The sequence below is a fragment of the Chromobacterium alkanivorans genome (assembly GCF_016937655.1).
Taxonomy (GTDB): domain Bacteria; phylum Pseudomonadota; class Gammaproteobacteria; order Burkholderiales; family Chromobacteriaceae; genus Chromobacterium; species Chromobacterium alkanivorans.
The window spans coordinates 168043-280649 of the sequence record NZ_JAFHKL010000002.1 but is presented as its reverse complement, the minus strand read 5'-3'; the positions used below and the strand labels follow the sequence as shown (position 1 = coordinate 280649).

The window sequence follows — 112607 nt, the reverse complement described above, 5'->3', positions numbered from 1 at the left end:
CCGTGGGAAGAGTTCTGAGGAGCCCCGCGATGGCCACCCGTATCTACGACCCAGCGATCCTGAACGCGCAAGGCGCCCTGGTGGATTTCAGCCTGCTTCTGCGCCAGCGCGGCGGGGCCAACCCCAATATCGGCGCGGCGACCATGGTGCCGCCCAAACGGCGCGCCTTGCTGCTGCGCTGGCAGACCAGCCCCGCGGCCGGGCTGCCCAGCGAACCGTTCAAGGTTTGGCGGCGCCCGGCCACGCCGCTGGGCCAGCCGCATCCGGTGGGCTACGAAGAGTTGGCCTTGCCGCCGCTGTTCCGCATCATTCAGTTCGACGCGCCGCTGGCTTCGGCGCGGCTGACCGTGCATTCGAGCGCCGGCGGCATGGTCAGCGTGGCCGTGCTGGCCGGCCCGCCGGTGCTGGAGGCCATCGTGGCCGTGCAGTCCCGCACCCTGGCCGCGGGCGGCGGCGACACGCTGGAGTTTCAGGCGCCGCTGATCACCGGGCTGATGCTGGTCAACGTCTCCAGCTACGATCCGCCCACCGGGCTCAACGCCGACGAACTGGAGAAAGTGGAAGGCTGGCAGCTGGTGGAAACCGTGGGGCTGCCGGTGACGGAGGCGGACTGGGCGGGCCTGGGCCAGCGCCACGGCGTCAAACAGGGCAGGGTGGGGGCGGAAATGCCGGCGCAGGACGCCGCGGTGGACCGCTATCAGCGCGGCGTCAATCCGCTGGGCTGGTGGCCGGCGTTTCCGGACGCCGCGCCGGCGCCGATGTGGCAATTGCCGGACCCGGCCAAACTGGTGGACGAAAGCGCCACCGAACTGCTGCCCATGCTGCATGACGTGGCCTCGCTGCCGCCCAACCAGCAGGCGGCCAAGCGCTTCACCTTCACCATCGATCCGCCGCAGAACCCGGCCGGCGAAACCATGCCTGCCACCGACCCGGGCAAGGCCGATCTCTCGCCGGTGGGCTTGCTGGCGATGGCGGCGTCTACCGATCCGCTGCTGGCCGTGACGCTGGGTTACGGCACCGGCTACGCGGACGAGGACATTCCGCCCATCAATTTCGCCAGCAGCCAGCTGTTCGGCGACTCCAGCCGCAGCGACTGGGACTGGCTGATCACCGGCCTGTGGGACAAGGGGCTGGACGGGGCCTCGGCGCCGGTGGAGTTCGCCGCGCTGGTGCCGCGTCCGGGCATGGTTTTGCCCGCGCCCACGCCGGCGGATTTCGCGGTGGACTTCCAGGCCAATCTGCGGCCGTCGCTGGCGGACCGGGACTGGCTGGCGTCTATCCGGGCAAGCTGGGAGCGCTTCCCGCTGAACCAGCTGAGCGCGGTGGCCAGCTACGCCGCGGCGCGGCGGCGCAACGGCGCGCCCGGCGCGGCCGAAGCTTTGCTGCAGAAACACGCGCAGGCCGGCGGCCATCGCCCCATCGGCAGCGCGCGCAACGACCGCGACCCGGAGCCGACGCGGCAGAGCGCCACCGACGGCGCGCTCGCCGTTCCCAACGACCCGGGCAGCGTGGCCATGACGTATGCGGCGGCCACCCAGAACATCTTCGGCGTCTGGAGCCCGTGGGCGGCGGCGGCCATCACCGTGGGCCAGCCGGAGCTGTCGCCGGTGCAGTTCCTGTCCGCCGATCTGCGCGCGACGGATCCGGGCAGCGGCAGCGTCTGCGCGGCCACCCTGGTGTGCGACATCTCGGTGGACTGGCGCGTGCGCACCCCGTCGCGGATAGATTTGCGCGGCCGCCTGTTCGCGGCGGCCACGCGCAGCAGCGCTCCGCCGGCCGCGCCCGCGCCGGCGGGGCTGCAAAAATCGCTGGGCGGCGCGGCGGCGGCCATGCAGCTGACCTTCGCCGGCGACGCGCCCGCGCTGGCCGGCGGCACGGTGGCCGCGCTGGACGCGGAGGGCACGGCGGTGGTGACGCCCGGCCACGCCGCGCAGGGCAGCAGCCGGCGCTACCGGCTGACGATTCCGGGCTTTTCGCTGGACTTCGGCGCCACGCCGCATATCGGCCTGGTGCTGGAGGCGCGCGCGGTGGAGGCCATCGCGCCGCACCGCAGCGGTCCGTGGTCGCCAACGCCGCGCCTGGCCTACGCCTCGGACCCGCGCGCGCGGCCCACCGCCGTCGACATCGTCCAGCTCGCCAGCCTGCCGGACGCCGCCGGCGAATGCCACGCGCAGCTGAGCTGGGCGGCGGTGGCCGGCGCCGTGGGCTACGCGGTGTACGAAAGCACCGAGACCCGCATCCTGAGCAGCCATCCCGGGCAGCCGGAGCCAACGCCGGAGCGCACGCTCAGCCAGCGGCTGAGCACGATCAAGCAGGCGTTCAAGACCAATCCCATCCGCCGCGACTTCATCCGCCGCAACGCCGAACTGATCACCGTCACCGCCACCGACGTGACGATGCCGCGCGGCTCGCGCGACATCCACGTCTACGCCGTGCTGCCGATGATGGCGGGCGGCCACGAGGCGCCCTGGCCCAGCGGCCCCAACGCGGATCAGGCGCTCATCGCCTATGCCGCGCCGCGCGTGGCCGAGCCCGCGCCGCCGACGATAGAAGTGCAGATGGTGTTCGACAAGCCGCCCGCCGCGCCGGACTACCGGGCGCGCATCCGGGTGGGCACGCGCGGCGAGTCCGGCGCGCGGCCCAAGCGCATAGACCTGTACCGCGTGCGCGTGGACGACGCGGCGCGCGCGCTGGACAGCATGGGCCCGCCGATCGCCAGCGTCACGGCCAGCGGCGGCGGCTGGACGGTGAGCGCGCCGGACGGCGGCGGAGACTGGATCGCCCGCCTGGCCGGCGAGGACCGCCCAAGCGGCTCATGGCGCAATGTCTGGTATCGCGCCGTGGCCTGGAGCGACGACGACGCGCTGCGCGGCGTGCTCAAGGGCCGCTCGCGGCCGTCGCCCGCGGTGTCGGTGCTGATCCCGCCCGCCGGGCCGCCGGATCTGTCCCCGCTGACGATGAGCTGGCCAGGCGGCGACCCCGCCGTGGTGCTGCTGCAGTTCAGCTCCAGCGCGCCGGTGGCGGCCACGCCGGCCGGGCCGCACCTGCTGTCGGTGGAGGCCTCCTTGGCCGGCGGCGCGGCGCTGTTGCGGCGGCAATCCGCGCTGGACAAGCTGGGCCTGGCGCCGCCCGTCACCGGCACGGACGTCTGGCGCATAGACGGCGCTCCCACCCAATACCGGCTGCTGGTGCGCCGCGCCGCCATCGGCGACGCGGTGTCGGTGACGGTGCGGATGACGGATCCGCTGGGGCGCGCCAGCGAGCGCACGCTGGCCATTCCGTCCGGCTCCGTCGTCCCGCTGCCGCTGCTGTCGCCCATCGCCGGCGCGGCGCTGTCGCCGTCCGGCAAGGCCTACACCTTCACCAGCAACGCGCCGGACAGCGACGCGGGCGGGGTTTACCGCCTGCGCATCGAACTGACGCCCGAACCAGCGCTTCCTCCGATCACGCCGATACCGCCGATCCGGCCCTTGCCGCCCATTCCGCCTATCTCGCCGCGGCTGCCGCCCGGGCTTGGCGGCATAGGCGGCATAGGCGGCATAGGGATACCGCCCATCATCATCGGCCCGCGCCCGTTGCCGTCCCAGTTCAAGCTGATCAACGGGGTCTATGTGTTCGAGGCGGAGCTGGCCTCGGTGCCCACGGTGTCCGGCAGGCCCGCCCTAGGGGCGTCCGGGCCGGCGGTGGCGCGCCAGGCCGCGCCGGCGCGCGACCATTTCGCCATCGTCACGGCGCTGGCCTTGCGCGGCGTTCTGGTTCGCATCATCACGCCCGACGGCCGCACGGTCGAACAACGGGCTCACGGTTAAGGAGCGCGCCATGGCCACGGTTTTCACGCTGACTCCCACCAGCGCCGCGCAGGCGCTCAAGGACCACGGGCTCGACGCGCTGGGGCTGACCGCGCTGCGGCTGGGGCCCAGCTGGGGCGGGGCCAACCCCGCGTTTGACGGCGCGGCGCTCACGCTCACTTTTGCCGGCGCGCCCAAAGCGCCGTGGCGCGGCATTCTTGAATACCTGGACAGCCTGTCCGCGTTCCGCGCGGCGGACGGCGCGCCCTTGACCGGGGCCGGCGCGGCGCTGCGGCTGCATCCGCAGGCGGCGGCGCGGCTGGAGGGTCTGGCCGCCGGCCGCTACGCCGCGCCCGGACAGCCCCAGGTGCGCGCCGTGCCGCATGTGATGGTGATCCGCGGCCTGACGGGCAACGTCTCGCCGCACAGCTACGATCCGGGCGACGCGCTGCCGGCCGGCGCGGCGGGCGCGGCGCTGAGCTTTCACGATGCGCGCGGCCTCATCGTCGACCCGGTCGCGGTGGCCGCGATGCTGGACGATCTGCAAACGGCGTTTCCCGCGCTGGATATCAGCGCCGGCGGGGCATCGCCCGCGGCGGCGGGCGGCGTGCGCAGCATTGCCGGGCTGGCCGGCGGCGTGCTCGCCCAGGTGGTCACGCTGCACGGCCGCGCGTTTGCCGCGGCGGGCGGCGGCCCGGGGGTGGAAAGACAGGCGTCCGGCGGCGGCTCGTCCACGGCCTTGGGCGCCGGAGGGCTGGTGGCCATCAGCGCCGGCCAGCAACTGGCGGGAACCGGCGCCAGCGCGGCGGCCAGGCTGCGCCTGGGCTGGGCCGGCGGCGGCACGATGTCGGCCGGGCCGCTCACCGTGCCCAATCTGCCGGCGGGGGTGACGCTGGCGCGCCAGTTCGTCCGCGCCTTCGCGGTGGATCTGGATTGGCATTTGCGCGGCAACCGCGGTGTCGCCGAGATCAACGGCATCCCCGCGGACGACCAGCGGATACCGGCGGACCTGCAGCCTCAGGTGCGCGACGGCGTGCGCATCGATTACCTGACGGACGGCCCGGACATGCTGGCCGCGGCGTCGCAAGTGGCGGGGCGCATGATGGGGGCCGGCGCCGGCGCGCTGATGTTCGCGGTGTCGCCCACCTTTGAATCCGGCGTGGGCACCGCCGCCGCGCCGGGTGCGGGCGCGCACTGGCCGGCCTTTCCCGGCCCCAACACCAATGCCGGCTTTGGCGCGGGCATGGCCCCGCCGGCCGGCGTCACCGCCACCTGGTCCGGGAGCAACGACGTGGTGGTGGCGATCCCGGCCGATTTCGCGCCCAGCGGCGCCACCGTGCGCGTCTTCGCGCAGCGCTTCCAGCTGATCCAGGCCATAGGCGAGGAGCAATCCTTCCTGCGCGCCGACGGCGGCGCGGCGATCGCCGCGGCGGGCAGTCCGGTGTCGGTGCTGGTGCGCAACCCGTTTGGCCTGAAGCCCGGCGACCCGCTGCCCAGCCCCGGCACCCTGGTCTACGACCTGGTGATCGTGCCGCGCGCCGGGCGGCGGCGCATGTGGGCGGCGCTGCGCGCGGCGATCGCGGTCGGGCCGGCGGCCGCGCCGGCCGACCCGTTCGCCGCCGGCGACCCGCTGGCGGCCTGGCCGGACAACATCAAATCCATCTGCCAGGTGCCGCTCTTCGGCCTGCCGCGCACCGTCACCCCGCCGGGAGGCTCGCCGGCCACCGCGGCGGACCTGGCGCGTGCGCTGCTGTCCGAGACCCAGCCGCGCCAAGGGCCGCGCATGCCCACCATGGCCCGCTTCGATGCCATGGTGGTCACCGGCATCCCCAGCGCCAACGTCTCGGCCGGGCTGGACTGGGACGCGGTGCTCAGCGGCGGCCGCTGGGCGCGCGAAAGCCGGTCCGCGGACCACGCCAACGCCAATCCCGGCAACCCCGCCGGCCCGGACTCCCATGCGCCGGGCGTGCGCGTCACCGGCGCGCTGGCCTACGACCTGGCCCAGCACGCGCTGCGCCGCGCCCAGCCCATTTTCCCGCTGCCGGGGGGCACCACGCCGGGCTGGATCGCCATGTCCGGCGGCAACAACTTCAACCCGCCGACGGCGGCGCCGGCCGCCGTGCCCGGCACCTCTTCCGGCGTGGCGCTGGAAACGGTGTGCGCGGTATGCGAGACGCCGGAACTGTCCTTGCTGCCCGACGGCAATCCGCTGGGGTCTTCCTCGCCCATCACTTTCCAGAACCTGCTCAACCAACTGGCCACCGCCCTGGGGCTGGGCAGCGCGCCGTCCATCACCGTCTCCAACGAAGACCGGCTGATCAACGCGGTGCGGCGCGAGTTCTTCGTCTCCAAGCACGGCAACCGCGATTCGCTCTGGGCGCTGACCCGCGCCATCGGCGAGGCCGACGAGCTGATCTACATCGAAACCGCCGGCTTCGCCCGCACCGCGCGCCCCAGCGGCTCGCCCGCCGCCTACGAGATAGACCTTGCGCAGAAGATTGCGGACCGGATGGCGGCCAACCCCAATCTGAAAGTGATTGTCTGCCTGCCGCGCGAGACGGACTTCGCGCCCGCGTACGCGCCCTTTGTGCGCCGGGCGATCGCCCAGCGCAAGGACGCGGTGGACATCCTGCAAAGCGCCGGCGCGGCGCGCGTGGCGGTGTTCCACCCGCGCGGCTTCCCCGGCCGCTGGGCGCAACTGCGCACCACCACCGTCATCGTCGACGACGTCTGGTGCCTGAGCGGCGCCACCCATTTCCGGCGCCGCGGCATGACTTTTGACGGCAGCATGGCGGTGGCCTCGTTCGATCGCGACATCGCCGGCGGCTACAGCCGCAAGGTGAGCGCCTTTCGCCGGCAACTGATGGCGGCCAAGCTGCAGGTCAGCCCAACGGACGCGGCGGGGCTGCCGGCCTCGGAATGGCTGCGCCTGCAATCGCCGGCCGCGGCCTTTGACCTGATCTCGGATTTACTGATGCAAGGCGGCCTCAACCGGCTGGCCCCGCTGTGGCTGGGCCCGACGGACGCCTCGGTCATCCCGCAGAGCGACGATGTCGCCGACCCGGACGGCGCCGCGGGCGCGTCCGGGCTGCTGACCCTGGCGGGTTTGCTGAGCGAGAGCAGCACCTGAGGCCGGGCGGGGCAGAGCGGGGAGGCTCTGCGGGCTAGACTAGGCCGCGGCAATGCGGAGGGAGTCTGAGCGTTGCGCAGGTTCTGGTTCAAGCGCCTTGGCGCCGGGGCCGCCGGACTGACCCAGATAGAGGTCGGTTTGCTTGGCATTGGTGTACAGCAGACCCAGACTGTAAATGCCTGGCTGTCCGAAGCGCCGGGTGCGCCACTCGGCTTCCAGCGGCAGCAGAATGCCCAGGCTGCCGTCGGTGGACACGCTCCAGGCATGGCTGCGCGACGGCGCTTGCGGGTTTTGCTCCAGCAAGCCGGTCAAGAGGGTCAGTTCCGGGGTGAGCCGATACTGCAGGTTTATGAGTTGTTGGTTCGGGGGGGGGGGTGGCTGGATAAGCTATTCATTGAGTGGGCTAAAATATAGGTCGTGCTTTGATTTTATAAAGCCAAAAGTATCTTGAACTACGAGAGATAAATTAGAACGTCTTATACGGTTTTAAATGTGGGCTCATTCTCCATGGTTAATTTTTTGTATATGACTCACGGATTTAGCTGAGGACATTGTCCGAGGCGGGGCTGACGGTTTAGTGGAGGAGCTAGTAGCAAAACGCTAGGTTTGACTGTTGGCGAAAGCCGGGGCGGGCTCCTGTAGAAGAATAAAGTACTGAGGCCAACACAGGCCCGAGTGGGGATGAGATGACTTGTTTCGGCTGATCAAAGCCTTGTTCTACCGCGGCAGACTTTACTATCTATAGTGGATATCGATAGGTAAGAGCATGCCGGAGTGGCCATCTTGCAAGTCCGATTTGAATCCAAGCTACAAGCAGCCATTACCGTTGCCATGGTGTTCGTAGCGATCTTGTCGCTTTCCATCTGGAAGATTGTCGAAAGTGCCAGCCAAGCAGCAGACTGGCTGGCGAACAGCGTCATGGTGGCGGATCAGTTGGCGCACATCCGCGGCTATACCATGAATGTGGAAATGAGTACCCAGAACTATCGCCTGACAGGCGATGAAGCCAATCTGAAGGAACGCGACAGGGCAATTGAGGCGCGCGAACGATTGCTGGCGCAAGTGCGTACACGAATCGGCGACAACCCCGGTCAGCTTGACCGCTGGACGGCCCTGCGCGGGGTGGTCAATCAGCGTCTGGCGATCTCTCGTGAAGTGGAGCGCTTGTATCGTCAGTATGGCAGCGCGGCGGCCAGCGCTTACGCGGCGCAAGCGCCGCTACGCGCCTCCCGCGCGCAGGTTTATCGCTTACTGGACGAGATGGACCAGGAAGAGCACCACGTGCTGGAGCGGAGGCAGGTTGATTATGAGCGCTCGCAGCAGCGGCTGCTATGGTGGAACGGCCTGAGCGGCATCACGCTATATCTGTTGCTGGGCGGGACTTATTTCATGGTGCGGCGGCAATGGCGGGCGCTCAGCGCCAGCCGCGCGGCATTGGCGTCCAGCGAGGAAAACCTGGCCGCCACGCTGCACTCCATTGGGGACGCGGTAGTCTCCGTCAATGCCGCTGGGTTGGTTACCCGTTGCAACCGGATCGCAGAACTTCTCACAGGCTGGCCGGCTGCCGAGGCCGTCGGCTTGCCCCTGTCACAGATATTGACCGTGCGGCGGGATAAAGACGACCGGGCTATCGATTTATTGGCGTGCGGCACAAGAATGGTGACTCAGTCCCTGCGCATGCCGGAGTCCTGGCATGGGGAGCTGGTGGCGCGCGACGGCCGGCAGTGCCCGATCAGCTACACCGTGGCCCCGATTATCGCCAGCAGTGGCCTATTGAACGGCGTGGTGGTCGTATTCCGCGACAGCACGGCCGAGAGGGATGCCCGGCTGACCATTCTTGCGCAGAACACCCTGTTGACCGAGCGCGTGCAGGATCAGACATCACGCTGGCGGGAAAGCGAGGCGCATCTGCACGCCATTCTCAGCTCAGTGCCGGTGCTGATCGCCTATGTCAATGCAGACCGCCTCTATGTCTATGTCAACGAGCAGTATCGGCTACGTTTTGCGCCCGAGCGTGCAAGCATCACCGGCTGCGCCGTGAGCGAGATACTGGGGGCGGAGCGCTATGCCGTTGCCTGCCCGTACATTGACCAAGCGCTGTCCGGCGAGCCGCTGAGCTATGACTGGCAGCCTTTCCCGGGGATTTGGCAGAACATCCGCTATGTGCCCAAGCGCAATGAACAGGCGGAAGTCATCGGCTATTACGTGCTGGGCATCGACGTCACCGAGCGCAAGGCGGCGGAAGAGCATATCCAGTTGCTCAACAGCGAGCTGTTGCAGCAGGTGAGCGAGTTGGAACATGTTTCCCGTGCCCTACGTACTCTCAGCGCCGGAAATCGCGCCATGTTGCGCGCCAGGGACGAGCCGCAATTGCTGGACAGCAGCTGCCGTGCCATCGTCGAGGCCGGCGGCTATAGCATGGCTGTGATCTGGTATGGCGATGGGGATGCGCAAACGCTACGGCCGATGGCTCAATGCGGCTTTGCCGGCGGGCTGGACGAACTGAAAAGCATTGTTCTGGGCAGGGCCGACGCCGCTGGCGGCATCAGCATCACGCCAACCGCCGTGCGTACCGGCAAGGTGCAACTGGCGCGCGACATGCAGAACGACAGCCGGTACGAGGCCTTGCGGGCCTTGCTGCATGGCGCGGCATCCGGCCTGGCCTGCCCATTGCAGGTGGATGGCCGAGTCATCGGCGCGCTGACCATTTACGACAGGCAGGCGGATACCTTCGACGACGACGAGATCGACTTGCTGATCGAGGCCAGCGCCGATCTGGCATTCGGCATTGGCACCCTGCGGGCGCAGCGGGAACGGGAACAGGCCCGCGTCGCCATGCAACAAATGTTGCGTCACGATCAACTGACGGGTCTGCCCAATATGTTGCAGTTTGAAGAGGCGTTGACGTTGGCGATTGTGCACGCTAGCCAGGAGGGCCGCGTGCTGGCCGTGCTGCAGTTCAATATCGAACGGCTAGGGGAAATCAATGAGGTGCTCGGCTTTGCGCAGGGCGACCAAGTGTTGTGCGAGTTTGGCACTCGCCTGAAGGATTGCTTGCCGGCCGCCGCCCTGGCCGCACGGGTGCGCGGCGACGAATTTGCGGTGTTGCTGCCCGATGCCGATGCACAAGAGGCATTGGTGCTGGTCACGGCGGTCACCTGGACGATGGCCAGCGCTTTTGAAGTGGCGGGGCTGACCCTGGATGTTGCGGCAAGGGTGGGAATAGCGTTGTTCCCTCAACATGGGGGAAACGTGCACGACTTGTTGCGCCACATGGGCAAGGCGGCACAGCAGGCCAAGCAGCGAGGGGTGGCTTATTACGTGTACGAGCCAGGCAAGGGCGAAACGCAGGCCGAGCGGCTGATGCTGGCCAGAGAACTGCGCCGTGCCATAGGGCAGGGCGAACTGCGTTTGTATCTGCAGCCCAAGGTCCGCCTGGCGGATGCTCAGGTCTGCGGCGCCGAGGCCTTGGTGCGCTGGCAGCATCCACAGCATGGCTTGCTGGCTCCCGGCGCCTTCATCGACATCGCCGAACGGTCCGGGCTGATTCATCCGTTGACCGAGTGGGTCATTACCGCAACGCTGGAGCTGCTGCAAGCCTGGCAGCGGCAGCAACTGATGCTGCCCATCGCGGTCAACCTGTCCGCGCGCAATCTGCAGGATGACGCCTTGCCGGACAAGCTGAGGCTCTGGCAGGAGCAGCGTTCGATTCCCACCGGCTTGCTGGAGCTGGAAATCACGGAAAGCTCGGTGATGTTGGACCCGGAGTCGGCGCTGGCCTTGTTGCACGAACTGCGATGCGCCGGTGTCGCACTGTACGTGGATGATTTTGGCACCGGCTACTCGTCGCTGAGCTATCTGCAGAAACTGCCGGTGGATTACATAAAGATTGATCAGTCCTTTGTGATGAATATGTCGCAGGACAAAGACTCCGCCATGATCGTCAAGTCCACCATCGAACTGGTGCACCACCTGGGGCGGCAGGTGGTCGCGGAGGGAGTGGAATCCGCCGCGGATTGGCAGAGCCTGCGCGAGTTGGGATGCGACTACGCGCAGGGGTATTTCATTGCCGCGCCGATGCCGGCGGAGCAGTTCGCCGCCTGGACCGCCACTTTCCGGGCGCCATAGCGTTGAAAGGTTTCCTTTGCCGCAAGCCGCTTTGTTTGGGTGGCTGGCAGCGAATGTTAATCAGGCTCTGCACCAGACAAGCGTCCATCTCTTCGCATTGTAGCGTGGCGTAGGCTCCGTCCCAGCTGGCGATGATCAACTGCCGCGGCTCGAAGCGTCGCGGCCCCAGCCCTTCAATCTGAAAAGTCAGCGTGTTCATCTGGTTTACTCCTCCAGCGCTTGCTTCGCGGTTTCCCGCGCCAGCAGCAAGGCCAGCAGCGTCAGGCACAGAGCGGTCAGCACATAGGCGGAAATGGCCAGTGTGGAATCAAAGGCCCGGTACAGGCTGGTGATGATCAAGGGCGCGAAGCCGCCGCCTACGATGCCGGCCAGGGTGTAAGCCAAGGACGAGCCGGCGTAGCGGACGCGAGACGGGAACTGCTCGGTGACGAAAGCCGCTTGCGGGCCGAACATCATCGCGTGGACCAGCAGGCCGCCCACCACCGCGACGCCGATCTGCAGCGGCTGTTGGCTATCCATCAACTGGAAATACTGGAACGCCCACAGCGCGCCCAGCAATGCGCCCGTCGCGTACACCGGGCGGCGTCCCCAGCGGTCCGACAGTACGCCAAACAGCGGCACGGCCAGCGCATTCACCGCCGCGCCTATCATCGTCACCGTCAGGGCCAAGGAGCGCGGCAATTGCAGCACCGTGGTCACGTAAGTCAGCGTGAACACCACCACCAGCGCGTACAAGACATCGGAACCGATACGCACGCCGCCGGCCAGCAGCAAGCGCCGCCAATGACCGGTGAACACCTCCCGCACCGGCGTGGCGGCCTTGAGCTGGCGGATTTCCAAGGACTGAAACACCGGGGTCTCCTCCACGCCGCGCCGTAGCCACAGGCCAAAAACCACCAATAGGACGCTGGACAGGAAAGGCACGCGCCAGCCCCATTCCAGAAAAGCGTCCGGGCTTAGCCACCAGGACAGTGCGGCAATCGCCCCGGTGCCCAGCAAAGTGCCGCAGGACGGCCCCACCTGAGTAAACGACGCATTGCGGCCGCGCTGCGTCGGCGCGCCGTGCTCCATGGACAACAGCACTGCGCCGGCCCATTCCCCGCCAATCGCCGCGCCTTGCAAAAAGCGCAGGCTCACCAGCAGCAGCGGGCTCCAGATGCCCCAGTCCCGGTAAGTGGGCAGCAATCCCATCAGGGCCGTGACCACCCCCATCAGCAGCAGGGTGGCGATCAGCACGAAACGGCGGCCCAGCTTGTCGCCCAGGTGGCCGAATACTGCGCCGCCCAAAGGGCGCGACAGATAACCCACCGCGTAAGTGGAAAAGGCGAGGATGGTGCCGGTTAAGGGATCGAAGGAGGGAAAGAACAGCACGTTGAACACCAGGGCCGCCATCAGGTTGTACACCGTGAAGTCGTACCACTCCAGCGTGGTGCCCAACATGCTGGCCACGGCCAGGCGGCCCATTTTGGGGCGGACGGCGGTCTGGCGGTCCGGCGGCGTCACTGTGGCGTGGGTCTGCGTCATCGGCTCAACTCCTCGGCAAACAGTTTCCATTTGAGATCGTAGCGGGCGGCATCCTGAGCCTGGCCGTCCAGAAGCAAGCAGGCCAGCTCCAGCGCATGGCGGCGCGCAGCTTCATGGCTGCACTCCATCAGCAGCAAGGGCCGCAGCAGACGATTGCTCAGCGACTCGTTAGGCAGCGGTTGGCTGAGTTCCGCGTCCGGCCACAGCAAGCAAGAGCGGACAAAGCCGGAGGACTGGATATGGGCTTGGCCAAAGGCCCGCGCTTGGGTCGCCAGTTCGTCGGCCCGGGCCAAGGTGGACAGCGGCAGCATCAGCAGGCAACTGCCGCTGCCTTGCCCCACCTCCGCCAACACCCGACAAACCCGGCGCATGGGTTGGCGCATGCGCCGCAAATTGGTTTGCGACCACTCGGTCTGATGTCGGAACGCGGTCTGATAAGCGTCAGACGAGAAACAGTCCAGGGACTCCGCTAGATACAAGCCCAGATAACGGTGTTCCGCCTGTTCGGATTGATAGCGCGCGGCGGAGATGAAGCCGGGCAGGCGCACGCGCTCTTCGAGGTGTTCCCGGTCGTACCACTGGTTGAAATCGGCTTCGTCCACCGCGTCGACATTGGACGCGACCACGAGCATGGCGGGAGAAGGTGGGCGCATGGAAAGCCTCCAGAGGGCTGCTGACATGTCGCGATGATCGCCGCCGCGCCGAGGCAGGACAAACGAGTAATTATTGCGGCGCTTGATCAGCTTTTCTTATCGGCGCAGCTTGGCCCATCTATCAGGGCCAATTCCGCCGGCGGCGCATAAGGGGCGGGTAGGGCGCGGACAAAATCGTTCGACTCGCGGCAGGCCAGCTCCGCTACCAAGTTGATGGCTTCGGACGCGTCGCGCTCCAGATGACTCACCACCAATTGCTGGGCCGGCAGCGGCTGCGCGCAGGGAATCCAGCGCAAATCCCCGCGCTCTATCTTGTCCCGCACCGGAGCCAGCGGCAGCAAGGCATAGCCAAAGCCCGCTTGCACCAAGCGCGCAAGGGCAGCGATGGAACTGACGCAATGCAGCTTGCCCGGCGGCAGCCGCGCCTTGCGGTACAAGTCCTTTACCGCCAAGTAAGGCTGGGAGCCCCGGCTCATGGTGATGATGGGCGTGCGCAGCAACTGGTCCAGGCTGGCCTCCTCCGGCCGCGCCTTGCCCGGCGGCCCCACCCAGCCCATGGCCAGCGGCAGACAGGGCCGGCTGACAATGCCGTCCCCCAGCGCCGCATCGCTTTGCAGGGCGATGTCGATCTCCGCCGCGCGCAGGCTATGGCGCAGCTTCTCCGTGGTTTCGGAACTCAGTTGCACCTCTATGCCGGGGTACTTGCTTTGCAGGTGCTGGAGGAAACGCACCAGCCAGGTGTGCGCCACGCTTTCTATCACGCCAATGCGCACCAGCCCCAGCAAAGGCGCGCCAGGCCGGTCCAGTTGCATGATCTCCGTTTCCAGCTCCAGCAAGCGCGCGCCATAAGGCAAAAGCCGGCTGCCCAGGGGCGTTAGCCTCAGCCCGCGCGGCTTGCGCTCAAACACCCGGCCGCCCAACTCCTGCTCCAGCGCGGCGATGCGGTGGGAAATGGCGGCCTGGGTCAGAAACAACCGGTCAGCCGCCGCGCGAAAGCTGCCCAAACGCGCCACCCAGATAAAGGCTTCAACAAAGCGAGTGTTCATCCCTAGCTCCCATGAAGGGCCGCCGTGCCTCAGCGCAGCGCGGTGTCAGGGTTTGTCTGCTTCTCGCCCTGCGGGCAGGGAAGAGAGTCATAGGAAAGGCTCTGCAGCTGGTTGGCGCAATCGTCCAGCACCGCGGTGGCGGCGCAAGCCAGATGCTGCAAACGGGGCTGTTGTGTCTGTGTGGCGTGGGATTGGAAAGCGTCAAGAACGTGACGAAGGGTGACGAGGCAGTTCAAGGCCAGAGCGCAGGCGGCCAGGGTTTGGGTCTGTGGATCAGGCGGTGGTTTGGCGAAAGCGGAGTGCGGATGGGAAGGCGTCATTGCGGTCTCCTAGTCAGCTTTGGAGCCTGCCCGGAGAGGCTTGGACAGGCACGTGACAAGGTTGGAAGACCGCGATCTACTACGGCAGCCGTAAGGCTCAATGCCACGGCCTGCCCTCTTGCGGGTACTACGAGGGTACAGCTAGGCGAACCTATACAGCGGCGGTGCCGCTAGGTTCAGTAGATCACGGGCTTCCAAACCCGACGCGGCGTTATTGGGCGCAGCGCGAGGCACAGGTTACTGAGGCGGGGATGGGGCGTCAAGAAGGGGGCGGCTTTCTGGAGGAAGCGCTTGGGGAGATAGCAGTGGGTTTGATATTAGTCGTGTGACATTGTTAGTTGTATGGCATATGATTTTGGTTTGATGTGCTTTTGCAAAACCGTCGAGGACTCCATGCTCCAGGATTTCAGGTCTTACTTCCATTTCACAGGTCGTTCACAGCTAGACAAGTCGATCAACTCTCTTGTTGGCATTGTGGAGGGGATCGCTATTGATCAAGAAATCAATGCGCGAGAAGTCCAGTTTTTGAATGATTGGGTCAGTGAGCACCAAGAGCTACAGGACTGCCATCCGTATAACGAGCTGATGCCTGGCGTCCATGCTGCTTTAAAAGCGGCTAACAAAACTCAGTATTACGGCTGAGGCAGCTCGGCGCAACGCAGCATCAGGGGTTTTGTCAGCCGCTCTAACTGTCTATGCGCTCCGCCAATTGACAGGTGAGCTTGAGCTGGAAATCGTCGATACCTAGCAGGGAGACGTCACCCGAGATACCCGCACGTTGTCGGGAGGAGAAATTTTCTTAGTAAGTTTGGCGCTAGCTTTGGCGCTTTCAGACTTAGTAAGCCATAAAACTTCAATCGATTCATTGTTCTTGGATGAGGGATTTGGCACTCTGGATGAAGAAACATTAGAAATTGCCTTTGAAGCACTTGATAACCTCAACGCACCGGGAAAGATGGTTGGGGTTATTAGCCATGTTGAACTTTTAAAAGAAAGAGTCACGAACCCAGGTGAATATTAAAAAAATAATGGGATCGGATGTGGCATAATTTCTTACATTGGTTAGATTGAACAAGATATGTCAACAAAAAGTGAAGATGTTAAGCCGATGGTTCACGATGCCACACCATCGTGGAATGGTTTCAATTATCAAGGGAAGGTAGGATTGTATGTTTGCCTGTGCATAATAAAAGAAAATTGTGAAACGCACAATTTTAGCAGGGAAGATCTTTATAGTTTTTTGAATGATTATCAAATTGAATATGAATGGATTGAAGATTTCTCCATAAAATACAAGGAGAACTATGTTTCAATCCACCAGGTTAAACATTATAAAGGATCTGATTTTTCCAGCTATAAAGATGCTATCGAGACAATTATTTCAAGAAAAAGAGGAATAATTTCGACTGCTGATGTAAGGCCATACTTAAAAAGACTTCCTGAAGGGAAGTCGGAAGAAGTTATTGCTGGGTTTATGAAGGAGCTTTTTGATAAAGGACTTATAGATAAAAATCACATTATGCCCAATGACTGGCAGGGAAAAATCTCCTCGCTTGAATATAATTTGCAAGGAGTGGCCAAGGATTTTCTCCTAAAAATAAATAATCTGCACAAAAATGCTTATAGAGTTGACGTTCCTGTCTACCTACACAGCTGCTCTGCAATATCAAAGCCAAAGCTTGCTCTTGAAGAGTACAAATGGACACTGGAGTCAACTGGTGAATCCTTGAAGAAAAATAATCTTAATGATTTTGGAATCATTATTCATGACTTCGATGGAAATAAGTTCCCCCTTGCTCTCGATGACGAAGAACTCACTAAAGGGATAAAGGCGCTTATTGAAAATGTGCGATTGAAGATTTGTCCTTCTTCGCAGGGAATGCAAAGCTCAGAAAGCATGGATTGCTATATGTCTGCCATGCTTTTTGAAATAGATCAGCATATAGTTGACAGACATAAGATGTTTGGTGAAAACAAAAGCGGAGCTAACGTGTTGAATTCATCTTCATTGCTTCGATTATCTGTTTTCACAAAAATTTTGGAGACGGATTATCAGGTTCAGGATGAGGATTATTTCGCACTAAGGGCGAAGTTAATGTTGGAAAAAATAATAGATGATTACACTAAGAGGCTCGGCGCAATAATATTAAGAAAAAAAGAAAAGGGGGCTGATTTTAATATTGATCTTGCAAGAATGGAACGAATTGAAAATTTTAGGTTGAATGTTATTTCAAGCATGCCCCCCAGGGAGCTGCTAACAAACTTGGAACGATCGTCTCCCAACAAAAAGAAAATCAGCCCTTACGATCTTTATTTTCCCAGAATAATTCAGGAGCATGGGATAAATAATGTTCTTTTAAGATTTATAGAGCTTTTAGAAGAGTGGCCAAGTAATTTTTTTGCAACTTCGCAAGAGGGCGACAGATATGCACCTAGCTGCATCGATGCGTCCAGTGAAGATTTTGATGCTGAAGACGCACATTATATTATTGCTAAAGACATTGTTGATGCATGTGACAGTAATGCATATGTCGATGCTCTTCTATATGACTTCAACTATATCGCCATAAAAGCAAAAGATGACTGCGAGCTGCCTTGCGCCATCATCCCCCCAAAATTCGATGATTTGGAAAAGGACAAAAATGATGATGCTCCTGTCTTTCACGAGAAAAAGAAAACGCAACTTATAAGTTATAAATTTGCGGCCAAGAAAGTGAATGGTGAATCATGTTAAACATTATCAGTGGCTTGCTTAATAGTTTTGAGTATAGCCAAGTAGATCTAGAAACGAGCCAGGGCCTGATATTATTTTCAGGGAGTAGAGGCATAAATAATGTGGCTTCGAATTTTGTCATTCAGGAGATTAATGGGGTTTCTGCAAAAGAAGTGCTTGCAGAAACCCAGGGTAAGGTGTTTAAGTTGCTTGGGGAGTTTTTTTCCCAGAGCAAGGACGCCGAAAAAAACACTACGCTTATATTCCTAACTGAAAGTAATAGTTCGGAGTCTGCGGCAAATAAAGAGGTTTCCGATATAGAGGAAGATCCGTACTTCTTTAAAAAGCAGGTTATTCACTATAGTACTAATGAAAAAAAAGAGCTAAGTGAGTTACTTCAGGGGGATAATTCCATTGAGCTTCTTAATGGAGTTTTGTATGACAAAGCTAGATTTGTTGAATTTGGCAATGGGAAAAAAGATACGCTTTACTCTATCGTTGCAAAACTATATACAAAATTGCCATTTTTAACAATAAGCGAAATGAATCACAAAGCTCCAGATTTAACAAAAACCATATCAGAAAAATTGACTGAGAGTGAATTGCTTGATCTTAGTAGCTTTTTAATTGGAAATTTTGACGATGAATTGGCCATCGATTCATGGATTGAAGGAAGGCAGGTTATTTGAAATGTATAAACTTGGCAGGTTAAGTGTGCAAAATTTCAAATCGATTAAGGATCAGCTGGAAGTCAATCTAAAAAATGTGCGCGCAGCCATTTTTGATGGGCCAAATGGATTTGGTAAAACTACCATATTTGATTCAATTGAGATATGTTTTACGGGAAAAATAAGCCGGATAACCTCATCAAAAATTGCTCAAGATAACAAAGCTAGAGAGGGGCATTTACTTAAAAACATGCACGACAAACCAACTGTAATTAAGTTGGAGCTGCTTAGCGAGAATAGCGACGAAGACCTTGTTATTGTAGCTGAAATCAAGTCTAACATTAAAGGTTCTGCTGCCAGTGTTCGAAGGTATGAAGAGCACATTGTTAGATACTTTACTAACAATTGGGATTCTGATGAGCGGTCATCGCTAGATGAAGCTGTACTTGCATCTAAGCTTGATATGACAGATTTACCCTCCTTATTTCCAGTTCAACATTATATTTCACAGGAAGATACTGCTCATTTTCTAAAGGATCGAAGTGAGTCCGATAGACATGAGCAACTTAGCCACCTATTCGGCACGACAAATCAAAGCAATGAATTGGCGTCATTCGAGAAGATTAAATCCAAGCTAATCAGTAAACGTGACGCTTTAAAACTAAAAAATGACGAAAAGAATGCGTTACTTCAAAAAATGATGTCTTCGGAACGCTCAGAAGAAGCCTCGGCTTCAAATCCCTCTGGTGAAATTAAATTCATTTCAAATTTAACTGGAAAGGAAAACGATTTTGCCTCCTTAGATGCTTCACTTTCAGCTCTTCAAAATATTTTGCCGGCAATAGAGAGCCCTGTCATATACCAATCGATGCGATACAATGGCTTATTGGATGTTATTGAGACATCTCGAGAGCAAGAGTTGGATGATTTTATTAAATTTGGGGGCCTGTCCGACTTTAAAGAAATTGAGAGGCTATATCGTGCAAAGCGTCGGTGGGGTGTGCATAGTGAAAAATTAAAAACCTACAGAGAAGCCAGGAAAGAAATTGAAGATGATGCTCAGGAAATAAATGATAATTTATTGATTTATTTGCAGCGCTACTTTTCACTTACGGAGCGAGTTTTCTCTGAAATTAAAAACCTGGCATCACTTAGAAATAAAAGCTCTACGTTTTCTAGAATTCGATCGCAGCTATTAAATCATCGTGAGGCTTTAATTAAAGCCTATAAAAGCTATCATGCCGAAAATCACCTGGATAACACTGCGTGCCCACTGTGTGGTGACGAAAAGATTGACGGCATTGATCAATTAATAAATGAGTACGGTCGTCAACAGGAGTTTTATGAAAATCAATCATCTGCATCGGACAAGGAAGTTGCCATTTGTAGTGCCTATTTGAAAGAAAACTATGTTGAGAAAATTGTCGCACGAATCGATCGCTATATAGCTAAAGCTTCGTGGATAGAAGAGCAAGAGGTTTTGAGGTTTTTTAAAGAGAAATCTATTGACGAGAAACGCTTCAACAAAATGTGCAAGCTGAGAGATTGGCTCTCAGGGCAGGAGGTGATTTGGGACGATTTGATCGATGGGAGCCTATTTTCACTCTCTAATGAATATGCTGAGAAGAAGAGTAAACTTAAAGAGAGGGTAAGGCGTTTAAGAAAAACCATTCCCATATCTGATATTCATATCGATCTAGATAAAATAAAAGAGGGATGCACAGTTCTTGACATTAAAAATGATGATGCATTATTTTGCATTGCTCATGAATCTATCTTGACTGACATTTCCTACGTCAAATCGGAGCTCGTAAAGCTTCATGGCAATGAAGTGAAAATGCTAAATGACGAATTGGTTTTAATAGGTGAGCAATTAGAAAGTTGCTTGCAAAAAATTACATCCCTTGACTCCATCGTAAGGATTTATAGTGATTCCATAAAAAGATATGAAATTGATGTTGCATCGAGCATAGCTATACCTTTTTACGTGTATAGCAGCAAGGTCTTGCAGACTAGGCTGGATGGCACTGGTATTTTCTTAAAAACCCCGACTGAGGGTGGGCGTGAAAGGAATCCATATATACGCTTTTGCGCTAGAAAGAAAGATAGTCATGATGCATGGTGCACAATGAGCTCAGGCCAGCTTGCTGGTCTTGTCATTTCATTTGCGCTCGCCATGAATAAATTATACCCATCCAAGCTTGAAATGATGTTGATAGATGATCCGGTTCAGTCGATGGACGAGATTAATGCTGCCTCACTTATCCAGTTGTTCCTTTATGAGTTTCCAAGATATCAGTTTGTAGTTTCTACTCATGAGCAGAAGATTGCTAGCTATATGAGTTATAAGTTCCTACAGGGGGGCGGACGAGTCAATCGCTTTAACATGAAAAATATTACAAACAACTAATCTATACGGTTTGGTTGACGTATAAAAAAGCCCGCAAAAGCGGGCTTTTTTATACGGGTTTATGTGTCGTCGAATGCACGTTTATCTGTCGTTTTGACAAAGTTATATGTCGTTTGATGTATGTAATTATGGCAATGAGGTATATTAAATCAATCCCAGCTCAACGCCCCGCCAGTCTGATATTCCGTCACCCGCGTCTCAAAGAAGTTCTTCTCCTTCTTCAAGTCGATCATCTCGCTCATCCACGGGAAGGGGTTGTTCACGCCGGGGAAGAGCTGGTCCAGGCCAATCTGCTGCATGCGGCGGTTGGCGATGAAGCGCAGGTATTCCTTGAACATGCTGGCGTTCAGGCCCAGCACGCCGCGCGGCATGGTGTCTTCGGCGTAAGCGTATTCCAGTTCCACCGCGTGCTTGAACAGTTCGTTGATCTCGGCCTTGAAGCTTTCGGTCCAGATTTCCGGCTGTTCCAGTTTGATGGTGTTGATCAGGTCGATGCCGAAATTGCAGTGCATGGATTCGTCGCGCAGGATGTATTGGTACTGTTCCGCGGCGCCGGTCATCTTGTTCTGGCGGCCCAGCGCCAGGATTTGCACAAAGCCCACGTAGAAGAACAGGCCTTCCATGATGCAGGCAAACACGATCAGGGATTTGAGCAGCTTCTGGTCGTTTTCCAGCGTGCCGGTCTTGAAGGCCGGGTCGCACAGTACGTCGATGAAGGGGATCAGGAATTCATCTTTGTCGCGGATGGATTTGATTTCGTTGTAGGCGTTGAAGACTTCGCCTTCGTCCAGGCCCAGGCTTTCCACGATGTATTGGTAGGCGTGGGTGTGGATGGCTTCGTCAAAGGCCTGGCGCAGCAGGAACTGACGGCATTCCGGGCTGGTGATCTGGCGGTAGGTGCCCAGCACGATGTTGTTGGCGGCCAGGGAGTCTGCGGTCACGAAGAAGCCGAGGTTGCGCTTGACGATGCGCATTTCGTCTTCGGTCAGCTGGCCGGTTTTCCACTGTTCGATGTCGCGCTGCATGTTCACTTCTTGCGGCATCCAGTGGTTGGCGCATTGGGCCAGGTATTTTTCCCATGCCCATTTGTGTTTGAAGGGCACGAGCTGGTTGACGTCGGTGGTGCCGTTGATCACTTTTTTGTCCACCACGTTGACGCGGCCGGCGGCGCTGGCGCCCGCGGAGGGGGCGGCCGGTTTGGTTTCGATGGTGTCGTCAAAGTTCAGCATTAAGGGCTCCTGTCTGGATTTACTCCGCGTCCGGCGCGGTGATTTGGGGCGGCAGCGGCTGCTTGTCGCCAGCCAGGCTGGGGCTGAGCGGCAGGCTGCTTTTGCGCAGTATTTGTATCTGGCGCGGCGCGGCGGCAAGCGCCGGCACCGGGTCCAGGTCCACGTGCAGGCTGCCCAGTTTGCGGTAGCCTGCGTCTTTGCCATTTTCGCCATGGCGGGCGATACAGAATGCGGTGGCGCTCATGAGCGGCGTCCTTTCAGAAGCGCAGCTGTTGGCTGAGGCGGTGGATCAGCTGGCGTTCGCTGCTTTCCTCCTGCTCCACCTGGTTGCCGCGCGGCTGCCGCAGCTTCAGCAGCTGGCGGTATTGCCGGTTGGCTTGTTCTATGTCTTGCTTGAGCAGCTCTATTTGCTGCTGCAGTTCTTCCGGCTGGCAGTACACCACCAGCGCGTCCGCTTCCACCCAGGCTTTGCGCCATACTTTCTGGCGCGGCAGGCGGCGGGCTTCGTTGAACAGGTCCTTCCATTCGCAGGGCGGGGCCTGGTTCAGCGTCAGGTACATATTGAACAGCACAAACTGCTTGTCAGGGTTGTGGGTTCTTTGTTCGCAAAAACCGTTGATCCGGATGTTTTCAAACGCTTGCATCTGACCTCCTGCTGAAGCCTGGCTTGTGGCGGCGGGGCCGTGGGCCTCGTCTTCCTGGAACCCGCTCAACACCCGCCGCGCTTGCTTGCTTGGCCTTGAGCGGTTTCCGTCCGCCCGCGTGGCGGGCCGGCGGCGCTTCCATCCCGAAGCCGCCTGAGGGCAAGCGGCTTGAGGCTGGGGCTGCCTTACTGCTGCGGCGCGTCCTGGTATTGGACTAGGCCGTAAATCTTCCACTCGCCGTCCACCCGTTTCAGGTGGTAGCCGGTGCAGTATTCCCAGGCCGGCTGGCCCTGGCGCTGCACAATCCAGCGCACGCGGGCGCTGGCGGCGTCTTCGCCAAAATTCAGCACGCTGTCCAACTGGTGGCGGGCGCTGGCGAAACCCTGGCTGCGGTACCACTCCAGCAAGGCGGTGGTGGTGTCGCGCAGCGATGCCATGTCTTCCCAGCTGGTCAGGTCGCCCTGGTGTATGGCGGTGAAGGGCACGGTGAAGTGCGCGGTCACCTGGGGCACGTCCAACTGGCTGTAGCCAACGGCGTAGCTGTTAAAAAATTCCTCTATGTTCATCCGGTTTCCCCTGGTTCTGTGTGTTTGCGGCGCCCGCTGCCGTTGCGGTCTGGCGCGGGTTGTTGCTGCGTTCCCCATTGGCCAGCCGTCTGGACGGGCAGGCGGCTGGCCAATGGGAGGGGCGGCCGGATTGTGGGGCCATGTCACAGCCGGCTGCGGGCAGGGGGCTGTGAGATGGAGCCTGGCCGGGGCTAGGCTGGGGGCCTGTCCGCCAGCCCTAAGGGGCCGGCCGGTCAAGCCAGGATGGCTGCTTCCGCCTTACTGGCAGCTCTCGCAATCCGGGTTGTCGATGCTGCAGAACTTGGCGTCGGTGGCCGGGGTGTTGTCCACCATGGCTTCCGGAGCTGCCGCGGCCGGTTGGCTGTGGCTGCTGGATACCGCGTTCAGTTCGCCGCCGCGGCCGGTGGATTTCTCGGCGCTGGTGGCGGCCAGGGTGCGCAGGTAGTAGGTGGTTTTCAGGCCGCGCAACCAGGCGTGCTTGTACAGCTCGTCCAGTTTCTTGCCGGAAGCGCCCGCCATGTACAGGTTCAGGGACTGAGCCTGGTCGATCCACTTCTGGCGGCGGGAGGCCGCTTCCACCAGCCAGCGTGGGTCCAGTTCAAAGGCGGTGGCGTAGATGGCTTTCAGTTCGGCCGGCACGCGGTCGATCTGGCCCAGGCTGCCGTCAAAGTATTTGAGGTCGGCCACCATCACTTCGTCCCACAGGCCGGCGGCTTTCAGATCGCGCACCAGGTATTCGTTGGTGACGGTGAATTCGCCGGACAGGTTGGATTTGACGAACAGGTTCTGGTAGGTCGGTTCGATGCTTGCCGATACGCCGATGATGTTGGCGATGGTGGCGGTGGGCGCGATGGCCAGGCAGTTGCTGTTGCGCATGCCGTGGGTTTTCACGCGTTCACGCAGCGCGTTCCAGTCCATGCGTTCGCTGCGGTCCACTTCCAGGAAGCCGCCGCGCTCGGCCGCCAGCAGGTTGATGCTGTCGTGCGGCAGGATGCCGCGGTCCCACAGGCTGCCCTTGTAGGACGGGTAGCGGCCGCGTTCTTCCGCCAGTTCGGTGGACGCCCAGTAAGCGTAGTAGGCCACCATTTCCATGGATTCGTCGGCAAACTCCACCGCGGCGTCGGAGCCGTAGGCCACGCGCTTTTGGTGCAGGCAGTCCTGGAAGCCCATGATGCCCATGCCCACCGGACGGTGTTTCAGGTTGGAGTTGCGCGCCTTCTTCACCGGGTAGAAGTTGATGTCGATCACGTTGTCCAGCATGCGCAGGGCGATGCGGATGGTGCGCTGCAGTTTTTCCGAATCCAGGCTGCCGTCGGCCTTCAGGTGGGCGGACAGGTTGACGGAACCCAGGTTGCAGACCGCGATTTCGTCCTCATTGGTGTTGAGGGTGATCTCGGTGCAGAGGTTGGAGCTGTGCACCACGCCCATGTGTTGCTGCGGGCTGCGGATGTTGCACGGGTCCTTGAAGGTCATCCACGGGTGGCCGGTTTCAAACAGCATGGTTAGCATTTTGCGCCACAGGGACAGCGCCGGGATGCGCTTGTACACCTTGAGCTCGCCGCGCTCGCCCATGGCTTCGTATTCCTTGTAGCGCTTCTCGAAGGCCGTGCCGTACAGGTCGTGCAGGTCCGGGGCTTCGGACGGGGACAGCAGCGCCCAGTCCGCGCCTTCCATCACGCGCTTCATGAACAGGTCCGGAATCCAGTTGGCGGTGTTCATGTCGTGGGTGCGGCGGCGGTCGTCGCCGGTGTTCTTGCGCAGCTCCAAGAATTCTTCAATGTCCGCGTGCCAGGTTTCCAGGTAGGCGCAGACGGCGCCTTTGCGCTTGCCGCCCTGGTTCACCGCCACGGCGGTGTCGTTGACCACTTTCAGGAACGGCACCACGCCTTGGGATTTGCCGTTGGTGCCCTTGATGTGGGAGCCCATGGCGCGCACGGAGGTCCAGTCATTGCCCAGGCCGCCGGCAAACTTGGACAGCAGGGCGTTTTCCTTGATGCCTTCGTAGATGCCGTCCAGGTCGTCGGCAATGGTGGTCAGGTAGCAGCTGGACAGCTGGCTGCGACGGGTGCCGGAGTTGAACAGGGTGGGGGTGGACGACATGAAGTCGAAGCTGGACAGCACGTTGTAGAACTCGATGGCGCGCTCTTCGCGGTTCACTTCGTTCAGCGCCAGGCCCATGGCCACGCGCATGTAGAAGGCCTGCGGCATTTCGATGCGGGTGCCGTCCACGTGCAGGAAGTAGCGGTCAAACAGGGTTTGCAGGCCCAGGTAGCCAAACTTCAGGTCGCGGTTGGCGTCCAGCGCGGCGCCCAGTTTTTTCAGGTCGTATTCGCCCAGTTTTTCATCCAGCAGTTCGGCGTCGATGCCGTTCTTGATGAAGGTGGGGAAGTACAGCGCGTACTGCTTGGCCATTTCTTCCTGGCTGACGGCTTCGCCCAGGATTTCCAGGCGGATGTTGTTCAGCAGCAGGCGGGCGGTCACGTAATCGTAGGCCGGGTCCTGCTCAATCATGGAGCGGGCGGCCAGGATGGCGGATTTGTTGACTTCGTCTTCGCTGACGCCGTCGTAAATGTTCTTCAGGGTTTCGCTGAGGATGGCGTCGATATCGATGCCGGCCAGGTTTTGGCTGGCGGATTCGATGGTGGCGCGCAGGCGGGCTATGTCCAGCGGCAGCTTGCGGCCGTCCTTGCGCACCACGTTGATCTGCACCTGGGTCAGCGCTTCGCCGCGGGCGGCGCGCTCTTGGGAGCGCTGTTCGCGGTACAGCACGTAGGCGCGGGCTACATCATGCTCGCCAAAGCGCATCAGAGACAGTTCCACCTGGTCCTGGATGTCTTCGATGTGGATGGCTCCGCCTTCCGGCTTGCGGCGCATCAGGGCGCTGGCCACTTGCTCGCTCAGCTGGGCGACTTTTTCGCGCAGGCTGGCGGAGGTGGCGCCCTGGTGGCCCATGACGGCCAGGAAGGCTTTGGTCATGGCGATGGAGATCTTGACGGGTTCGAACGGCACCACCGCACCGTTGCGACGGATGGTTTTGTACTGGCTGAAATCGGCCTTGGGCGCGGCTGCGCGGCCGAGTTCTGCGGCGGTCTGCCCTTCAAAGGTGGTCAATTGCATGTAGCCCTCGATAAGGTGGGTGGTTGCGTCCTTCCGTTGCTGCGTTTCCCGAGGGGCAGGCCGGCTGTGGACAAATCTGTTGAAAAGCTGTGCGTGAGCTGTGGGTAAACACAATATGTATTGTTTGTAGCTCGCGGAACACCCAAATTCTAGTGTTGAGTATGGGGCAGTACAAGTCTTGACAGCGGAAGATTTAATGGCTGTTTGGAGGGGACGGGGGGCGAAAGCCCGTGGTTGCTGGCTTTGCGGGGCCTGAGATTTTTTTTGGCCGGCGGACACATTTCATTATGTAGGCAGGAAACCTTGCTGAAACAAGCCGCAGCGGGGAGGGCGGCGCGGGCCACTAGATGTTGTGGATTTGCATCAGGGCGCGGACGGCGTCGCGCGGGCGGAAATTGGTGCGTAATTGGTGTGTTGGGTTTTTGGCCTGTCCGACCGCGCGGTCAATAAAAAGCCCCGCGCGCGGCGGGGCTGTGGGGCGGGTGGCTTAGATCGTAAACAGGTTCTTACTCCAGCCAGATCAGGCTGGCCATGCGGCCGGTCTGGCCGTCGCGGCGGTAGGAGTAGAAGCGCGCGCGGTCTATCACTGTGCATTCGTCGCCGCCGTAGATCTGCTCCACGCCGGCGGCGTTCAGGCGCTGGCGCGCCAGCGCGTAGATGTCGGCCAGGTATTTGCCGTCGCCTATGTCGCTGAAGGCGGCCGCGGCGGCCGGATCTCGCTCCATGAAGGCGGCGCGCACTTCCGCGCCCACTTCAAAGGCGTCCGGGCCGATGGCCGGGCCCAGCCAGGCCATCAGCCGCGCCGGGGGCTCCTGGCAGGCGGCCACGGCGGCTTCTATCACGCCGTCGCACAGCCCGCGCCAGCCGGCGTGGGCGGCGGCCACCACGGTGCCTTCGCTATTGCTCAGCAGCAGCGGCAGGCAGTCCGCGGTCATCACCGCGCACACCACGCCGCGCTGGCGGCTGAAGCTGGCGTCGGCGTCCGGCGCCGCGCCGCCCACCTCGGCCGCGTTCAGCACCGTCACCCCGTGCACCTGGTTCAGCCAGGCCGGTTCCGCCGGCAATTGCCGGCGCAGCAGCGCGCGGTTGGCGGCCACGGCGGCCGGGTCGTCGCCCACGTGCTGGCCCAGGTTCAGGCTGTGGAAGGGCGCGGCGCTGACGCCGCCGTTGCGGGTAGTGATCAGCGTGCGCACATGGGGCGGCGCCGGCCAGTCGGCCTCCAGCCAGTCCGGCGCTTGCTCAGCGGACATAGATCACCTCCACGTCGCCGTCGTCCTCGTCGTCTTCTTCGTCCCAGTCCTCGTCTTCCGCCTCGTCCAGCAGCTGCGGCAGCGGCGCGTCGTCGGCGGCGTCGCCGTCTCCGCGCAGCACGTTCAGCAGGTGGCGCAGGTCGTCCGGCAGCGGGGCTTTCCAGTTGCGCTCCTCGCCGCTGGCCGGGTGCACCAGGGTCAGCGAGTAGGCGTGCAGCGCCTGGCGGCCCAGCGCCTTGACCACGGCGGCGATGTCCTCGTCCATCTTGTGGCGCAGGTTGCCGTAGATTGGGTCGCCGGCCAGCGGGTGGTTGGCTTCGCGCATGTGCACCCGGATCTGGTGGGTGCGGCCGGTTTCCAGCTTGCACTCGATGTAAGAGTGGCTGGCGAAGCGTTCCAGCACCCGAACATGGGTGATGGCCTGCTTGCCGCCGAATTTCAGCACCGCCATTTTCAGGCGGTTGTGCGGGTCGCGGCCCATCTGGGTTTCGATGGTGCCGTCAAACGGCACGTTGCCGTCCGCGATGGCGCGGTAGACGCGCTTGACGGTGCGCGCCTGCAACTGGCGCACCAGCTCGGTCTGGGCCGGCAGCGTCTTGGCCACCACCATCAGGCCGCTGGTGTCCTTGTCCAGCCGGTGCACGATGCCGGCGCGCGGCACCTGGGCCAGCGCCGGGCAATGATGCAGCAGGCCGTTGAGCAGGGTGCCGCTCCAGTTGCCGGACGCGGGGTGGACCACCAAACCGGCCGGTTTGTTGATCACCAGGATATGATCGTCTTCAAAGATGACGGGCAGGTCCATGGCTTCCGGCTGGAAGGCCATCTCCTCATTGCTGCGCATCAAAGTGACGTCCAGCTTCTCGCCGCCCAGCACCTTGGTCTTGGGCGCGGCGGTCTTGCCGTCCAGCAGCACGTGGCCGTCCTTGATCCATTGCGTCAGCCGGCTGCGCGAGTATTCCGGCATCAATTTCGCCAGCGCGGCGTCCAGTCGTTCGCCGCCCAGCGACAGCGGAACATCAAGTTGTTGTGTAGCGGATACCTCGTTTTCCGAGATGTCGCTATAATCGTCCGGGTCAAAGTAAGGATCAGTCATGAAAAGATACGTTGTCGCTGCAATGTTGGTGATGGGGCTTGCCGGTTGTGCAACCACGGAAACCTACGATGAGACTCGCGGCTGGACCGTGGAAAAGCTGTATTCGGAAGCGCATGATGAGTTGAACAGCGGCAATTATACCCGCGCTGTCAAGCTCTACGAAACGCTGGAAGCGCGTTTCCCTTACGGGCGCTACGCCCAGCAGGCGCAGATGGACCTGGCTTACACCCATTACAAGGATAACGAGCCGGAGCAGGCCATCGCCGCCGCGGACCGTTTCATCAAGCTTCATCCCACCCATCCAAACCTGGACTACCTCTATTATCTGAAAGGCTTGGTGTTTTACAACGATGATTCCGGGCTGCTGGCCAAATGGGCCGGCCAGGACATGAGCGAGCGCGATCCGCGCGCCGCGCGCGAGGCCTTCGCCGCCTTCCGCGAGCTGGTGACGCGCTTCCCCAACAGCATTTACAAGGAAGACGCCTCCAAGAAGATGGAGCGGCTGCTGGACGCGCTGGGCGGCAATGAAATGCACGTGGCCCGCTACTACATGAAGCGCGGCGCTTATCTGGCCGCGGCCAATCGGGCCCAGGGCGTGGTGAAGGGTTACGCCAACACCAAGTACCCGGAAGAGGCGCTGGGCATCATGGTGGCGGCTTACGACAAGCTGTCCATGCCGCAGCTGCGCGACGACGCCAAGCGCGTGCTGGCGCTGAACTACCCCAATAGCGAATACCTGAAAGAAGGCTGGTCCATCGAGGACATGCCGTGGTGGAAGCTGTGGAAGTAAGTCGGCCTTGAATGGTTTGAAAGCCCCCGGAATCCGGGGGCTTTTTGTTTGACGCAGGGCAGGCGGCGCGGGGTAATGGTTTGAAGGCAATGCCCTTGGAATGGTAAGGTTTCGCCCTTTAAAACGATAATCATAATTAGTTATGCCCAAAACCTTCGCCTCCCTGCTGCTGTTGGCCGCCTTGTGCGCGCCGGCTGCCGCCGCTGCAAAACCAGGCTTCACCCTATTGAACGCGCGTTACCCCGAAAAGCTGTCCTACGACGGCTCGGCGCAACTGCTGAGCGCTGGGGACGGCGAACTGAACGATTCCGTCATGGGCTTGATCGATGCGCTCAAGCTGCGTTTTCCTTGGCATGAGCTGTGGGCGCTGCGTTTGGCCAACGGTTTGACCTTGCGTCAGGGGCGAACAGAGGCGGCCTTGCCTTTGCCCAAGGGCAGTTATTTCACCACCAGCTATGTGGCGATGTCGCGAGACGGCCTGACCTTGGCTTTTGGAACCGGCCGGGACGGCAAGCTGGAGGCTGTGCGCTGGCGGCGCGGCGGCGTGCTGGAGACGCTGGTGCCTGCGGGCCAGGCCTGGCTGTCCGGTGTCACCGATATCAGCGCCGACGGCCGCACGGTGATTGGCTGGCTGCTGAGCGACGAAAAGGCGATGCTGCGTGGCTTCCAGTGGGTGGAGGGCAAGGGCTTCAGCTTGTTGCCGGAACCCATGAGCCTGCCGCTGGCGCTGAGCGCGGATGGGGCGGTAACGGCCGGTCTTGCCTTGCGCGGCAATCTGGACACGCTGCGGCGGATGCGGCGGATGCAAGATTTCATGAACGAAAGCCCGCTAATGAGCGAGGGCGAGGTGACCAAGCTGCGAGTTTCCGGCGTCCATCCGGGGCGCGGGGATGTGGCTGGCTCCTTCAAGCATGCCGACACCGGCGTTTGGCACGGCTTTGTCTGGAATCCGGACGAGGGCAAGCCAAGCCGGCGCGAGTCCTTGCCGTGGCCGACCGAGGCGGAAGGCAAGGTGACTGGCGCGAAACGCGACGCGCAAGTGCTGGCCTGGGCCGGAATGAGCGACGAGGATGGCAATATCTTCATGGAAAGCGACGCCGTGCGTTGGCGTGCGGGCGAGGGTGTCGGCGTGATCCGCGCCAAGTCTGTGCTGGAAGGCTTGTCCGCGGATGGACGCACGGTTTTTGTGTCCTTTAACCGGGAAAGCGATCATAGCCGCGCCTTCGTGCAAATCTCGCCGGAGGGCGAGGTGGATCTGGAGGCGGTGGTGCGCGCGGAAACCCGTAAGGAGAGCCTGGAGATGTCCTTGCGCTCGGTCTCCGAGGATGGCCGCTACTTATGGCTGAACTCGTTCACGGCAGACGGGACGTTCCCGCTGCGCTTGGAAAACGGCAAGCTGGCGCCGTTTTCGCCGGTGATGGGCGATCTGACGTTGACCGCTTTTAGTCAGGACGGCCGCGTGTTGGCGGGCACCTCCACCCAGCCGGAACAGGGCGGCTACGCCACTTTGCGCTGGCGTTTTGGCGCGCCGAAGACGCAGCGCCTGTTCTGCCCGGGCGAGGCGAGGAGCAGCAGCCATATCGTCATGTCCGGCGACGGCAAGGTGGTGGCAGCGGGCCAGGAGAAGCACGGCAAGGTGCATACTTGCTTGTTCGGGCCTTTGGATTAAGAGTCTGTTCAAGGGCTGCTACGCGTCGTCGATCCGTGCCGCCTTGACTCCCGAATATGTCATGCCACAATCGCCTCGCGCCGCAGCCATCGCGACACTCGGGATTGGCGTCTCGATAAGAAGAGTTAGGGACGTGCGTCGCCGCATGTCCGATTGCCTTTGTCGCGTCTGATCCGGGCGGGCGATGGCAAGGGCACCTTCACGGGTGCGCCGGTGTTTGGGCTTCTTCCCCGGTAGGCCAACCTTGTCATGTGCCCGCCTTGCCGTTTTTGCTGCTTGGCGGTACTGGCCAGGGCGTGTGCTGCCGGGTCCGCGCCGCCTTGACTCCCGGACACGTCATGTCACAATAGCCCCGCGCCGCAGCAATCGCGGCGCTCGGGTCTGGCCTCCTGAAATAGGGATTCAGTGGACATGCACCGTTGCATGTCCCCGCCTTGCCGCTTTCGCGGCTTGGCGCTACTTGCTCAGGAGGCTGCAATGACGAAGTCTGCTCGCAATAAAGCCAAACCCCTCGCACCCAAGGCATCCGGCGTGCGCCAGACCATCGATTCCCCGCAACAGCCGGCTTTGCCGCGCTCGCGTTATCGCTTCATCGCGCTGGTCACCAAGGAAATCCGCCTGCCCTTTGTCCGCTACATTCCGGGGCGCAATCATCCGCATTACTGGCAGCCGGAGGAGACCCAGGATTACGAGGAAGCCTGCTTCCTGGGCCGTCAGTACGCCGCGCATCTGGCTCAACTGCTGAAAAACAACCAGTTGCACATCGGGCGCGGCTTGCTGCACCGCATTGCGCGCGACATCGATTACAGCGACGGCAGCCACCGTCGCGGCCTGCGTCTGGGCTTTTTCAATTATCTGGAAGTGCTGCTGGGTCTGGCCGGACGGCGATTGAATCTGTACCGCCACGTGGAGGCGGTGCATCAGTTGCACCGCAGCCTGGGCGTGCTGGCCTGGCTGGAGCGCAAGCGTAAACGTTGATTCGGCTTGGGTGAATGACAAGGCCCCGCGGGAGCGGGGCCTTGAGGGGGCGGGCGGCGGCGGAGTTCAGATCGCCTGCTCGTTGGTCTCGCCGGTGCGGATGCGCACCACTTGCTCCACCGGGGTGACGAAGATCTTGCCGTCGCCGATCTTGCCGGTGCGGGCGGTGGCGACGATGGTTTCGATGGCGCGCTCCACCAGGTCGTCCGGCAGGATCACTTCCACTTTCACCTTGGGTAAAAAGTCCACCACGTATTCGGCGCCGCGGTAGAGCTCGGTATGGCCCTTCTGGCGGCCAAAGCCCTTGACCTCGGTGACGGTCAGGCCGTTGATGCCCAGCTCGGACAAGGCTTCGCGCACCTCGTCCAGTTTGAACGGCTTGATCACGGCTTCAACCTTTTTCATGCTGGAAGCTCCTTGTAGATGAGATGAAATGCTGTCTAAATGCGGATTATTTTATTAAGCGGCGGACATGGAGGCCATTAGCCGCTTAAAACAAACAGTGAATTGCTGTATTATGACGCGCTTTCCTGATACTTGTCGCGGGTGTCTAATGTCTTACCTTACCAAGCTCCGTGGCGGCGTTGCGCTGTCGCCGTTCCGTCTTGAAAAACTGCTTGCCGCAGCCGCCGAAGCCGGGCTGCCGGATCTCAGCATCAGTGCCGAATTCTGGCATTTCGCCGAAAGCGAAACCGAACTGACGCTGGAAGAGCAGGCCACCCTGGGCAAGCTGCTGAGCTACGGCGAAGCGCCGCTGGCCGGCCAGCCGGATGGCGAACTGTTTCTGGTGACGCCGCGATTGGGCACTTTGTCGCCCTGGGCCTCCAAGGCCACCGATATCGCCCAGCACTGCGGGCTGGGAGGGATTCACCGCATCGAACGCGGCACCGCCTTCTGGGTTAAGTCCGCGCAACAATCTTTAAATGAAGAGGCTCGTCATATTTTGACGGGCCTCTTGCACGATAGGATGACGGAAACGGTGCTGCCGTCGCTGGACGACGCCGCGCGTCTGTTTGTCCATCAAGATCCGCAGCCGATGACGTCGGTGGACATTCTCGCCGGCGGCCGCGCGGCGCTGGAGGCGGCCAACGCCGACCTGGGCCTGGCGCTGTCCGAGGACGAGGTGGATTATCTGGTGGAAAACTTCACCAAGATGCGCCGCAACCCCACCGACGTTGAGCTGATGATGTTCGCGCAGGCCAACTCCGAGCACTGCCGCCACAAGATTTTCAACGCCAAATTCATCATCGACGGCGAGCAGCAGGAAAAATCGCTGTTCCGCATGATCCGGGACACCCACGACGCCAATCCGCAAGGCACGCTGGTGGCGTACAAGGACAACGCTTCGGTGATCGAGGGCGCCTTCATCGAGCGCTTCTATCCGCAGCCGGAAGGCCATGGTTACGCTTACCACAGCGAGCCCACCGACATTCTGATGAAGGTGGAGACGCACAATCACCCGACGGCGATTTCGCCGTTCGCCGGCGCCTCCACCGGCAACGGCGGCGAGATCCGCGACGAGGGCGCCACCGGCCGCGGCTCGCGTCCCAAGGCCGGCATGACCGGTTTCACCGTATCCAATCTGAACATTCCGGGCTTTGTGCAGCCGTGGGAGCGTTACAGCGACGCTGCGGCGCAGTACGGCAAGCCGGAGCGCATCGCCTCCGCCTTGCAGATCATGCTGGAAGGTCCGATCGGCGGTGCGGCGTTCAACAATGAATTCGGCCGTCCCAACCTGACCGGCTATTTCCGCACCTTCGAAGAGGCGGTGGAGGGCGAGATGCGCGGCTATCACAAGCCGATCATGATCGCCGGCGGCCTGGGCAACATCCAGCAGCAGCAAATCCACAAGAACGAGATTCCGGAAGGCGCGCTGCTGATCCAGCTGGGCGGCCCCAGCCTGCTGATCGGCCTGGGCGGCGGCGCGGCTTCGTCGATGGACACCGGCGCCAATAGCGCGGACCTGGACTTCGACTCGGTGCAGCGCGGCAACCCGGAAATCGAACGCCGCTGCCAGGAAGTGATCGATCGCTGCTGGCAGATGGGCGACGCCAACCCCATCGTGTCCATTCACGACGTGGGCGCGGGCGGCCTGTCCAACGCCTTCCCGGAGCTGGTGAACGACGCCGGCCGCGGCGCCATCTTCCATCTGCGCAAGGTGCATCTGGAAGAAAAGGGCATGACCCCGATGCAGATCTGGTCCAACGAGTCGCAGGAGCGCTATGTGATGGCGGTGCTGCCGCAGGACCTGGAACGCTTCAGCGCGCTGTGCGAGCGCGAGCGCTGCCCGTTCGCGGTGCTGGGCGTGGCCACCGACGACGGCCATCTGCAAGTGCGCGACGACCACTTCGACAACAAGCCGGTGGACATGCCGCTGGAGGTGTTGCTGGGCAAGCCGCCGCGGATGACCCGCGACGTGGCCACCCGCGAACGCGATCTGGCCATTTTCGACGCCTCGCGCTTTGAACTGAAGGAAACCGCGCTGCGCGTGCTGCGCAACCCGACGGTGGCGGACAAGTCTTTCCTGATCACCATCGGCGACCGCACCGTGGGCGGCATGACCGCGCGCGATCAGATGGTGGGCCGCTGGCAGGTGCCGGTGGCGGACGTGGCCGTCACCACCATGGGCTTCAACACCTATCGCGGCGAGGCGATGGCGATGGGCGAACGCACGCCCACCGCGCTGTTCGACGCGCCGGCCTCCGGCCGCATGGCGATAGGCGAGGCGCTGACCAATATCGCCGCCTCCTTCGTGGGCCATCTGGGCAACGTCAAGCTGTCCGCCAACTGGATGGCCGCCGCCGGCCACCCGGGCGAGGAAGCGCGCCTGTACCGCACGGTGGACGCGGTGTCCAAGTTGAGCCAGGACCTGGGCATCAGCATCCCGGTGGGCAAGGATTCCCTGTCGATGAAGACGGTGTGGGAAGAGGCAGGCGAGAAGAAGGCGGTGACCGCGCCGCTGTCGCTGATCATTTCCGCCTTCTCCCCGGTGGAGGACGTGCGCAAGACGGCCACGCCGGAGCTGAAAGAGGACAAGGACACCGATCTGATCCTGATCGACCTCGGTTACGGCCGCTGCCGTCTGGGCGGTTCCATCTACGGCCAGGTGTGGAAGGCGATGGAAGGCAAGGCGCCGGACGTGGAGAGCCCGCATCAGCTGGCGGCCTTCTTCAACACCGTGCAGACGCTGTTGCGCGACGATATGTTGCTGGCCTATCACGACCGTTCCGACGGCGGCCTGTTCGTGACCTTGTCGGAAATGATGTTCGCCGGCCATATCGGCGTCACCATTGATCTGCAGGAATTGGTGATCGAGCGCAAGAACACCCAGCGCATCATCGACGACTTCGTGCAGCCCACCCAGGAAGCCGCCACCCATGGCCGTCTGATGCGAGTGCTGTTCAATGAAGAGCTGGGCGCGGTGTTGCAGGTGAAGAAATCCGACACGCCGGAAGTGATCTCGCGCTTCATGAAGGCCGGCATCGGCCGCGAGCTGTTCGTGATCGGCCGCGTCAACAACAAGGACCGCCTGGTGATCAAGCACCGCGGCGTGGAGTTGTTCAACGAGAGCCGTTCCGATCTGCACCGCGAGTGGTCCGAGACCAGCGCCCGCATGCAGCGCCTGCGCGACAACCCGGCCTGCGCCGACAGCGAGCACCTGCTGCGTTCCAGCCCGAAAGCGCCGGGCCTGAGCGCCAAGCTGAGCTTCGACGTGCACGCGGACCCGGCGGCGCCCTTCGTCGCCGGCGGCGCGCGTCCGCGCCTGGCGGTGCTGCGCGAGCAGGGCGTCAACGGCCAGCTGGAGATGGCGGCGGCGTTTGACCGCGCCGGCTTCGACACCGTGGACGTGCACATGAGCGACGTCATCAGCGGCCGGGTGTCGCTGGCGGACTTCAAGGGCCTGGCCGCCTGCGGCGGCTTCAGCTACGGTGACGTGCTGGGCGCCGGCGAGGGCTGGGCCAAGAGCATTCTGTTCAACCCGCGCGCCCGCGAACAGTTCGAGGCCTTCTTCGGCCGCGGCGACACCTTCGCGCTGGGCGTGTGCAACGGCTGCCAGATGATGTCCAATCTGTCGTCCATCATTCCGGGCGCCGAGCACTGGCCCAAGTTCCACCGCAACGCTTCCGAGCAGTTCGAGGCGCGCTTCGCCATGGTGGAAGTGACGGCTTCGCCGTCCATCTTCCTGTCCGACATGGTGGGCAGCCAGCTGCCGGTGGTGGTCAGCCACGGCGAGGGCCGCGCGGTGTTCGCGCCGGGCGCGCAGGAGCAGGCGCTGACGGCGCTGCGCTACGTCGATTTCGACGGCCGCGCCACCCAGACCTATCCGCTGAACCCCAACGGCTCGCCGGCCGGCATCACCGGGGTGACCACGGCCGACGGCCGCTTCACCATCATGATGCCGCACCCGGAGCGGGTGTTCCGCACCGTGCAGAACAGCTGGCATCCGGCGGACTGGGGCGAGAACGGCGCTTGGTACCGGATGTTCGCCTCCGCCCGCCGCTGGGTGGGCTGAGCGAAACCATGGCGGGCCGGCTGTCCGGTCCCGTCTGGAGCGGTATCGAAACGGAAGCCCAGGCTTCCGTTTTTTCATGGTCAGCGCGGGTTCAGGCCGTGGCCGGCGTCGCGAGCCGCCGCGCGCACCGCTTCCAGCAGCAGCCGCGCCTTGCGCGGGATGCGACGGTTGGCGAAGACGGCGTGCATCTGCGGATTGTCGCCGTGGCTGGAGACGATGCGGTAGTCCGGGCAGAGCCGCAGCAGCTGGCCGGAGCGCACCAGCGGTTCGGCCAGCCAATCGCCCAGCCGGGCGACGCCCAGGCCGGCCAGCACGGCGTGCAGCACCGCGCTGCCGGAGCTGACGCGGTGCCAGGGCGTCAGGTTGAGGCTGAGCTGATGATCGGCGGACACGAAATTCCAGGCTTTCAGCACGCGCGGCGCGGAGTGGATCAGCACCCGGTGTTCCGGCAATTGTTCCGGCGTTTGCGGCGCGCCGTGGCGCTCGACATAGCCTGGGCTGGCGTAGAGGTGGCGCTGGTAGTCCCACAGCGGATAGCCGATCAGCTCGCTGGAGGCGGGGAAGGCGCCGCGGATGCTGAAGTCCAGCTTTTCGCGGATCGGGTCCAGTATGGTGTCGCTGTAGAGCACGTCGAAGCGCAGCTCCGGGTTGGCGTCGGCCATGCGCGCCAGCACCGGCGGCAACAGCGCGTGGCTCATCGCCTCCGGCGCGGAGAAACGCAGCAGGCCGCGCGGCGCCTCGCTCAAGGCCGCCAGTTCGTCCTCGGCTTCTTCCTGCAGGTCCAGCATCTTGCGCGCGGAGACGTAATAGCTTTCGCCGGCCAGGGTCAGATTGACCTGTTTTTGCGAGCGCGCCAGCAGGCTGCCGCCCAGCGCTTCCTCCAGCGCCTGCACCGCGCGAGTGACGCTGCTGGGCGAGGTGCCCAGCTGGCGCGCGGCGGCGACAAAGCTTTTTCTTTCCACCACCGCGCAGAACACGCGCAATTCCCACAGCGATTTCATCTCGGCCTCGTGATTGCGATTTTTGCAATACGGTATTGCAAGCACGCGCCGCTGGCAAGGCATAGAATCTTGTCCTAACTGTAAGCGGCGCGGAGCCGGGAGACGTGGATGTTGTTGACCTTGAGTTTTCTATGCGTGATCGCCTTCGCCGCCGGCCTGGTGGACGCCGCGGTGGGCGGCGGCGGGCTGATCCAGATTCCGGCGATGTTCAGCGCCTTGCCCAATCTGGCGCCGGCCACGGTGTTCGGCACCAATAAGCTGGCGGCGGCGATGGGCACCTTGTCCGCCGCGCGCTCCTATCTGAAGCGGGTCCGGGTGCCGTGGCGGCTGGTGTTGCCGGCGGCGGCGGCGGCTTTCTTCATGTCCATCGCCGGCGCGGCCACGGTCAGCCTGATCGACAAGGCGGTGTTGCGGCCGCTGGTGCTGGCGCTCTTGGTGGTGATGGCGGTGTACACCTTGTGGAAGAAGGACTTCGGCTCTCTGCACAAGCCGGTGGCGATAGGCCGGCGCGAAATGGCGATAGGCATGGCCATAGGCGGCGCGATCGGCTTTTACGACGGTCTGTTCGGTCCCGGCACCGGCAGCTTCCTGATGTTTCTGTTCATCCGCTTCTTCGCCTTCGACTTTCTGCACGCCTCGGCCTCGGCCAAGGTGGTGAACCTGACCACCAACTGCGCGGCGCTGCTGTTCTTCATCCCCGCCGGCCACGTGCTGTTCCAGTACGCGCTGCCGATGGCGGTGTGCAATATGGCCGGCGCGATGGTGGGCACCTGGGTGGCGATGAAGAAGGGCACCGGCTTTGTGCGGGTGTTGTTCCTGCTGCTGACCAGCACCTTGATCTTGAAGCTGGGCTGGGACATCTTCCAGGGCTGAGCGCCCGCTCAAAGCCCGTCGCGCTTTGGCCGACGCGTGTCGGCTTCGAACCCCTCATCCGCGGTATGGACCAGGCCGCCGTCTCGGCCGCAAGGCCCGGTCTCGCCCTCGCTCGCGAGATCGTAAACGGGTTCTAAGGCCGGCCGTTTAACGAAAGCGGCTTTTGAACTCTGGCGCGGCGTCCTTTATCATGCGGGTTGTCGTCACCCCCGCCGAGAGTTTATGCATCCATCACGTTGCCCGCCCGCCGCGCGGGCGCGGCATTTGCGCGAGCTGCCCAATATCGGCCCCAGCCTGGCCGAAGACCTGCGTCTGCTCGGCATCGAACAGCCCTCGCAGTTGCGCGGCGCCGAACCCCTGCGGCTGTACCACCGCTTGTGCGAACTCACCGGAACGCGGCAGGACCCGTGCGTGCTGGACACGCTGATGTCGGTGGTGCACTACATGGACACCGGCGAGGCGCGGCTGTGGTGGAGCTTCACCGCCGAGCGCAAGACGAAGGGCGGCTACTGATGGCGCGTCCGGACGCCGATTCCAAACTGACCGCCTGCCACGATTGCGACCTGCTGATGCGGGTGGCGCTGACGGGCGAGGGGCGGGCGTGCTGCCCGCGCTGCGGCGCCCAGGTGCGCGGCTACGGCGCGCAGCGCCAGGACGCCGAGCTGGCGCTGTTGCTGACCGGGGTGATCGCCTTTCTGCTGGCCAACGTCTATCCGGTGGTGACGCTGGAGGCCGCCGGCGCCCGCAGCGCGGCCACCTTGTGGCAGACCGTGGTGGCGCTGGAGCAGCAGGGCATGCTGTCGGTGGCGATGCTGGTGATGTTCACCGGCATCGTGATGCCGTCGCTGGAGCTGGGCAGCATGCTCTACGTGCGGCTGCCGCTGGCCTTCGGCCATGTGCCGCGCGGCTTTCCCTGGCTGATGCGGCTGAAGATACTGACCCGGCCGTGGTGCATGGTGGAAGTGTTTCTGCTGGGCATTCTGGTGTCGCTGGTCAAACTGGTCAGCCTGGCCACCGTGCACGTGGGCGTGGGCCTGATGGCCATGTTCGCCTTGATCGTTCTGATGGCGGCCAGCGCCAGCCGTTTCAATCCGGAAGACTTGTGGGAGCGTTATCAGCAATGCCGGGCCACCGCGTGAAAACCGCCGCCCAGTCCGGCCTGTGGCTGTGCCACGGCTGCGGACTGCTGTGCCGCGCCGGCGAAGGCGCTCAATCCTGCCCGCGTTGCCACGCCGCGCTGCACGCGCGCAAGCCGCACAGCCTGCAGCGCAGCTGGGCCTTGCTGCTGGCGGCGATGGTGGCCTATCTGCCGGCCAATCTGCTGCCTATCATGGAAACCTCCACCATCATGGGCATGCAGAACGACACCATCATGAGCGGGGTGGTGTATTTGTGGAAATCCGGCTCCTGGCCGCTGGCGCTGGTGGTGTTCACCGCCAGCGTGCTGGTGCCGCTGTTGAAGATTCTGGCCTTGCTGCTGTTGCTGGTGACGGTGCAGCTGGGCTCCGGCTGGGCGCCGCGGCAGCGCACGCGGCTGTATCGGGTGGTGGAGGTGATAGGCCCGTGGTCGATGCTGGACATTTACGTGGTGGCCCTGATGGTGGCGCTGGTGCAATGGCAGTCGCTGGCCTCGATCAAGGCCGGGCCGGGGGCGATCGCCTTCGGCACGGTGGTGGTGCTGACCATGGTGGCGGCGATGAGTTTCGATCCCAGGCTGATCTGGGATCAGGTAAAGGAAGACGATGAGCAGTGATCAACCCGAAAAACCGGCCGCAGCCGGCGAGGACTTGCCGGCCGCGGTGCCGGTGAAGCGGCGGCGCTGGTCGCCGTCGCTGGTGTGGCTGATTCCGGTGGTGGCGGCGGTGATAGGCGGCTGGCTGGCGGTGAACGCGGTGTTGTCGCGCGGGCCCACCATCACCATCGCCTTCCAGAACGCGGAAGGGCTGGAGGCCGGCAAGACCCGGATCAAGTACAAGGACGTGGAGATAGGCGAGGTCAAGGCGGTGTCGGTGAGCCCGGACCGCCAGTCCATCCTGGTCACCGCGGAGCTGAGCAAGAAGGTGGACGATTATCTGGTGGCGGACAGCCGCTTCTGGGTGGTGCGGCCGCGCATCTCCGGCGGCAGCGTGTCCGGCCTGGGCACGGTGCTCGGCGGCTCCTACATCGGCATGGACGTGGGCAAGAGCAAGGAGCGCCGCACCGAGTTCAAGGGCCTGGAAGTGCCGCCCATCGTCAACGCGGACCTGCCGGGCAAGCTGTTCCAGCTGCGTTCCGACAATCTGGGGTCGCTCAACGCCGGCTCGCCGGTGTATTTCCGCCGCGTGCCGGTGGGCCAGGTGGTGGGTTACGAGCTGGACCCGGCCGGCAGCGCGGTGAAGCTGTCGGTCTTCGTCAACGCGCCCTATGACCACTTCGTCACCGTCAACAGCCGCTTCTGGCACGCCAGCGGCATCGACGTGGCCATCGGCGCCAACGGTCTGAGCGTCAACACCCAGTCCTTGGCGGCGATCGCGCTGGGCGGCATCGCTTTCGAAACGCCGTTGAGCGACGGGCCGGACCAGGCGCCGGACGCCAAATACATGTTCCTGCTCAACGAAACCCGCGAGAAGGCGCTGCAAAACCGCGACCGCGAAACCCAGTCCTTCCGGCTGAAGTTCCGCCAGTCGGTGCGCGGCCTGACCGTGGGCGCGCCGGTGGATTTTCGCGGCATCACCTTCGGCGAGGTCACCGCCATCGGCATCGAATACGCGGCGGCGCGCAAGGATTTCGACATGACGGTGGACATCCGCACCTATCCCAGCCGGCTCAACACCCTGTCCGGCGACCACAGCCTGTCGGCCAAGATTTCCGTGGAGTCGCTGGTGCGCAACGGCCTGCGCGCCCAGCTGCGTTCCGGCAGCCTGATCACCGGCCAGCTCTACGTGGCGCTGGACTTCTTCCCCGAGGCCAAACCGGCCAAGGTGGCGATGCGCAACGGCATGACCGAGCTGCCGACGCTGCCGGGCGATCTGGAAGAACTGCAGCGGGTGTTGCAGCGCATCGCCCGCCGCCTGGACAAGGTGCCGTTCGACAGCATAGGCGAGGAGCTGAACCAGTCGCTGAAATCGCTGCATCAGACGCTGGACGGCATGCGCAAGCTGTCCGAGAACATGGACGGCAAGGTGTTGCCGCAGGCGGTGAAAACGCTGGAAGACTTGCAAAAGACGCTGGAAAGCACGCGCCAGGCGATGCAGGCGGATTCGCCGCTGCAGCAGGACGTGCGCGCCGCCGCGCAGGAGGTGTCGGAAACGGCGCGCAGCTTCCGCGCGCTGGCCGATTACCTGGATCGTCATCCGGAAGCGCTGATACGCGGCAAGGGAGAGAAAAAATGAAGTCCATCGCGCTGAGCCTGACTCTGCTGGCGCTGCTGAGCGCCTGCGCCTCGCCGCCCACCACCTTCCATCAGCTGCGGCCGGCCTTGCCGGCGGCGGCCGCGATTCCCGTGCTGGGCGCCAGCGTGATGGTGGGGCCGGCTAGCCTGCCCGCGGGGCTGGAGCGGCCGCAGCTGGTGGTGGAAGACGCCGCCGGCAATGTCGAGCTGCTGGATCTGCAGCGCTGGGCCGGGCCGCTGGACCGGATGCTGACTCAGGCCGTGGCGGCGGACCTGTCCCGCGCGCTGGGCCTGGCCAGCGTCTACGCTTACCCGCAACCGGGCATGGGCGGCGGCGATGTCCGCGTGTTGCTGGACGTGCGCCAGCTGCGGCTGCGCCCGGGGCGCGACGCCTCGCTGGAAGTGGCCTGGCAGGCTTTGCCGGCGCAGGGCGACAAGAAGCCGCTGGCCAGCGGCTATTTCCTGCAGAGCCGGCCCTTGGCGACGGCGGACGCCGCGGCGGCCACGGCCGGCCTGCAGGCGCTGGTGACCGACTTGAGCCGCCGGCTGGCCGGCGAACTGGGGCCGGCCCTGGCCGGCTTCAAGCGCTAGGCGGCGCCGGCGGGCGCCGCTGCGCCCACGGTTGCGCCTGCTCCAGCTGGCGCGCCAGTTGCAGCAGGGCAAGGTCGTCGCCGCAGCGCGCGACGAATTGCACCCCTATCGGCAGGCCGGCGGCGTTCCAGCGCAGCGGCACGCTCATCGCCGGCTGTCCGCTCATATTGAAGGGGATGGTCCAGCCCAGATATTCCATCATCCGGCGCGAGGTCTCCGGGATCAGCTGGCCGAAGCGCAGCGTCCAGTCCCAGCCCAGCTTGCCCAGCATCCAGCGCGAAACCATGGCCTCGGCCGCGCTGGGGGCCAGGCCGCCGACGAGGGCGGGCGGCTGGTTCAGCGTCGGGGTGGCCAGCACGTCGTAGCGCTGGTGGAAGGCTTCCATCGCCCGGGCCTGTGACCAGGCGAAGCCGCGCGCCCAGGCCAACTCTCCGGCGCTGAGGCGTTCGCCGTAGCGCGCCAGCGCCCAGCTGGCCGCTTCCAGTTGCTCGTGCCGCACCCGTTTGCCGGTCTGGCGTTCGATGTCGCGCAGCAAGCCTGCCATCTCGCCGCAGATGATCGCCAGCATCGCGCGGTTGTACTCCTCCGGCGACGCCAGCGGCGGCGACGCTTCCTCCACCTCGTGTCCCAAGCCCCGCAGCAGCGCCAGCGCGCCGTCCAGCGCGGCGTCGCAGTCCGGATGCAGCGCGCCGCCCAGAATGGGGCGCTTGCTCCAGGCGATGCGCAGTTTGTCGGGTTCGCGCTGATGCGCGGCGAAGAAGCTTTGCTCCGGCGCAGGCCAGTAGTAGGCCTCGCCGCCGCGCGGGCCGCCGGCCAGCAGGTCCAGCATCGCCGCGCTGTCGCGCACGCTGCGCGTCAGCGCGTGCTGGCAGACCAGGCCTTGCCAGCCCTCGCTGTAGTCCGGCCCGGCCGGGCCGCGGCCGCGGGTGGGCTTGAGGCCGAACACGCCGCAGTTGGACGCCGGGATGCGGATGGAGCCGCCGCCGTCGCCGCCGTGGGCGATGGGCACGATGCCGGCGGCCACCGCCGCCGCCGAGCCGCCGCTGGAGCCGCCCGGCGTGCGCGTCAGGTCCCAGGGGTTGCGGCTGAGGCCGTAGACCTTGGATTCGGTGTAGGGGCTGAGGCCCAGCTCCGGGGTGGCGGTCTTGCCGATGAAGATCAGGCCGCCCTGGCGGTAGCGCTTGATGATGTCGGCGTCGCGCGGCGCGACGTAGCCGTCGAACAGGCGGCTGCCGTTGCGGGTGGGCTCGCCGGCGATGTCGGCCAGCAAGTCCTTGATCAGCACCGGGCAGCCGGCGAGCGGGCCGGCGCCTTGCGCCTGTTTCAACTGGGCCTGGGCTTGTTCCGGCAGCGGCAGGCACACCGCGTTCAACGCCGGGTTCCATCGTTCCAGCCGGGCCTGGGCGGCGGCCACGGCCTCGCCGGCGCTGATCTGGCCGTCGGCGATCAGCTGGGCGATGCCGACGCCGTCGTAGTCTTCGTATTCTTTGAAACAGTTCATGCCTGTCTCCGAGGTTCGGGGCGATGCGGAGGGTTTGCCGCCGGCCAGCGTAATCGAATGGAATGACTTGTTGGCCGCGCCGCAACTCAATAAAATCGCATGCGATGAGCTTGCCTGTCGATGAAATGCAATATGAATTTTACGGAAGAGGCGCGACGATGCGCAAATTGAAAGCGGGGGGCGCCGCGAGCTTGGGCGGCCTGGTTTTGGGTTTGTTGGCGGCCGGCGCCGCGGCGGCGGAAGCGCCCGCGCGACCGCCGGCCTTGGGCAAGGAGTCCGTTTACGCTTACGCCGAGCTGGCCCAGGGCCAGCAGACCTTCGACGCGTTCCGCTCGCTGGCGCCGGGCGCCGAGCTGCGCTATCGGCTGTATCCGCACCCGCCGCGGCGGGATGTGGCGCTGTCCTGGCGCGACGGGCGCGGCGGCAAGGGCGCGGTCAAGCTGGCGGCGGACCGCAGTTTCGCGCTGGAGCCGCTGGCGGGTCTGGAGCGGCGCAAGGCGCAGTTGGTGGCCAATCTGCCGTTCTCGGAACTGAGCTGGCGTCCGGTGGTGAGCAGCGGCGGCCTGCCGGCCAATGTGCGGCGGTTGGGAGATTTGCGGCTGGAATGCATGGTGGGCGCGCAGGGCCGGCTGAGCCTGCGCGACGAGCGCAAGCTGGCTTGCCTGCCGCCGCCGGAAACCGCGTGCGGGGAGGATGTGGTGGCGTGCGCGCGCCGGGCCTCGATGGCCTTGGGCGAGGCCATGCTCAAGGGGCTGACGCGCTTGCAGGATGAGAAGAACCCCTACGATCAAGGCCGGGCCCAGTATCTGTTCATCTCCGACAAACCGGTGTTCAGCGTCACCCTGCTGGAGGGCGGCCGCCAGTTCACCCTGCCTGCGATCTGGCTGTACGGCCGCGCGGAGCCGTTCACGCCCTTCTTCCAGTGGCCGTATCCGCGCGAATACCTGTATTCGGTGCCGCTGGAAGTGGGCGAGTGGTCCAATGACGCGCAAGTGGTGCTTGAGCCCATGGTGGGGGAGGACGGCAAATGAAGAAGCGATGGTTGGCGCTGTGTTGCGTCTGTTGGCTGACGGCGTGCGCCAGCAACGGCAGCAAGCAACTGGAAGGGGCGGACGAGCCGGCGGTGAAGCGGATGCTGCAAAGCGGAGGCAGCCGGCGCGAGGTGCTCGACGCCTTCGGCGAGCCGCAGGACCGGATACGTTTTTCCGGCGGACGCGAACTGTGGGTCTACAGCTATGTCCAGTATCGGCCGCAGTTGCAGAACTTCACCGATCTGGCGCCCTTGTTCAGCGCGCAGAACCGTTACGATAAGGAACTGGTGCTGTTGTTCGACGCCGGCGGCAAGGTGTTGCAGTGGCGCTTGTCCACCCGCGAGGAGGTGCGCGGCACCGGCGCGCTGAACCAATCGCCGGCCGGGTGACGGCCGCCGCGTAGCCAGTTGCGGCGGCATCCCCTACAATACGGGGAAAATGCAACAGCGGACTTGACGATGCATGCGGTCAGCCCGGTCCTTGCCTTGGATGCGAGGGCCGGCGCGAACGCCGCGGCGGGCGCAAGCCGCTTTTTTTATTACGGAACGAAATGATGGAACCAGTGCGCCTGTCGAAACGCATGGCCGAGTTGGGCTTGTGCTCGCGCCGCGAGGCCGATAGCTATATCGAACAAGGGTGGGTGAAGGTGGACGGCGAGGTGGCCGTCCTCGGCCAGAAAGTGTTGCCGCACAATCTGATCGAAGTGGACAAGAAGGCTCAGGACGCGCAGGCCTCGCGCGTCACCATCTTGCTGAACAAGCCGATGGGCTATGTGTCCGGCCAGGCCGAGGACGGCTACGAGCCGGCGGTGGTGCTGGTCAAGCCGGAAAACCAGTGGGCGGAGGACAAGAGCCGCCGCCGCTTTTCCCCGCAGCATCTGAAAGGGCTGGCGCCGGCCGGCCGTCTGGACATCGATTCGGTGGGCCTGCTGATCCTGACCCAGGACGGCCGAGTAGCCAAGCAGATCATCGGCGAGCATTCCAGCGTGGACAAGGAGTACCTGGTGCGAGTGGAGGGCGAACTTTCCGACGAAGGTTTGCGTCTGCTCAACCATGGTCTGGAGCTGGATGGTAAAAAATTGCTGCCGGCCACCGTGGCCTGGCAGAACGAGGACCAGTTGCGCTTCGTGCTGCGCGAGGGCAAGAAACGCCAGATCCGCCGCATGTGCGAGCTGGTGGGGCTGCGCGTGGTGGGCCTGAAGCGGATTCGCATCGGCAAGGTCAAGCTGGGCAATCTGCCCACCGGCCAATGGCGCTATCTGCGCGACGACGAATCGTTTTAATCGTTTTCATCCGGCCGCAAGGCCGGCTATCAGCGGGGGACGCATGTTAGGGCGCTTGTTGCAAAGATGGGGGCTGGACGCCGAAAGCCGGCAGCAGCAACGGGAGTTGACGCAGGCGATAGAGAGCCTGATCGACGCCACGGACAAGCGCTTGCGCCTGTCCCCCGGTTATCTGGAAGCGCTGGCGCCGGGCATGCGCGTCACCCAGGCCTATCTGGCCGAGCTGCCGAGCCGGATGCCCGAGCCGCTGGCGCTGTCCTTGCGCGGCTTTGCTCAGGACCCGCGGCTGGGCCTGCTGTTCTCCGGACCGGCCAGCCTGTTGTCCTGCCTGCGCCAGAGCGAGTCCTTGCGCAATTTCTTCCTGTCCGCCAGCCAGGGCGACGAGGCCTGGGCCTTGCTGTCGATGGCGCGCAGCGAGACCGGCCGCTTGGGCGTGGCGATGGAGGGCGGGGAGTTGCGTCGCGAAGTGCCGCAGCAGGTGGTGAGCTTCGACGGCCACAGGCTGGCGATGCCCTGCGCGTCGCGCGAGCAGCTGCGCGAGCGCAGCGCGCGGCGCAGCGAGGAAATGCTGACCACGGTGATCGCGCGGCGGCTGAGCCTGCTGGAGCAGCTGCGTCAGACGCTGGACAACGAGATGTCGCGGCTGCAGCTGCGGCTGAGCGTGCTGCGTTGCGAGGCCGGCACGGTGGTGGACGGCTCGTCCGACGGCTCTCCGCTGCCGGACAGCTGCGAGGGAGTCGAGCGCCGCATCGCCGAGATCGAACCGCAGCTGCGCGAGGCGCGCGGCGCGCTGAGCCTGGAAGGGCTGCTGGAAACGGTGCGCCAGGTGCTGGAGCATCCCGCCGAGCATTTCCGGCTGGAGTGGCAAGTCCTCTACCTGAACCGCATGGGGGTGAAGCAGGACGGGCCGGGCGAGGATGTCACCGAACTGGCGTTCGAGGAGCTGGTGTTGGGTCGGACCCAGCCGTTTCGCCGCGCGCTGATGCCGGTGCGGGTGACGCGGCAGGCGCTGGCGGAGCTGGAGCGGGAATTCGGCAGCGACTGAAGCGGGGCCGGCTGCGTCAACGCGGGCTGTGCAAAGCCAAAACAGCGGCTATGCTGGAACTGTAGAGTCGCTTTCGATCAGCCTTCAGGGCGGCTGATTGAGTCTGCCCCGGCACCAGGCCGGGGTTTTTTTGCGCCGGCCGCATCGCGTTGGGATATTTTGCGGCCAAAGCGCGCGAAACGCCCGCCGGGGCTTGCTTTGTGCTATCCTTGCGCCCCTCTTCAGCAACGACTGTGACCCGTCACTCAAGCCATGAAAGATCCTTGCGATCACTACACCTTCGATCTGATTGGCGGCGTCCGCAAAAAGCCGGGGCGCAAGCCGCTGGGCGAGCGCGCGATGACGGTGGCCGAGCGCAAGCGCCGCAGCCGAGAGCTGCGCCGCAGCCGTCTGCAGGAGCTGTCGGTGACGGTGGAGCTGAGCCGCGACGCGCAGAAGTCCCTGGACAAGATGATTGAGTGGTGGGGGGTCAGCAAGAAGGAGGCGATCAATCGCGCGCTGATGATAGCCTGTCAATCGCAGACCGGTCGCACCGCTCAGCTGTTCGAGTTCGAGTTGCCGCCGGAGGCGCGGCGGAAGGGCAAGAAGGCGGCGGGCGGCAAGTCTGGCGTTTGAGATGGAATGGATGGGCGAAAGGCCGGGCAAATTGCCCGGCCTTTTGTCGTTTGCGCGCCGACGTTAGCCGTAGCGCTTGGCCGCCTCGATCGCCAGGCCGCTGCCGATGCTGCCGAACAGGTCGCCCTCCACATGGCGGGCCTGGGGCAGCAGGCGCTTGATGCTGTCGCGCAGCGCCGGCACGCCGCTGGAGCCGCCGGTGAAGAAGACGGTGTCGATGTCGCCGGCCTGGGTGCAGGCGTCGGCCAGCAGCTGTCGCACGGTGGCGCCGATCTGGCCCAGCATCGCGTCTATGCTGTGGTTGAACTGGTCGCGGCTCAGTTCGCAGCGCAGGCCGGCCTCGATATGGCCGAGGTCCAGCTGGTGCGAGGCCTCGTCCGACAGCGCGATCTTGGCGGCTTCCACCTGCATCGCCAGTCGGTGGCCGGCGCGGTCCTGGATCAGGCGGAACAGTCGGTCCAGAACCTGGGGCTGCGCCGCGTCGCGATGCACGTCCTGCAGGTCCATCCAGGCCTTGCGGGTGTAGGCGAAGTTGATGGTGTGCCAGGTGGCCAGGTTGAAGTACTGGCTGGACGGCATCTCCGCGTTGTTGCGCAGCCGGCTTTTGAAGCCGAACAGCGGCATCACGCCGTGCAGGCTCAATTGCTTGTCGAAGTCGGTGCCGCCGATGTGCACGCCGCCGGTGGCGAGGATGTCGTCGCGGCGTTCGTCCAGGCGGTGGCGTTCGGGCGCCAGCCGGATCAGGGTGAAGTCCGAGGTGCCGCCGCCGATGTCGACGATCAGCACCAGCTCTTCGCGGTCCAGTCGGGCTTCGTAGTCGAAGGCGGCGGCGATGGGCTCGAACTGGAAGGACACGTCCTTGAAGCCCACCTGGCGCGCGATCTCGCCCAGAGTGGATTCGGCTTCGGCGTCGGCCTTGAGGTTGTCGTCGACGAAGTGCACCGGGCGGCCCAGCACCACTTGTTCGAACGGGCGCTCGGCGGCGCGGTCGGCGCGCAGCTTCAGCTCTTGGATGAACAGGCTGAGCAGGTGGCGGAAGGGCAGCGCCTTGCCTTGCACTTCGGTCTGGCTGTCGATCAGGTTGGAGCCCAGCAGGCTTTTCAGCGAGCGCATCAGCCGGCCTTCGTAGCCTTCCATGTATTCCTGCAGCGCCAGCCGGCCGAACACGGAATGATCTTCCTCGTAATTGAAGAACACCACCGAGGGCAAGGTGATCTTGCCGTCCTCCAGCGTCAGCAGGGTGGCTTGGTTCGGGCGCAGCCATCCCACGGTGGAGTTGGATGTGCCAAAGTCAATGCCGCAGGCGCGGGCCGTAGTCTGCGTGTTCATATTCCCTCCCGTAAAGCGAGGCGCGATGGTACGCGGATTGGCGCGGCAAGGGAAGGCTTTGGCAGCCAAATCAAGCGTTTTGTCGCTTTGGCGCGGTCGGCGGCGCCTGCCTTTTGGCCGGGGAACGAGGTGGCCGCGGCGCAATGGGTATATGCTGAAAGCGCGCCCCGCAGGCGCTGGGGCGGATAATGGACTGAATGGAAAGGATCCAGGCATGAATAAACTGATCGTGATGTTTGTTGCATTGGCGCTGGGGAGCGGAGGCCTGTCCGGCTGCGCGAACATGTCCGAAACGCAGAAAGACACCGGCACCGGCGCGGCGATTGGCGCGGTGGCCGGCGCGGTGCTGGGCGGGTTGACCGCCGGCGGCAACCCCGGACGCAGCGCGGCCACCGGCGCCGCCCTGGGCGCGGCGCTGGGCGCCGGCGGCGGCTATCTGTGGTCCAAGCACATGCAGGAGCAGAAGGCCGCGATGGAGCAGGCGACCAAGGGCTCCGGCGTCAGCGTCAGCCAGACCGCGGACAATCAGCTGAAGCTGGATATTCCCAGCGATGTGTCTTTTGACGTGGGCCGCTACGACATCAAGCCCAATTTGCGGCCGATTCTCGATCGTTTCGCCGCCACCTTGAACCAGAATCCGGTGACCACGGTGAAAATCGTCGGTCATACCGACAACACCGGCTCCAACGCGGTCAACGACCCCTTGTCGCTGAACCGCGCCCGCGCCACTCGCGACTATCTGACCGCGCGCGGCGTGGCGGAGGGGCGGATCAGCATCGCCGGCCGCGGTTCGCACGAGCCGGTGGCGAGCAACGCCAGCGCCGCGGGACGGGCGAAAAACCGGCGGGTTGAAATCTTCGTGGGCGAGGCCGCGCGCGGTTGACGCCAGCGGATGGGCCGAAGAGGGCGGGCGCCGCGCGAGGCGCGCCGCCCTTTCGTTTTTTACGGCGAGCGGGTCGGGGCTGGTTTGTTAAATTTTAAATGTAATACGTAATATATTTTAAAGCGGCGCTTTGCTAGAATGTCGGCCACGACAAACGAGCATTTTCAGGCATGGCGACAGACATTTATTCGCGCATCCGGCAGGCGGCGTTCGAGCTGGTGGGCGAAGGCGTATGGCCGACGGTGATGGAGGTTAGGGCCAGAATCGGCGCGGGCTCCAACACCACGATCAACAACACCTTGAAAGAATGGCGGCAGGAGTTTCTGTCGCGGGTGGCGGTGTCGTCGCGGCGGCCGGATTGGCCGGCCGGCCTGGCCGAGGCCTTCGAGCAAGTGTGGCAGCGGGCCTGCGATGAGGCGGACGGACGGCTGGAGTCCTTGCGCCAGGACGCGGAAACCGCCGTGGCCCAGGCGGCGGCGGAGACTCGTGAACTGGAGGCGGGGCTGGCGGCGCGCCAGGCTGAGTTGCAGTCCGCCCTGCGCGAACTGGAACTGCGCGCCGCGCGGCTGGCGGATCTGGAAGGGCGCTTGCAGGGCGAGGAAACTCGGCGCCAGATGCTGGAACGGGCGCGGCAGGAGCAAGAGGAGCGGCTGGAGCAGTCCCGGAAGGAGTTGGCCGAGGTCCGGCGCCAGGCCGAGCAACGCCAGCAGGAGCTGGAAGAGCGCGCGGAACTCAAGGTGCAGGAAGCGCGCGAAGAAGCCGCGCGCCGCGAAGCGCTGGCCTATGAGCGGCTGGAAGGCTTGCGGCTGCGGCTCTACGAACAGATGGAGGAGGAGCGCCGGACCATGCAGCAGGCGCAGGCGCGGCAGGAGGAGGCTTTGCAGCAAAGCCGGCGCGAGCGGACGCGGCTGGAGGGCGAGTGGCGCGACCGCCTGGCGGAGCGAGAGCGCGACAACGGTCGGCTGGAGGCGCGGCTGGAATGGCTGGAAGGGCGCAACGCCGCCTTGGAGCAGGACGCGCTGCGACAGGCGGTGCAGCTGGAGCAGACCTCGGCGCGCCTGCTGGATATGGCCAGCGAGAACAGCCGGCTGGCCGGCGAGATGAATCTGGGCGCGGAGCGGCAGTTGGCGCGCTTGGTGGAGATACTGGCCGGGTCGCGGCAGGAGCTGTTGGCGCTGGACGAGGCCGGCTTGCGCGAATGGCTGGGGCGGCAGCTGCAGTTGCCGCTATTGGGCTGAGCGGCTTTGCCGGGAGCGTGTTTCTACTAAGTGCTTGCCACGATGCCGCTGGAAGCGGGCTTTGCTAATTTGTCGTGAGGATTGTCCTTATTGGAGGCAATATGACTTTCGGCGAATACTACCGCGCCCCGGCCTTGATCACCCTGCTGGCCTTGCTCGTGTGGTGCGGCTTGTGCTGGGCGGACGGGGGCTCGTTCTGGCAGGGGGTGCTGGCGATGGCCGCGGGCAAGAATCTGTCCATTCTGTCCGGTTTGGCCGTGTTCTGGATTCTGGAGCTGGCGGGGCGCGTTTGGTCGCGGTCTCGCGAGGGGCGTGATTCGATGCGCTTGCAGCTATAGCCGGCGGAGCCGGTTGGACCATTGAGAAAGCGCGCCGCCGGGCGCGCTTTTTTCATGCTCGCATCGGTGCGGCACGCAATCCCGCGAGCCGGGACGGGGCGCTTCCTGGAGCCGCTAACAAAACCTCGCAGAGAACCCGAGTCAAGGCGCGCCGCCGCAGGCGGTGCTCGTAGCACGACAAGGAGGCGCAGCGCAGGATCGGGGTTTTGTCGGCGGATCTTAAAGCAGGCGCGCGAGTCCCGCCGCGATGCGCTCCAGGTATTCGGCGTCCACCGCGTCGAAACTGGCCAACTCGCTGGAGTCCACGTCCAGCACCGCGGCCACCTCGCCGGCGGCGTTGCGGATCGGCACCACGATTTCCGAGCGGGCGCTGGACGAGCAGGCGATGTGGCCGGGGAAGGCGTCGACGTCTTCCACCACCAGGGTTTTGCCGGCCTGCCAGGCGCTGCCGCAGACGCCTTTGCCGAAGGGGATGCGGGTGCAGGCGATCGGGCCCTGGAAGGGGCCGAGCACCAGTTGCTTGTCCTTGACCAGGTAGAAGCCGGTCCACAGCCAGTCGAAGCTGCCGTGCAAGGCGGCGCAGAGATTGGCCAGCGCGGCGATCTGGTCGGTTTCGGATTCAATCAGCGCCAGCGCTTGCGGCAATAGGGTTTGATAGCGCTCTTGTTTGTCGGCGCCGTGGATGATCAGCTGTTCTGCCATGGGGTGTCGTCGGGGTGTGGCTGGGGAAAACGACAGCATACACAGCGGGGGGCTAAAAAGAAAACGCCACCCTGGGGTGGCGCTGCAAGCGGAGCCGACGGCGGGCGCGTCACATCATGTGCTGGCCGCCGTTCATCGCCACGTTGGCGCCGGTGATGAAGCCGGCCTGTTCGGAGGCGAGGAAGGTCACCAGAGCGGCGATTTCCTCGGGCTTGCCCAGGCGGCCCACCGGGATCTGGGCGACGATCTTGTTGCGGACGTCTTCCGCCACCGCCATCACCATATCGGTGGCGATGTAGCCGGGCGAAATGGTGTTGACGGTCACGCCCTTGCGCGCCACTTCCTGCGCCAGGGCCATGGTGAAGCCGTGCATGCCGGCCTTGGCGGCGGAGTAGTTGGTCTGGCCGAACTGCCCCTTCTGGCCGTTGATCGAGGAAATGTTGATGATGCGGCCGAAGCCGCGGTCGCCCATGCCGTCCACCACCGGCTTGGTCATGTTGAACAGAGAGTCAAGATTGGTGCGCAACACCGCGTCCCAGTCTTCCTTGGTCTGCTTCTTGAAGCTGCAGTCGCGGGTGATGCCGGCGTTGTTGACCAGCACGTCGATCGGCCCCAGGTCTTTGGCCACCTTTTCGGCCAGTTCCTTGCAGGCTGCGGTGTCGGTGACATCGCATTGATAGGCGTGGATATCCTTCAGTCCCAGCCCCTTCATGTCGGCGAGCCAGGCTTGTTCGCGGCCGGGCTTGCTGTAGGTGGTGACTACGATGTGACCGCTTTCCGCCAGGGCTTTGCAGATGGCGGTACCAATACCGCCCATGCCTCCGGTTACGAGTGCGATTCGCTTAGTCATAGTGCTGGCTCCTTTTTAGCTGTCTGTCTGGATATGCTTATGCGATACGACTTTCAGTTTTTTAGGATAAGTGAATTACCCGTGTATGTGAATGGAAAGTACGCACACCCTTCGTCACGGCTTAGACGGTGAAAGTTCATCCGTCAGCCGTTGCAGCAAAGACAGCCGGGACTTGGCGATGGCGCCGGACTCACATGAGGCCATGATGGCACAGTTCGGTTCCACGCGGTGCGAACAATTGTGGAAGCGGCATTGGCCGATCAGCGGACGCATTTCCGGGAAGTAGCGGGTCAGCTCGGCGGCCTTCAAATGCTTGAGGCCAAACTCCTGCAAACCGGGGGAATCGATCAGGTGGCTGTCCGCGTTCAGATGGTAGAGCGTGGCGTGGGTGGTGGTGTGGCGGCCGGAGTCCAGCGCGGTGGAGATGTCGCCGATGCGCGCGTTGGCGTCCGGCAGCAGCGCGTTGGTCAGCGTGGACTTGCCCATGCCGGACTGGCCGACGAAGACGCTGGTCTGGCCTTGCAGCAGCGGCAGCAGCGGCGCGACGTCCTGTTTGGCGGACAGGGTGACCACCTGATAGCCCAGTTGCCGGTACAGCTCCAGCTTGCGCAGCAAGTCCGCGGTTTCCGGCAAGTCCGCCTTGTTGACCACGATGACGGGATCGATGTCGCCGGCTTCCGCCGCGATCAGGCAGCGTCCCAGCAGTTCCTCGTTGGGGCTGGGCACCGCGGCGATCACGAACAGGATGCGGGTCACGTTGGCGGCGATGACCTTGGTTTTCCAGTCGTCCTGGCGGTAGAGCAGGCTGCGGCGTTCCTGCGAGCGCTCGATGACGGCCTGTTCCTTGTTCTGCACAAGGATGTCCACCCAGTCGCCGCAGGCGAAGTCGACGCGCTTGCCGCGGGTGGTGCAATCGTAAGCCTGGCCGCCGGATTCAACGATGAAGCGGCGGCCGTGGCTGCGGATGATTTGTCCGGTCTGACCTGTCATGGGCGGGCCAGCAGCGCTTCGGTCTTGGCCGCGCAGATGAAGTCGTTCAGCGTCAGGCCGCCGGCGTCGTGGGTGCTGAAGTTGACGACGACGCGGTTGTAATGCACCGACAGGTCGGGGTGATGGTCTTCGCGGTGGGCGATCCAGGCCAGGGCGTTGACGAAGGCCATGGTGTCGTGGAAGTTGGCGAAGGGGAAGGTTTTGGTCAGTTCGATGCCGCGGATGTTCCAGCCGGGCAGCGAGCCCATCAATTGATTGACGGTGCTGGCGGCCAGCGGGCTGGCGCCGTGTTGGGCTTCGCAGGACAGTTCGAGCAGGTTCATGTCAGCGGTTTCCTTGTAGGTGGTTGATGCGCAGCGCGGCGGGCGGGTGCGAGTCGTAAAAAGCGGAATGCAGCGGGTCCGGCGTCAGCGTGGACGCGTTGTCGCGGTAGAGCTTGACCAGAGCCGACACCAGTTTGCCGGCGTCGGTCTCGCTGGCGGCGAAGTCGTCGGCCTCGTATTCATGACGGCGCGACAGGCTGCTGGACAGCGGCGTGAACGGGAAGGTGAAGGCCGGCACCGCGGTGAAGAACAGGATCAGCGCCATCGCGGTGCTGGGCGTGGACACGCCCAGGCCGGCGTAGAACCACGGCGCGTCCAGCAACTGGCCCAGCAGGAACAGGAAGCCCAGCGACAGCGCGAAGGCCAGCGCGATGCGCTTGGCGATGTGGCGGCGCTTGAAATGGCCCAGCTCATGCGCCAGCACCGCTTCGATCTCGGCGTGGTCCAACTGTCCCAGCAGGGTGTCGAAAAACACGATGCGCTTGCCGGCGCCGAAGCCGGTAAAGTAGGCGTTGCCGTGGCTGGAGCGGCGCGAGCCGTCCATCACGAACACGCCCTGGCTCTTGAAGCCGGCGCGTTGCAGCAGCGCTTCGATGCGCGCCTTGAGCTCCAGGTCTTGCAGCGGGGTGAATTTATTGAACAGCGGCGCGATCAGCGTCGGGTAGAGCGCCACCATCAGCAATTGGAAGCCGGTCCAGACCAGCCACACCCACAGCCACCACAGCGGGCCGGAGATGTCCCTCAGCCACAGCACCAGGGCCACCAGCGGCAGGCCGATGACGGCGCCCAGCAGCAGGCCCTTGATCTGGTCGATGATGAACAGTCGGGGCGTGGTCTTGTTGAAGCCGAAGCGGGCCTCGATGCCGAAAGTGGAGTACAGGCTGAGCGGAAAGCTGACGCAGCCGCTCAGCGCCGCCACGCCGACGATCAGCAGCAGGCCGGACAGCAGCGGCGAAGCGCTGGCGCCGGCGGCGACGCCGGCCAGCCATTGCAGCAAGCCGCCAAAGGTCAGCGCTAGAATCACCAGGCTGTCCATCAGGGCGGAAAACAGGCTGAAGCGGGTCTTGGCGACGCAGTAATCGGCGGCCAGTTGGTGTTGTTGCAAGGAGATGGCGTCGCGGAAAGCCGCGGGCACTTCCGCGCGGTGGCGGGCGATGTGGCGGGCGTGGCGCCAGCCCAGCCAGATCTTTAGCGCGAGGGTGGCCGCCAGCGCGGCCAGGAAGAGAGAGCTGAATGCCTCGGTCATCGGAGTCCGTTATCTGCTGTCAGGTTTGCCGCCAGCGCGGCAATGAAGGAAAATGGCAGGGTTTTGCAAAGATTGGCAAGTATGACACAAGATCAAATGAACCTCATCTGGCTCGACATGGAAATGACGGGCCTGAATCCAGAGACCGACCGCATCATCGAAGTGGCGATGATAGTCACCGACAGCCAGCTGAACGTGGTGGCGGAATCGCCGGTGTTGGTGATCCATCAGCCCGACGAAGTGCTGAACGGCATGGACGACTGGAACAAGAACACCCACGGCAAGAGCGGGCTGATCGAGAAGGTCAAGGCCTCCACGCTGGCCGAGGCCGAGGCCGAGCAGATTCTGCTGGACTTCATGGCTCAGTACGTGCCGCCGCGGATCACGCCGATGTGCGGCAACACCATCCATCAGGACCGCCGCTTCATGGTGCGCTGGATGCCCAGGCTGGAAGAGTATTTCCACTATCGCAACCTGGATGTGTCTACGCTGAAAGAGTTGTGCAAGCGTTGGAAGCCGGAAGTGGCGCGCGGCGTGGTCAAGCGCGGCAAGCACGAGGCGCTGGCGGACATCCTGGAGTCCATCGAGGAGTTGCGCTACTACCGCGAGCATTTCCTCAAGCTGTAACCAGGGCGCTGTTCCGCAGGGGCGGCTCCATGACGGGGCTTGCCCCTTTACTATTGGCAAACTTCATTCCAGCGGCAATCCATATGGCTTCGCAACGCACGTCCGACATCAACTCCACCCGGGTCTGGGCCCGCTTGCATCAACATCAGCGAGCCACCCGGCACATGCATATGCGCGAGCTGTTCGACGCGGATCCGCAGCGCTTCCAGCGGTTTTCTCTGGAGCTGGACGGCCTGTTGCTGGACTATTCCAAGAACCGCGTCACCGAGCGCACGCTGGAATTGTTGTTCGAGCTGGCGCGCGAGGCCGACCTGGCCGGCTGGATGGAGAGGATGCGGAGCGGCGAGCGCATCAATGTCAGCGAAGACCGCGCGGTGCTGCATACCGCCTTGCGCCTGCCGGCCGGCGAGAGCCTGACGCTGGACGGGTGCGAGTTGGTGGCCGAGGTGCAGGCGGTGCTGGCGCGGATGCGCGCCTTCAGCGAGCAGGTGCGCGGCGGCGAGTGGAAAGGTTTCAGCGGCCGACGCATCCGCCACGTGGTCAACCTGGGCATAGGCGGCTCCGATCTCGGTCCGCTGATGGTGAAGGAGGCGCTGGCCGCCTACGCGACGCCGGAGCTGGACGTGCATTTCGTCTCCAATGTGGACGGCGCTCACGTCGCGCGCACGCTGGAGCGGCTGGACCCGGCCGAAACCCTGTTCATCATCGCTTCCAAATCCTTCACCACGCCGGAGACGCTGCTGAACGCGCAGGCGGCGCGGCAATGGTTTCTGCAAGCCGGCGGCGAGGCCGACATCGCGCGCCATTTCGTCGCGGTGTCCTCCAATCAGCCGGCGGTGGAGGCCTTCGGCATCGATCCCGCGCACATGTTCGGTTTCTGGGACTGGGTGGGCGGCCGTTATTCCACCTGGTCGGCGATCGGCTTGCCGGTGATGCTGGCGATAGGCTTCGAGCGCTTCCAGGAATTCCTGGCGGGCGGCCACGCGATGGACCGGCATTTCTTTTCCGCGCCGTTCGCCGCCAATATGCCGGTGCTGCTGGCGCTGATCGGCGTCTGGTACAACACCTTCTACCGCGCCCACACCCACGCCATCATGCCTTACGACCACGGCCTGCGTCGCTTGCCGGCCCATGTGCAGCAATTGGACATGGAGTCCAACGGCAAGCGCGTCGGTCGCTACGGCGAGTCGCTGGACTTCGACACCGGCCCGGTGATCTGGGGCGAGGAAGGGGCCAACAGTCAGCACGCCTTTTTCCAGTTGCTGCATCAAGGCACGCGGCTGGTGCCTTGCGACTTCATCATTCCAATGCGCAGCCATTATCCGGTGGCCGATCAGCACCAGGTGCTGGTGGCCAACTGCCTGGCGCAGACCGAGGCCTTGATGCGCGGCAAAAGCGAGGCCGAGGCGATGCGCGAGCTGGCGCATCTGCCGGGCGAACAGCTGGACATGCTGTTGCCGCAGAAGCTGTTCCCCGGCAACCAGCCGTCCAATACCCTGGCGCTGGACGAGGTGAGCCCGCGCAGCGTGGGCATGCTGTTGGCCTTGTACGAGCACAAGGTGTTCGTGCAGGGCGTGATCTGGGGCATCAATTCCTTCGATCAATGGGGAGTGGAGTACGGCAAGCAGTTGGCGCGCCGCATCCTGCCGGAACTGGCGGCCGACGACGACGCGCTGGCGCACGACAGCTCCACCAACGGCTTGATTCGCCATTTCAAATCGCGGCGAGCTTGAGGGAGAGAGCCATGCAAGAAAGCCTGGAATTGGCCCGCCGTTTAGGCGAGCGCTTGCTGGCGGCGGGCGAGAGCGTCGCCGCCGCCGAGTCTTGCACCGGCGGCATGATAGCCGCGGCGCTGACCGACATCGCCGGCAGCTCCGCCTGGTTCGGCTACGGCGTGGTGACCTACAGCAATGAAGCCAAGCAGCGTCTGCTGCAGGTGGAAGACGGCGCCTTGCGCGAACACGGCGCGGTCAGCGAGGCGGTGGTGCGCCAGATGGCGGCCGGCGCGCTGCGCCTGTCCGGCGCGGACTGGAGCGTGGCGGTGTCCGGCGTAGCCGGTCCCGGCGGCGGCACGGCGGCCAAGCCGGTGGGCCTGGTCTGGTTCGGCATCGCCGGACCCGACGGCTGGAGCGAGGCTTTCAGCTGCCGCTTCGACGGCGATCGCGCCCAGGTGCGCGCTCAAACGGTGATCCGCGCCTTGCAGCGGCTGGATGAGCTGGTGGCCGGCCGCGGCCGCGCGGCTTAGGCGCTGCTCAAGGGCTGGCGCGCGCCGTCAGCGTTGCGCGGCGAATGCGACTCCGACAGGTCGTGCGCCGCGAGCGCATTGCCTCGCCCTGCTTCGCAGGGCCGAACCAGCGCCTGGTCCGGGCGTTTAATCCTTGTTGTCCGGTTTCTTGCGCGCGCGCGGATGCGCGCCGTCGTAGACCTTGGCCAGGTGCTGGAAGTCCAGCGCGGTGTAGATCTGGGTGCTGGACAGATTGGCGTGGCCCAGCAACTCCTGCACCGCGCGCAAGTCGCCCGACGATTGCAGTAGATGGGAGGCGAAGGAGTGGCGCAACATGTGCGGATGCACGTGCTGCTGCGCGCCGGTCTTGATCGCCCAGTCGCGCAGGCGCTTTTCCACCTGGCGGCCGCCCAGCCGCCTGCCGTGGCGGGCGATGAACACCGCGCGCTCGTCCGGCGCCGCCTGGCGCTGAGTCAGCCAGCGTTGCAGACAGTCGCGCGCTTCGGCGCCCAGCGGCGCGATGCGCTCCTTGCCGCCCTTGCCGCGTATGCGCAGCAGGTCGTCGGAAAAATCCAGATCTTCCAGATTCAATCCCACCGCTTCGGAGAGTCGCAGCCCGCAGGAGTAGATCAGCTCGAACAGCGCGCGGTCGCGGACGGAGAGCGCGTCGGCGTCGTCGATGCGGTCCAGCAGCGCCGCGGTGCTGTCCACCGGCAAGGCCTTGGGCAGCGGCTTGTCCTGCTTGGGCGCGCGCAGCCCCTGGCTGGGATCGTCGGCGCGTTGTCCGCTGTCCAGCAGCCATTGGTAGAAACGGCGCCAGGCGGAGAGCTTGCGCGCCAGGCTGCGGCTGTGCAGGCCCTGAGCGTGCAACTTGGCCAGCGTCTTGCGCAGCTGGGCGTGCTCGGCCCGCTCCAGCGGGGAGGGCTGGATGAGGGCGGCCAACTGCTCCAGATCGCGCAGATAGGCGGCGGCGGTGTGGCCGCTGCGGCCGGCCAAGGCCAGCGAGGCGGCGAAGCGCTCCAGGCATTCCATCTCAGCGGCGCAGCCTTGCCATTTGCATCAGGCGCTCGAACAATTGCAGGTCCTGTTCGCTTTTCAGCAGCGCGCCCGCCAGCGGCGGCGGGGCGTTGTCCTGATGCCGTTGTTTCAGCGCCGCGGCGTCCATGCCTTCCGCCGACAGCAGCTTCAGCCAGTCCAGCAGCTCCGAGGTGCTGGGTTTTTTCTTCAGGCCCGGCAATTCGCGAATGGAGAAGAACACTTCCAGCGCTTCGCTGACCAGTTGCTGGCGCAGCGAGGGGAAGTGGGCGTCGATGATGGCCTGCATGGTGTCCCGGTCCGGGAAGCGGATGTAGTGGAAGAAGCAGCGGCGCAAGAAAGCGTCCGGCAGCTCTTTCTCGTTGTTGGAGGTGATGATGATGATGGGGCGCTGGCGCGCGCGCACGAACTCCTGGGTCTCGTGGACGAAGAACTCCATCTGGTCCAGTTCGCGCAGCAGGTCGTTGGGGAATTCGATATCGGCCTTGTCGATCTCGTCGATCAGCAGCACCGGCGCGCTGTCGGCGTCGAAAGCCTGCCACAGTTTGCCCTTGACGATGTAGTTGCGGATGTCGTGCACGCGGGCGTCGCCCAGTTGCGAGTCGCGCAGCCGCGAGACCGCGTCGTATTCGTACAGGCCGTGCTGGGCCTTGGTGGTGGACTTTATCGGCCAGACAATCAGCTCTCGGCCCAGGCTGCGGGCCACTTCCTCGGCCAGCATGGTCTTGCCGGTGCCGGGCTCGCCCTTGATCAAGAGCGGGCGCTCCAGGGTGATGGCGGCGTTCACCGCCATCATCAGGTCTTCGGTGGCGATGTAGTTGTCGGTGCCGGAAAATCGGGTATTGCTCGTCATGGGTGGGGAGGCTTCAAAATGGCCAAAGCAGCCGCGCGGACGGCTGCTTTGGCGCGGAAAGAGGTCAACGGGCGAATTCGCGTTCCAGATCGTCCAGCGAAATGCCCCAGCTTTTCATCATATGGCTCAACAGCGCCATTTCCGGCTCGCTGATGGTGCCGTCGGACTTGCTGATGTCCATGGCCAACACGCAGGCCAGAATGCGTTTGCGGTGGTCGGTCACCTCGGCCAGCAGGCCGTTGATGCGCTCCGCGTCCAGCAAATGGATGGTGCCGTCGTCGTTGGCTTCGTCGGACACGTCGTCGCAGTAATCCACCAGCACCTTGGTGAACTGCTTGCGCGGCAGGCCGATCAGGTCGTAGACGTGGAGTTTCTCCAGCAGCTCCAGCTCGCGCGGGTCCATATTGCCATCCGTGATCATAAACATGGCCAGCAGGCGCGCCAGTGCTTCCGGGCTATTGAGTGCGTATTTTCTCATGACGCCTTTCCTTTATTCTGATGTGACGCCTAGCCGTTCCAGAAACGCTGGGGGCGTGGCGGCAAGCTTGCGGCTGGCGTAGTCGAAGAAGACTAGGCCTGTCTTCAATCTTGCCACTTCTTTCCCGGTTTTGTCATTGCTTGCCTGATAGAGCAAATCGAAACCGCGCGGACCGATGCCGTCCACGGCCAGACCAAAGCGCAGCACTTCGCCGTGGAAGGCTTCCGCGCGGTAGCAGATCGCGGTGTCAGCCACCACCACGCCCAGGCCCTCGATGCTGAGTTCGTGCGGATAGCCTAGACTTTGTAAAAAGCGCAGGCGCGCTTCGTGAGCCAGCCTCAATACGGCGTCGTTGCCCAGGTGGCCGGCGTAGTTGACGTCGCCGATGCGGATGTCGACGCGGGTTTCGAAGGCGAAGCGCTCTGGCAGGGCGAGCTGGATTCTGGACATGATGTGGGCTTTGGGCGAGTGGTTTGGCTGAGTTGTTTGTCTTAACCTGAGTCAACAGGGCAGTGGCATGGTTTGATAGACTGCAAGTGTAAGGCAAATACAACAAGGAGCAGAGTCATGTATCAGCGCATATTCGTACCGGTGGATGATAGCGAGACCTCCAATCTGGCATTGCACGAGGCTTGCCACCTGGCCAAGGAAGTGGGCGCCAGCCTGAAACTGGTGCATGTGGTGGATCTGGCCCAGTTCGGCTGGGGCGGCACCGAGTTTCTGGACGCGACCGAACTGCAAAAGTCGATCAAGCAGGCGGGCGAGCAGGTGCTGGGGCAGGCCGAGGCCAAGGCCAAGGAATTGGGCGTGACGGCGGATTGCAAGATTCTGGAAAGCTGGGGCGACAAGATCGCCGCGGTGCTGGTGGACGACGCCGGCGCTTGGGGCGCCGATTTGATAGTGATGGGTACCCATGGTTGGAGCGGTTTGATGCACCTGCTGATGGGCAGCGTGGCGGAGGGCGTGCTTAAGCTGGCGGACGTGCCGGTGTTGCTGGTACGCAACCCGGGCGACTAGGCTGATGGCATGGCGGGCGCGCGGCTTGGGCGGGATGCGGCGCGCCGTTGCTTGTCGGACAATCCTGCGGGCAAAAATAAAGCCAGCCGGCATTGCTGCGGGCTGGCTTTCCTCGGCGGAAAGAGGATCAGCCGGCGGTGACTTCCACGCTGCCATCCTGAGCTTCCAGCTTGGTGCGAACCGCTTTGCGCAGGCTCTTGTACAGGTCCGGGTGGGTTTCCTTCAGGTACTCGACGATTTCGAAGTCTTCGCGGCGAACCTTGGACAGGTCGATCTGCTCGACGTGGACCAGGCGCAACAGTTCGCGCACCGGCTTGGGCATGTTGCGGCCGCTTTCATAGCGGGAGCCGCCGGACTGGGTCACGCCGATGCGGCTCCAGAACTCTTGCTGGTTCAGGCCGAGCTTGCGGCGGATCTCACGCGGGTTGGGGATCTTTTCAAACAGTTTCATTGAGTGTTCCTCTCAGTATCAAAGAATATTGGTTCTAATATTTTTTAGGTTTCGTGCCCTGCACCCTAAAAATAGCAAAAAAAATCCATCAGGAATAATTCTGATGCAAAAAAGTTCATGAAGTTCCGTTAAGCATCAACTTCGGTTTTTGCAATGTTAGTGGATTCTTATTGTCAAGGACAATGGGATTTGCAGGTCGAGACGCAAAAAGATACTGTGTGGTCGCTTTTTTGTAAAGCGTTTTGGCATTCGAGGCAGAAAAAAAGGGGAGGGGCGGCGAGCCTGACCCCCGGCACTTGCGCTAAATAACTGTGGCTGCTTCCTTCCGGACCTGACCAGGTTCGCTATCGCGCAATGCGGGGAGACCCGCCTCAAGAGAAGACGCATTCTAACGACAAGCGGCCGTTTTGCCAAGCTCGGCGTGCGTTTTTTGTCGCGCGGGCGCGCGCGGCGGCGGTTGCCGAAGCGCGGTCGCGCAGGCAGACTGGGCGGCATCTAATCTATACCGCGGCAAGCGTGGGAGTGTGTGATGGCTCAATCGGCGCAAGAATTGTTGGCGGAACTGGTCCGCTTCGACACCACCAGCCGGCATTCCAATCTGGAGCTGATCGAGTGGGTGCGCGCTTATCTGCGGCAGATGGGCGTGGAAGCTACGCTGACCTTCAACGACGAAGGCAGCAAGGCCAATCTGTTCGCCCGCATCGGCGCGCCCGAGCTGCCGCTGGTGGTGCTGTCCGGCCATAGCGACGTGGTGCCGGTGGACGGCCAGGTCTGGAGCAGCGATCCCTTCGCGCTGACCGACAAGGGCGACGGCCGGCTGTATGGCCGCGGCTCCGCCGACATGAAGGGCTTCATCGCCTGCGTGCTGTCGCTGGCGCCTTGGTTTGTCGAGCTGGCGGCGCGGGGCGATCTGAGTCAGGGCATAGGCATTGCGCTGTCTTACGACGAGGAGGTGGGCTGCCTGGGCGTGGGCCGGATGATAGACCGGCTGGCGGCGGACGGGGTCAAGGTGTCCGGCTGCATCGTAGGCGAGCCCACCAGCATGCAGCCGGTGATCGCGCACAAGGGCATCGCTCACTTCCTGTGCAAGGTCCGCGGCCGCGCCGCGCATTCCTCGCTGACGCCGCAGGGCGTCAACGCCATCGAGTTCGCCGCGCGGCTGATCACCCACATCCGCAAGCTGGCCGACGCCGAGGCGTCGTTCGGCCATCGGCAGGCCTTATATGATGTGCCGTTCACCACCTTGCAGACCGGCACCATCCACGGCGGCACCGCCTGCAACATCGTGCCCAAGGATTGCGAGTTCATGTTCGAGTGCCGCTGGCTGCCGGGCGACGGACCTGAGCGTTTTGTCAGTTCGGTCCGGGATTACGCGGCCACCTTGCTGCTGGAGATGCGGCAGGTGGCGCCGGAGGCGGAGATCGAGATCGAGCGGGTGGTGTACAGCCCGGCCTTCGAGTCGTCGGAAAACAGCGAGGTGCGCCGCACCGTGGCGCGCTTGTGCGGCTGCGAGGGCGGCAAGGGCGTGGCCTACACCACCGAGGCTGGGCTGTTCAGCGAGGCGGGCATCGCCTGCGTTGTCTTGGGTCCGGGCAACATCGAACAGGCGCACCGGCCCGACGAATACATCGACATCGAGCAACTGGAGCAGTGCGCCGCCTGGTTGCGACGGCTGGGAGATGAGCTGACGCAAAAACCGTGAAGATTTTTTTGCGCTGATGACCGAATAGCCGCAAAATCGCTGCCGGCGACAAGCCGAACACTCAAGTTGCCCGCCAGGGGGATCCCTTAGGCGGGCTTGTTTTATGGCGGCGTGAGCAGTTGTTCAACGCCCGGTCCCAAGGGGTCGGCGAGCGTTGGCGCCGCGGTAGTCAGAAAGAAAAAATAAATGAGTCAGAACGTGGGATCTGTGCGGCAGGGAGGCGCGGCCAAGTCGCGAGACGGCTTCACCTCCAGCTTTGGCGTATTGGCGGCGACTCTCGGTTCCGCCGTGGGCCTCGGCAATATCTGGAAGTTTCCTTATCTGACCGGCACCAATGGCGGCGCCGGTTTTTTGGTGGTGTACGTGTTGGCCACGCTGCTGGTGGGCCTGCCGGTGATGATCGCCGAGATCATGCTGGGCCGCAAAGCCAAGCGCGACGCGGTGACGGCGCTGAAGACGCTGGCGCCGGCCGGCCAGCCCTGGTGGCTGATCAGCGCTTTCGGCGTGCTGGCCGCCTTCCTGATCATGGCTTTCTATTCCGAAGTGGCGGCCTGGGTCTTCGCCTATGTGTTCAAGTCCTTGGGCGGCGGTCTGTTGTCCAGCGACCCCAAAACAACCTCGCAGGCCTTCAACGCGCTGATTTCCGACCCGGTGCAATCCTTGTTGTGGCAGTGGCTGGTCTTGCTGTTGATCGGCGGCATTCTGCTGATGGGCGTGTCCAAGGGCATTGAGGCGGTGACCAAGAAGCTGATGCCCTTGCTGTTCCTGCTGCTGCTGGTGATTGGCGCGCGCAGCCTGATGCTGCCCGGCGCGGCCAAGGGGCTGGACTTCCTGTTCACTCCGGATTTCTCCAAGATCAGCGGCGCGGTGGTGCTGACCGCGGTGGGCCTGGCCTTCTTCAAGCTGTCCATCGGCATGGGCACCATGATCACCTACGGCAGTTATTTCCGCGATGACCAGAACATTCCCGTCACCACCTTCCGGGTGATGTGCGCGGACCTGTTCGTCTCCATCCTGGCCGGCATCGCCATTTTCCCGGCGGTGTTCGCCTTCGGCTTCGAGCCGGCGGCTGGTCCGTCGCTGCTGTTCATCACCATCCCGGCGGTGTTCGCCAGCATGCCGCTGGGCAATGTGTTCATGGTGGCCTTCTTCGTGCTGGCCGCGATCGCGGCCACCGGCGCGATGCTGTCCATCCTGGAAGTGCCGGTGTCGGTGTTCAGCGAGCGCTTCGGCATCAGCCGGGTCAAGGCCACGGTGATCAATCTGCTGCTGCTGGCCTTGGTCGGCGCGGGTTGCGCCTTGTCCAACAGCACGCTGTCCGGCTTCAAGCCTTTCGGCATGACCTTGTTCGATCTGTTCGACTTCGTGACCTCCAATCTGCTGATGCCTCTGGGCGGCATCTTCCTCTGCCTGTTCGTCGGCTGGGTGTGGGGCTTCGAACAGCTGAAGCAGGCGCTGAGCAATCAGGGCGCGCTGCGGAACGAGGGCCTGCTGAAGGCGCTGTTCTTCGTGCTGCGTTATGTGTCGCCGCTATTGATCCTGGTGGTGATGCTCAAGGGTCTGGGCGTGATTTGAGTCCATGCCGTCAAACAGAAAAAGGAGCCGCGCGGCTCCTTTTTTTCATGCTGGCCGGCAGGGATTTAGAGCTGCTAACAAAACCTCGCAGAGAACCCGAGCCAAGGCGCGCCGACGCAGAAAACGAAGTTTCTGCGAAGCTACAGTACCCGTAGTACGACAAGGAGGCGCAACGCAGGATCAGGGGTTTTGTTAGCGGGTCTTAGAACGTGTTTACGATCTCGCGAGCAAGAGCGAGACAAGGCGAAAACGACCGAAAAAGCGGAGTGTACGGTTGGTACATGAGCATTTTGAGGGTGTTTTCAACGCTGTATCGCCGAAGCGCAGCAGATCGTAAACAGGTTCTTAGGGCTGGGCGACGTCGTCTTCCGGTATCACCACCGGCGGCGGCGTGAAGCCGTTCAGTTCGCGGGCGTTCTTTTCCAGCAGCAGCACGATGCTGGTGTTGAGCGCGCCGAAGGCCCAGCTGACCAGGAAGAACACCGAATAGGCCGAGAGCTTGTCGTTGAACAGGATCTTGCCGTGCAGGCTGAGCTCGGCCGGATCGAAAATGGAAAAGAACACCCCTGTCGCCAGGATGGCGATGATGAAGGAGGGCCAGAACAGCAAGATGCCTTTTTTCATGAGTCATGCTCCTGTGGCTGCCGCAAGTATGCTTGGGTGGCTGATGTCAGGGTAATGGCCGGGCGTCGCGCTGTCAAAACCCGGCGGCGACGGATGAGGGCCCGGAGAACGGCTCTCCATGTTAGACTGTGGCCATCCGGTTTTTCTTGTCCAGCCGGCCAGGGCGCGCGCTTTTGGCCGGTTGTTGCGTAAAGTAATGGAGCCTTGCATGACCTCTTCGATCTTCTCCGCCGTAGAACTGGCGCCGCGCGACCCTATCCTGGGCCTGAACGAAGCATTCAACGCCGACACCCGCACCACCAAGGTGAACCTGGGCGTCGGCGTTTATTCCGACGACAACGGCAAGATTCCGCTGTTGGCGGCGGTGAAGGCGGCGGAGAAGGCGCGTCTTGAGGCCATGCCGCCGCGCGGCTACCAGCCGATCGAAGGCGCCCAGGCTTACGACAGCGCGGTGCAGAACCTGCTGTTCGGCGCGGACAGCGAGTTGATCAAGGCGGGTCAAGTGGTGACCGCCCAGGCCTTGGGCGGCACCGGCGCCTTGAAAATCGGCGCGGACTTCCTGAAGCGCCTGAACCCGGCGGCCAAGGTCTACATCAGCAACCCCAGCTGGGAGAACCACCGCGCCTTGTTCGAATCCGCCGGTTTCGAGGTGGAGAACTATCCGTATTACGACGCGGCCACCCGCGGCGTCGATTTCGACGGCATGCGCGCCTACCTGGCCCAGTTGCCGGCCGGTTCCGTGATCGTGCTGCACGCCTGCTGCCACAACCCCACCGGCGCCGATCTGTCCGACGCGCAATGGGCCGAGGTGGTGCGAGTCTGCCGCGAACGCGGCCTGGTGCCCTTCCTGGACATGGCTTACCAGGGCTTCGCCGACGGCATCGACGCCGACGCCGTCGCCGTGCGCCTGTTCTCGGCCTCCGGCCTGCAGTTCTTCGTCTCCAGCTCCTTCTCCAAGAGCTTCTCGCTGTACGGCGAACGCGTGGGCGCCTTGTCCATCGTCACCGCCGGCAAGGAGGAGTCGGCGCGCGTGCTGTCCCAGCTCAAGCGCGTGATCCGCACCAACTACTCCAACCCGCCGATTCACGGCGGCGCGGTAGTGGCCGCGGTGCTGTCCAATCCGGAACTGCGCCAGATGTGGGAAGACGAGCTGGCCGGCATGCGAGACCGCATCCGCGCGATGCGCGTCGGCCTGGTCGAGGCGATCAAGGCCGAGGGCGTGGCCCAGGACTTCTCCTTCGTCGCCCAGCAGCGCGGCATGTTCTCCTACACCGGCCTGAGCGCGGCCCAAGTGGAGCGCCTGCGCGCCGATTTCGGCATCTACGCGGTGTCCACCGGCCGCATCTGCCTGGCGGCCTTGAACAGCAAGAACCTGGCCTATGTGGCTTCCGCCATCGCCCAGGTGGTGAAGGCGGGCTAAGCCTGGCCGGTTTTGACCTCAAGCATTGCAAAGCCCCGCTGGTCGGGGCTTTTTTTCAATCGGCCGCTTGCCGGCCGTAGTCGAGGAGCAGACTCATGCAATTGCACAGCCGCAGCTTTCAAGACGGGGAGCGCATTCCGGGCCGCCTGGCCTTCTGCGTGCCGGACGCCGACAGCCACGTCGCGCTGTCCGACAACCTCAATCCGCATCTGGCCTGGGGCGGAGCGCCGGCGGGCACGCGTTCCTTCGCGTTGGTGTGCCATGATCCGGACGTGCCGTCGCGCGGCGACGACGTCAATCAGGAGGGCAGGGAGGTGCCGGCGGATCTGCCGCGGGTGGACTTCTACCACTGGCTGCTGCTGGATATCCCTGCCGAACAGAGCGAGATCGCCGAGGGCGGCCACAGCGCGGGCGTGAGCGCGCGCGGCAAGAGCGGCCCGGGCGCGCCGCAAGGCCTGCGCCACGGCGTCAACGACTACACCGGCTGGTTCGCCGGCGACGCGGCGATGGCCGGCGACTACTACGGCTACGACGGTCCCTGCCCGCCGTGGAACGACAGCCTGGAGCACCGCTATGTCTTCACCGTGTACGCCTTGGACGTGGCCAGCCTGCCGGTGGCCGGCGCGCTGACGCCGGCCGGCATCATGGCGGCCTTGTCCGGCCATGTGCTGGCGTCGGCGAGCCTGAGCGGCCGCTATACGCTGAATCCGCGTTTGCTGTAACCGTCCCGCAATGTAAAGAAGTGGCAAAAAGGACAGTTTGTCCATCTCCCAACGCCGAGGCGTCTGGCAAGGGATTGCAGTGAGCCAATGAAATGCAGCATGATGTTGCGGCGTTTACTGTCTCCGCGGCTGATTTAATTCAGTGGCCCGCGCCCGCGCGGCGCTTTGAGCCGCGGCCAGCCCAAGGCGGCAAACGATAACAACATCAAAGGGGATTAACTGTCATGGTTGCAAACACTGTTAAGGACAAGCTGCCGGCCGCCGCGTTGGCGACGGGCGCTTTTGACGCGGACGATGCCGATGTGCGCAACAATCTGGGGCTGATGGGCTTGTTGGATGTGAATTCCGGCGACGGCCGCTATCGGCTGACCGCAACGCTGGAGCCGGAAATCGAAGGCGTGGACGACGTCCAGGCCTGGGTGTTGGAAATGGAGCTGGTCACCCTGGCCACCGGACAGGTCTTGCGTTGCAAGCAGGCCGGCGTCGCCTACGCCGGCCCCACGCCGGGCAGCCATCTGCGCCGCCTATTGGCCAATGGTCAACTGCAGGGGTATTTGCAACTGGCCGCCTAGTCCGCTTTCGCCATCCGCAGGAATTAAGCCGCCGCGTCACGCCGCGGCTTAATTTTTTTCTCCGCCGGAGCGCTCATCGTCCACGCGCGCCTGCCGCGAACGCTATAAAAAACGGTACAATCGCCGCAGCCGGGCCGACATCGGGTTGGGGCTCGGCCGTTAATTTTCGACATCGTCAGAGGTTGTGAACTGTGTGGTTTGTGCTGTGTGTGCTGCTGTTGGTGCTGGGTGCGCTGGCTTGGCTGGTGTATACCGGCCGTGTCGTCCTGTCCGAATGGACCCAAAAGCTGGATCGCTTGTTGGGCATGTCGCCGACGGAGCGGCACGAGCCGGACTACTTCGCGGAGGAGGCCGACGACGGGCGGAACGCCGCGGAGTCCTGGGGCCGGCCGCGGATCGAGCCGACGCCGCCGCGCGCCGAAGCTCCCGCTCAAGTCGAGCCGGAGCCGGCCCGGGCCGCCGCGCCGCCGCCTTCGGAACGCGAAGCGCCGCCGGCCGAGGCTGAGCGCGAAACCATAGTCTTGCCGAAGCGGCAGGCCGAGCCGCCTCAGGCCAAGCCGGAGTTGCCGACGCTGGAACTTTCCCGTGAATACCGCAAGCGCGCGCGTCCGCCGTCGTCGGAGCCGGCGCAGGCCAAGGATCTGCCGGTGATCGGCCTGCATGAGCTGCAGCATAATCTGCAAACGGATTATCGCCGCCGTCAGGCCTCCCGGGTGCTGACGCAGAACGCCAAGGAGCAGGGCGGCGCGTCCTTGCCGGTGATCGAGCCCAGCGAGGTGCGCGAGCAGTTGCGCCACATTCATTCCAAGCGCGGCAAAACCATGGCCGCGCCGCCGTCCGCCGCCATTCGCCCCCTTGCCGTCAAGCCACAGGAAGCGGCGGAGCTGCAAATCGTGCCGCCTCCCGTCGTGCGGCATGAGTTGCCGGCCAGCGCGCGGCCGGCGCAACACGGCTGGCTGGCGCCGGCGCGGCCGTCTGCGCCGCCGCTGGAGCCTGAAATCGTCGCCTTCGCCCAGACGTCCGATCCGCTCGACCCGCCGGCCGAGCCGGAAATCGTCGCCTTTGCCGCCGCGCCCGACCTGCCCGCCGCGATGCCGGAGGCGCTTGAGGCCGTCGCGGAAGAGGCGCTGGCCGAGCCCGAGGTTTTCGCCTCAGCTTTCGATGCGCCAGCGGAGCCTGCAATCGCCGTCGAGGCCGATTGGCCTCCGTTAGCGCCCGCGGAGTCCGAGCCCGCCGTTTTCGCCGCGCCGCCGGCGCGCCCGGCCGAGCCGACGCCGGTCGTCGTCGCGGCAAGGCCGCCTGAGCCGGCCCTCCCCGAAGCGGACGCGCCGCGAGCCGCCGAGCCGGCGCCGTGGCGCTGGCCGCAGACCCGCTCTGTGCTGGTGCAGGACGAGGAAAAACCGGCCGTGGTGCAGCGCGAGAGCGTGCCGGCGGAGCCGCCTTCGGTGGCCGCCGCTGCGCAGCAACTGGCCGCCAAGCCGATGCCCTGGGTCTTGATCGACGCGCCTGCCGCCGTCGCGACGCCGGACCAGGCGCCGGAGGAGGCGCCGGAGGAGGCGAGCCCGCCTTGGGACGCGGCTCCGGAGTCCGAGGCTTGGGCGCAACAGGCGCAGCAGCAGGTAGAGCTGGCCGCCGAGCCGGCGCCGCCCAAGCCGCGTCCGGTGTACGACGATTACGGTTTGCCGGGCCTGGACTTGCTGCGTCCGGCTGACGAGGCGACGGTGACGTGCTCGGAAGAGGAATTGCTGGAGCGCGGCATCGTCATCGAGGAAAAGCTGGCCGAGTTCAAGGTCAAGGTCAGCGTGGTGGACGCCTACGCCGGCCCGGTGATCACCCGCTACGAGGTGGAGCCGGCGGTGGGCGTGCGCGGCAACCAGGTGGTCAACCTGATGAAGGATTTGTCGCGCGCGCTGGGCCTGGCGGCGATCCGGGTGGTGGAAACCATACCCGGCAAGACCTGCATGGGTCTGGAGCTGCCCAATCCCAAGCGCCAGATGATCCGCTTGTCCGAGATTTTCTCCTCCGAGGTGTTCCAGCAGCCGCGTTCGCGCCTGACCTTGGCGCTGGGCAAGGACATCACCGGCCAGCCGGTGGCGATGGACCTGGCCAAGGCGCCGCACCTGCTGGTGGCGGGCACCACCGGCTCCGGCAAGTCGGTGGGCGTCAACGCGATGATTCTGTCCATGCTGTACAAGGCGCGGCCGGACGAAGTGCGCTTCATCATGATAGATCCCAAGATGCTGGAACTGTCGGTGTACAACGACATTCCGCACTTGCTGGCGCCGGTGGTCACCGATATGAAGCTGGCGGCCAACGCGCTGAACTGGTGCGTGGGCGAGATGGAGCGCCGCTATCGGCTGATGAGCGCGCTGGGCGTGCGCAACCTGGCCGGCTACAACGACAAGGTGAGCGAGGCCGAAGCCATGGGCCAGCGCATCGGCAACCCGTTCAGCCTGACGCCGGAAACGCCGGAGCCGCTGGAGGCGTTGCCCTTCATCGTGGTGGTGGTGGACGAGTTCGCCGACCTGATGATGGTGGCCGGCAAGAAGATCGAGGAATTGATCGCTCGCCTGGCGCAGAAGGCGCGCGCCGCCGGCATTCACTTGATCCTGGCCACCCAGCGGCCGTCGGTGGACGTGATCACCGGCCTGATCAAGGCCAATATCCCGACGCGGATCGCCTTCCAGGTGTCCAGCAAGGTGGACAGCCGCACCATTCTGGATCAGATGGGCGCGGAAAGCCTGTTGGGCCAGGGCGACATGCTGTTCCTGCCGCCGGGCACCGGCTATCCGCAGCGGGTGCACGGCGCCTTCGTCACCGACGACGAAGTGCACGCCATCGTCGAGCATCTGAAGCAGTTCGGCGAGCCTGACTACGTGGAAGGCCTGCTGACCGGCGAAAGCGAGGCGGAGGAGGAGTCCACCGCGGCCACGGCCAAGGCGCAGGCGGCGACGGAAAGCGATCCGCTGTACGACGAGGCGGTGGAAATCGTGATGCGCACCCGCAAACCGTCGATTTCCTCGGTGCAGCGCCATCTGCGCATAGGCTACAACCGCGCCGCGCGGCTGATCGAGGAAATGGAGGCCGCGGGCATCGTCAGTCCGATGGAAAGCAACGGCAACCGGACGGTGCTGGTGCCGCAGCGCGAGCTGTGAGGCGGCGTGAACGCGCTCGACTTGTTGCCGCCATAAAGAAAAGCGCGCCGGATTCGGCGCGCTTTTTCATTTCTTCTGTTTGGGACGGGGGTCAGCGACGGCGCTGGTCCTGATCGTCGCGGATGCGGATCGGAGCCAGTTGGTCCTGGTCTTCCACCGGGCCGCTCAACAGCTTGGCGACGACGACCACAGCGGCGATGAGGGCGAATAAAAGCAAAATTTCCATGGCATGGCTCCCCGAGGCTTGAGTGCTAACTTGTTGATGAAGACGATTGCCGGCGAACAGGCCTGGAAGCAAAAGTCGTCTATGGCGGCCCCCTGTGATTTCATTCTGGAACACAAGCCGCCGCAAGCTCAAGTAATAATTTGTGTCGGAAAGTTAAAATTCAAGACGCGCTGCGCTTCAGCGCGCGCATCGCCTGATCGATGCCCTGCAGCGTCAGCCCGTACATGCGCCCTGACATCAGCTGGCGCAGCATGTGCAGCGACTGAGTGTAGTCCCAGTGCGCTTCCGGCACCGGGTTGAGCCAGGCGGCGTGCTTGAAATGCTCGAGCAGGCGGCGCAGCCAGACTTCGCCGGCCTCCTGGTTCATGTGCTCGACGCTGCCGCCCGGATAGCTGATTTCGTAGGGGCTCATGGTGGCGTCGCCGACGATGATCAGCTTGTAATCGCCGCCGAAGGTGTGAATCAGGTCCCAGGTGGACAAGGTCTGGGTGTGGCGGCGGGCGTTGTCCTTCCACACCGCTTCGTAGACGCAGTTGTGGAAGTAGAAATACTCCAGATGCTTGAACTCGGATTTCACCGCCGAGAACAACTCCTCGCAGGCCTTGACGTGGTCGTCCATCGAGCCGCCGACGTCGAACAACACCAGCACTTTGACCGCGTTGCGCAGCTCGCGCTGCATGCGCAGGTCCAGCATGCCGGCCTTGCCGGCGGTGGCGGCGATGGTGGCGTCCAGGTCCAGCACTTCCTCGGCGCCGTCGCGGGCGAACTCGCGCAGCCGGCGCAGGGCGATCTTGAGGTTGCGGGTGCCCAGTTCGACCGAGTCGTCGAAGTTGCGGAATTCGCGCTGGTCCCACACTTTCACCGCGCGGCGGTGGCGCGATTCGTTCTGGCCGATGCGGATGCCGGCCGGATTGTAGCCGTAGGCGCCGAAGGGGCTGGTGCCGCCGGTGCCTATCCATTTATTGCCGCCCTGGTGCCGTTCCTGCTGTTCTTGCAGCCGCTGGCGCAGGGTGTCCATCAACTGCTCCCAGCCTAGCGCCTCCAGCCGGCGCTTGTCCTCGTCGGACAGGTGCTTCTCCACTTGCTTGCGCAGCCAGTCTTCCGGGATGCCGGTTTTCAGCTCGTCCAGCGATTGCGACAGGCCTTTGAAATGGCTGCCAAACACCTGGTCGAAGCGGTCGAAGTGTTTCTCGTCCTTGATCAGCGCGGTGCGCGCCAGGTAGTAGAAGGCGTCAAGATCGCCGAAGGCGACGCGTTTTTGCAGCGCCTCCAGCAAGGTGAGGAATTCTTTCAGCGTAACCGGCAGGCCGGCCTCGCGCAGGGCGTAAAAAAAATCGATCAACATGGCGCGGCTAGAAGGTGACAGCGTGGATGGGCGGTGATATTCTTGTTTTAGAGCTACGGCTCTAAACAATCGTTCGGATACTGCTATCCTAAGGATAATACAATGAATGCCGCCGCCATGCCCATTTGCCGGGATGATCATCTGCAAGCGGAGTTTTCCCGCCTGTACCGCCTCAGCCGGGCCTCAGCGTTTCCGCCGCTGGAACTGCGCCAGGAATGGCTCAAGCGCCTGGAGAGCATGTTGCAGGACAATCGCCAGGCTTTCGTTGATGCGGTCAGCCAGGACTTCGGCCACCGCAGCGCGGTGGAAACCCGGCTGGCCGAGCTTTTCCCCTCTCTGGAGGCGATACGTTACGCGCGCCGGCGTCTGCGGCGCTGGATGCGGCCGGAGCGGCGCGGGGTGTCGCTGTGGTTCCAGCCGGCGGGCAATAGCGTGATGCCGCAGCCCTTGGGCGTCATCGGCGTGGTGGTGCCGTGGAACTACCCCTTGTTCCTGGCGCTGGGGCCGGTGGTGTCCGCGCTGGCGGCCGGCAACCGGGTGATGGTGAAGATGTCGGAATACACGCCGGCGACCGGCGCGCTGCTGCAGCGCCTGGCCGAACGTTATCTGGGGCCCGAGGTGATGGCCGTGGTCAACGGCGACGCCGAGCTGGCGCAGGACTTCACCAGGCTGCCTTTCGACCATCTGTTCTTCACCGGCTCCACCGCGGTGGGCCGCCACGTGATGCGCGCGGCGGCGGAGAACCTGACGCCGGTGACGCTGGAGCTGGGCGGCAAATCGCCGGTGATCGTCGCCCGGGGCGCCGATTTGCGCCAGGCGGCGGAGGCCATCGTCGCCGGCAAGATGCTGAACGCCGGCCAGACCTGCGTGGCGCCGGACTATGTGCTGGTCAACAACAAGGACCGCGCCGCGCTGCTGGACGAGCTGCGGCGGGCGGCGCGCCGCGCTTATCCCACTTTGGCGGACAATCCCGATTACAGCGCCATCATCAACGAGCGGCATTGTCAGCGGCTGCTGCAATGGCTGGACGAGGCGCGCGCGGCCGGCGCCGAGGTGGAGCAGATCAATCCGGCGGCGGAGGACTGGCGGCCCAGCCGCAAATTCCCGCTGACCCTGGTGCAGGGCTGCCCGGAGGACGCCACCTTGCTGCGAGAGGAGATTTTCGGGCCGATACTGCCGGTGCTGAGCTACGACAAGTTCGACGAGGCGCTGGCCTACGTCAACGCGCGGCCGCGGCCGCTGGCCCTGTACCTGTTCGACACGGACGCGCTGCGCATCGAAAAAACCTTGCGCGAAACCGTGTCGGGCGGGGTGGCGGTCAACGACATCGCCCTGCAGGTGGTGCAGGAGGACCTGCCTTTCGGCGGCGTCGGTCCGTCCGGCATGGGGCATTGCCACGCCAAGGAGGGTTTCATGGCGTTTTCCAAACTCAAGCCGGTGTTCCGCCAGAGCCGCTGGGCCGGCACCGCCTTGACGCGCGCGCCTTACGGCGCCGGCGTGGAGCGGCTGTTGAAATGGATGCTGCGCTGAGATGCTGAGCCGCCGCCAGTTGCTCAAAACCGGCCTGGGCGGCGCCGCGGCCTTGGCGCTGGCCACGCTGCTGGCCTCGCCGCAGCCTGACGGTCCGGCCGAGGATTGGGTCAGGCCCTTGAAACTGCGCGTCTTGACGCCGCGGGACGCTCAGTTGCTGGCGGCGATCGCCCCGGTCGCGCTGGGGCCGGGCGTCGCGCCGCCCGAGGAGGTGGTGCGCGGCGTGGATCGCGCGGTGGCCGGCTTGCCGCCGGCGATGCGGGCCGAGTTGCGCCAGCTGCTGGACCTGCTCGGCAACCCTTGGGGACGGCGCTGGATCGCCGGCGTGGCCGCGCCGTGGCGACAGGCGTCGGCCGAGGACATCGCCGCCTTTCTGCGGCGCTGGCGCGGCAGCGCGTTTCCCTTGCTGCGCAGCGGCTACCAGGCCTTGCACCAATTGCTGAACGCCGCCTGGTACGGCAATCCGGCCAGTTGGTCGGCGCTGGGCTATCGGCAGCCGGCGGCGGTAATGGAGATGTTGCCGTGAGCCGCGCGACGATACCCGATCCGGTGGTCGCCGGCCTCGCCGCGGGCTGGAAGGCGCTGGACGGCGCGACCTTGCCCGATCTGGAGCTGCGGGCCGACGTGGTGATCGTCGGCAGCGGCGCCGGCGGAGGCATGGCGGCCGAGCAATTGGCCGCGGCCGGACTGGACGTGTTGCTGCTGGAGGAGGGCGGCTTGTACAGTTCGCGCGACTTCCGCCTGCTGGAGGCCAAGGCCTATCCGGAGCTGTATCAGGAGTCCGCCAGCCGCAAGACGGCGGACAAGGGGGTTTCCATCTTGCAGGGCCGGGCCGTGGGCGGCAGCACCGTGGTCAACTGGACCAGTTCCTTCCGCGCGCCGCCGGACACCTTGCGCTGGTGGCGGGAGCGGCACCGGTTGAGCGGGGTCGGCGAGGAGGCGATGCGGCCGTGGTTCGAGCAGGCGGAGGCGCGGTTGGGCGTCGCCGACTGGCTGCCGGATCCGAACCCCAACAACGCGGCGCTGGCCCGCGGCTGCGAGGCCCTGGGCATCGCCCACGCGCGCATCCGCCGCAATGTGCGCGGCTGCTGGAATCTGGGCTATTGCGGCATGGGCTGTCCCACCAACGCCAAGCAGTCGATGCTGGTGACGGCGATACCCGCCGCGCTGGAGCGCGGCGCCAGGCTGATCAGCCGCGCGCGGGTGGACCGCTTGCGCGCCAATGCCGGCAGAACCCGGCTGGAAGGGCTGGAGGGCCGCTTTCTGGCTGCGGACGGAGTCGGCGAGACCGGACGCCGCTTCAAGGTGAAGGCGGCCCAGGTGGTGCTGGCCGCCGGCGCCATCGGCTCGCCGGCCATCCTGCTGCGCAGCGGCCTGATCGATCCGGGAGGCCATACCGGGGCGCGGACCTTTCTGCACCCGGTGGTGTTGTCCGCGGCCTTGATGCCGGAGCCGGTGGAGCCGTTCAACGGCGCGCCGCAAACGGTGTACAGCGATCACTTCATGCATGTCCACGCGCTGGACGGGCCCTTGGGCTACAAGCTGGAAGTGCCGCCCATCCATCCCTTGCTGGCCGGCATCACCTTTCCCGGCTTCGGCGCCGGCCAGGCGGCCTTGATGCGCCGGCTGCCGCATCTGCACGCGACGCTGGCCCTGTTGCGCGACGGCTTCCACCCGGACAGCCGCGGCGGCCAGGTGCGCTTGCGCGGCGACGGCTCGCCGGAGCTGGACTATCCCTTGAACGATGCGTTGTGGGAGGGCGCGCGCCGCGCCTGGCTGAGCATGGCGGAGATCCAGTTCGCCGCCGGCGCGCGGCAGGTGCTGACGGTGCACGAGCAGGCGGGTCTCGCCCGCAGCTGGAGCGAGGCCCGGAGCATGATAGCCGGGCTGGCGCTCAAGCCCTTGCTGGCCAAGGTGGTCAGCGCCCACGTGATGGGAGGGCTGGCGATGTCGGGCGACGCCGAGTCCGGGGTGGTGGACGAGTGGGGGCGGCATTGGCAGCTGGACAATCTGACCGTGGTGGACGGCTCGGTGTTTCCCAGCAGCGTCGGCGCGAATCCGCAGCTGTCGGTCTACGCCTTCGCGCTGCGCTCGGTGGCGGCGCTCTTGCGGCGCATGCGGGGGACGATGGGCTGAGACAAGAAAAAAGGGACCGCGAGGTCCCTTTTGTCGTCGCGCTGCCGGGCAGCGGCGAATCAGGCGAAGTTCTTGGCGACGAAGTCCCAGTTCACCAGCTTCCAGAAGCTGTCCATATAGTTCGGGCGGCTGTTGCGGTAATCGATATAATACGCGTGCTCCCACACATCACAGGTCAGCAGCGGCTTCTTGTCGGTGGTCAGCGGGGTGGCGGCGTTGCTGGTGGATACCAGGTCCAGCGAGCCGTCGTGGTTCTTCACCAGCCAGGCCCAGCCGGAACCGAAGGTGCCGATGGCGGTCTGGGTGAAGGCTTTCTTGAATTCGTCGTAGGAACCCCATTTGGCGTTGATGGCGTCGGCCAGCGCGCCGCTGGGCTTGCGCTCTTCGCCGGCGTTGGGAGCGAAGCCCAGCCAGTAGAAGGTGTGGTTCCAGACTTGGGCCGCGTTGTTGAAGATGCCGCCGGAGGATTTCTTCACGATCTCTTCCAGGGAGGCGTTTTCGAACTCGGTGCCCTTGATCAGGTTGTTCAGGTTGGTGATGTAGGTCTGATGGTGCTTGCCGTAGTGGAATTCCAGGGTTTCCTTGGAAATGTGCGGGGCAAGCGCGTCCAGCGCGTACGGCAGTTCCGGCAGTTTGTGTTCCATTATGCTCTCCTTGTTGAGAAAGTAAGCCGCATAAGCGGATGCTTTATCCGCAAGTTTACTGGATTCAGCCGCTGCTCGCCAATAGTTGACTAAAAAAGTAAAGTAAGGATGAAAACCGTTGCAGTACGATGTTATCGTCATCGGCGCAGGCGCCGCCGGCCTGATGTGCGCGGCCACCGCCGGCCAACGCGGCCGGCGCGTGCTGTTGCTGGACCATGCGCGCAAGCTGGCCGAGAAGATCCGCATTTCCGGCGGCGGCCGCTGTAATTTCACCAATCTCCACGCTCGTTTCGACTGCTATCTGTCGGCCAATCCCCATTTCTGCCGTTCGGCGCTGGCGCAGTACACGCCGCAGGATTTCATCGCCATGGTCGAGCGCCACGGCATCGGCTACCACGAGAAAAAGCTGGGCCAGCTGTTCTGCGACGACGGCAGCGAGCGCATCATCGCGATGCTGGACGAGGAGTGCCGGCTGGGCGGAGTGGACAGACGCATGGAGACGCAGATTCTGCAGGTGAGCCGGGAGGCGGACGGTTTCGCGCTGGACACCAGCGCCGGCGGCTTTCGCGCGGCGTCGCTGGTGGTGGCCACCGGCGGCCTGTCGATTCCGCAGATAGGCGCGACGCCGTTCGGCTACCAGCTGGCCGAGCAGTTCGGCCTGGAGCTGACGTCGCTGACGCCGGCCCTGGTGCCGCTGACCTTTCACGTGGAAGACGCGGAGGCCTTCGCGCCGCTGGCCGGCGTGTCGCTGGAGGTGGAGGCGCGCGCCGGCAAGGGCCGTTTCCGCGAGAACGTGCTGTTCACCCACAAGGGCGTGTCCGGTCCCGCCATCCTGCAGGCGTCGTCCTATTGGCAGCCGGGCACGACGCTGGAGCTGGACCTGTTGCCGGACGCCGACGCCGCCGCCTGGCTGGAGCAGAAGGCCGGCAGCGAGCAGTTGATCGCCAACGCGCTGGCCGAGTTCGGCTGGCCCAAGCGTTTCGCCGAGGCCTGGCTGGAGCGGGAGGGCTTCAATAAGCGGCTGAAGGACTTGTCGCCCAAGCAGCGCCAGCAGTTGGCCGAACGGCTGCATAGCTGGCGCGTCAAGCCCAACGGCACCCAGGGCTATAAAAAGGCCGAGGTGACGCTGGGCGGGGTGTCGACCAAGGCCTTGTCGTCCAAGACCATGATGGCCAACGCGGCGCCCGGTCTGTTCTTCATCGGCGAAGTGGTGGACGTCACCGGTTGGCTGGGCGGCTACAATTTCCAGTGGGCCTGGTCGTCCGGCTATGTGGCCGGGATGAACTGCTGATTCAGTCCGCCGCCAGGAACCACACGGTCTGGATCTTGCCGGCGACGATCTCGTAGACGGCGGCCACCTCGAAGGGCTGCTCGCTCACGCCGCTGACGCGCTCGTGGTCTATCACCTTGTTGCCGAGCTCGATGCGCTTGACCAATTCCGCGTGCAAGCCGGGCAGGGTGAAGCGCTGGGTGGCGTAGAAGTCGCCCAGCGCGGCCTTGCCTTGCAGGCTGGGTTCCGAGCCGGGCAGCCGGTATACCGTCACGTCGTCGGCGTAGACGGCGAGAAAGGGCTCCAGCTGGCGTTGGTTGTAGGCGTCGAGTTGTTGTTGGACGAGGGCGGCGGGCGTCATGGCGGCTCCTGTTGAAAGAGCTTTCGATGCTGGGGCCGCGCGAGGCGCTTGTCAACGCATGCTCAGCGAGTGGCGGTTTCGGGTTAAAATCCGGTTTTGCCTGATCCAGGCTTGCTTCATTCGCGCGGCCAGGCCGCGCCATCACTCCGAGTCTACATGACTGAATCGTACGAGAATTTTGACAGCGAGATGGCGGCGATCCGCACGCCGCCTCATTCGATCGAAGCCGAGCAATCGGTGCTGGGCGGCTTGTTGCTGGACAACAGCGCCTGGGACAAGATCGCCGACGTGGTGTCCGAGGCGGACTTTTACCGCCACGACCACCGGCTGATTTACAAGCATGTGGCCAGGCTGGTGGAACTGGCGCGTCCCGCGGACGTGGTCACCGTTTCCGAGAGCCTGGACAAGAACGGCGAGCTGGGCAATGTCGGCGGCCTGTCCTACCTGGCCACGCTGGCGCAGAACACGCCGTCCGCCGCCAATATCCGCCGCTACGCCGAGATCGTGCGCGAGCGTTCCATCATGCGCCAACTGGCGCTGGTGGGCACCGAGATCGTCGAGGCCGCTTACGCGCCAATGGGACGCGACGCCTCGCAGCTGCTGGACGAAGCCGAGGGCAAGGTGTTCCAGATCGCCGAATCCACCGCCAAGGCCAAGCAGGGCTTCCTGGAGATGCCGGGCTTGCTGAAAGAAGTGGTCGAGCGCATCGACATGCTTTACAGCCGCGAGAACCCGGACGAGGTCACCGGCGTGCCTACCGGCTTCATCGATCTGGACGCCAAGACTTCCGGCCTGCAAGCGGGCGACCTGATCATCGTCGCCGGACGTCCGTCCATGGGCAAGACCGCGTTCTCGATGAACATCGCCGAGCACGTGGCGGTGGAGCAGCACCTGCCGGTGGCGGTGTTCTCCATGGAGATGGGCGGCGCGCAGCTGGTGATGCGTATGCTGGGCTCGGTGGGCCGGCTGGATCAGCACACCCTGCGCACCGGCAAGCTGGGCGACGACGACTGGCAGAAGCTGACTTACGCGATAGGCAAGTTGTCCGAGGCGCCGATGTACATCGACGAAACCGCGGCGCTAACCGCCTTGGAAGTGCGCGCGCGCGCGCGCCGACTGGCGCGCCAGCACGGCGGCAAGCTGGGCCTGATCGTGATCGACTACTTGCAGCTGATGTCGGGTTCGGGTCGCGGCGACAACCGCACCGCCGAGCTGGGCGAGATTTCGCGCGGTCTGAAAGGCCTGGCCAAGGAGTTGCAGGTGCCGGTGATCGCGCTGTCCCAGCTGTCGCGGGCGGTGGAGCAGCGCCCCAACAAGCGGCCGATGATGTCGGACTTGCGGGAATCCGGCGCCATCGAGCAGGATGCCGACTTGATCGTCTTCATGTACCGGGAAGAGTATTACAACCCGGAGAACCAGGAAGTGAAGGGTCTGGCCGAGGCCATCATAGGCAAGCACCGTAACGGTCCTACCGGCGCGGTGCGGCTGGCCTTCGTCGGCAAGTACGCCAAGTTCGACAACGCCGCCACCTTGGGCGTTAGCGGCTGGGCAGATAACGACTCCTAACGGTTCCGTGAGCATACGAGGCATTCCATGAGCTTTTTCGACAAGCATGTATTCATCTGCTGCAATCAGCGCGCCGGCTGCGAGGATTGCTGCAACAATCACGGTTCCAGCGAGTTGCTGGGCTATATGAAGGACAAGGTCAAGGCGCTGGGCCTGGCCGGCGAGGGCAAGATCCGCGTCAACAAGGCGGGCTGTCTTGGGCGCTGCGACGACGGCCCGGTGATGGTGGTGTACCCGGAGGAGACCTGGTACACCTTCGTCGACAAGGAGGACATCGACGAAATCGTCGCCGAGCACATGGTGGGCGGGCGCGTGGTGGAAAGGCTGAAAATCTGATGTTGAAGGCGATGAACAAGCAAGTGGTGGCCGGTCCGGCCGGCGGTCTGGAAACCATCGTGGTGGCGGCGCAGGGCGAGGCGCGCGGCATCGCGGTGATCTGCCATCCCAATCCCTTGCAGGGCGGCACCAACACCAACAAGGTGGTGCAGACCGCGGCCAAGGCCTTGTCGCAGCTGGGCTATGTCTGCTATTGCCCGAATCTGCGCGGCGTGGGCGACAGCGAAGGCCAGCATGATTTTGGCCTGGGCGAGGTGGAGGATGTGATCGCGGTGGTGGAGCATGCGCGCGGCGAGCAGGGCGATCTGCCGCTGGCGCTGGCCGGTTTCTCCTTTGGCGGCTTCGTCGCGGCGCGCACCCGCGCGCGCATCGAGGCGGACAAATTGCTGCTGATGGGCGTGGCGGTGGGCAAGTACGAGACCCCGACGCCGGAGGTGCCGGCCGACACATTGCTGATTCACGGCGAGGAGGACGAGGTGATTCCGCTGTCCGCGGTGATGGATTGGGCCCGGCCGCAAGGCTTGCCGGTGGTGGTGTTTCCCGGAGCCGGCCATTTCTTTCATGGCCGGCTGGTGCAGCTGGCGCAGACGATTCAACGCTGCTGGTAAGGCGCCGCCGGATTCCGGCGCAAAAAAACCGGTCATCCATGCGATGGCCGGTTTTTTTATCAGCGGTGCAGTTCGCCCGCGGCTTCTGGCTGGTAGGTGACTTCCAGCACGTTCAGGCGGATGCTGCCGGCCGGAGTCGGCCAATCTATGCTCTGGCCGGCGGACAGGCCGAGCAGCGCGGCGCCTATGGGCGCCAGCACCGAGATCTTGCCCTGTTCGCTGTCCGCTTCGCGCGGGTAGACCAGGGTCAGGGTTTTTTCCTGGGCATTGTCCAGCTTGACCCGCGCGCAGCTGTTCATGGTGATGATGCCGGCGGGCATGGCGGAGGGCTCCACCACATCGGCGCGCTCCAGCTCGGCTTCCAGCGCGGCCGCGGTGGGGTGGCCGCTCTCGCAATCCTCCAGCAGCGCGGCGAGGCGCTCATAGTCCAGGGAGGACACCGTGATGGCCGGGCTTGTCGACATATGCAACTCCTTCAGATAGACAAAGGGCACCGCAGGGGGTGCCCGATGATTTAGTGCGCGAAAAGCGTGTGTGCCAATGATATCGCTTGTAACCGCGTGTAACAAGGCTTGGCGGCGCAATCGCCGCTAATACTGGGCTTTGGGCCGGGGGAGCCCCGGCCTTGCGCTTTAGCCCAGCAGCGACAGCGCCGCGCGCGGGCCGACGTTGGCCTGAGCCTGGGCGGCGAGTCCGGTCTGGCCCAGGATCTGTTTGGCGGCCAGCTGCGCGCTTGCGGCGGCGAAGTCGGTGTCGCTGATGCGGCTGTTGGCGGCGGCGGTGTTGACCGAGGCGGTTTGCAGATTGTTGATGCTGGCCTCGAAACGATTGCTGATCGAGCCCAGAGTGCTGCGGGTGTTGGCCAGGGTGTTCAGATCGGCGTTGGTGCTTTGCTGGGCGGCCAGCGCGCCGGCCTGGGTGCTGATGTCTATGGTGCCGGTGGCGTTCAGATTGGCGTTGTAGCTGTTCAGCCCGCCGCTGGCCGGCGCGGCGGCCAGATTGACGCCGGCAATATTGACCTGGTTGTCCGCGCTGCCGTTGGGGCCCACCTGGAAGGTGGTGGAGGCGTTGCTGTTCAGCAACTGCGTGCCGTTGAATTCGGTGCTCTGCACGATGGCGGAATTGGCCTGGGTCAGCTGGTCCACCTGCTGTTGCAGCGCCTGGCGGTTGCTGGCGCTGAGCGCGCCGTTGCCGGCCTGGATCGCCAGCTCCTGGATTTGCTGAGTGTTGCTTTGCAGCTGATTGAGGGCGCCGTCGGCGGTCTGCGCCAGCGAGATGCCGTCGTTGGCGTTGTTGATCGCCTGGTTGTTGCCGTTGATCTGGGCCAGCAGCGCCTCGGAAATGGCGGCGTTGGCCGGGTTGTTGGCGGCGCTGTTGGTGGTCTTGCCGGCGGAGAGTTGGGCCAGCAGCTTGTCTTTGGCTTTCTGGGTCTGATTCAGCTGGTTCTGCCCCTGCAGCGCGCTCAGATTGCTATTGATGGTCAGTGCCATGGCCGGCTCCCGCTGGATGTGGTTTCACTTCTTCAGTGTAAGAAAGCGCGCGGGACAGGGCAAGCCGGCTTTTGGGTAAAGTCGCGCCGCGGCCGATGGCGCGGGCATGGGCGTGAAAAAGCCCGGCGGCGCCGGGCTGATGATGGTTTGTCTGGCTTATTTGCCGGGCTTGGGCGGAGTGCCGGCGGACTGGGTCAGGATTTCGTAGCCGCTGTCGGTGACCAGCACGGTGTGTTCCCATTGCGCGGACAGGCTGCGGTCCTTGGTGACCACGGTCCAGCCGTCGCCCAGCATGCGCAGATGGCGCTTGCCCTGGTTGATCATCGGCTCGATGGTGAAGATCATGCCGGCCTGCAGCTCCAAGCCGGTGCCGGGGCGGCCGTAGTGCAGCACTTGCGGCTCTTCGTGGAATTTCGTGCCGATGCCGTGGCCGCAGAATTCCTGCACCACGCTGTAGCCGGAGTTTTCCGCGTGTTGCTGGATGGCGTAGCCGATGTCGCCCAGCGTGGCGCCCGGCTTGACCTTGTCGATGCCGCGCCACATGCATTCATAGGTGATGCGGGACAGGCGGCGGGCGTGCTCGCTGACGTTGCCTACGTGGTACATGCGGCTGGTGTCGCCGTGGTAGCCGTCCTTGATCACCGTGACGTCCAGGTTCATGATGTCGCCGCTTTTCAGCGGCTTGTCATTGGGGATGCCGTGGCAGATCACGTGGTTGACCGAGGTGCACACCGACTTGGGGTACGGGTTGTGGCCGTCCGGCGCGTAGTTCAGCGGCGCCGGGATCGCGCCCTGCTCATTGACGATGTAGTCGTGGCAGAGCTTGTCGATGGCTTCGGTGGTGACGCCGGGCTTGATGAAGGGGGTGATGTAGTCGAGGACTTCCGACGCCAGGCGGCCGGCGATCCGCATCTTTTCGATGTCTTGGGCGTTTTTCAGTTGGATGCTCATGGGATTCTGGTGATGTGCGTGTCTGCGGCTAATGAGACCTATTCTAGCAAAAACGCCCCCGGCCCGGCAGTGCTTGTCGGTCCGGGGGGCGCGTCGGCGTTCAAATCAGGCGCATCTTGAACTGCTTGCCCTTGATCTTGCCGGCGGCCAGGCGTTCCAGCGCCTGTTCGGCGATGGCGCGGTCCAGCGCCACGAAGCTGGCGAATTCAAAGATGTTGATCTTGCCGATCTGGGCGCCGGCAAAGCCGGCGTCGCCGGTCAGCGCGCCGAGGATGTCGCCGGGGCGCAGCTTTTCGCGCTTGCCGCCGGCGATCTCCAGCGTGACCATGGCCGGCAGCAACGGGCCGCCGGGGGCCGGAGTCAGCTGTTCCAGCTTGGCCCAGGTCAGCGGCGCCTGCTGATAGTCTTCGATCAGCGCCAGCCGCTTGTCGTCGTTGTCGGCGGCCAGGGTCAGCGCCAGGCCCATCGCCTCGCCGCGGCCGGTGCGGCCGATGCGGTGAATGTGGATTTCCGGATCATGGGTGACGTCGACGTTGATCACCAGATCCAGCTCCTTGATGTCCAGGCCGCGAGCGGCGACGTCGGTGGCCACCAGCACGGTGGCGCTCTTGTTGGCGAAGCGCAGCAGGATCTGGTCGCGTTCGCGCTGCTCCAGGTCGCCGTACAGCGCCAGCGCGCTGAAGCCGCGCGCTTGCAGATCGCGCACCAGTTCCTTGCAGCGCTCCTTGGTGTTGCAGAAGGCCAGCGCGGAAGTGGGGCGCAGGTGTTGCAGGATGGTGGTGACGGTTTCCAGCCGCTGTTCCGGCTTGATCTTGTAGAACCATTGTTCGATGCGTTCGCCGCCGTGCAGCGAATCCACCTGGATTTCCTGCGGCCGGCGCATGAACTGGGCGCTGATCTTGCGGATGTTTTCCGGGTAGGTGGCGGAGAACATCAGGGTCTGGCGCTGGCGCGGGCAGGCGCGCACGATGCCGACGATTTCCTCGATGAAGCCCATGTCCACCATGCGGTCGGCCTCGTCCAGCACCAGAGTGCTGACGCCGGACAGATTGAGCGAGCCGCGGAACAGGTGGTCCTGCAGCCGGCCCGGGGTGCCCACCACGATGTGGGCGCCGTGTTCCAGCGAGCCGATCTGCGGCCCCATCGGGCTGCCGCCGGTCAGGGTCACTACCTTGATATTGTCTATGCTGCGCGCCAGCCGGCGGATTTCCTGCGCCACCTGGTCGGCCAGTTCGCGAGTGGGGCAGAGCACCAGCGCCTGCACGCCGAACCAGCGCGGATTCAGCCGCGCCAGGATACCAAGGCCGAAGGCCGCCGTCTTGCCGCTGCCGGTCTTGGCCTGGGCGATCAGGTCCTCGCCGTTCAGGATCGCCGGCAGGCTGGCGGCCTGGATGGCGGTCATGCTGTGGTAACCCAGGCTGTCCAGATTGGACAACAGGGCGGCGGGCAGGGGCAGGGTGGAGAAAGCGGCTTTTTTCACAATGACTTGGGCGTATTACGGTATCGGGCTGCGAGTGTAACAGGCCGGCGGCCAACGGCCAAATCGGATGTCGCCGCCGGCGGCGTTCAGACAGTGAAGCGGGACACCGATTCCGTCAACCGCTGCGCCAGGTGCTCCAGTTGTTCGGCGGCGTTCACCGTCTGGCCTATCTCCTGATCGTTGGTTTGCGCCATCTCGGCGATGGCGTCGATGCTGCCGGTCACCGATTGGCTGGCGGCGCGCTGCTGTTCGGTGACGGCGACGATCTGACGCAGGCCCTGGCGCACTTCGGCCACCGATTGGTTCGCGGCGTCCAGCACGCTGGACACGCTGTCGGCGGACTGGCGGCTGGCGGCCAGCGAGGACAGGCCGGCGTTGACCGCGGCGCGCACCGCGTCGGTCTTTTGATTGAGCGCGCCGGTCACGGCGTCGATCTCGCTGGCGGAACGGGCCGACTTCTCCGCCAGCTTGCGCACCTCGTCGGCCACCACCGCGAAACCGCGGCCCTGTTCGCCGGCGCGCGCCGCCTCGATCGCCGCGTTCAGCGCCAGCAGATTGGTCTGTTCGGCGATTTCGCGCACTTCCTTGGTCATATTGGTGATGCTGGCGGTGGAGCTGGCCAGTTCGGTTTCCGCCTGCGCCATCAGCCGCACCGCCTGCTCCACCTGGCCGACTTCGCGCCGCAGCTGGCTGAGGCTGGCGCGGCCGTCCTCGGAGCGTTGCAGGCTCTGGTCGGCTTCGGCGCTGACGTCCTCCGCCTTGCCGGCGATTTCGCCGATATGGCTGGCCAGTTGCTCCACCGCGCCGGCGGCGGATTGGGATTGGCGGTTTTGCCTGTGGGAGCTTTCCGCCAGGTGGGCGGCGCCGTCGGCCAGTTGGCGCGAGGACTGAGACACCGCGCCGGCGGAGGCGCCGACATGGCGCACCAGCTCGGCGATGGCGGCCAGCATCTGGTTGAAGCGCTGCGCGGTGTCGCCGATCTCGTCGCGGCTGCGCACCGGCAGCCGCCGCGTCAGGTCGCCTTCGCCCTGGGCCAGCTCCGCGAGGCCGGCCGACATCGCCTGCAGCGGCCGGGTAACGAGGCGGCGCGCCAGCAGGAACACCACCGCCATCAGCGGCAGCGAGGCCAGGATGGCGAACAGAATGCTTTGGTCGCGGAAGCGGCTGACCGAGGCGTAGGGCTTCTCCAGGGAGACGCGCATGCTGACCACGCCCAGCGGCGTCTTGTCCGCCACCTGGTGGCACATCATGCAGTTCTTGCCCAAGTAGTTGCGCGAGGCCAGCGCCGGGTAGACCACGCGCAGATGCTCGCCCAGCGTCGGCGTGGATTCGATCTGGATATGGGGCTTGCCGTCCCGCAGCGCCTGTTGCTCCACCGCGTCGCCGCTCAGATTCTTGTCGCCGGCGTTGCCGGGGCCGAACTGCTTGCTGACGGCCGGGCCGCGGATCACCCGCAGGTCGCGCACCGCGGACAACTCCTTGATCTGGTCCAGAAAAACGTCGCGCTGGCCCACGGTTCCGGTGATCATCATGCCGGTGAGTCCGGCCATGGTCATTTCATTCATGCTGTGGGCCAGGTCTTGCGCCTGCTCCACCGCGATGTCGCGACTGACGCTGGTTTCCCAGGCAATCAGCCCGCTCCAGGCCAGGACCAGGCAGCACCATACCGCCATGGTCAGTTTCAGCCAGATCGGCCAATCGGAAAATTTGCGCATGCGTGTGCGGACGGAGGGTCCGTTCTCCCGGTGTGTTTGTAGAATCGCGCGATTGCCGCTATAGGTTTATTGAAATGGGTCGCAGCGCGATGGTAGTTATTTGATGACGTAGGAATGTTGGTTTAAATCAAACTTATAGTTAAAACGATTAGGCTTGGGTTTGCGGCGGTTTTCTGTGAAAATCCCGCCCTCGCCGCAGTCGGGCGCATTCATCACCATGGATTTCAAGGAGCGCAGTATATGGGTGACACAAGCGGACGCCGCGTAGCCATCATCGGCGGCGGACCGGCCGGCCTGGCCGCCGCCGAACAATTGGCGGCGGCGGGCGTGCGGGTCGATGTCTACGACGCGATGCCGTCGGTCGGCCGCAAATTCCTGCTGGCCGGCGTGGGCGGCATGAACATCACCCATTCCGAGCCCCACGCCAGCTTCGTGCAACGCTACGGCGCGCGCAGCGCCGAGTTGCGGCCGATGCTGGATGTGTTCAACGGCGAGCATGTGCGCGCCTGGGTGCACGGCCTGGGCATAGAAACCTTCATCGGCAGCTCCGGCAAGGTGTTCCCCAAGGAAATGAAGGCGGCGCCGCTGCTGCGTTCCTGGCTGACGCGCTTGCGCGAGGCGGGCGTCAGTTTCCACGTGCGCCACCGCTTCCTGGGCTGGGACGAGCGCGGCCGCCTGCGGCTGTCGGCGCCGGACGGCGAGCGCCTGGCCGAGGCCGACGCCGTGGTGCTGGCCATGGGCGGCGGCAGCTGGCGCAAGCTGGGTTCGGACGGCAGCTGGGCGGCGATGCTGCGCGAGCGCGGCGTGGAAGTGTCCAAGCTGCAGCCGTCCAACTGCGGCTTCGACGCCGGCTGGAGCGAATACTTCGCCGACAAGTTCGCCGGCGCGCCGTTGAAGTCGGTGACTTTGCAGTTCCACCCGGCCGTCGGCCATCCGTTCAGCCGCCGCGGCGAGTTCGTCGTCACCGCCGGCGGCGTGGAGGGCAATCTGATCTACGCCTGCTCCGGCGCCATTCGCGATGAAATCGCGCGCAGCGGCGCGGCTTTGTGCTATCTGGACCTGATGCCGGACTGGAGCTTGCAGCGCATTCTGGGCGAAGTGGCGCGGCCGCGCGGCTCGCGCTCGATGTCCAGCCATTTGCAGAGCCGGCTGGGCCTGAAGGGGGTGCGCATGGGACTGTTGCGCGAATGCCTGGACAAGGAGATCTTCAACGATCCCGCCAAGCTGGCCGAGGGCATCAAGGCCTTGCCGCTGCGTTTGCTGGCGCCGCGGCCGCTGGACGAGGCGATCAGCACCGCCGGCGGGGTGACTTTCGGCGCGCTGGACGGCAATCTGATGCTGCAGGCGATGCCGGGCGTGTTCTGCGCCGGCGAGATGCTGGACTGGGAAGCGCCCACCGGCGGTTATCTGCTGACCGCCTGCTTCTCCACCGGCCGCGCCGCCGCGGGCGGAGTGCTGCGCTGGATGCGGCAGGGCTGAGGCTGTTGCGTCCACGCCAGCGCAATAGGCGGCGACTGCGTATTTACACGGAGCCTTGCCTGCATTTTTTTTGCAAGTCTCTATACTGGTAGTGCCGCGCGAAACGCGCGGCCACGTCGTTGTCGAAAAAGCCGCCCACTGCATGGATTGTCATGATGCGAAGGCGAACGCCTGAGGAGAACAGCGCGATGAAGCTTGACGATTTCAACCAGGTGGCCGATCTGATCGGCCTGAAAAAACGCTCACGCGAAGCGGTGTGGCTGATGGAGGTGGAGGGCATGACCGGCTACTTCGCCGCCCAGCAAATGGACATCAGCGAATCCACCGTGTCCCGCGCGCACAGCCGTTTCCGCCGCGCGCTGCAAAAAATCAACGCTCTGGCAGGCCATCTGCCCTTGTGAAGTCCGCCGTCACGGAGGCTGCGAAGCCCGGCCAAGGCCGGGCTTCGTCGCGTCCGGGCCGCCGGCTGTTCCTTGTGCCGGGCGGCGCCGGCGACGCTGCCCCCGTTCACGGCTTCTGGATATACTGACGCGCAGTCTTCCCTTCCAAGGAGAGCTTCATGGCTATGCGTCACGGCATCGATTTCGACAAGGCCCAGGCCTTGCACCGGCAGGAACTGGCGATGTTTTCCGAGCGGCGCCCGCGCTCGCGGCGGCTGTCCGCCGCCGGCGGCGAGCACTTGCTGTTCGGCGCGCCGCTGCACTGGATGGCGGATTGGTCCACCCCGTTCAATCTCTACGTGGAAGAGGCCCGAGGCGCGCGGCTGCGCGACGCGGACGGCCATGAATACCTGGATTTCTGTCTGGGCGACACCGGCGCGATGTTCGGCCATTCGCCGGCGCCGGTGGCGCGCGCCATCGCCGAGCAGGCGGCGCGGGGCCTGACCGCGATGCTGCCGTCGGCGGACGCGGTATGGGTGGCGGAGGAGTTGGCGCGGCGCTTCGGCCTGTCGCACTGGCAGTTCGCGCTCAGCGCCAGCGACGCCAACCGCTTCGCGCTGCGCTGGCTGCGCGCCGCCAGCGGCCGGGACCAGATCATCGTGTTCAACGGCTGTTACCACGGCACCGTGGACGACGCCTTCGTCGATCTGGCCGACGGCCGGCCCAGGGCGCGCGCCAGCCTGTTGGGCCAGACGCACGATCCGGCCGCGCACACTCGGGTGGTGGAGTTCAACGATCTGGAGGCGCTGGAGCGAGCCTTGCGTGACGAAAGGGTGGCCTGCGTGCTGGCCGAGCCGGTGATGACCAATATCGGCATGGTGCTGCCGGGGCCGGGCTTCTGGGGCGAGGCGCGGGAGTTGATCCGCCGCTACGGCAGCTATCTGCTGCTGGACGAAACCCACACCATCAGCAGCGGGCCGGGCGGCTACGGCGCGGCCTACGGCCTGCAGCCGGACGCGCTGGTGCTGGGCAAGCCGCTGGGCGGCGGCCTGCCGTGCGCGGTGTACGGTTTCAGCGCCGAGCTGGCGGAGCGGGCGCAGCGCGCCAAGCGCGCCGCCGCGCCCGGCCATTCCGGCATCGGCACCACGCTGAGCGGCAATATGCTGGCCGCGGCGGCGATGCGCGCCAATCTGGCCGAGGTGATGAGCGACGCCGCCTATCAGCGGATGTTCGCGCTGGCCCAGCACCTGGCGGACGGCTTGCAGGACTGGATCGAGCGTTGGCGGCTGCCGTGGTGCGTGAGCCGGGTCGGCGCGCGCTGCGAGTTTCAGTTTTCCCCGCAGCCGCCGCGCAACGGCGGCGAGGCCGGGGCGATGCTGGACGAGGAGCTGGAGCGCATCATCCACCTTTACCTGCTCAACCGCGGCTTCCTGATCACGCCCTTCCACAATATGTTGCTGCTGTGCCCGGACACCGAGTTCGCCGACGTCGATCGCCTGTTGGAGGCGCTGGACGGCTTCGCCGGCGAGGTGGTTTAGCGCCTGTTCAAAGTTTCGCGGGCTGCTGGCGGATGGCCAGCAAGGCCTGGTTGCGCAGCGTCTTCAGCAGGCTGAGCTGCTCCGGCGCGATGGCCAGCGATCCCGCCTGGCGGCGGTCGCCGTAGAGTATGCCCAGCTTGCGTTTGTCCAAGGTCAGCGGCAGCAGCACGAAGGTGTGGGCCGCGCCCATCTGGCGGTACCAGGCCGGGATGTGCTGGGCGATGGCCGGCGCGTCGATGTCGTCGATCAGCATGTCGGCGTTGCGTTCCAGCGCCTTGCGGAACAGGCTGTCGCCGCTGTCGATGTCGGCTCGCAGCGCCGGCAGCAGCAATTCCACTTTTTCGCCGAAACCGAAGCGGGCCTGCAGCGGCAGATCGGACCCGCTGCGCGCGCAGATCAGCGCGTGGTCGAAGCCCAGGCCGCGGTACATGGTTTCCAGGATGATGCGCAGCAGATCGTTGAGCTTGTAGTCGCCCAGCAGGGTGTTGGTGATGTCCTGGACGCCGGCGGACAGCACGGCGATCCTGCCGGCGGAGCCGGCGGTGGCCTGCAGCCGGGTGGGGTCCGGCGCCGATGGCCGGGGCGCGCTGGCGGCCGGCGGCGGCGCGCTCTTGTCCAGTCTGGCCAGGCGCAGCGCTTGCGAGCGCGGCCCCTGGCCGGCCTCGGGGCCCAGTTCCGCCAGATAGGCGGAGAGCAGGGTCTGCGCTTGCGCCAGCTCGCGCTCCAGCGGCGCCCACTCCAGCGCCAGCGCCCGGCTGTAGCGTTTCAGCAGCTTGCGGCTGGCGTCGGCCTGGTCGATGCCGCTCTGGGTCAGCTGACAGACCAGTTCGCGGCACAGCGAGCTTAAGGTCTTCATCCGCATTTCGCCGGTTTGCGGCTGGCGCACCGCGCCGGCCGGCATCGGCTCCATGCCGGTCAGAATCCGTTCCGGAAAGCGCCACAGCGCGGCGGTGGCGGCGCCGAGGTCGGCGTAATGGGCGCCCAGCGTCTGGTGCGCGGCCTGGTCTACGCCGGCGCCGGCGGCGATCAGCGCCTGGATCTGCCGGTATTCGTCGCGGAAGTAATTGACGCACAGCAGTTCGCCCAGGTTTTGCAGCATGCCGCAGATCAGCGCCTCTTCCGCCTCGCGCACGCCGCAGGCCGGCGCCAGCGAGCGCGCCAGCAGGCCGGTGAACAGGGTCTTGACCGCCACGTCGCGGATCTCGTCGGCGTGGGCGCGGTTGTGCAGGTGTTCGAACAGCAGCAGGCTGAGCGCTAGATTGCGTATGGTGTCGAAGCCGAGGATGACGATGGCGCGCGAAATGGTGCTGACCGCGCCGCCGTACTGGCTGAAATTGGCGGAATTCACCACTTTCAGCAGCTTATTGGTCAGCGACACGTCCTTGAGGATGGCGCTGGACAGCGCTTGCAGCCGCTCGCTGTCGGCGTTGTTGCTCTTGTTGATGGCGGCGATCGCCTGCGACAGCGCCGGAAAGTCCGGCGCGTGGCGCATGCGCTGCAGCAAGTGGTCCAGCGCGGCGCGGCCGCCTTCCTGGCGGTTGAAGCGCTGGTGGCGGGCCAGCCAGTCCTGCAGGCCGGCCAGAGCGCGGCGACAGGCGCCGGCGTCGGCCGCCGGGTCGCGCAGCGCGGCCAGCCATTGCTCCAGCTCCGGATCGCATTCCCGCTCTGGCGCGCCGGCGCTGATCAGCCAGCGCAGCAATTGTTCCGCCTGCAGCAGTTCCTGGCGCAGCCGTTCCGGACTCAGCGCCTGGCAGGCGTGTTCGCCCAGCAGCGCGACGCGCTGGTGGATGTCGGACAGCACGGTTTCGGGATAGAGCCGCCCCAGGCATTTGCCGCTGGCGTGCAGGTGGATCAGCGGTTCCAGGATGTCGCAGGCCAGGCCGATGCGCTCGGCCAGCGGCAGCGCGGGCAGCGCCTTCAGGCGCAAGGGCTGCAGCGTGTCTTGCCGGTAGGCGGCGTAGTCCTTGCCGTCGAGACGGACCGGGCCCTGCCAGGCCAGCAGCAGCGGGTGGCGGAAGGCTGAACGCGGCGGCGCGTCCGGCAGCTCCGCCGCGGACTCCACCAGCGCCAGCGCCGCGCCGTCGCGGCTGGCCAGCAGCACCGACAGGCCGTCGGGGCAGTGCAGCGTGGCGACGATTTGGTATTCCGGCTCTGCGGCGGGGCTCATCGCTGTCTCCGTGCGGCTTGCGTATTTGTACTAATGTAGACAGTTATTGAAGCGCGGGCCGAAGATTCCGCAAGGTTTGCGCCGATGTTCTTATTGCCCTTTGGACTAATTGTTGATTTGCTAAGAGCATATTGATATAACCCATCGGTTTTGATGCGCCGATGGGCTTTCGGTAGATTTGAGCGCATCTACAGGATGGGCAGGAAGCATGGACATCGGTCAACAGAGGCTGACTCACCTCAAGCAGTTGGAAGCGGAGTCGATCCACATCATTCGCGAAGTGGCCGCGGAATTCGAAAACCCGGTGATGCTGTATTCGATAGGCAAGGATTCGGCGGTGATGCTGCACCTGGCCAAGAAGGCGTTTGCGCCGGGCAAGCCGCCGTTTCCCTTGATGCACGTGGACACCACCTGGAAGTTCAAGGAAATGATCGCGCTGCGCGACAAGCAGGCGCGCGAATACGGCTGGGACCTGATCGTCCACGTCAACCAGGACGGCGTGGACGCCGGCATCAACCCGTTCACCGCCGGCAGCGCCAAGCACACCGACGTGATGAAGACCGAGGGCCTGAAGCAGGCCTTGAACAAATACGGTTTCGACGCGGCTTTCGGCGGCGCGCGCCGCGACGAGGAAAAGAGCCGCGCCAAGGAGCGCGTCTATTCCTTCCGCGACCGCAACCACCGCTGGGACCCGAAGAACCAGCGTCCCGAGCTCTGGAACATCTACAACAGCAAGATAGACAAGGGCGAGAGCATACGCGTGTTCCCGCTGTCCAACTGGACCGAGCTGGACATCTGGCAATACATCTTCCTGGAAAACATCGAGATCGTGCCCCTGTACTTCGCAGCCGAACGGCCGGTGATAGAGCGCGACGGCACGCTGATCATGATAGACGACGAGCGGATACTGGAATATCTGAGCCCGGAAGAGAAGGCGAGCATTGAAACCAGGCGAGTCCGTTTCCGCACCCTGGGTTGTTATCCGCTGACCGGAGCGGTGGAGTCGCAGGCGGCTACGTTGCCGGACATCATCCAGGAGATGCTGCTGACCCGAACCTCCGAGCGCCAGGGCCGGGTGATAGACCACGACAGCGCCGGCTCGATGGAAAAGAAAAAGATGGAAGGATATTTCTGATGACTCACCAATCCGATCTGATCGCCGGCGACATCCTGGAATACCTGCGCCAGCACGAAAACAAGGATCTGTTGCGCTTCATCACCTGTGGCAACGTCGACGACGGCAAGTCCACCCTGATCGGCCGGCTGCTGCACGATTCCAAGCTGATCTTCGAGGACCAGCTGGCGGCGATAGAGCGCGACTCCAAGAAGTACAACACCACCGACCAGGACATCGACCTGGCCTTGCTGGTGGACGGCTTGCAGGCGGAGCGCGAGCAGGGCATCACCATCGACGTCGCTTACCGCTATTTCAGCACCGACAAGCGCAAGTTCATCATCGCCGACTGCCCGGGGCATGAGCAGTACACCCGCAATATGGCCACCGGCGCGTCCACCAGCAATCTGGCCATCATCCTGATCGACGCGCGGCGAGGGGTGCAGACCCAGACTCGCCGCCACAGCTTCATCGTCAGCCTGTTGGGCATTCGCCACGTGATCGTGGCGGTGAACAAGATGGACTTGGTGGATTACGACCCGGCGGTGTTCGAGCGCATCCGCGACGAGTACCTGGCCTTCGCCGAGGGCCTGGCGATTCCGGACATCCGCTTCGTGCCGATCTCCGCGCTGCGCGGCGACAATGTGGTCAGCCGCGGCGAGGGCGCGCCCTGGTATCAGGGGCCGACGCTGATGCAGCTGCTGGAAACGGTGGAAGTGCGCAGCGACGCGGCGCTGGAAGCCTTCCGCCTGCCGGTGCAGTACGTCAACCGGCCCAATCTGGACTTCCGCGGTTTCTGCGGCACCATCGCCGCCGGCGAGATCCGTCCCGGCGACGAAGTGCTGGCGCTGCCGTCCGGCCGCCGCAGCAAGGTCAAGGCCGTGGTGGCCTACGAGGGCGAACTGGCCGCGGCCGGCGCCGGCGAGGCGATCACGCTGACGCTGGAGGACGAGATCGACGTGTCGCGCGGCGATATGCTGGTGCGCGCGGACCAGCCGCCGCCGGCGGTGAGCAACAGTCTGGACGCTCACCTGGTGTGGATGCAGGACGCGCCGCTGCGCGCCGGCAAGGAGTACGGTTTCAAGCTGGCCGGCAAATTCGTCACCGGCCGGGTGGAGGCTATCCTGCACCAGGTGGACGTCAACACCCTAGAGCAGAAACCGTCGGAGGCGCTGCATCTGAACGAGATCGCGCTGTGCCGCATCAGCCTGAACGCGCCGGCGGTGATAGACGTCTACGCCGCCTGTCGCGGCACCGGCAGCTTCATCGTGATAGACCGCTTGAGCAACGCTACCGCCGGCGCCGGCATGATCACGGCGGCCGGGACGGAGCAGGCGGCCGCGCCGCAGGACGAGTTGCAGCGGCTGCGCGCCTTCGAGCTGGAACTGAACGCGCTGGTGCGCAAATACTTCCCGCACTGGGAGGCCAAGGACATCGGCCAGCTGTTTCCGCGCTGAGCTAGTGTCGTGCAGCGATGGACAGCCCTCCGTTCCACGGCGGGCTGTCCATTTTTCGACCTGTTGTTGCAGGATTCGGCCACGCCGGTTTACAGCTGGCGGCGGGCTGCCTACAATCCGGCAGCTTCAATTGGCGCGTTGTATCCGCTGCGGTTCGCAGCGGCGTGGTTCTGTTTCGTCCCGGTTGCTCCGGCAGCCGCGGTCCACTCGGTTTCCCCCTCCGTCTTTCGCTTGAAGCGCCGGCAACGCCGCCCGCGGCGCTGTCGCATCGCCTGTAATCCACATAGAAAAGATAAAACATGACGTTTGCGCTGAAACACATCGCAGGCGCAACCGCTGCCATCTTGCTGGCAGGCCCGGTTGCAGCCAAGGATTTCACTGTCGCCGTGATCTACGATCAGGCAGGCAAGTTCGACAAGAGCTTCAATGAAGCGGCATTCAACGGCGCCGAACGTTTCAAGAAAGAATTCCACATCAACTACCGCGAAGGCCAGGTCAGCAACGACGCTCAGAAAGAGCAGATGCTGCGCAATATGGCGCGCAAGGGCGCCGACCTGGTGGTGGCGGTGGGCTTCGCCTACACCCAGTCCATCGAGACCGTGGCCAAGGAATTCCCCAAGGTGAAGTTCACCCTGGTGGATTCGGTGGCCAAGGGCCCGAATGTGCAGAGCATCGCCTTCAAGGAGCAGGAAGGCTCCTTCCTGGTGGGCATGGCCGCCGCGCTCAAGTCCAAGAGCGGCAAGGTGGGCTATCTGGGCGGCATGGACGTGCCGCTGATCCGCGCCTTCGGCTGCGGCTACGCCCAGGGCGCCAAGTACGCCAATCCCAAGGCGGTGGTGATGCAGAACATGATAGGCACCACCCACGCCGCCTTCAACGACCCGGCGCGCGGCGGCGAGCTGGCCAAGAGCCAGTTCGATCGCGGCGTGGACGTGGTGTTCGCCGCGGCGGCGCTGTCGAATATGGGCGTGATTCAGGCGGCCAAGGGCGCCAAGAAGTTCTACATCGGCGTGGACAGCAATCAGAACTATCTGCAGCCGGGCGTGGTGCTGACCTCCATGGTCAAGCGCGTGGACAACGCGGTCTACGAAACCATGCGCGACGCCAAGAACGGCGCGTGGAAGCCAGACGTCAAGCTGATGGGCTTGAAAGAAAACGGCGTGGACTGGTCGCTGGACCAGCACAACCGTTCGCTGATCACGCCTGAGATGGAGAAGAAGATCCTGCAGGCGCGCAAGGACATCGTCAGCGGCAAGATCAAGGTGGTGGATTACCGAGCCGCCAACCGCTGCCCGGTGAACTGATTCGTCGGGGCCGCGCCGCGCTAAGCGCGGCGACGTGAAAACGGGCAAGACCAGATGGTCTTGCCCGTTTTTCTTTGCCGAGGTGAATTTATTCGAAACAGTTTGCGATTTTGAGGTTTGAATCCGCTGCGCGGATGATGATTTAGGGCCGGTTCCGCCCGGCGAACGGAAAGGGGAATTTGCTCGGCCAAATTCCCCTTTACCCCAAAGGCCGCCCTGCAAGCCTGGCCTACGGTTTCCCGCCGGGGCCCGTCAGTCCCGAGGCGCGGCTGAACTCGCGATTTGCTAGCGTCAAATCGCTCAAACAGGGCAGCCGCTTAAGACCTCGGGCCTGCCACCCGACGGCAGGCTTGAAGGGGTTCTGGGCACGTCGGGTACGTGGCTTCTTGCGCACCTAACAAGGTTTCAACACGCTAAAAAGGATTGTGAGCAGGCTCTCAGATCCCCAGCGTCGCGCCGCCGTCCACGTACAGATTATGCAGCGTGATGTGGCGCGCCTGATCCGACAGCAGGAACAGCGCGGCATTGGCCACGTCCTGCGGCGCGGCGATGCGTTGCAGCGGGATGCCGGTGCGATACTGCTCCAGCGAGCCTTGCAGGATGGCCGGTGGGATGGCGTCGTCGCTCCACAGCTGGCGCTGCATCGCGGTGTCGGTGGAGCCGGGCGACACGATGTTGCAGCGCACGCCGAACTCGGCCAGCTCCAGGCCCAGGCATTTGCTGAACTGGGTGGTGGCGGCCTTGGAGGCGGCGTAGGCCGCCATCTGGGTGCGCGGCACTTCGGCGGCGTTGGAGCCGACGGTGACGATGCCGCCCCGGCGGCGCGCCTGCATGCGCCGCGCCACCGCGCGGCTGAGGAAGAATACGCCGTGGGTGTTGACGGCGAAGCTCTGCAGCCAGTCCTCGTCGCTGAGCTGCTCCACCGTGCCCAGGCGCAGCACGCCGGCGACATTGGCCAGCATGTCGATGGCGCCGATCTCGTCCTCGATGCGCGCCACCGCCTGTTCCACCGCCGCGCCGTCGCGGATGTCCAGCGGCAGCGGGATGATGCGGCCGTCGGCATGGGCCGGCGCGTGCAGCGCCAGCTGCTGCAGGCCGTCGGCGCGCAGGTCCAGCGCCGCCACGCGGCAGCCCTGGTCCGCCAGCGAGCGCGCCAGCGCCGCGCCTATGCCCTGGGCCGCGCCGCTGACCACGGCCAGCCGGCCGTGGAATTCAGGGTAGCTGGCGCTCATGCGGCGACCCCGTCCAGCTGGCGCGCCAGCAGCGCCTGCCAGGCGTTGACGCTGGGCTGTTGCGCCAGTTCGATGAAGTCGATTTCCGCGCCCAGCGCGCGCCATTGCTCCAGCAAGCTCATCAGGCGGATGGAGTCCAGGCCCCAGTCCAGCAGATTGTCGTCCAGGCCGATGTCGTTGGCCGGCTGCTGCAGCAGTTCGGCGATGGCGGCGCGCAGCGCTTCCGCGCTGGGCGCGGCGGAGGCCGGGGCGGCCAGCTGGCTCAGCAGGCGCTGGCTGTCCAGGGTCACGCCGCAGCGCTGGGCCACGTATTCCAGCGCCATCGCATGGCGTTCGGCCGAGAAGTCGGCCAGGCCGTCGGCGACGAAGAAGGGCTGGATGTCGTACATGAAGGCGTCCAGCGCGGTGCTCATGCAGCCGATGTGGGCGTAGATGCCGCAGATGATCAGCTGGTCGCGGCCTTGCTGGCGCAGCAGGTTGAGGAAGGGCGAGCGCTGGAAGGCGCTGTAGCGCCACTTGGTCAGCACGGTGTCGTCGGCGGCCGGGCTCAGGCCGGCCACGATGGGGTGGCGTTCCGGGCGCGCCGGCAGGCCGGGACCCCACATATCGTTGAGCAGGCCGCGGTCGCTGTCGGCCTGTTCCGCCGGCTGGGCGGTGTAGAACACCGGGATGTTCAGCTCGCGGCAGCGCGCGCGGATGGCGGCGATATTGCGCAGCGCGGTGGCCACCGGCTCGGCGTCGCGGTCGTAGAAGTCCAGGAAGTATTCCTGCATGTCGTGGATCAGCAGCGCGGCGCGCTGCGGCGCTACCGTCCAGTCGACGCGGTTTTCCGGCAGTTGCGACGGGATGGCGTAGGGGGCGATGCGGGGAATGCTCATGCTTGTGACCTTTGGGTGGACTGCGCGGCCAGTTTCTGTTCCAGCATCTGGCGCAGGGTTTTTTTGCTGACCTTGCCGACGCTGGTTTGCGGCAGGGTGTCGACCAGCTCCAGCCGGTCCGGAATCTTGTAGGCGGCGAGGCCGCGCTCGCGCAGGAAGGCGGCCACCTGGGGCAGGCGGATCGCCTGCTGCTCGCGCGGGATGATGAAGGCGCAGGAGCGCTCGCCCAGATAGGGGTCGCTCATCGCCACGATGGCGACGTCGCGCACCAGCGGGTGGGCCAGCAGGTGGTTTTCCACTTCCTCGGCGGAGATCTTCTCGCCGCCGCGGTTGATCTGGTCCTTGGCGCGGCCTTCCACCGTCAGATAGCCGTCGGCGTTCATGCTCACCAGGTCGCCGGTGCGGTAGAAGCCGTCGGCGGTGAAGGCGCGCTGATTGTGGTCGGCGGCGCGCCAGTAGCCGCGGATGGTGTAAGGGCCGCGCGTCAGCAGGTGGCCGACTTCGCCCGGCGCCACCGGCTGGTCTTCGTCGTCGACGATGCGCACTTCGTCGTCGGCGCTGATCGGCCGGCCCTGGGTGTGAAGCACCCGTTCCGGGCCGTCGTCCAGCCGGGTGTAGTTGACCAGGCCTTCGGCCATGCCGAACACCTGCTGCAGCTTGCAGCCGAGCGCGGGCTCGACGCGGGCGGCGAGCTCGGGGCCGAACTTGGCGCCGCCCACTTGCAACAGGCGCAGGCTGGCCAGCTTGCCCGGCTGCTTGGCGGCGGCGTCCAGCCACAGCGGCACCAGCGGCGGCACCAGCGCGGCGATGGTGACGGCCTCGGTCGCGATCAGTTCGAAGGATTCGTCGACGCTGGGGCCGGAAGCCAGCACCACGGTGCCGCCGGCGTGGAACACGCCGAAGCTGCCGGGCGAGCTCATCGGGAAGTTGTGGCCGGCCGGCAGCACGCACAGATAGACGCTGTCGCGGTTCAGGCCGCAGATTTCGGCGCTGGCGGCGAAGCTGTACAGATAGTCGTCATGGGTGCGCGGGATCAGCTTGGGCACGCCGGTGCTGCCGCCGGAGAGCTGGAAGAAGGCCAGGCCGCTGGCGTCCGGCTCCGCCGGCAGCGGCTGGTCCATCAGGTAGAGGCTGTTGAGCGGGGTGTAGTCGCCGGCTTCTCCGGCCACGATCACCTGTTGCAGCGACGGCGCCAGCGGCAGCAGCTCGGCCGCCAGCGTGCGGTAGTCGAAACCGGCGTGCTGGTCGGCGCAGATGTAGACCGCGGCGTCGGTGTGCTGGCAGAAGTAGGACACTTCGGCGCGGCGGTGAGCCGGCAGCGCGAACACCGGCAGCATGCCGAGGCGGAACAGCGCAAAGGCGACGATGAAGAATTCGGCGCAATTGGGCAGCTGCACCACGGCGCGCTGGCCAGGGCGCAGGCCGCGGGCGTACAGGCCGGCGGCCAGGCGTTCGGCGTAGAGCTTGAGCTCGCGGTAGTTCAGTCGCTGCTTGCCGGTCACCAGGGCCAGTTTTTCCGGTTGCTGCTCGGCCTGGGCCGCCAGCATGGAAAACAGGGTCTGGCCCTGCCAATAGCCGGCCTCGCGGTAGCGGCGGGCGAAGTCTTCAGGCCACGGGGTCCAGCCCAGTCGTTGTTCGTTCATGCCGCCTCCGCCAAATCGGCCAGGCCCATCGCGCGCAGCATGGTGCGGAACTTGGCCGCGGTTTCGGCCAGCTCGCTTTCCGGCAGCGAGCCGGTGACGATGCCGGCGCCGGCGAACAGGCGCAGCGTGCGTTCGGCGATTTCGGCGCAGCGGATGGTGACCGCCCATTCGCCGTCGCCCTTGCCGTCGCACCAGCCCACCATGCCGGTGAAGAAGCCGCGGTCGAACGGTTCGATCTCGCGAATCAGGCTGCGCGCCGGGTCGGCCGGGAAGCCGCATACCGCCGGGGTGGGGTGCAGCGCTCGCGCCAGTTCGAAGGAACTCACCGCTGGGTCGATCAGCTCGCCGCTGATGCGGGTGGACAGATGCCACATGGTGGCGGTGGAAACCAGCGACGGGCCGGCCGGCACCTGCAGGTCGCGGCAATACGGCGCCAGCGCCTCGACTACGGCGTCGATCACCAGCTTGTGTTCGTACAGGTCCTTGCCGGATTCCAGCAGGGCGTCGGCGCGGCGGCGGTCTTCCGCCGGGTCCGGGCTGCGCGCGGCGGAGCCGGCCAGCGGATTGGTGATCACTTGACGGCCGTAGCGCGCCAGCAGCAGCTCGGGGCTGGCGCCCATCAGCGCGCGGCGCGGCGCGCCGTCTTCGCTCAGTTGCACGGCGAAGGTGTAGCCGTGCTGATTCTGGCTGGCCAGATTGAGCAGCAATTGACGCTGGTCTATGGCCTGCTCGGCGGAAAGCTCTAAGGTGCGCGACAGCACCACTTTGTCCAGCGCGCCGCTGCCGATGCGGGCCAGCGCGTCGCTGACGCCCTGGCAGTAGGCGGCCGGCGCCGGTTGCGGCGTCAATCGGCACTCGGCTTGCAAGGGCTGGCGCAGCGCGCTGCGCTGTTCCTGCTTCAGCGCGTCGGCGCGGCGTACCTGTTGCGGCACGAACAGCCACGGCTGTTGTTCCGGCATGAAGGGGATGGCGCCAACGACTACGGCTTGCTCCGGGTCCGGCTGCGAGGCCAGCGCGGCGGCGATGGCGGCGCTGGGGTCGGCGTCGGTGATGACGCGTTGGATGCCTTCGGCCAGCAGGGTGTGGCATGGCGAGGCGAAGAAGAAGGCGGAATCGGCCTGGTAGGCGGCCAACAGATTGTGTTCGCCGCTATAGGCTGGGTCGAGTGAGGTTTGGTTCATCGCTATTCCTGAGTCCACTGGGTAGGTGGGGGATGGCTCGTCTGAGCGTCGAGGGCGAATATAAATGATAATCGTTATCCATTGCAATACGGTGATATTGCGTACAGATGATATTGATTCCACATTTTTGCTCTAGGACTTAGTCAAGGCCGAGCTTCGGGTTAGGACCTTACTGTCAATGTTTTCGTCATTTTCCGACTAGGTCGAAGAAGGCTGCGAAGGAGGCTAAAGCCGCTGCAGAGCAGGCCATGCGGGGCCTTAGGGAGGGAAGCCATGCCGGGAGATTGGACTAATTTTGGTAAAAACGCAATTGACAATCATTCTCAATAAAAATATCGTAGCCGCCAATTGAACCGCTTGCATGGCAGGCGCAGATGGAGAATGACAATGTATTCCGAAGGCAGCGACAGCATGGACGGTGTTCCCGATAGCGTACAGGCGGCGGAGCCGATGGGCTTGCGGCGTTTGCCCTCGCCGCGCGAACTGATGGCCGACGCGATGGCGGACGACAGGGCGCGGCAGACGGTGGCGCGCGGCCGCCGCCTGGCCCAGGCCGCGGTGGCCGGAACCGGCGCGCGGCGCGTGCTGTTGCTGCGTTTGCCCTTGCCGGCGCTGTTGGAGCAGGCGGAGCAGTTGAGCGCCTGGCTGTCGCGAGAGGACGGCTGGAGCGTATTGGCCCAGCCGCTTGCCGCGGCGGCGGCGGGGCGCGGACGGCAAGCGCTGCTGGAGCAAAGAAGGGCTTATCTGCAATGCCTGGCGGCCGGCGTTCCCTTGGCGCATGTGTTGATTCAGCCCAACGAGATGGCGTATCTGAGCGATCTAGTCAGCGCGGTGTTGTTGCCGCCCACCGTGATCGAGAGCCAGATCCACCGCGAGCTGGCGTCGGCGCTGCCTTGCCCGGTCTTGCTGGAGCCCGGCGACGCCGACAAGCTGCAAATCGCCCGCGACGCGCGTCAGTCGGTGGCGGCCAGCCACCGCTTCCCGATGTTGCTGAACGAGGGGCGGGTGGGTCTGGTGGAAAGCGCCGGCAATCCGGACGGCGCGGTGCTGTTGGGGCCGGGCATGGCGGCGGGAGACGCGCCGCATTTTCTGGCCTTCGACGATGCGCCGGAAAGCGCCGACGGCTGGGCGTCGGCTTGCGGCGGTCTGACGCTGACCGCGTCCAGCGTGGCGGCGGCGCAGCGGAGATTCCAGCGCTGGCGGGCGTCCGAGCTGTTGGCGGCCGACTGAGCTAGGGGCCGCGCGACCGTGGGCCGGCGTTTAGCGGGTGCTGCTTAAGCAATCGCGCCCGCTGCCCTTGGCGTGGTAGAGGGCCTCGTCGGCGCGGGCGTAGCAACTGGCGATGTCGTCGTCGGGCCGCAGCTCGGTCAGGCCGATCGAGCAGGTGTAGCCCAGTTCCGGCTTGGCCGCCAGCGGGCGGTCCAGCCGCGCGGCGGCGAGAATCCGTTCACAGCACTGTTCCGCCTCGAGCAGCGAGGTTTGCGGCAGCAGCAGCATGAATTCCTCGCCGCCCAGCCGTCCGAAGCCGTCTCTTTGCCGCAGTTGGGCGCGCGCGGCCTGGACGAAGCCGCAGATCACCTGGTCGCCGGCCGGATGGCCTTCCAGGTCGTTGATGCGCTTGAAGTGATCGAGATCGAGGATGGCGAGGCAGGCCGGCGCCGTGTGCCGCAGCCGCTGTTGCAGCAATAGTTGCAACAACTGCATCAAATGGGTGCGGTTGCTGATGCCGGTCATCGGATCGGTCTGAGCGGCGCGCAGCGCCACGTCCCGCTCCTGGCGCAGCGCGCGCCGGTCGGCGCGCAGCTCGGTGATGTCGCTGGCCTGGCACAGCATCCAGCCGTCCGCGCTCATGGTTTCGGTCATCCACATCCAGCGGCCGTCGCGCAGATCTGCCTCGAAAGCGCGGTAAGGCAGCTTGCCGCGACGCGAACAGGCGGAGCGCAGCCAGGTTTCAATATCGTCGGTTTCTATCCGCGAGCCCTGTCCCTGCCGATGGTTGCGCCGCATCAGTTCCGCCCAGCTCAGGCTTTCCTCCGGCGCCAGGAAGAAGCTCTGGCGAAAGGCCGTGTTGGCGTAGCGCAGCTTGTCGTGCTGGTCGAACAGCGCGACCAGGGTCGCGCTGTCGTCCAGCATGGCAAGCAGGGTGATGCAGAGGGCGTCCGTCATGGCGGTGGGCTACTCGAGCGTGTTTCAGTGAGTATCGTACCCGGCGGCCATGCTTGCCAAGGTAAGCGCCGCTCCTTGAACGGGCGCCGAGCGCCTGTTCAATGTTCGCTGCGCCTCGGCGAGGCGGCGTTGAAAACGGCTTGGGACCGCTCATCTGGCCGAGCCGCTGCAGCCACTGACGCCAAGGCTGGCTAGGCGCTTACAGCATGGCGAAGGCCGCCATCCCGACCAGCGCGCCGGTGGTGCCCAGGATGGTTTCCATCAAGGACCAGGTTTTCAGCGTCTGGGCCTCGTCGGCGCCGGTGAATTTGCCGAACAGCCAGAAGCCGGAGTCGTTGACGTGGCTGAGCACGATGGAGCCGCCGGCGATGCAGATGGACAGCGCCGCCAGCTGCGCGCCGGACAAGCCCATGGTCTCTACGGCCGGCAGCACCAGCCCCACCGTGGTCAGGCAGGCGACGGTGGCCGAGCCCTGGATCACCCTGACCGCGGCCGCCAGCGCGAAGCAGGCGACGGCGATGGGCAGGCCGGCGCCTATCAGCGCGTTGCCCAGCGCCGGTCCCACGCCGGAATCCACCAGCACCTGCTTGAACACGCCGCCGGCGCCGGTCACCAACAGGATGATGCCGGCCGGCTGCAGCGCGGCGTTGCAGATCTGCATGACTTGATCCTTGCTCATGCCGCGGCGGATGGCCAGGCCGTAGATGGCGATCAGGCAGGCGGCCAGGATGGCGCTGAACGGGTGGCCAATGAACTGCAGCCAGTGGAAGACAGCCGATCCCGGCGTCGCCAGATGGCTGCCCAGGGTCTTGCAGGCCACCATGAGCAGCGGAAACAGCACCAGGGCCAGGCTGAAGGCGAAGGAGGGCATGCGGCCGCGCTCCAGCGTCGGCTCGCTGATGTCGTCCGGCAGCGCCAGGCTGACGTGCCGGCTGATGAAGCTGCCGAACAGCGGTCCGGCCAGCAGCATGCCGGGAATCGCCGCCGCCAGCCCGATGACGATCATCCAGCCGAAGTCGGCCTGCATCTGCGAGGCCAGCAGCATGGGCGTGGGGCCGGGCAGCAGGAAGGCCGCCGCGGCGGCCACGCCGGCGAACAGCGGCACCGCCAGCTTGACCACATTGCCGCCGGTGCGGCGCGCCACCGCGAACACCACGCCTATCAGCAGCACGATGGCGACGTCGAAGAACAGCGGCAGCGCGCAGACCAGCCCGGCCACGCCCAGCGCGTAATGCGCGCGCCGTTCGCCGAAGCGGCTCAATAGTTGGCCGGCGATCTGATCGAGCGCGCCGGTCTCGTGCAGGATCTTGCCGAACATCGCGCCCAGCGCCACCACCACGGCGAGAAAGCCCAGGGTGCCGGCCATGCCTTTTTGCATGGTGTCGGCGATTTTCTCCACCGGCATGCCGGAAGCCACGCCGGCGCCGATGGAGACCAGCATCAGCGCGATGAAAGCGTGCAGGCGCGCCTTCATCACCAGCAACAACAGCAGGGCGACCGAGCCCAGCGCGGTCAATACCAGGGTTGCGATGGACATGTCAGCGCTCCCGGCGGGACTGGATCAGGCGCAGCGCGGCGGCGGCGACGCTGTCCAGTTCGGGACGGATGTCCAGGGTGTGGATGTCGGTCTCGTCCGGCCCCGGCTCTTCCAGCGCGGCGAATTGCGAGGCCAGCATGTCGGCTTTCTGGAAATGGCCTTGCCGGGCCTGCAGCCGCTGCAGGATCAGGTCGAAATCGCCTTTCAGGTACAGGAAGGACAGCTGGGGATTGCCGGCGCGCAGTTGGTCGCGGTAGCGCCGTTTCAACGCGGAGCAGACGATGACGGACAGCGCGTTGCTGCGTTGCATGGCGTAGGCGGCGTCGCTGAGCGCGGCGAGCCAGGGGAGGCGGTCGGAGTCGTCCAGCGGCGTTCCGGCGGCCATTTTGTCGATATTGGCGCGCGGGTGCAGGAAGTCGCCGTCGAGCACGGCGCATGTCAGGTGTTGGGCCAGCCGCGCGGCGAGCGCGGACTTGCCGCAGCCGGAGACGCCCATCAGCACGTAAACCTGATGTGGTGTGGAATTCATGAAGCCACTCCAATGAGTTGTCGGATGGTATGAAGGCGGATCGTGATTGTTACCGGTAACATTATGCCGATAACAATATGTCGGCTTTGCGGCGCGCAGGCAAGCGTTTTGAGCGCCGGGCTTGATCCGGAGCCGGCGTCATCGCTTGAGGGCTTGATTGCTAAGGGATTTTACGGGGAGGCCGGTGTCGTATTCCAGCACCGGCTTAGAAAGTGTTTACGATCTCGTGGGCAAAAGCGAGACAAGGCGTTGCGGCTGAGAATGCGGAATGCACGAGTGGTACATGAGCATTTCGAAGAGGGTTTCAACGTCGTATCGCCGCAGCGCAGCAGATCGTAAACAGGTTCTTAGACGCTGCCGCCCAGGCTCAGGGTATAGCCCAGGTCTACGACCGGATCGGCGTAACGCTGGCCGTGGATGCGGCCGAGCAAGCGTTGCGCCGCCAGCCGGCCGATCTCTTCGCGCGGAGTGGCCACGCTGGCCAGTCGCGGATGCAGCGCGGCGCCGATGTCCAGCGCGTTGAAGCCGGCGACGGCGATGCGTTGCGGCACCGCCATGCCCATGGCCTGGGCCTCCAGCAAGGCGCCGGCGGCGATGTCGTCGTTGGTGCAGAACACGCCGTCCAGGTCCGGCGCGGCGGCCAGGGCCTGGCGCAGCATTTCGCCGCCCAGCTGAAAGCTGGAATGCTGCTCGGTCTGTATTTCCATCGGCAGCAGCCCGGCTTGCTCCATCGCCGAGCGGTAGCCGGCGGCGCGCAGCCGGGTGCGGCGGTCGAGGCGGGCGGCCAGGTAGGCGATGCGCCGCTTGCCGCGCGCGATCATCGCCCGGGTCATGTCCTCGGCGGCGGCCTGATGGTCCAGGCCCACGGCCAGGTCTATGGGCTGGGACGGCAGCTCCATCACCTCCACCACCGGAATCGCCGCCACCTGCAACATGCGCAAGGTGCGTTCGGAGTGGACGGTTTCGCACAGGATCAGTCCGTCCACCTGGAAGGACAGCAGCTGCTCCACTTGCCGGGTTTCCTGTTCGACGTCGTAGCAGTAATGGCCGTACAGCGTATGGTAGCCGGCCTCGCGGGTCATGGATTCGACGCCGTGAACCAGGCTGGAGAACACCTGGTTGGACATCGACGGCAACAGCACGCCGATGGCGCGGCTCTTGGCGCGGGCCAGCAGGTCCGGCACCCGGTTCGGGATATAGCCCAATTGCTCCATCGCGCCGGCGATGCGCTGGCCGGTGGCGTCCGACACCAGGCTGGCGTTGCGCAGATAGCGGCTGACCGTCATCTTGGAGGTGCCAACCCGGTCGGCGATGTCCTGCAGCGATGGGCGGCGCGGCTTATCGCTCATGGCGCGGGCCCGGCAAGGCGGGAACGGGAGCGGCGGCTTCCGTGGACGGGGCGAACGGCGCGAAACAGGTCATGCGGGCATCGGGCTCCCAAGGCGGCGTGATCAGGTGGGGCAAGCCGCGATTGTAGACCGATTTCCGTCAAATGAGCTATGGCCAGTGGATGGCCGTGGCGGCAGCGCCAAGTTTTTTGGCATAAAACCGCGTTTGGGCGCCGGCGCGGCGCGCGCTAGTCCGCCGGCAAGCCCAGCAAGCGGCGCAGATTGTCGATCACCTGCTGGCGTCTGGCCTGTTCCAGCTGGTAGTCGCGGTCGGCGGCGGCGATGTCGGCCGCGCAGTGCGGGCAACAGGTCTCGTCGGGGTGGATGTATTGCTGGCACTGCCGGCACAGCGCCAGCTTGGTCGGCGGCCGGCCTTCGCGCGGCGCGGCCTTGCCCTTGTTCTTCCAGCTCAGGGCGATGACCTGGCCGCTGCGGCTGACGCGGCTGATCTCCTGGCCGCTGGCGATGTCCTCGGTAATCAGGTCGAAGCGTCCGACGGCGAAGGAGGCCGGCGCGGCGTCCTGCAGTTTGACGATGCGTTCGCGCAGGCCCTGTTTTTCCAGCTCCAGCGCGCGGTAATGGCAGTAGGGGTTGTTGCCGGGCTTGCCCAGCAGCGAGTGAGAGGTCCAGGTGCAGCCGCCGCGGCAGACGTCGTTGTAGTAGCAGCTTCGGCAATAGCCCCACAGATCGTCCACCGAGCGCAGGCGGCCGAAATGGATGCCCTCGCTATGGTGCCAGATGTCGTCCAGGCTCATGTCGCGCACATTGCCGCCGGAAAAGCCGACGGTGGCCAGCGAGGGACAGCCCTTGACGGTGCCGTCCGCCTCCAGCGCCAGCACGGTCTGGCCGGCGGCGCAGCCGCTCCAGTGCACCCGCTCGTCGCCGAAGCCGCGCCACAGCCGCTCGTAGGGACCGTAATAACCGATATTGTTGCCCACGTTCATCAGCAGGCCGCGCTCCACGCCCTCGCGGTAAAGCCGGGCCAGCAAGGGCATCAGCTCCAGCAGCTGGTAGGGCTGCAGCAGCAGCTCGTCGTGGTCCACCGCGTTGCCCATCGCCACCGTCAGCTGGATCTGCCAGTGGGTGGCGCCCAGTTCGATGATCTGGTCCATCAGCGCCGGCAAGTCAGGCATGGTGGCCGCGCCGATCTGGGTGTTGACGCTGACGGCGAGGCCGGCCGCCTTGGCGCGGCGCAAGGCGTCCACCGCCTTGTCGAAAGCGCCCGGCACATTGCGCACCTTGTCGTGCAGGGGGGGCAGACCGTCCAGCGACACGCCGACGCCGTTGAGGCCCGCGTCTATCGCCTGTTGCAGCCGGGCCGGGTTCAGATTGCGGCCGCCGGTCTGGATCGCGCAATACATGCCGTGGCCGCGGATGGCGCGGATCAACTGGGTCCAGTCCTTGCGCAGATAGGCTTCGCCGCCGATCAGGGTGATCTCGCGGGTGCCCAGCGCCGCCAGCGCGTCTATCACCTCCAGGCATTCGGCGGTGGACAGTTCGTTGGGGCGGCGATGGCCGGCGCGGGAGCCGCAGTGCAGGCATTTCAGGTCGCAGGCCAGCGTGATTTCCCAAACCACGTGCACCGGGACGTAGCGTTTGAAGTCTTCGTCGTCCAGATAACGGGCCGGGCGGACGGCGGGGCGGTCATCGAGCATGGGCGGGTCCTTGAAAAGGGACGAGGAGCGCCCGAAGGGCGCTCCCGGACTGACTACGCGGCGTCGGTCAATGCCTGCCTTCAAGGCGGGCGATTTCAGCATGCAGCTGTTTCAGCGCGGCTTCGATATTGTCGTGCTGCTTCAGCTGCTCTTCCGCCTGGCCGGCCAGCGACTTCATCTGCGCCAGATTGTCGCTGGCGCGCGACTGCTGCAGCGCGGCGGCGTATAGCGGGATGGGGTGCGGGTAGGGCTTGCTGCCGGAGCGCTGCTCCGGGTGCAGGGCCGGCGCCTCGGTGACGATGGCGTGAGCGACGGTGTGCCAGGCGTCCTGGTAGAAGAAGCGATAGCTGGCGTGGCCGTCCTGCCAGTCCTGATCGAGGATGCCTTGCAGGTGGAAGGTTTCGGCGATCTGGCTATTGGGCGAACTGGGGCTGCCGTCCAGCGACAGCACGATGTGGTGCTCGGCCGACGGATCCAGCTTGGCCTGGCTGTAGTGTCCCCAGACATTGGCCTGGAACCGCAGCGGCGGATTGACGCTCTGGGTGATGCTGGCGTGGCCGCTGATCTTTTTCTGCGGCGTGTCGACCAGCAAATCCAGGGTCAGGACCGGCGCGCCCAGCACCGGTTGGGAGATGAGGTAACGGACATGGAACAATCCTGTTGCTGACATGGAGCACTCCTTGACGAATGGGAAGGAATCGGCGCGCGCGCCTGTTTATTTGCGGTCCAGCTTGGTGATTTCCGCCTTCAGCGCATCCAGTTCCTTGCGCAGTTGCGGCTGGGCGTCCAGCTGCTGTTTGGCGTAAGCGGCCAGGGTTTTCATATGGGCCAGGTCGCCGCTGGCGATGGCGCTTTGGATCGGCACGCCGTACAAGGCCATGATGGGCGGATTGGGCAGGATCACCGGGCCGGGTTCCAGCGGCAGCGGGAAATAGCGGGATTTCAGTTCCGGGTTCAGCTTGGCCGGCACATTGTCCACTTCCACCCATTTGGAGCCGTCGAGATAGCTGTAATTGGCGATGCCCTTTTTCCAGTCGTGGCTGAGCACCAGGTGCAATTTGAAGTTGGTGGTGTTGCCGTTGTGGCCTTGGGCGGAGATCAGAATGCGGCCCTCATTGGTCGGCACCACGCCCAGGTAGGCGTATTGGCCGTGAACATGGGAGTGCAGGTTCAGCGGCGGGTGGAGGCTTTGGTTGACGATGTGGGCGCTGCCGGTCACCGAGTGGGTGGGGGGCGCCACCAGCAGGTTCAAGAGCAGCGTCGGAGCGCCTGCCAGATCGTTGCCGATGAGGTAGCTGACGGGAAACAAGCCGATGTCGGTTTGCGCGGTGTCTGACATAAATCCTCCGGATGATTAAGTGATGTCCAGGCGGCGAGCCGTTTCGGCCCGAGATGCCGCTGGAGCGGGGCGGGTGTTCAGGGGCCTGGAGGCTGTTCAAAGTCTCGCGAGTAGGAAGGAGGCAAGGCGAAAACAGCTGAGAAAGCGGATGTGCAAGCGCTACATCAGCATTTCTGAGGTGTGCTCACCGTGCTGCTGTCACGACGCGCGGCAGACGTTGAATCGCTTCTTAGCGCCGTTCCAGGCGGGAAATTTCCTGCTTCAGCTGATCGACGGCGGTGTGCAGGTCGCCGTATTGGCGCAAATGCTGTTCGCCTTGTTCCAGCAGGGTTTTCATCTGCGCCAGATTGCCTTCGGCAATCGCTTGGTGAATGGCTACGCCATAGGGCAGCGTTTGATGCGTGGGAAGATGGCTCATGAGTCGACCTGTTCCTTGGAACCTGTTTACGATCTGCTGTGCGTCGGCGATACCGCGTTAAAAACAAACTCAAAATGCTCATGTACCGTATGTACACTCCGCTTTTTCGCTTGTTTTCGCCTTGGCTCGCGAGATCGTAAACACGTTCTTCGCGCGGATTGACGGAATGGCGGACGGCAACGGGCCGACCGCAAAGGGCTGCCGGCCGAAGCCAGGCAGTGTTTATCGGTGTAGCAGTTGGGAGCGGGGGCGGACTGTTCTTAAGGACTGTTTTTATGAAAAACAAATACTTAAGTGAAATTACCGAGCCGCTGGAACGCGGCCCGGAGCAAGGAGGGCGGGTTTAAAACCGGGTGGAGGGGCGGGCCAGATAGAACCATTCCTGGCCGCTTGGCGACTGGGGGTTGGGAAAGACGACGCGGCCGTCGTCCAGCGGCGTCACCGGGCTGCCGTCGGCGCGCCAGCCTATCGTTTCGCCGCGGCTCACCGGGTCGAAGCTGGCCCAGTCGCGGGCGAAGCGGTCGCCGTCGTCAAGCTTGTCCACCACCTCGTACAGGCTGAGCGCCTCCAGCGGGCCGGGGGCGGGCGGCGGCGCGTCTATCATGCCCAGGTGGGCCAGCGTGTTGACGACGGCCTGGTAGGCGACGCGCGGCGCGGCCGGGTCGCCGTGTTGGCCGCATTCCAGCGTCAGCGCCCAGCCGCCTTGCCGGCGCATGTACTCGGTGGTGCCGACGCCGTAGCGGGCGTCGCCGCCGGCGGTCTTGTCGCGGCGGCTGACGCCCAGCGCGTAAGTGGACAGCCAGCCGTCCACGACGCGGGACACGCCCAGCCGCTGCGCCAGCGCCTCTTCCCGCGCGGCCAGGGCGAAGGGTTCGAGTTCGCCGGCGTTGTCGCGCGGGCCGAGAAACACGAAGGGCTGGCCCTGGGACTGGAAGGAGTGCAGGTCCAGCAAGACCTCGTGCTCCGCCAGCAAGGGGCACAGCCAGTTGGCGACATGGTCTTCGAAATCGCCCGGCGCGTCGCGGGGTGCGAGATTGCGGTTCAGATTGCGTTCGCCGCCGCGCTGGCCCAGCTGGAAAGCCAGCGGGTTGACCACCGGAACCAGGGTCAGCCGACCGGCGCAGAGCGCCAGCGCGCCTTGTTCCAGCTCGGCCATCAGGCGGCGGATGGCCAGCGTGCCGCAGCCCTCGTTGCCGTGTACGGCGCCGGTGACGATCAGGCGCGGGCCGGCCCGCAAGCCCTGATAACGGTGGCTGGCGAAATGGGTCGGCCAGGCCGGGTTTATTTGAGCCATACGTCCTCGAAGTCGAAAGAGCCGTTGGGGTTCATCACGAAGCCCTGCACATTGTTGCGCAGCGGAATGTAAATGCGCGAATGGGCGATGGTGATCCAGGGGCGCTCGTATTTGAAAATCTCCTGGGCTTTCAAATAGTACTGGGCGCGCTGCTTCTGCTCGGTGGCTTGCCGGCCGAGCAGCAGCAGCTGGTCGAACTCCTGATTGCAGAAGCGCTGGCCGCCCTTGCTGACGCTGCAGGACAGGGCGTTCCACAGGAAGTCGTCCGGATCGCCGGAGTTGCTGGTCAGGCCGGACATGTAGACGTCGTGTTCGCCGGCGGCGGCGCGCTTCAGGTATTCGCCCCATTCGTAGGAGC

General features: G+C 64.4%; 101 protein-coding genes, 1 other RNA gene and 1 pseudogene (2 of these 103 only partly in view). 51 read left to right on the top strand and 52 right to left on the bottom strand.

Annotated elements, in window-relative coordinates:
• The 3 genes in view from JW897_RS04995 to JW897_RS04985 are tightly spaced (at most 11 nt apart) and all read left to right on the top strand, a layout consistent with a single transcriptional unit that may run on beyond the window.
• On the top strand, positions 1–18 hold the end of the coding sequence (locus JW897_RS04995) for a hypothetical protein (protein ID WP_205465352.1). The gene continues 7155 nt to the left of window position 1, outside the view; the window shows 18 of its 7173 coding nt (coding positions 7156–7173); the start codon falls outside the window, past its left edge; its stop codon occupies positions 16–18.
• A gap of 11 nt (positions 19–29) precedes the next feature.
• Positions 30–3809: a hypothetical protein gene (locus JW897_RS04990; protein WP_205465351.1), complete on the top strand. Its 3780-nt coding sequence runs from the start codon at positions 30–32 to the stop codon at positions 3807–3809.
• A 10-nt stretch (positions 3810–3819) separates the two neighbouring features.
• A complete protein-coding gene (locus JW897_RS04985) occupies positions 3820–6918 on the top strand; it encodes a phospholipase D-like domain-containing protein (RefSeq protein ID WP_205465350.1) in 3099 nt (1032 codons plus the stop codon).
• A 39-nt stretch (positions 6919–6957) separates the two neighbouring features.
• On the opposite strand, the gene JW897_RS04980 is transcribed toward JW897_RS04985, so the two are convergent.
• Complete coding sequence (locus JW897_RS04980) at positions 6958–7263, bottom strand: carbohydrate porin (protein WP_255360659.1); 306 nt, start codon at positions 7261–7263, stop codon at positions 6958–6960.
• A gap of 429 nt (positions 7264–7692) precedes the next feature.
• Here JW897_RS04980 and JW897_RS04975 point away from each other — a divergent pair, with 429 nt between their 5' ends.
• Positions 7693–11046 carry an EAL domain-containing protein gene (locus tag JW897_RS04975; RefSeq protein WP_338030552.1) on the top strand — a complete coding sequence of 1118 codons (3354 nt, stop codon included), beginning with the start codon at positions 7693–7695 and terminating at the stop codon, positions 11044–11046.
• 204 nt (positions 11047–11250) lie between these two features.
• On the opposite strand, the gene JW897_RS04970 is transcribed toward JW897_RS04975, so the two are convergent.
• The 4 genes from JW897_RS04970 to JW897_RS04955 form a co-directional block, all read right to left on the bottom strand.
• Complete coding sequence (locus JW897_RS04970; RefSeq protein ID WP_205465349.1) at positions 11251–12570, bottom strand: MFS transporter; 1320 nt, start codon at positions 12568–12570, stop codon at positions 11251–11253.
• A complete protein-coding gene (locus JW897_RS04965) occupies positions 12567–13223 on the bottom strand; it encodes a DUF4286 family protein (RefSeq protein WP_205465348.1) in 657 nt (218 codons plus the stop codon). Before JW897_RS04965 ends, JW897_RS04970 begins: the two co-directional genes overlap by 4 nt.
• Before the next feature lie 86 nt (positions 13224–13309).
• A complete protein-coding gene (locus tag JW897_RS04960) occupies positions 13310–14269 on the bottom strand; it encodes a LysR family transcriptional regulator (protein WP_205465347.1) in 960 nt (319 codons plus the stop codon).
• Positions 14270–14298: 29 nt separating this feature from the next.
• Complete coding sequence (locus tag JW897_RS04955; RefSeq protein ID WP_205465346.1) at positions 14299–14589, bottom strand: hypothetical protein; 291 nt, start codon at positions 14587–14589, stop codon at positions 14299–14301.
• A gap of 393 nt (positions 14590–14982) precedes the next feature.
• Between JW897_RS04955 and JW897_RS04950 the strand changes: the two genes are divergently transcribed.
• From JW897_RS04950 to JW897_RS04930, 5 genes and pseudogenes are all read left to right on the top strand, one after another.
• Positions 14983–15231: a hypothetical protein gene (locus JW897_RS04950; protein ID WP_205465345.1), complete on the top strand. Its 249-nt coding sequence runs from the start codon at positions 14983–14985 to the stop codon at positions 15229–15231.
• 124 nt (positions 15232–15355) lie between these two features.
• Positions 15356–15610: pseudogene (locus JW897_RS04945) on the top strand (SbcC/MukB-like Walker B domain-containing protein); the annotation flags it as partial.
• A gap of 57 nt (positions 15611–15667) precedes the next feature.
• The gene (locus JW897_RS04940; RefSeq protein ID WP_205465344.1) at positions 15668–17323 is read left to right on the top strand and encodes an ABC-three component system protein; all 1656 of its coding nucleotides are present in this window, start codon (positions 15668–15670) and stop codon (positions 17321–17323) included.
• On the top strand, positions 17317–17991 hold the full coding sequence (locus JW897_RS04935) for an ABC-three component system middle component 1 (RefSeq protein ID WP_205465343.1): 675 nt from the start codon (positions 17317–17319) through the stop codon (positions 17989–17991). Before JW897_RS04940 ends, JW897_RS04935 begins: the two co-directional genes overlap by 7 nt.
• Positions 17945–20380 (top strand): AAA family ATPase, encoded by a 2436-nt coding sequence (locus JW897_RS04930; RefSeq protein ID WP_205465342.1) that lies wholly within the window; start codon positions 17945–17947, stop codon positions 20378–20380. Before JW897_RS04935 ends, JW897_RS04930 begins: the two co-directional genes overlap by 47 nt.
• Before the next feature lie 149 nt (positions 20381–20529).
• Here JW897_RS04930 and JW897_RS04925 read toward each other — a convergent pair whose 3' ends face one another.
• The 7 genes from JW897_RS04925 to rluD all read right to left on the bottom strand — a co-directional run bounded on the left by JW897_RS04925 (position 20530) and on the right by rluD (position 28279).
• Entirely contained in the window at positions 20530–21609 is a 1080-nt protein-coding gene (locus JW897_RS04925) for a ribonucleotide-diphosphate reductase subunit beta (RefSeq protein WP_205465341.1), read from the bottom strand.
• A 19-nt stretch (positions 21610–21628) separates the two neighbouring features.
• A complete protein-coding gene (locus JW897_RS04920; protein ID WP_048414890.1) occupies positions 21629–21853 on the bottom strand; it encodes a hypothetical protein in 225 nt (74 codons plus the stop codon).
• Positions 21854–21866: 13 nt separating this feature from the next.
• The gene (locus JW897_RS04915) at positions 21867–22253 is read right to left on the bottom strand and encodes a hypothetical protein (RefSeq protein ID WP_205465340.1); all 387 of its coding nucleotides are present in this window, start codon (positions 22251–22253) and stop codon (positions 21867–21869) included.
• Positions 22254–22438: 185 nt separating this feature from the next.
• A complete protein-coding gene (locus JW897_RS04910; RefSeq protein WP_048414891.1) occupies positions 22439–22819 on the bottom strand; it encodes a hypothetical protein in 381 nt (126 codons plus the stop codon).
• 258 nt (positions 22820–23077) lie between these two features.
• Positions 23078–25936: a ribonucleoside-diphosphate reductase subunit alpha gene (locus JW897_RS04905; RefSeq protein ID WP_205465339.1), complete on the bottom strand. Its 2859-nt coding sequence runs from the start codon at positions 25934–25936 to the stop codon at positions 23078–23080.
• 506 nt (positions 25937–26442) lie between these two features.
• Complete coding sequence (pgeF, locus tag JW897_RS04900) at positions 26443–27186, bottom strand: peptidoglycan editing factor PgeF (protein ID WP_205465338.1); 744 nt, start codon at positions 27184–27186, stop codon at positions 26443–26445.
• Positions 27176–28279 (bottom strand): 23S rRNA pseudouridine(1911/1915/1917) synthase RluD, encoded by a 1104-nt coding sequence (gene rluD / locus JW897_RS04895; protein WP_048415531.1) that lies wholly within the window; start codon positions 28277–28279, stop codon positions 27176–27178. Before rluD ends, pgeF begins: the two co-directional genes overlap by 11 nt.
• Between rluD and JW897_RS04890 the strand changes: the two genes are divergently transcribed.
• From JW897_RS04890 to JW897_RS04880, 3 genes are all read left to right on the top strand, one after another.
• On the top strand, positions 28278–29069 hold the full coding sequence (locus JW897_RS04890; protein WP_048415530.1) for an outer membrane protein assembly factor BamD: 792 nt from the start codon (positions 28278–28280) through the stop codon (positions 29067–29069). The two genes, rluD and JW897_RS04890, sit on opposite strands and share 2 nt — an antisense overlap.
• Before the next feature lie 142 nt (positions 29070–29211).
• Positions 29212–30738, top strand: a complete 1527-nt coding sequence (locus tag JW897_RS04885) for a hypothetical protein (protein ID WP_205465337.1) — start codon at positions 29212–29214, stop codon at positions 30736–30738.
• A 477-nt stretch (positions 30739–31215) separates the two neighbouring features.
• Positions 31216–31716 carry a hypothetical protein gene (locus JW897_RS04880; RefSeq protein WP_205465336.1) on the top strand — a complete coding sequence of 167 codons (501 nt, stop codon included), beginning with the start codon at positions 31216–31218 and terminating at the stop codon, positions 31714–31716.
• A gap of 66 nt (positions 31717–31782) precedes the next feature.
• Here JW897_RS04880 and JW897_RS04875 read toward each other — a convergent pair whose 3' ends face one another.
• A complete protein-coding gene (locus JW897_RS04875; RefSeq protein ID WP_019100167.1) occupies positions 31783–32121 on the bottom strand; it encodes a P-II family nitrogen regulator in 339 nt (112 codons plus the stop codon).
• 148 nt (positions 32122–32269) lie between these two features.
• On the opposite strand from JW897_RS04875, the gene purL reads away from it, so the two are divergent.
• A complete protein-coding gene (gene purL / locus JW897_RS04870) occupies positions 32270–36229 on the top strand; it encodes a phosphoribosylformylglycinamidine synthase (RefSeq protein ID WP_205465335.1) in 3960 nt (1319 codons plus the stop codon).
• Positions 36230–36309: 80 nt separating this feature from the next.
• Here the strand turns inward: purL and JW897_RS04865 are convergent, their stop codons facing one another.
• Positions 36310–37230: a LysR family transcriptional regulator gene (locus tag JW897_RS04865; protein ID WP_048415526.1), complete on the bottom strand. Its 921-nt coding sequence runs from the start codon at positions 37228–37230 to the stop codon at positions 36310–36312.
• A 108-nt stretch (positions 37231–37338) separates the two neighbouring features.
• Here JW897_RS04865 and JW897_RS04860 point away from each other — a divergent pair, with 108 nt between their 5' ends.
• The 6 genes from JW897_RS04860 (at position 37339) to JW897_RS04835 (ending at position 42064) form a co-directional block, all read left to right on the top strand.
• Positions 37339–38103, top strand: a complete 765-nt coding sequence (locus JW897_RS04860) for a sulfite exporter TauE/SafE family protein (protein WP_197083101.1) — start codon at positions 37339–37341, stop codon at positions 38101–38103.
• Positions 38104–38325: 222 nt separating this feature from the next.
• Entirely contained in the window at positions 38326–38616 is a 291-nt protein-coding gene (locus tag JW897_RS04855; protein ID WP_205465334.1) for a helix-hairpin-helix domain-containing protein, read from the top strand.
• On the top strand, positions 38616–39242 hold the full coding sequence (locus tag JW897_RS04850) for a paraquat-inducible protein A (RefSeq protein WP_205465333.1): 627 nt from the start codon (positions 38616–38618) through the stop codon (positions 39240–39242). Before JW897_RS04855 ends, JW897_RS04850 begins: the two co-directional genes overlap by 1 nt.
• A complete protein-coding gene (locus tag JW897_RS04845) occupies positions 39224–39856 on the top strand; it encodes a paraquat-inducible protein A (RefSeq protein ID WP_048415523.1) in 633 nt (210 codons plus the stop codon). Before JW897_RS04850 ends, JW897_RS04845 begins: the two co-directional genes overlap by 19 nt.
• Complete coding sequence (locus JW897_RS04840; RefSeq protein WP_048415522.1) at positions 39846–41474, top strand: PqiB family protein; 1629 nt, start codon at positions 39846–39848, stop codon at positions 41472–41474. The genes JW897_RS04845 and JW897_RS04840 overlap by 11 nt, the downstream gene beginning before the upstream one ends.
• The gene (locus JW897_RS04835) at positions 41471–42064 is read left to right on the top strand and encodes a PqiC family protein (protein ID WP_205465332.1); all 594 of its coding nucleotides are present in this window, start codon (positions 41471–41473) and stop codon (positions 42062–42064) included. The genes JW897_RS04840 and JW897_RS04835 overlap by 4 nt, the downstream gene beginning before the upstream one ends.
• On the opposite strand, the gene JW897_RS04830 is transcribed toward JW897_RS04835, so the two are convergent.
• Positions 42054–43565: an amidase gene (locus tag JW897_RS04830; protein ID WP_205465331.1), complete on the bottom strand. Its 1512-nt coding sequence runs from the start codon at positions 43563–43565 to the stop codon at positions 42054–42056. The genes JW897_RS04835 and JW897_RS04830 overlap by 11 nt on opposite strands.
• Positions 43566–43723: 158 nt before the next feature.
• On the opposite strand from JW897_RS04830, the gene JW897_RS04825 reads away from it, so the two are divergent.
• The 5 genes from JW897_RS04825 to JW897_RS04805 all read left to right on the top strand — a co-directional run bounded on the left by JW897_RS04825 (position 43724) and on the right by JW897_RS04805 (position 47538).
• Complete coding sequence (locus JW897_RS04825; RefSeq protein ID WP_205465330.1) at positions 43724–44596, top strand: hypothetical protein; 873 nt, start codon at positions 43724–43726, stop codon at positions 44594–44596.
• A complete protein-coding gene (locus JW897_RS04820) occupies positions 44593–44985 on the top strand; it encodes a hypothetical protein (protein WP_205465329.1) in 393 nt (130 codons plus the stop codon). The genes JW897_RS04825 and JW897_RS04820 overlap by 4 nt, the downstream gene beginning before the upstream one ends.
• A gap of 164 nt (positions 44986–45149) precedes the next feature.
• Positions 45150–45878 (top strand): pseudouridine synthase, encoded by a 729-nt coding sequence (locus JW897_RS04815; RefSeq protein ID WP_048415518.1) that lies wholly within the window; start codon positions 45150–45152, stop codon positions 45876–45878.
• A 55-nt stretch (positions 45879–45933) separates the two neighbouring features.
• Positions 45934–46923, top strand: a complete 990-nt coding sequence (locus tag JW897_RS04810) for a hypothetical protein (protein ID WP_205465328.1) — start codon at positions 45934–45936, stop codon at positions 46921–46923.
• 252 nt (positions 46924–47175) lie between these two features.
• A complete protein-coding gene (locus JW897_RS04805) occupies positions 47176–47538 on the top strand; it encodes a hypothetical protein (protein ID WP_205465327.1) in 363 nt (120 codons plus the stop codon).
• A gap of 63 nt (positions 47539–47601) precedes the next feature.
• Here JW897_RS04805 and JW897_RS04800 read toward each other — a convergent pair whose 3' ends face one another.
• Positions 47602–48867 (bottom strand): Hsp70 family protein, encoded by a 1266-nt coding sequence (locus JW897_RS04800; RefSeq protein WP_205465326.1) that lies wholly within the window; start codon positions 48865–48867, stop codon positions 47602–47604.
• Positions 48868–49081: 214 nt separating this feature from the next.
• Here JW897_RS04800 and JW897_RS24475 point away from each other — a divergent pair, with 214 nt between their 5' ends.
• From JW897_RS24475 to JW897_RS04785, 3 genes are all read left to right on the top strand, one after another.
• A complete protein-coding gene (locus JW897_RS24475) occupies positions 49082–49750 on the top strand; it encodes a YiaD family glycine zipper/OmpA-like lipoprotein (protein WP_205465325.1) in 669 nt (222 codons plus the stop codon).
• Positions 49751–49920: 170 nt separating this feature from the next.
• Positions 49921–50988, top strand: a complete 1068-nt coding sequence (locus JW897_RS04790; protein WP_205465324.1) for a DNA-binding protein — start codon at positions 49921–49923, stop codon at positions 50986–50988.
• 101 nt (positions 50989–51089) lie between these two features.
• The gene (locus JW897_RS04785; RefSeq protein ID WP_205465323.1) at positions 51090–51326 is read left to right on the top strand and encodes a hypothetical protein; all 237 of its coding nucleotides are present in this window, start codon (positions 51090–51092) and stop codon (positions 51324–51326) included.
• A 219-nt stretch (positions 51327–51545) separates the two neighbouring features.
• On the opposite strand, the gene JW897_RS04780 is transcribed toward JW897_RS04785, so the two are convergent.
• From JW897_RS04780 to JW897_RS04760, 5 genes are all read right to left on the bottom strand, one after another.
• Positions 51546–52028, bottom strand: coding sequence for a GAF domain-containing protein (locus JW897_RS04780; RefSeq protein WP_048415511.1), 483 nt, complete (start codon positions 52026–52028; stop codon positions 51546–51548).
• A gap of 109 nt (positions 52029–52137) precedes the next feature.
• On the bottom strand, positions 52138–52878 hold the full coding sequence (gene phbB / locus JW897_RS04775) for an acetoacetyl-CoA reductase (RefSeq protein WP_048415510.1): 741 nt from the start codon (positions 52876–52878) through the stop codon (positions 52138–52140).
• 114 nt (positions 52879–52992) lie between these two features.
• Positions 52993–53868, bottom strand: coding sequence for a ribosome small subunit-dependent GTPase A (gene rsgA / locus JW897_RS04770; protein ID WP_205465322.1), 876 nt, complete (start codon positions 53866–53868; stop codon positions 52993–52995).
• Positions 53865–54191 (bottom strand): 4a-hydroxytetrahydrobiopterin dehydratase, encoded by a 327-nt coding sequence (locus JW897_RS04765; RefSeq protein ID WP_048415508.1) that lies wholly within the window; start codon positions 54189–54191, stop codon positions 53865–53867. Before JW897_RS04765 ends, rsgA begins: the two co-directional genes overlap by 4 nt.
• 1 nt (position 54192) lies before the next feature.
• On the bottom strand, positions 54193–55437 hold the full coding sequence (locus tag JW897_RS04760; protein ID WP_205465321.1) for a M48 family metallopeptidase: 1245 nt from the start codon (positions 55435–55437) through the stop codon (positions 54193–54195).
• A gap of 81 nt (positions 55438–55518) precedes the next feature.
• Between JW897_RS04760 and orn the strand changes: the two genes are divergently transcribed.
• The 3 genes from orn (at position 55519) to JW897_RS04745 (ending at position 58309) form a co-directional block, all read left to right on the top strand.
• Positions 55519–56064, top strand: coding sequence for an oligoribonuclease (orn, locus tag JW897_RS04755; protein WP_048415506.1), 546 nt, complete (start codon positions 55519–55521; stop codon positions 56062–56064).
• A gap of 83 nt (positions 56065–56147) precedes the next feature.
• Complete coding sequence (gene pgi / locus JW897_RS04750; protein WP_205465320.1) at positions 56148–57797, top strand: glucose-6-phosphate isomerase; 1650 nt, start codon at positions 56148–56150, stop codon at positions 57795–57797.
• Between the two features lie 11 nt (positions 57798–57808).
• Positions 57809–58309 (top strand): CinA family protein, encoded by a 501-nt coding sequence (locus tag JW897_RS04745; protein ID WP_205465319.1) that lies wholly within the window; start codon positions 57809–57811, stop codon positions 58307–58309.
• 126 nt (positions 58310–58435) lie between these two features.
• On the opposite strand, the gene xerC is transcribed toward JW897_RS04745, so the two are convergent.
• From xerC to JW897_RS04725, 4 genes are all read right to left on the bottom strand, one after another.
• The gene (xerC, locus tag JW897_RS04740) at positions 58436–59320 is read right to left on the bottom strand and encodes a tyrosine recombinase XerC (protein WP_205465318.1); all 885 of its coding nucleotides are present in this window, start codon (positions 59318–59320) and stop codon (positions 58436–58438) included.
• Position 59321: 1 nt separating this feature from the next.
• On the bottom strand, positions 59322–60176 hold the full coding sequence (locus JW897_RS04735) for an AAA family ATPase (protein ID WP_048415502.1): 855 nt from the start codon (positions 60174–60176) through the stop codon (positions 59322–59324).
• Between the two features lie 64 nt (positions 60177–60240).
• Entirely contained in the window at positions 60241–60654 is a 414-nt protein-coding gene (locus JW897_RS04730) for a TerB family tellurite resistance protein (RefSeq protein ID WP_205465317.1), read from the bottom strand.
• A 12-nt stretch (positions 60655–60666) separates the two neighbouring features.
• Positions 60667–61104, bottom strand: coding sequence for an acyl-CoA thioesterase (locus JW897_RS04725; protein WP_205465316.1), 438 nt, complete (start codon positions 61102–61104; stop codon positions 60667–60669).
• A gap of 117 nt (positions 61105–61221) precedes the next feature.
• Here JW897_RS04725 and JW897_RS04720 point away from each other — a divergent pair, with 117 nt between their 5' ends.
• Positions 61222–61671 carry a universal stress protein gene (locus tag JW897_RS04720; protein ID WP_205465315.1) on the top strand — a complete coding sequence of 150 codons (450 nt, stop codon included), beginning with the start codon at positions 61222–61224 and terminating at the stop codon, positions 61669–61671.
• 127 nt (positions 61672–61798) lie between these two features.
• On the opposite strand, the gene JW897_RS04715 is transcribed toward JW897_RS04720, so the two are convergent.
• Both JW897_RS04715 and ffs read right to left on the bottom strand, forming a co-directional pair.
• Positions 61799–62122, bottom strand: coding sequence for a helix-turn-helix domain-containing protein (locus tag JW897_RS04715; protein ID WP_048415499.1), 324 nt, complete (start codon positions 62120–62122; stop codon positions 61799–61801).
• Between the two features lie 272 nt (positions 62123–62394).
• Positions 62395–62493, bottom strand: an RNA gene (gene ffs, locus JW897_RS04710) — signal recognition particle sRNA small type.
• Between the two features lie 158 nt (positions 62494–62651).
• Here ffs and argE point away from each other — a divergent pair.
• Both argE and JW897_RS04700 read left to right on the top strand, forming a co-directional pair.
• Positions 62652–63824: an acetylornithine deacetylase gene (gene argE / locus JW897_RS04705; RefSeq protein WP_205465314.1), complete on the top strand. Its 1173-nt coding sequence runs from the start codon at positions 62652–62654 to the stop codon at positions 63822–63824.
• A gap of 186 nt (positions 63825–64010) precedes the next feature.
• Positions 64011–65399, top strand: coding sequence for a sodium-dependent transporter (locus JW897_RS04700; protein ID WP_205465313.1), 1389 nt, complete (start codon positions 64011–64013; stop codon positions 65397–65399).
• Positions 65400–65744: 345 nt separating this feature from the next.
• Here the strand turns inward: JW897_RS04700 and JW897_RS04695 are convergent, their stop codons facing one another.
• A complete protein-coding gene (locus JW897_RS04695; RefSeq protein ID WP_048415496.1) occupies positions 65745–66023 on the bottom strand; it encodes a hypothetical protein in 279 nt (92 codons plus the stop codon).
• 220 nt (positions 66024–66243) lie between these two features.
• Here JW897_RS04695 and JW897_RS04690 point away from each other — a divergent pair, with 220 nt between their 5' ends.
• From JW897_RS04690 to JW897_RS04675, 4 genes are all read left to right on the top strand, one after another.
• Positions 66244–67443, top strand: a complete 1200-nt coding sequence (locus JW897_RS04690; RefSeq protein ID WP_476727387.1) for an amino acid aminotransferase — start codon at positions 66244–66246, stop codon at positions 67441–67443.
• A 95-nt stretch (positions 67444–67538) separates the two neighbouring features.
• Positions 67539–68165 (top strand): YbhB/YbcL family Raf kinase inhibitor-like protein, encoded by a 627-nt coding sequence (locus tag JW897_RS04685; protein ID WP_205465311.1) that lies wholly within the window; start codon positions 67539–67541, stop codon positions 68163–68165.
• Positions 68166–68389: 224 nt separating this feature from the next.
• Entirely contained in the window at positions 68390–68737 is a 348-nt protein-coding gene (locus JW897_RS04680) for a hypothetical protein (protein ID WP_156187956.1), read from the top strand.
• A 191-nt stretch (positions 68738–68928) separates the two neighbouring features.
• Positions 68929–71892, top strand: a complete 2964-nt coding sequence (locus tag JW897_RS04675) for a DNA translocase FtsK (RefSeq protein WP_338030551.1) — start codon at positions 68929–68931, stop codon at positions 71890–71892.
• 91 nt (positions 71893–71983) lie between these two features.
• On the opposite strand, the gene JW897_RS24470 is transcribed toward JW897_RS04675, so the two are convergent.
• Both JW897_RS24470 and JW897_RS04670 read right to left on the bottom strand, forming a co-directional pair.
• Complete coding sequence (locus JW897_RS24470) at positions 71984–72118, bottom strand: hypothetical protein (RefSeq protein ID WP_255360665.1); 135 nt, start codon at positions 72116–72118, stop codon at positions 71984–71986.
• Positions 72119–72278: 160 nt separating this feature from the next.
• Entirely contained in the window at positions 72279–73463 is a 1185-nt protein-coding gene (locus tag JW897_RS04670; RefSeq protein ID WP_048415491.1) for a vWA domain-containing protein, read from the bottom strand.
• A gap of 102 nt (positions 73464–73565) precedes the next feature.
• Here JW897_RS04670 and JW897_RS04665 point away from each other — a divergent pair, with 102 nt between their 5' ends.
• The 3 genes from JW897_RS04665 to JW897_RS04655 are packed head-to-tail and all read left to right on the top strand — an operon-like array spanning position 73566 to position 77129.
• Complete coding sequence (locus JW897_RS04665; RefSeq protein WP_205465310.1) at positions 73566–74993, top strand: coniferyl aldehyde dehydrogenase; 1428 nt, start codon at positions 73566–73568, stop codon at positions 74991–74993.
• 1 nt (position 74994) lies between these two features.
• Entirely contained in the window at positions 74995–75519 is a 525-nt protein-coding gene (locus JW897_RS04660) for a twin-arginine translocation signal domain-containing protein (RefSeq protein WP_205465309.1), read from the top strand.
• Positions 75516–77129 carry a GMC family oxidoreductase gene (locus JW897_RS04655; protein WP_338030550.1) on the top strand — a complete coding sequence of 538 codons (1614 nt, stop codon included), beginning with the start codon at positions 75516–75518 and terminating at the stop codon, positions 77127–77129. Before JW897_RS04660 ends, JW897_RS04655 begins: the two co-directional genes overlap by 4 nt.
• 59 nt (positions 77130–77188) lie before the next feature.
• Here the strand turns inward: JW897_RS04655 and JW897_RS04650 are convergent, their stop codons facing one another.
• Complete coding sequence (locus JW897_RS04650) at positions 77189–77773, bottom strand: superoxide dismutase (protein ID WP_048415487.1); 585 nt, start codon at positions 77771–77773, stop codon at positions 77189–77191.
• Between the two features lie 118 nt (positions 77774–77891).
• Here JW897_RS04650 and JW897_RS04645 point away from each other — a divergent pair, with 118 nt between their 5' ends.
• Entirely contained in the window at positions 77892–79064 is a 1173-nt protein-coding gene (locus JW897_RS04645) for a BaiN/RdsA family NAD(P)/FAD-dependent oxidoreductase (RefSeq protein ID WP_205465308.1), read from the top strand.
• A 1-nt stretch (position 79065) separates the two neighbouring features.
• Here the strand turns inward: JW897_RS04645 and JW897_RS04640 are convergent, their stop codons facing one another.
• Positions 79066–79404, bottom strand: a complete 339-nt coding sequence (locus JW897_RS04640) for a nuclear transport factor 2 family protein (RefSeq protein WP_205465307.1) — start codon at positions 79402–79404, stop codon at positions 79066–79068.
• Between the two features lie 156 nt (positions 79405–79560).
• Between JW897_RS04640 and dnaB the strand changes: the two genes are divergently transcribed.
• Genes dnaB through JW897_RS04625 form a run of 3 tightly spaced genes read left to right on the top strand, consistent with a single transcriptional unit; the run spans position 79561 to position 81914 of the window.
• Positions 79561–80970 carry a replicative DNA helicase gene (gene dnaB, locus JW897_RS04635; protein WP_048415485.1) on the top strand — a complete coding sequence of 470 codons (1410 nt, stop codon included), beginning with the start codon at positions 79561–79563 and terminating at the stop codon, positions 80968–80970.
• A 27-nt stretch (positions 80971–80997) separates the two neighbouring features.
• A complete protein-coding gene (locus JW897_RS04630; protein ID WP_043590538.1) occupies positions 80998–81306 on the top strand; it encodes a (2Fe-2S) ferredoxin domain-containing protein in 309 nt (102 codons plus the stop codon).
• On the top strand, positions 81306–81914 hold the full coding sequence (locus JW897_RS04625) for an alpha/beta hydrolase (RefSeq protein WP_048415484.1): 609 nt from the start codon (positions 81306–81308) through the stop codon (positions 81912–81914). The genes JW897_RS04630 and JW897_RS04625 overlap by 1 nt, the downstream gene beginning before the upstream one ends.
• Before the next feature lie 59 nt (positions 81915–81973).
• Here JW897_RS04625 and rnk read toward each other — a convergent pair whose 3' ends face one another.
• The 5 genes from rnk to JW897_RS04600 form a co-directional block, all read right to left on the bottom strand.
• Positions 81974–82378 (bottom strand): nucleoside diphosphate kinase regulator, encoded by a 405-nt coding sequence (gene rnk, locus JW897_RS04620; RefSeq protein WP_048415483.1) that lies wholly within the window; start codon positions 82376–82378, stop codon positions 81974–81976.
• A gap of 168 nt (positions 82379–82546) precedes the next feature.
• Positions 82547–83404, bottom strand: coding sequence for a flagellin N-terminal helical domain-containing protein (locus JW897_RS04615; protein WP_048415482.1), 858 nt, complete (start codon positions 83402–83404; stop codon positions 82547–82549).
• Between the two features lie 156 nt (positions 83405–83560).
• Positions 83561–84388: a type I methionyl aminopeptidase gene (map, locus tag JW897_RS04610; protein WP_255411671.1), complete on the bottom strand. Its 828-nt coding sequence runs from the start codon at positions 84386–84388 to the stop codon at positions 83561–83563.
• 67 nt (positions 84389–84455) lie between these two features.
• Positions 84456–85835, bottom strand: coding sequence for an ATP-dependent RNA helicase DbpA (gene dbpA / locus JW897_RS04605; protein WP_205465306.1), 1380 nt, complete (start codon positions 85833–85835; stop codon positions 84456–84458).
• An 86-nt stretch (positions 85836–85921) separates the two neighbouring features.
• Positions 85922–87550, bottom strand: coding sequence for a methyl-accepting chemotaxis protein (locus tag JW897_RS04600; RefSeq protein WP_240352085.1), 1629 nt, complete (start codon positions 87548–87550; stop codon positions 85922–85924).
• 240 nt (positions 87551–87790) lie between these two features.
• Between JW897_RS04600 and JW897_RS04595 the strand changes: the two genes are divergently transcribed.
• The 3 genes from JW897_RS04595 to JW897_RS04585 all read left to right on the top strand — a co-directional run bounded on the left by JW897_RS04595 (position 87791) and on the right by JW897_RS04585 (position 90947).
• Positions 87791–89029 carry a TIGR03862 family flavoprotein gene (locus tag JW897_RS04595; RefSeq protein ID WP_205465305.1) on the top strand — a complete coding sequence of 413 codons (1239 nt, stop codon included), beginning with the start codon at positions 87791–87793 and terminating at the stop codon, positions 89027–89029.
• 188 nt (positions 89030–89217) lie between these two features.
• Entirely contained in the window at positions 89218–89430 is a 213-nt protein-coding gene (locus JW897_RS04590; protein ID WP_048415477.1) for a sigma factor-like helix-turn-helix DNA-binding protein, read from the top strand.
• Between the two features lie 158 nt (positions 89431–89588).
• Positions 89589–90947, top strand: coding sequence for an aspartate aminotransferase family protein (locus JW897_RS04585; RefSeq protein WP_205465304.1), 1359 nt, complete (start codon positions 89589–89591; stop codon positions 90945–90947).
• 7 nt (positions 90948–90954) lie between these two features.
• Here JW897_RS04585 and JW897_RS04580 read toward each other — a convergent pair whose 3' ends face one another.
• On the bottom strand, positions 90955–93114 hold the full coding sequence (locus JW897_RS04580) for an HDOD domain-containing protein (protein WP_205465303.1): 2160 nt from the start codon (positions 93112–93114) through the stop codon (positions 90955–90957).
• Between the two features lie 208 nt (positions 93115–93322).
• Here JW897_RS04580 and cysD point away from each other — a divergent pair, with 208 nt between their 5' ends.
• The 3 genes from cysD to JW897_RS04565 all read left to right on the top strand — a co-directional run bounded on the left by cysD (position 93323) and on the right by JW897_RS04565 (position 96989).
• Positions 93323–94249: a sulfate adenylyltransferase subunit CysD gene (gene cysD / locus JW897_RS04575; protein WP_205465302.1), complete on the top strand. Its 927-nt coding sequence runs from the start codon at positions 93323–93325 to the stop codon at positions 94247–94249.
• Positions 94249–95685: a sulfate adenylyltransferase subunit CysN gene (gene cysN / locus JW897_RS04570; protein ID WP_205465301.1), complete on the top strand. Its 1437-nt coding sequence runs from the start codon at positions 94249–94251 to the stop codon at positions 95683–95685. The genes cysD and cysN overlap by 1 nt, the downstream gene beginning before the upstream one ends.
• A gap of 299 nt (positions 95686–95984) precedes the next feature.
• A complete protein-coding gene (locus JW897_RS04565; RefSeq protein WP_205465300.1) occupies positions 95985–96989 on the top strand; it encodes a BMP family lipoprotein in 1005 nt (334 codons plus the stop codon).
• Between the two features lie 437 nt (positions 96990–97426).
• Here the strand turns inward: JW897_RS04565 and JW897_RS04560 are convergent, their stop codons facing one another.
• From JW897_RS04560 to dhbC, 4 genes are read right to left on the bottom strand one after another with little or no spacing between them, the layout of a single operon-like run.
• Positions 97427–98221, bottom strand: a complete 795-nt coding sequence (locus JW897_RS04560; protein WP_107798851.1) for a 2,3-dihydro-2,3-dihydroxybenzoate dehydrogenase — start codon at positions 98219–98221, stop codon at positions 97427–97429.
• A complete protein-coding gene (locus JW897_RS04555) occupies positions 98218–99099 on the bottom strand; it encodes an isochorismatase family protein (RefSeq protein WP_205465299.1) in 882 nt (293 codons plus the stop codon). The genes JW897_RS04560 and JW897_RS04555 overlap by 4 nt, the downstream gene beginning before the upstream one ends.
• Positions 99096–100742, bottom strand: coding sequence for a (2,3-dihydroxybenzoyl)adenylate synthase (locus JW897_RS04550; RefSeq protein ID WP_205465298.1), 1647 nt, complete (start codon positions 100740–100742; stop codon positions 99096–99098). The genes JW897_RS04555 and JW897_RS04550 overlap by 4 nt, the downstream gene beginning before the upstream one ends.
• Positions 100739–101923 (bottom strand): isochorismate synthase DhbC, encoded by a 1185-nt coding sequence (dhbC, locus tag JW897_RS04545; protein ID WP_205465297.1) that lies wholly within the window; start codon positions 101921–101923, stop codon positions 100739–100741. The genes JW897_RS04550 and dhbC overlap by 4 nt, the downstream gene beginning before the upstream one ends.
• Positions 101924–102310: 387 nt before the next feature.
• On the opposite strand from dhbC, the gene JW897_RS04540 reads away from it, so the two are divergent.
• On the top strand, positions 102311–103153 hold the full coding sequence (locus JW897_RS04540; protein ID WP_205465296.1) for a DAHP synthetase I family protein: 843 nt from the start codon (positions 102311–102313) through the stop codon (positions 103151–103153).
• 30 nt (positions 103154–103183) lie between these two features.
• Here JW897_RS04540 and JW897_RS04535 read toward each other — a convergent pair whose 3' ends face one another.
• The 10 genes from JW897_RS04535 to JW897_RS04490 all read right to left on the bottom strand — a co-directional run.
• Positions 103184–104089: a sensor domain-containing diguanylate cyclase gene (locus tag JW897_RS04535; RefSeq protein ID WP_048415467.1), complete on the bottom strand. Its 906-nt coding sequence runs from the start codon at positions 104087–104089 to the stop codon at positions 103184–103186.
• Positions 104090–104288: 199 nt separating this feature from the next.
• Entirely contained in the window at positions 104289–105626 is a 1338-nt protein-coding gene (gene gntU / locus JW897_RS04530) for a gluconate transporter (RefSeq protein ID WP_048415466.1), read from the bottom strand.
• A 1-nt stretch (position 105627) separates the two neighbouring features.
• The gene (locus tag JW897_RS04525; RefSeq protein WP_205465295.1) at positions 105628–106155 is read right to left on the bottom strand and encodes a gluconokinase, GntK/IdnK-type; all 528 of its coding nucleotides are present in this window, start codon (positions 106153–106155) and stop codon (positions 105628–105630) included.
• Positions 106156–106502: 347 nt separating this feature from the next.
• Positions 106503–107504, bottom strand: a complete 1002-nt coding sequence (locus JW897_RS04520) for a substrate-binding domain-containing protein (RefSeq protein ID WP_048414464.1) — start codon at positions 107502–107504, stop codon at positions 106503–106505.
• Positions 107505–107731: 227 nt separating this feature from the next.
• Positions 107732–109198: a GDL motif peptide-associated radical SAM/SPASM maturase gene (locus JW897_RS04515; protein ID WP_048414465.1), complete on the bottom strand. Its 1467-nt coding sequence runs from the start codon at positions 109196–109198 to the stop codon at positions 107732–107734.
• Between the two features lie 67 nt (positions 109199–109265).
• A complete protein-coding gene (locus tag JW897_RS04510) occupies positions 109266–109868 on the bottom strand; it encodes a DUF1842 domain-containing protein (RefSeq protein ID WP_048414466.1) in 603 nt (200 codons plus the stop codon).
• 45 nt (positions 109869–109913) lie between these two features.
• Positions 109914–110537: a DUF1842 domain-containing protein gene (locus tag JW897_RS04505; protein WP_048414467.1), complete on the bottom strand. Its 624-nt coding sequence runs from the start codon at positions 110535–110537 to the stop codon at positions 109914–109916.
• A gap of 229 nt (positions 110538–110766) precedes the next feature.
• Positions 110767–110955: a DUF1843 domain-containing protein gene (locus tag JW897_RS04500; RefSeq protein ID WP_081547132.1), complete on the bottom strand. Its 189-nt coding sequence runs from the start codon at positions 110953–110955 to the stop codon at positions 110767–110769.
• Between the two features lie 343 nt (positions 110956–111298).
• The gene (locus JW897_RS04495) at positions 111299–112249 is read right to left on the bottom strand and encodes a succinylglutamate desuccinylase/aspartoacylase family protein (RefSeq protein ID WP_240352084.1); all 951 of its coding nucleotides are present in this window, start codon (positions 112247–112249) and stop codon (positions 111299–111301) included.
• A protein-coding gene (locus JW897_RS04490) for an ABC transporter substrate-binding protein (RefSeq protein ID WP_205465294.1) crosses the window boundary here: on the bottom strand, positions 112237–112607 show its 3' portion. It continues 1210 nt past the right edge of the window; 371 of the gene's 1581 nt are visible here — the last part of the coding sequence; its start codon lies beyond the right edge, outside the window; the stop codon is at positions 112237–112239. Before JW897_RS04490 ends, JW897_RS04495 begins: the two co-directional genes overlap by 13 nt.

Excerpts from the sequence above, each read along its gene's own strand:
- gntU (WP_048415466.1), bottom strand. The coding sequence starts at position 105,626 with ATGTCCATCGCAACCCTGGTATTGACCGCGCTGGGCTCGGTCGCCCTG.
- JW897_RS04825 (WP_205465330.1), top strand. The coding sequence starts at position 43,724 with ATGCGCAAATTGAAAGCGGGGGGCGCCGCGAGCTTGGGCGGCCTGGTT.
- JW897_RS04550 (WP_205465298.1), bottom strand. The coding sequence starts at position 100,742 with ATGAACGAACAACGACTGGGCTGGACCCCGTGGCCTGAAGACTTCGCC.
- purL (WP_205465335.1), top strand. The coding sequence starts at position 32,270 with ATGTCTTACCTTACCAAGCTCCGTGGCGGCGTTGCGCTGTCGCCGTTC.
- phbB (WP_048415510.1), bottom strand. The coding sequence starts at position 52,878 with ATGACTAAGCGAATCGCACTCGTAACCGGAGGCATGGGCGGTATTGGT.
- JW897_RS04885 (WP_205465337.1), top strand. The coding sequence starts at position 29,212 with ATGCCCAAAACCTTCGCCTCCCTGCTGCTGTTGGCCGCCTTGTGCGCG.
- JW897_RS04585 (WP_205465304.1), top strand. The coding sequence starts at position 89,589 with ATGGCTATGCGTCACGGCATCGATTTCGACAAGGCCCAGGCCTTGCAC.
- JW897_RS04650 (WP_048415487.1), bottom strand. The coding sequence starts at position 77,773 with ATGGAACACAAACTGCCGGAACTGCCGTACGCGCTGGACGCGCTTGCC.
- JW897_RS04950 (WP_205465345.1), top strand. The coding sequence starts at position 14,983 with ATGCTCCAGGATTTCAGGTCTTACTTCCATTTCACAGGTCGTTCACAG.
- JW897_RS04905 (WP_205465339.1), bottom strand. The coding sequence starts at position 25,936 with ATGCAATTGACCACCTTTGAAGGGCAGACCGCCGCAGAACTCGGCCGC.
- JW897_RS04940 (WP_205465344.1), top strand. The coding sequence starts at position 15,668 with ATGTCAACAAAAAGTGAAGATGTTAAGCCGATGGTTCACGATGCCACA.
- JW897_RS04800 (WP_205465326.1), bottom strand. The coding sequence starts at position 48,867 with ATGAACACGCAGACTACGGCCCGCGCCTGCGGCATTGACTTTGGCACA.
- JW897_RS04535 (WP_048415467.1), bottom strand. The coding sequence starts at position 104,089 with ATGACGGACGCCCTCTGCATCACCCTGCTTGCCATGCTGGACGACAGC.
- JW897_RS04515 (WP_048414465.1), bottom strand. The coding sequence starts at position 109,198 with ATGCTCGATGACCGCCCCGCCGTCCGCCCGGCCCGTTATCTGGACGAC.
- rsgA (WP_205465322.1), bottom strand. The coding sequence starts at position 53,868 with ATGACAGGTCAGACCGGACAAATCATCCGCAGCCACGGCCGCCGCTTC.
- JW897_RS04930 (WP_205465342.1), top strand. The coding sequence starts at position 17,945 with ATGAATTGGCCATCGATTCATGGATTGAAGGAAGGCAGGTTATTTGAA.
- JW897_RS04965 (WP_205465348.1), bottom strand. The coding sequence starts at position 13,223 with ATGCGCCCACCTTCTCCCGCCATGCTCGTGGTCGCGTCCAATGTCGAC.
- JW897_RS04500 (WP_081547132.1), bottom strand. The coding sequence starts at position 110,955 with ATGAGCCATCTTCCCACGCATCAAACGCTGCCCTATGGCGTAGCCATT.
- JW897_RS04765 (WP_048415508.1), bottom strand. The coding sequence starts at position 54,191 with ATGAACCTGCTCGAACTGTCCTGCGAAGCCCAACACGGCGCCAGCCCG.
- dnaB (WP_048415485.1), top strand. The coding sequence starts at position 79,561 with ATGACTGAATCGTACGAGAATTTTGACAGCGAGATGGCGGCGATCCGC.
- JW897_RS04510 (WP_048414466.1), bottom strand. The coding sequence starts at position 109,868 with ATGTCAGCAACAGGATTGTTCCATGTCCGTTACCTCATCTCCCAACCG.
- JW897_RS04985 (WP_205465350.1), top strand. The coding sequence starts at position 3,820 with ATGGCCACGGTTTTCACGCTGACTCCCACCAGCGCCGCGCAGGCGCTC.
- JW897_RS04735 (WP_048415502.1), bottom strand. The coding sequence starts at position 60,176 with ATGACGAGCAATACCCGATTTTCCGGCACCGACAACTACATCGCCACC.
- JW897_RS04720 (WP_205465315.1), top strand. The coding sequence starts at position 61,222 with ATGTATCAGCGCATATTCGTACCGGTGGATGATAGCGAGACCTCCAAT.
- JW897_RS04700 (WP_205465313.1), top strand. The coding sequence starts at position 64,011 with ATGAGTCAGAACGTGGGATCTGTGCGGCAGGGAGGCGCGGCCAAGTCG.
- JW897_RS04830 (WP_205465331.1), bottom strand. The coding sequence starts at position 43,565 with ATGAACTGTTTCAAAGAATACGAAGACTACGACGGCGTCGGCATCGCC.
- JW897_RS04525 (WP_205465295.1), bottom strand. The coding sequence starts at position 106,155 with ATGAATTCCACACCACATCAGGTTTACGTGCTGATGGGCGTCTCCGGC.
- JW897_RS04955 (WP_205465346.1), bottom strand. The coding sequence starts at position 14,589 with ATGACGCCTTCCCATCCGCACTCCGCTTTCGCCAAACCACCGCCTGAT.
- JW897_RS04890 (WP_048415530.1), top strand. The coding sequence starts at position 28,278 with ATGAAAAGATACGTTGTCGCTGCAATGTTGGTGATGGGGCTTGCCGGT.
- JW897_RS04520 (WP_048414464.1), bottom strand. The coding sequence starts at position 107,504 with ATGAGCGATAAGCCGCGCCGCCCATCGCTGCAGGACATCGCCGACCGG.
- JW897_RS04730 (WP_205465317.1), bottom strand. The coding sequence starts at position 60,654 with ATGAGAAAATACGCACTCAATAGCCCGGAAGCACTGGCGCGCCTGCTG.
- JW897_RS04935 (WP_205465343.1), top strand. The coding sequence starts at position 17,317 with ATGTTAAACATTATCAGTGGCTTGCTTAATAGTTTTGAGTATAGCCAA.
- JW897_RS24475 (WP_205465325.1), top strand. The coding sequence starts at position 49,082 with ATGAATAAACTGATCGTGATGTTTGTTGCATTGGCGCTGGGGAGCGGA.
- JW897_RS04760 (WP_205465321.1), bottom strand. The coding sequence starts at position 55,437 with ATGACCGAGGCATTCAGCTCTCTCTTCCTGGCCGCGCTGGCGGCCACC.
- JW897_RS04685 (WP_205465311.1), top strand. The coding sequence starts at position 67,539 with ATGCAATTGCACAGCCGCAGCTTTCAAGACGGGGAGCGCATTCCGGGC.
- JW897_RS04580 (WP_205465303.1), bottom strand. The coding sequence starts at position 93,114 with ATGAGCCCCGCCGCAGAGCCGGAATACCAAATCGTCGCCACGCTGCAC.
- JW897_RS04725 (WP_205465316.1), bottom strand. The coding sequence starts at position 61,104 with ATGTCCAGAATCCAGCTCGCCCTGCCAGAGCGCTTCGCCTTCGAAACC.
- JW897_RS04540 (WP_205465296.1), top strand. The coding sequence starts at position 102,311 with ATGTATTCCGAAGGCAGCGACAGCATGGACGGTGTTCCCGATAGCGTA.
- JW897_RS04695 (WP_048415496.1), bottom strand. The coding sequence starts at position 66,023 with ATGAAAAAAGGCATCTTGCTGTTCTGGCCCTCCTTCATCATCGCCATC.
- JW897_RS04820 (WP_205465329.1), top strand. The coding sequence starts at position 44,593 with ATGAAGAAGCGATGGTTGGCGCTGTGTTGCGTCTGTTGGCTGACGGCG.
- JW897_RS04815 (WP_048415518.1), top strand. The coding sequence starts at position 45,150 with ATGGAACCAGTGCGCCTGTCGAAACGCATGGCCGAGTTGGGCTTGTGC.
- JW897_RS04715 (WP_048415499.1), bottom strand. The coding sequence starts at position 62,122 with ATGAAACTGTTTGAAAAGATCCCCAACCCGCGTGAGATCCGCCGCAAG.
- JW897_RS04600 (WP_240352085.1), bottom strand. The coding sequence starts at position 87,550 with ATGCGCAAATTTTCCGATTGGCCGATCTGGCTGAAACTGACCATGGCG.
- JW897_RS04660 (WP_205465309.1), top strand. The coding sequence starts at position 74,995 with ATGCTGAGCCGCCGCCAGTTGCTCAAAACCGGCCTGGGCGGCGCCGCG.
- JW897_RS04745 (WP_205465319.1), top strand. The coding sequence starts at position 57,809 with ATGCAAGAAAGCCTGGAATTGGCCCGCCGTTTAGGCGAGCGCTTGCTG.
- rluD (WP_048415531.1), bottom strand. The coding sequence starts at position 28,279 with ATGACTGATCCTTACTTTGACCCGGACGATTATAGCGACATCTCGGAA.
- JW897_RS04615 (WP_048415482.1), bottom strand. The coding sequence starts at position 83,404 with ATGGCACTGACCATCAATAGCAATCTGAGCGCGCTGCAGGGGCAGAAC.
- JW897_RS04590 (WP_048415477.1), top strand. The coding sequence starts at position 89,218 with ATGAAGCTTGACGATTTCAACCAGGTGGCCGATCTGATCGGCCTGAAA.
- JW897_RS04625 (WP_048415484.1), top strand. The coding sequence starts at position 81,306 with ATGTTGAAGGCGATGAACAAGCAAGTGGTGGCCGGTCCGGCCGGCGGT.
- JW897_RS04495 (WP_240352084.1), bottom strand. The coding sequence starts at position 112,249 with ATGGCTCAAATAAACCCGGCCTGGCCGACCCATTTCGCCAGCCACCGT.
- JW897_RS04865 (WP_048415526.1), bottom strand. The coding sequence starts at position 37,230 with ATGAAATCGCTGTGGGAATTGCGCGTGTTCTGCGCGGTGGTGGAAAGA.
- JW897_RS04860 (WP_197083101.1), top strand. The coding sequence starts at position 37,339 with ATGTTGTTGACCTTGAGTTTTCTATGCGTGATCGCCTTCGCCGCCGGC.
- JW897_RS04780 (WP_048415511.1), bottom strand. The coding sequence starts at position 52,028 with ATGGCAGAACAGCTGATCATCCACGGCGCCGACAAACAAGAGCGCTAT.
- dhbC (WP_205465297.1), bottom strand. The coding sequence starts at position 101,923 with ATGAACCAAACCTCACTCGACCCAGCCTATAGCGGCGAACACAATCTG.
- JW897_RS04680 (WP_156187956.1), top strand. The coding sequence starts at position 68,390 with ATGGTTGCAAACACTGTTAAGGACAAGCTGCCGGCCGCCGCGTTGGCG.
- JW897_RS04560 (WP_107798851.1), bottom strand. The coding sequence starts at position 98,221 with ATGAGCGCCAGCTACCCTGAATTCCACGGCCGGCTGGCCGTGGTCAGC.
- pgi (WP_205465320.1), top strand. The coding sequence starts at position 56,148 with ATGGCTTCGCAACGCACGTCCGACATCAACTCCACCCGGGTCTGGGCC.
- rnk (WP_048415483.1), bottom strand. The coding sequence starts at position 82,378 with ATGTCGACAAGCCCGGCCATCACGGTGTCCTCCCTGGACTATGAGCGC.
- JW897_RS04790 (WP_205465324.1), top strand. The coding sequence starts at position 49,921 with ATGGCGACAGACATTTATTCGCGCATCCGGCAGGCGGCGTTCGAGCTG.
- JW897_RS04805 (WP_205465327.1), top strand. The coding sequence starts at position 47,176 with ATGAAAGATCCTTGCGATCACTACACCTTCGATCTGATTGGCGGCGTC.
- JW897_RS04505 (WP_048414467.1), bottom strand. The coding sequence starts at position 110,537 with ATGTCAGACACCGCGCAAACCGACATCGGCTTGTTTCCCGTCAGCTAC.
- JW897_RS04595 (WP_205465305.1), top strand. The coding sequence starts at position 87,791 with ATGGGTGACACAAGCGGACGCCGCGTAGCCATCATCGGCGGCGGACCG.
- JW897_RS04640 (WP_205465307.1), bottom strand. The coding sequence starts at position 79,404 with ATGACGCCCGCCGCCCTCGTCCAACAACAACTCGACGCCTACAACCAA.
- JW897_RS04910 (WP_048414891.1), bottom strand. The coding sequence starts at position 22,819 with ATGAACATAGAGGAATTTTTTAACAGCTACGCCGTTGGCTACAGCCAG.
- JW897_RS04855 (WP_205465334.1), top strand. The coding sequence starts at position 38,326 with ATGCATCCATCACGTTGCCCGCCCGCCGCGCGGGCGCGGCATTTGCGC.
- JW897_RS04875 (WP_019100167.1), bottom strand. The coding sequence starts at position 32,121 with ATGAAAAAGGTTGAAGCCGTGATCAAGCCGTTCAAACTGGACGAGGTG.
- JW897_RS04990 (WP_205465351.1), top strand. The coding sequence starts at position 30 with ATGGCCACCCGTATCTACGACCCAGCGATCCTGAACGCGCAAGGCGCC.
- JW897_RS04840 (WP_048415522.1), top strand. The coding sequence starts at position 39,846 with ATGAGCAGTGATCAACCCGAAAAACCGGCCGCAGCCGGCGAGGACTTG.
- xerC (WP_205465318.1), bottom strand. The coding sequence starts at position 59,320 with ATGGAATGCCTGGAGCGCTTCGCCGCCTCGCTGGCCTTGGCCGGCCGC.
- orn (WP_048415506.1), top strand. The coding sequence starts at position 55,519 with ATGACACAAGATCAAATGAACCTCATCTGGCTCGACATGGAAATGACG.
- JW897_RS04920 (WP_048414890.1), bottom strand. The coding sequence starts at position 21,853 with ATGAGCGCCACCGCATTCTGTATCGCCCGCCATGGCGAAAATGGCAAA.
- JW897_RS04960 (WP_205465347.1), bottom strand. The coding sequence starts at position 14,269 with ATGAACACTCGCTTTGTTGAAGCCTTTATCTGGGTGGCGCGTTTGGGC.
- JW897_RS04665 (WP_205465310.1), top strand. The coding sequence starts at position 73,566 with ATGAATGCCGCCGCCATGCCCATTTGCCGGGATGATCATCTGCAAGCG.
- JW897_RS04670 (WP_048415491.1), bottom strand. The coding sequence starts at position 73,463 with ATGTTGATCGATTTTTTTTACGCCCTGCGCGAGGCCGGCCTGCCGGTT.
- argE (WP_205465314.1), top strand. The coding sequence starts at position 62,652 with ATGGCTCAATCGGCGCAAGAATTGTTGGCGGAACTGGTCCGCTTCGAC.
- JW897_RS04630 (WP_043590538.1), top strand. The coding sequence starts at position 80,998 with ATGAGCTTTTTCGACAAGCATGTATTCATCTGCTGCAATCAGCGCGCC.
- JW897_RS24470 (WP_255360665.1), bottom strand. The coding sequence starts at position 72,118 with ATGGAAATTTTGCTTTTATTCGCCCTCATCGCCGCTGTGGTCGTCGTC.
- JW897_RS04850 (WP_205465333.1), top strand. The coding sequence starts at position 38,616 with ATGGCGCGTCCGGACGCCGATTCCAAACTGACCGCCTGCCACGATTGC.
- JW897_RS04835 (WP_205465332.1), top strand. The coding sequence starts at position 41,471 with ATGAAGTCCATCGCGCTGAGCCTGACTCTGCTGGCGCTGCTGAGCGCC.
- JW897_RS04555 (WP_205465299.1), bottom strand. The coding sequence starts at position 99,099 with ATGAGCATTCCCCGCATCGCCCCCTACGCCATCCCGTCGCAACTGCCG.
- JW897_RS04970 (WP_205465349.1), bottom strand. The coding sequence starts at position 12,570 with ATGACGCAGACCCACGCCACAGTGACGCCGCCGGACCGCCAGACCGCC.
- JW897_RS04915 (WP_205465340.1), bottom strand. The coding sequence starts at position 22,253 with ATGCAAGCGTTTGAAAACATCCGGATCAACGGTTTTTGCGAACAAAGA.
- JW897_RS04925 (WP_205465341.1), bottom strand. The coding sequence starts at position 21,609 with ATGCTGAACTTTGACGACACCATCGAAACCAAACCGGCCGCCCCCTCC.
- JW897_RS04880 (WP_205465336.1), top strand. The coding sequence starts at position 31,216 with ATGACGAAGTCTGCTCGCAATAAAGCCAAACCCCTCGCACCCAAGGCA.
- cysN (WP_205465301.1), top strand. The coding sequence starts at position 94,249 with ATGACTCACCAATCCGATCTGATCGCCGGCGACATCCTGGAATACCTG.
- pgeF (WP_205465338.1), bottom strand. The coding sequence starts at position 27,186 with ATGTCCGCTGAGCAAGCGCCGGACTGGCTGGAGGCCGACTGGCCGGCG.
- cysD (WP_205465302.1), top strand. The coding sequence starts at position 93,323 with ATGGACATCGGTCAACAGAGGCTGACTCACCTCAAGCAGTTGGAAGCG.
- JW897_RS04785 (WP_205465323.1), top strand. The coding sequence starts at position 51,090 with ATGACTTTCGGCGAATACTACCGCGCCCCGGCCTTGATCACCCTGCTG.
- JW897_RS04565 (WP_205465300.1), top strand. The coding sequence starts at position 95,985 with ATGACGTTTGCGCTGAAACACATCGCAGGCGCAACCGCTGCCATCTTG.
- JW897_RS04845 (WP_048415523.1), top strand. The coding sequence starts at position 39,224 with ATGCCGGGCCACCGCGTGAAAACCGCCGCCCAGTCCGGCCTGTGGCTG.